Origin of the sequence: Marinovum algicola (genome assembly GCF_900109145.1) — a bacterium.
Classification (GTDB): Bacteria; Pseudomonadota; Alphaproteobacteria; order Rhodobacterales; family Rhodobacteraceae; genus Marinovum; species Marinovum algicola.
Genome location: NZ_FNYY01000009.1, coordinates 112042 through 195977, shown reverse-complemented (window position 1 = coordinate 195977; position 83936 = coordinate 112042). Strand labels below are relative to the sequence as shown.

Annotated in this window: 77 protein-coding genes (1 of these 77 running past the window's edge); 55 read left to right on the top strand and 22 right to left on the bottom strand. The window is 65.0% G+C overall.

Going from position 1 to position 83936, the window contains the following annotated elements:
- The 6 genes from BMW90_RS14115 to BMW90_RS14090 form a co-directional block, all read left to right on the top strand.
- Positions 1–269: M24 family metallopeptidase (locus tag BMW90_RS14115; protein ID WP_139211379.1), on the top strand; the 269-nt coding region annotated here is incomplete at its 5' end.
- Positions 270–292: 23 nt separating this feature from the next.
- Complete coding sequence (locus BMW90_RS14110; RefSeq protein ID WP_074837166.1) at positions 293–1297, top strand: thiamine pyrophosphate-dependent dehydrogenase E1 component subunit alpha; 1005 nt, start codon at positions 293–295, stop codon at positions 1295–1297.
- Positions 1298–1307: 10 nt separating this feature from the next.
- Positions 1308–2306: an alpha-ketoacid dehydrogenase subunit beta gene (locus BMW90_RS14105; protein WP_074837165.1), complete on the top strand. Its 999-nt coding sequence runs from the start codon at positions 1308–1310 to the stop codon at positions 2304–2306.
- Positions 2293–3606 (top strand): biotin/lipoyl-containing protein, encoded by a 1314-nt coding sequence (locus tag BMW90_RS14100; protein WP_074837164.1) that lies wholly within the window; start codon positions 2293–2295, stop codon positions 3604–3606. Before BMW90_RS14105 ends, BMW90_RS14100 begins: the two co-directional genes overlap by 14 nt.
- A 15-nt stretch (positions 3607–3621) precedes the next feature.
- The gene (locus tag BMW90_RS14095) at positions 3622–5052 is read left to right on the top strand and encodes an NAD-dependent succinate-semialdehyde dehydrogenase (protein WP_074837179.1); all 1431 of its coding nucleotides are present in this window, start codon (positions 3622–3624) and stop codon (positions 5050–5052) included.
- Between the two features lie 9 nt (positions 5053–5061).
- Entirely contained in the window at positions 5062–5940 is an 879-nt protein-coding gene (locus BMW90_RS14090) for a 2-oxo acid dehydrogenase subunit E2 (RefSeq protein ID WP_074837163.1), read from the top strand.
- Between the two features lie 40 nt (positions 5941–5980).
- Here the strand turns inward: BMW90_RS14090 and BMW90_RS14085 are convergent, their stop codons facing one another.
- Positions 5981–7246 carry an ROK family transcriptional regulator gene (locus BMW90_RS14085; RefSeq protein ID WP_048534909.1) on the bottom strand — a complete coding sequence of 422 codons (1266 nt, stop codon included), beginning with the start codon at positions 7244–7246 and terminating at the stop codon, positions 5981–5983.
- A 226-nt stretch (positions 7247–7472) separates the two neighbouring features.
- Here BMW90_RS14085 and BMW90_RS14080 point away from each other — a divergent pair, with 226 nt between their 5' ends.
- Both BMW90_RS14080 and tal read left to right on the top strand, forming a co-directional pair.
- Complete coding sequence (locus BMW90_RS14080) at positions 7473–8129, top strand: nucleoside/nucleotide kinase family protein (RefSeq protein WP_074837162.1); 657 nt, start codon at positions 7473–7475, stop codon at positions 8127–8129.
- A 36-nt stretch (positions 8130–8165) separates the two neighbouring features.
- Entirely contained in the window at positions 8166–9107 is a 942-nt protein-coding gene (tal, locus tag BMW90_RS14075) for a transaldolase (RefSeq protein ID WP_074837161.1), read from the top strand.
- 53 nt (positions 9108–9160) lie between these two features.
- Here tal and BMW90_RS14070 read toward each other — a convergent pair whose 3' ends face one another.
- From BMW90_RS14070 to BMW90_RS14060, 3 genes are all read right to left on the bottom strand, one after another.
- Positions 9161–10267, bottom strand: a complete 1107-nt coding sequence (locus BMW90_RS14070; RefSeq protein ID WP_074837160.1) for a M24 family metallopeptidase — start codon at positions 10265–10267, stop codon at positions 9161–9163.
- Between the two features lie 69 nt (positions 10268–10336).
- The gene (locus BMW90_RS14065; protein ID WP_074837159.1) at positions 10337–11926 is read right to left on the bottom strand and encodes an ABC transporter substrate-binding protein; all 1590 of its coding nucleotides are present in this window, start codon (positions 11924–11926) and stop codon (positions 10337–10339) included.
- 57 nt (positions 11927–11983) lie between these two features.
- Positions 11984–12592 (bottom strand): helix-turn-helix domain-containing protein, encoded by a 609-nt coding sequence (locus tag BMW90_RS14060; RefSeq protein WP_048534916.1) that lies wholly within the window; start codon positions 12590–12592, stop codon positions 11984–11986.
- A 234-nt stretch (positions 12593–12826) separates the two neighbouring features.
- On the opposite strand from BMW90_RS14060, the gene BMW90_RS14055 reads away from it, so the two are divergent.
- The 11 genes from BMW90_RS14055 (at position 12827) to BMW90_RS14005 (ending at position 24089) form a co-directional block, all read left to right on the top strand.
- Positions 12827–13876, top strand: a complete 1050-nt coding sequence (locus tag BMW90_RS14055) for an ABC transporter permease (protein WP_407657391.1) — start codon at positions 12827–12829, stop codon at positions 13874–13876.
- A 9-nt stretch (positions 13877–13885) separates the two neighbouring features.
- Positions 13886–14791 (top strand): nickel transporter permease, encoded by a 906-nt coding sequence (nikC, locus tag BMW90_RS14050; RefSeq protein ID WP_074837157.1) that lies wholly within the window; start codon positions 13886–13888, stop codon positions 14789–14791.
- Entirely contained in the window at positions 14788–15621 is an 834-nt protein-coding gene (locus BMW90_RS14045) for an ABC transporter ATP-binding protein (RefSeq protein ID WP_074837156.1), read from the top strand. Before nikC ends, BMW90_RS14045 begins: the two co-directional genes overlap by 4 nt.
- Positions 15618–16370 (top strand): ABC transporter ATP-binding protein, encoded by a 753-nt coding sequence (locus tag BMW90_RS14040; RefSeq protein ID WP_074837155.1) that lies wholly within the window; start codon positions 15618–15620, stop codon positions 16368–16370. Before BMW90_RS14045 ends, BMW90_RS14040 begins: the two co-directional genes overlap by 4 nt.
- Positions 16370–16858 carry a GAF domain-containing protein gene (locus BMW90_RS14035; protein ID WP_074837154.1) on the top strand — a complete coding sequence of 163 codons (489 nt, stop codon included), beginning with the start codon at positions 16370–16372 and terminating at the stop codon, positions 16856–16858. Before BMW90_RS14040 ends, BMW90_RS14035 begins: the two co-directional genes overlap by 1 nt.
- A gap of 451 nt (positions 16859–17309) precedes the next feature.
- Complete coding sequence (locus tag BMW90_RS14030) at positions 17310–18035, top strand: ribonuclease activity regulator RraA (RefSeq protein WP_074837153.1); 726 nt, start codon at positions 17310–17312, stop codon at positions 18033–18035.
- Position 18036: 1 nt separating this feature from the next.
- Entirely contained in the window at positions 18037–19557 is a 1521-nt protein-coding gene (locus tag BMW90_RS14025) for an aldehyde dehydrogenase (NADP(+)) (RefSeq protein ID WP_074837152.1), read from the top strand.
- A gap of 606 nt (positions 19558–20163) precedes the next feature.
- Positions 20164–21129: a Bug family tripartite tricarboxylate transporter substrate binding protein gene (locus BMW90_RS14020; protein ID WP_074837151.1), complete on the top strand. Its 966-nt coding sequence runs from the start codon at positions 20164–20166 to the stop codon at positions 21127–21129.
- Positions 21130–21232: 103 nt separating this feature from the next.
- A complete protein-coding gene (locus BMW90_RS14015; protein WP_074837150.1) occupies positions 21233–21682 on the top strand; it encodes a tripartite tricarboxylate transporter TctB family protein in 450 nt (149 codons plus the stop codon).
- Positions 21683–21685: 3 nt separating this feature from the next.
- The gene (locus tag BMW90_RS14010) at positions 21686–23212 is read left to right on the top strand and encodes a tripartite tricarboxylate transporter permease (protein ID WP_074837149.1); all 1527 of its coding nucleotides are present in this window, start codon (positions 21686–21688) and stop codon (positions 23210–23212) included.
- A 175-nt stretch (positions 23213–23387) separates the two neighbouring features.
- A complete protein-coding gene (locus BMW90_RS14005) occupies positions 23388–24089 on the top strand; it encodes a FadR/GntR family transcriptional regulator (protein ID WP_048535123.1) in 702 nt (233 codons plus the stop codon).
- Between the two features lie 148 nt (positions 24090–24237).
- On the opposite strand, the gene BMW90_RS14000 is transcribed toward BMW90_RS14005, so the two are convergent.
- Both BMW90_RS14000 and BMW90_RS13995 read right to left on the bottom strand, forming a co-directional pair.
- Entirely contained in the window at positions 24238–25266 is a 1029-nt protein-coding gene (locus tag BMW90_RS14000; RefSeq protein ID WP_074837148.1) for a GlxA family transcriptional regulator, read from the bottom strand.
- A 147-nt stretch (positions 25267–25413) separates the two neighbouring features.
- On the bottom strand, positions 25414–26640 hold the full coding sequence (locus BMW90_RS13995; RefSeq protein ID WP_048534936.1) for a urate hydroxylase PuuD: 1227 nt from the start codon (positions 26638–26640) through the stop codon (positions 25414–25416).
- Positions 26641–26740: 100 nt separating this feature from the next.
- On the opposite strand from BMW90_RS13995, the gene BMW90_RS13990 reads away from it, so the two are divergent.
- Positions 26741–27658, top strand: coding sequence for a LysR family transcriptional regulator (locus tag BMW90_RS13990; RefSeq protein ID WP_048534937.1), 918 nt, complete (start codon positions 26741–26743; stop codon positions 27656–27658).
- Positions 27659–27686: 28 nt separating this feature from the next.
- On the opposite strand, the gene uraH is transcribed toward BMW90_RS13990, so the two are convergent.
- Positions 27687–28040: a hydroxyisourate hydrolase gene (gene uraH / locus BMW90_RS13985; protein ID WP_074837147.1), complete on the bottom strand. Its 354-nt coding sequence runs from the start codon at positions 28038–28040 to the stop codon at positions 27687–27689.
- A gap of 149 nt (positions 28041–28189) precedes the next feature.
- Between uraH and puuE the strand changes: the two genes are divergently transcribed.
- Genes puuE through BMW90_RS13970 form a run of 3 tightly spaced genes read left to right on the top strand, consistent with a single transcriptional unit; the run spans position 28190 to position 31596 of the window.
- Positions 28190–29605 (top strand): allantoinase PuuE, encoded by a 1416-nt coding sequence (gene puuE / locus BMW90_RS13980; protein ID WP_074837146.1) that lies wholly within the window; start codon positions 28190–28192, stop codon positions 29603–29605.
- Positions 29602–30099 (top strand): ureidoglycolate lyase, encoded by a 498-nt coding sequence (locus BMW90_RS13975; RefSeq protein ID WP_074837145.1) that lies wholly within the window; start codon positions 29602–29604, stop codon positions 30097–30099. Before puuE ends, BMW90_RS13975 begins: the two co-directional genes overlap by 4 nt.
- A 60-nt stretch (positions 30100–30159) precedes the next feature.
- Positions 30160–31596, top strand: coding sequence for a uracil-xanthine permease family protein (locus BMW90_RS13970; protein ID WP_048534940.1), 1437 nt, complete (start codon positions 30160–30162; stop codon positions 31594–31596).
- 84 nt (positions 31597–31680) lie between these two features.
- Here BMW90_RS13970 and BMW90_RS13965 read toward each other — a convergent pair whose 3' ends face one another.
- From BMW90_RS13965 to bhcA, 7 genes are all read right to left on the bottom strand, one after another.
- Positions 31681–32214, bottom strand: a complete 534-nt coding sequence (locus BMW90_RS13965; RefSeq protein WP_074837144.1) for a putative antibiotic biosynthesis monooxygenase — start codon at positions 32212–32214, stop codon at positions 31681–31683.
- A gap of 96 nt (positions 32215–32310) precedes the next feature.
- A complete protein-coding gene (locus tag BMW90_RS13960; RefSeq protein ID WP_244526511.1) occupies positions 32311–33825 on the bottom strand; it encodes a nucleobase:cation symporter-2 family protein in 1515 nt (504 codons plus the stop codon).
- A 127-nt stretch (positions 33826–33952) separates the two neighbouring features.
- The gene (locus BMW90_RS13955) at positions 33953–34465 is read right to left on the bottom strand and encodes an AmiS/UreI family transporter (protein WP_074837143.1); all 513 of its coding nucleotides are present in this window, start codon (positions 34463–34465) and stop codon (positions 33953–33955) included.
- Positions 34466–34565: 100 nt separating this feature from the next.
- Positions 34566–35531 (bottom strand): iminosuccinate reductase BhcD, encoded by a 966-nt coding sequence (gene bhcD / locus BMW90_RS13950; RefSeq protein ID WP_074837142.1) that lies wholly within the window; start codon positions 35529–35531, stop codon positions 34566–34568.
- 113 nt (positions 35532–35644) lie between these two features.
- Entirely contained in the window at positions 35645–36808 is a 1164-nt protein-coding gene (gene bhcC, locus BMW90_RS13945) for a 3-hydroxy-D-aspartate aldolase BhcC (RefSeq protein ID WP_074837141.1), read from the bottom strand.
- Positions 36809–36875: 67 nt separating this feature from the next.
- On the bottom strand, positions 36876–37844 hold the full coding sequence (gene bhcB / locus BMW90_RS13940; RefSeq protein ID WP_074837140.1) for a beta-hydroxyaspartate dehydratase BhcB: 969 nt from the start codon (positions 37842–37844) through the stop codon (positions 36876–36878).
- Between the two features lie 11 nt (positions 37845–37855).
- Positions 37856–39046, bottom strand: coding sequence for an L-aspartate--glyoxylate aminotransferase BhcA (gene bhcA / locus BMW90_RS13935; RefSeq protein WP_048534951.1), 1191 nt, complete (start codon positions 39044–39046; stop codon positions 37856–37858).
- A gap of 169 nt (positions 39047–39215) precedes the next feature.
- On the opposite strand from bhcA, the gene bhcR reads away from it, so the two are divergent.
- A complete protein-coding gene (bhcR, locus tag BMW90_RS13930) occupies positions 39216–40061 on the top strand; it encodes an HTH-type transcriptional regulator BhcR (RefSeq protein ID WP_074837139.1) in 846 nt (281 codons plus the stop codon).
- Between the two features lie 80 nt (positions 40062–40141).
- Here the strand turns inward: bhcR and BMW90_RS13925 are convergent, their stop codons facing one another.
- The 3 genes from BMW90_RS13925 to BMW90_RS13915 form a co-directional block, all read right to left on the bottom strand.
- Positions 40142–41011 (bottom strand): bifunctional allantoicase/(S)-ureidoglycine aminohydrolase, encoded by an 870-nt coding sequence (locus tag BMW90_RS13925; RefSeq protein ID WP_048534954.1) that lies wholly within the window; start codon positions 41009–41011, stop codon positions 40142–40144.
- 222 nt (positions 41012–41233) lie between these two features.
- Complete coding sequence (locus tag BMW90_RS13920; protein ID WP_048534956.1) at positions 41234–41935, bottom strand: GntR family transcriptional regulator; 702 nt, start codon at positions 41933–41935, stop codon at positions 41234–41236.
- A complete protein-coding gene (locus tag BMW90_RS13915) occupies positions 41932–43296 on the bottom strand; it encodes a formimidoylglutamate deiminase (RefSeq protein WP_074837138.1) in 1365 nt (454 codons plus the stop codon). The genes BMW90_RS13920 and BMW90_RS13915 overlap by 4 nt, the downstream gene beginning before the upstream one ends.
- Before the next feature lie 70 nt (positions 43297–43366).
- On the opposite strand from BMW90_RS13915, the gene hutI reads away from it, so the two are divergent.
- From hutI to BMW90_RS13825, 18 genes are all read left to right on the top strand, one after another.
- Entirely contained in the window at positions 43367–44566 is a 1200-nt protein-coding gene (hutI, locus tag BMW90_RS13910; RefSeq protein ID WP_074837137.1) for an imidazolonepropionase, read from the top strand.
- Complete coding sequence (hutH, locus tag BMW90_RS13905; protein ID WP_074837136.1) at positions 44563–46095, top strand: histidine ammonia-lyase; 1533 nt, start codon at positions 44563–44565, stop codon at positions 46093–46095. Before hutI ends, hutH begins: the two co-directional genes overlap by 4 nt.
- Complete coding sequence (gene hutG, locus BMW90_RS13900; RefSeq protein WP_074837135.1) at positions 46092–46892, top strand: N-formylglutamate deformylase; 801 nt, start codon at positions 46092–46094, stop codon at positions 46890–46892. Before hutH ends, hutG begins: the two co-directional genes overlap by 4 nt.
- A complete protein-coding gene (gene hutU / locus BMW90_RS13895) occupies positions 46889–48559 on the top strand; it encodes a urocanate hydratase (RefSeq protein ID WP_074837134.1) in 1671 nt (556 codons plus the stop codon). Before hutG ends, hutU begins: the two co-directional genes overlap by 4 nt.
- A 24-nt stretch (positions 48560–48583) precedes the next feature.
- The gene (locus tag BMW90_RS13890; protein ID WP_074837133.1) at positions 48584–49669 is read left to right on the top strand and encodes a TRAP transporter substrate-binding protein; all 1086 of its coding nucleotides are present in this window, start codon (positions 48584–48586) and stop codon (positions 49667–49669) included.
- Between the two features lie 63 nt (positions 49670–49732).
- Positions 49733–50230 carry a TRAP transporter small permease subunit gene (locus tag BMW90_RS13885; protein WP_048534965.1) on the top strand — a complete coding sequence of 166 codons (498 nt, stop codon included), beginning with the start codon at positions 49733–49735 and terminating at the stop codon, positions 50228–50230.
- A complete protein-coding gene (locus BMW90_RS13880; protein WP_074837132.1) occupies positions 50227–51777 on the top strand; it encodes a TRAP transporter large permease in 1551 nt (516 codons plus the stop codon). Before BMW90_RS13885 ends, BMW90_RS13880 begins: the two co-directional genes overlap by 4 nt.
- A gap of 100 nt (positions 51778–51877) precedes the next feature.
- Entirely contained in the window at positions 51878–52798 is a 921-nt protein-coding gene (locus BMW90_RS13875; RefSeq protein ID WP_074837131.1) for a LysR family transcriptional regulator, read from the top strand.
- A gap of 184 nt (positions 52799–52982) precedes the next feature.
- A complete protein-coding gene (locus BMW90_RS13870) occupies positions 52983–54287 on the top strand; it encodes an extracellular solute-binding protein (protein WP_074837130.1) in 1305 nt (434 codons plus the stop codon).
- A 55-nt stretch (positions 54288–54342) separates the two neighbouring features.
- Positions 54343–55218 (top strand): carbohydrate ABC transporter permease, encoded by an 876-nt coding sequence (locus BMW90_RS13865; RefSeq protein ID WP_074837129.1) that lies wholly within the window; start codon positions 54343–54345, stop codon positions 55216–55218.
- Positions 55215–56099 (top strand): carbohydrate ABC transporter permease, encoded by an 885-nt coding sequence (locus tag BMW90_RS13860; RefSeq protein WP_048534974.1) that lies wholly within the window; start codon positions 55215–55217, stop codon positions 56097–56099. Before BMW90_RS13865 ends, BMW90_RS13860 begins: the two co-directional genes overlap by 4 nt.
- Positions 56100–56108: 9 nt before the next feature.
- A complete protein-coding gene (locus BMW90_RS13855; protein ID WP_074837128.1) occupies positions 56109–57641 on the top strand; it encodes a sulfatase in 1533 nt (510 codons plus the stop codon).
- Positions 57638–58564: a DUF4432 family protein gene (locus BMW90_RS13850; protein WP_074837127.1), complete on the top strand. Its 927-nt coding sequence runs from the start codon at positions 57638–57640 to the stop codon at positions 58562–58564. The genes BMW90_RS13855 and BMW90_RS13850 overlap by 4 nt, the downstream gene beginning before the upstream one ends.
- Before the next feature lies 1 nt (position 58565).
- Positions 58566–59630, top strand: coding sequence for an ABC transporter ATP-binding protein (locus BMW90_RS13845; protein ID WP_048534979.1), 1065 nt, complete (start codon positions 58566–58568; stop codon positions 59628–59630).
- A 190-nt stretch (positions 59631–59820) separates the two neighbouring features.
- A complete protein-coding gene (locus BMW90_RS13840) occupies positions 59821–60996 on the top strand; it encodes an L-rhamnonate dehydratase (protein WP_074837126.1) in 1176 nt (391 codons plus the stop codon).
- Complete coding sequence (locus tag BMW90_RS13835) at positions 60993–61904, top strand: dihydrodipicolinate synthase family protein (RefSeq protein ID WP_074837125.1); 912 nt, start codon at positions 60993–60995, stop codon at positions 61902–61904. Before BMW90_RS13840 ends, BMW90_RS13835 begins: the two co-directional genes overlap by 4 nt.
- Position 61905: 1 nt before the next feature.
- Entirely contained in the window at positions 61906–62646 is a 741-nt protein-coding gene (locus tag BMW90_RS13830) for a GntR family transcriptional regulator (RefSeq protein ID WP_074837124.1), read from the top strand.
- Positions 62643–64154: an aldehyde dehydrogenase (NADP(+)) gene (locus tag BMW90_RS13825; protein ID WP_074837123.1), complete on the top strand. Its 1512-nt coding sequence runs from the start codon at positions 62643–62645 to the stop codon at positions 64152–64154. Before BMW90_RS13830 ends, BMW90_RS13825 begins: the two co-directional genes overlap by 4 nt.
- Before the next feature lie 51 nt (positions 64155–64205).
- On the opposite strand, the gene BMW90_RS13820 is transcribed toward BMW90_RS13825, so the two are convergent.
- On the bottom strand, positions 64206–65150 hold the full coding sequence (locus BMW90_RS13820; protein WP_074837122.1) for a DUF4432 family protein: 945 nt from the start codon (positions 65148–65150) through the stop codon (positions 64206–64208).
- The gene (locus BMW90_RS13815; protein WP_074837121.1) at positions 65151–66695 is read right to left on the bottom strand and encodes a sulfatase family protein; all 1545 of its coding nucleotides are present in this window, start codon (positions 66693–66695) and stop codon (positions 65151–65153) included.
- An 89-nt stretch (positions 66696–66784) separates the two neighbouring features.
- On the opposite strand from BMW90_RS13815, the gene BMW90_RS13810 reads away from it, so the two are divergent.
- The 13 genes from BMW90_RS13810 to BMW90_RS13750 all read left to right on the top strand — a co-directional run bounded on the left by BMW90_RS13810 (position 66785) and on the right by BMW90_RS13750 (position 81146).
- Positions 66785–67552 (top strand): helix-turn-helix domain-containing protein, encoded by a 768-nt coding sequence (locus tag BMW90_RS13810; RefSeq protein WP_083416052.1) that lies wholly within the window; start codon positions 66785–66787, stop codon positions 67550–67552.
- A 28-nt stretch (positions 67553–67580) separates the two neighbouring features.
- On the top strand, positions 67581–68837 hold the full coding sequence (locus BMW90_RS13805) for an ABC transporter substrate-binding protein (protein ID WP_074837119.1): 1257 nt from the start codon (positions 67581–67583) through the stop codon (positions 68835–68837).
- A gap of 80 nt (positions 68838–68917) precedes the next feature.
- Positions 68918–69811: a carbohydrate ABC transporter permease gene (locus BMW90_RS13800; RefSeq protein ID WP_244526510.1), complete on the top strand. Its 894-nt coding sequence runs from the start codon at positions 68918–68920 to the stop codon at positions 69809–69811.
- A 4-nt stretch (positions 69812–69815) separates the two neighbouring features.
- On the top strand, positions 69816–70640 hold the full coding sequence (locus BMW90_RS13795; RefSeq protein ID WP_048534995.1) for a carbohydrate ABC transporter permease: 825 nt from the start codon (positions 69816–69818) through the stop codon (positions 70638–70640).
- A gap of 10 nt (positions 70641–70650) precedes the next feature.
- Positions 70651–71733, top strand: a complete 1083-nt coding sequence (locus BMW90_RS13790; protein ID WP_048534997.1) for an ABC transporter ATP-binding protein — start codon at positions 70651–70653, stop codon at positions 71731–71733.
- A 197-nt stretch (positions 71734–71930) separates the two neighbouring features.
- Positions 71931–72740 carry a helix-turn-helix domain-containing protein gene (locus BMW90_RS13785; RefSeq protein ID WP_074837117.1) on the top strand — a complete coding sequence of 270 codons (810 nt, stop codon included), beginning with the start codon at positions 71931–71933 and terminating at the stop codon, positions 72738–72740.
- A gap of 34 nt (positions 72741–72774) precedes the next feature.
- Positions 72775–74049 (top strand): ABC transporter substrate-binding protein, encoded by a 1275-nt coding sequence (locus BMW90_RS13780; RefSeq protein WP_074837116.1) that lies wholly within the window; start codon positions 72775–72777, stop codon positions 74047–74049.
- A gap of 65 nt (positions 74050–74114) precedes the next feature.
- Complete coding sequence (locus tag BMW90_RS13775) at positions 74115–75011, top strand: carbohydrate ABC transporter permease (protein WP_244526508.1); 897 nt, start codon at positions 74115–74117, stop codon at positions 75009–75011.
- Positions 75008–75838 (top strand): carbohydrate ABC transporter permease, encoded by an 831-nt coding sequence (locus BMW90_RS13770; RefSeq protein ID WP_074837115.1) that lies wholly within the window; start codon positions 75008–75010, stop codon positions 75836–75838. The genes BMW90_RS13775 and BMW90_RS13770 overlap by 4 nt, the downstream gene beginning before the upstream one ends.
- A 2-nt stretch (positions 75839–75840) precedes the next feature.
- A complete protein-coding gene (locus tag BMW90_RS13765) occupies positions 75841–77331 on the top strand; it encodes a sulfatase family protein (protein WP_074837114.1) in 1491 nt (496 codons plus the stop codon).
- Position 77332: 1 nt separating this feature from the next.
- On the top strand, positions 77333–78337 hold the full coding sequence (locus tag BMW90_RS13760) for an ABC transporter ATP-binding protein (protein WP_074837113.1): 1005 nt from the start codon (positions 77333–77335) through the stop codon (positions 78335–78337).
- A gap of 74 nt (positions 78338–78411) precedes the next feature.
- On the top strand, positions 78412–79656 hold the full coding sequence (locus tag BMW90_RS13755) for a sulfatase family protein (protein ID WP_074837112.1): 1245 nt from the start codon (positions 78412–78414) through the stop codon (positions 79654–79656).
- An 11-nt stretch (positions 79657–79667) separates the two neighbouring features.
- Positions 79668–81146, top strand: a complete 1479-nt coding sequence (locus tag BMW90_RS13750; protein WP_074837111.1) for a sulfatase-like hydrolase/transferase — start codon at positions 79668–79670, stop codon at positions 81144–81146.
- A 12-nt stretch (positions 81147–81158) separates the two neighbouring features.
- Here BMW90_RS13750 and BMW90_RS13745 read toward each other — a convergent pair whose 3' ends face one another.
- The 3 genes in view from BMW90_RS13745 to BMW90_RS13735 are tightly spaced (at most 4 nt apart) and all read right to left on the bottom strand, a layout consistent with a single transcriptional unit that may run on beyond the window.
- Complete coding sequence (locus BMW90_RS13745) at positions 81159–82007, bottom strand: ABC transporter permease (RefSeq protein WP_074837110.1); 849 nt, start codon at positions 82005–82007, stop codon at positions 81159–81161.
- A gap of 4 nt (positions 82008–82011) precedes the next feature.
- The gene (locus BMW90_RS13740; RefSeq protein ID WP_048535002.1) at positions 82012–82869 is read right to left on the bottom strand and encodes an ABC transporter permease; all 858 of its coding nucleotides are present in this window, start codon (positions 82867–82869) and stop codon (positions 82012–82014) included.
- Positions 82869–83936, bottom strand: partial view of an ABC transporter ATP-binding protein gene (locus BMW90_RS13735; RefSeq protein ID WP_074837109.1) — the 3' portion only. Its footprint extends 24 nt past the window's final position; only the last 1068 of its 1092 coding nucleotides appear in the window; its start codon lies off the right edge, out of view; it ends in the stop codon at positions 82869–82871. The genes BMW90_RS13740 and BMW90_RS13735 overlap by 1 nt, the downstream gene beginning before the upstream one ends.

Sequence of the window (83936 nt, the reverse complement as noted above, 5' to 3'; positions counted from 1 at the left end):
TTCCCGACGAGCTGTCGGCCTTCGGCCTGCAATTCGGTCACGGGCTGGGGCTGGCGCTGCACGAACGCCCGATCATCTCGCGCGCGGTCTCGCTCGACAACCCGATGGAAATCCAGACCGGCATGGTCTTTGCGCTCGAGACCTATTGCCCCGCCGCCGACGGCTTTTCCGCCGCGCGGATCGAGGAAGAGGTGGTGGTGACCGACACCGGCTGCGAGGTGATCTCGCTCTTTCCGGCACAAGACCTGCCGATCGCCAACCGCTACTGACCGGCGCGCCGCAGGGGGACATTATGACCAAGAAAACCAACACCGAAGACTACCTGCGCATGTACCGCCAGATGGTGCGCATCCGCACCTTCGAGGACAATGCGAACAAGCTTTACCTCTCGGCCAAGATGCCGGGGCTGACCCATATGTATTCCGGCGAGGAAGCCGTCGCCGTGGGCATCTGCGAGGCGCTGAAGGTGACCGACAAGATCACCTCGACCCATCGCGGCCACGGCCATTGCGTCGCCAAGGGCGCGGCATTCCGCGAGATGTTCTGCGAGCTTCTGGGCAAGGAAGAGGGCTATTGCCGCGGCAAGGGCGGCTCGATGCATATCGCCGACCAGTCGAATGGCAACCTCGGCGCCAATGCCATTGTCGGCGGCTCGATGGGCATCGCCACCGGCGCGGCCTTTACCGCCAGGTTGCTGGGCAAGGAGGACGTCACCGTCTGTTTCTTCGGCGATGGCGCCACGGCGCAGGGGTTGATGTACGAGGTGATGAACATGGCCGCGCTCTGGCACCTGCCGGTGATCTATGCCTGCGAAAACAACGGCTATTCCGAATATACCCGGACCGAGGAAATCGCCGCCGGCTCGATCTGCGCCCGCGCCGAGGCCTTCGGCATCGAGGCGCATCAGGTCGATGGGCAGGATGTGCTGGCGGTCAATGCGCTGACCCGCACCTTGGTCGAACGCGCCCGCAAGGGCGAAGGGCCGTTCTTTCTGGAGCTGATGACCTATCGCTATCACGGTCACCACGTGGGCGACATCAACCGCGAATATTACCGCTCCAAGGACGAAGAGAAGGACTGGAAGGACAATCGCGACCCGATCATCCGGTTCCGATCCTGGCTGGTCGAGGAAGGCATCGCCGGCGAAGACGAGATCGAGGCGATGAACGAAGAGATCAAGGCCGATGCAACCGCCGCCGTCGAATATGCGCTGGCGGCCCGATACCCCGACGTCTCCGAGGTGGACATGCATGTCTACACCGATGTGACACACGCGCTGGCGCGCAGCCCGGCCTGAGGAGGAACCGATGCGACAAATCACCCTGTCCCAGGCCGTGAACGAAGCCCTGGCCGAGGAAATGCGCCGCGACGAGCGCGTGTTCATCATTGGCGAAGATGTGGCAGAGGCCGGCACGCCGTTCAAGGTGCTCTCGGGTCTGGTCGAGGAGTTCGGCACCGCGCGGGTGGTGGATACGCCGATCGCCGAGCCGGGCTTCATGGGCCTCGCCGTTGGCGCGGCGATGACCGGCACGCGGCCCGTCGTCGACCTGATGTTCGGCGATTTCATCTATCTGATCATGGATCAGCTCTGCAATCAGGCAGCGAAAACCCATTACATGTCGGGCGGCAAGCTGAACGTGCCGCTGGTGCTGCGCACCAATCTTGGCGCCACCCGCCGTTCGGCGGCGCAGCATTCCCAGTCGCTGCATGCGCTGGTTGCGCATATACCGGGGCTCAAGGTCGCCATGCCCTCATCGGCCTATGAGGCCAAGGGGCTGATGAAGACCGCCATCCGCGACGACAATCCGGTGGTGATCTTCGAAGACAAGCTGATGTACAACGACAAGGCTCCGGTGCCGGAGGAGGAATTCCTGATCCCCTTCGGCGCCGCCAATATCAAGCGCGAGGGCCGTGATATCACCCTGATCGGCACCTCGTCGATGGTGCAGGTCTGCGAAGCCGCCGCCGATCTCCTCGCCCAGGAGGGGATCAGCGCCGAGGTGATCGACCCGCGCACCATCGTGCCGCTGGACGAGGCGACGCTGCTGGCATCCGCACGCAAGACCTCGCGCGTGATCGTGGTGGACGAAGGCCACCAGAGTTACGGGGTGACCGGCGAGATCGCCTCCCGGATCAATGAACAGGCATTTTATCACCTCGACGCGCCGGTGCTGCGCATGGGGGCGATGGATGTGCCGGTGCCGTTCTCGCCGGCGCTCGAGGATATCACCGTGCCGACCCCCGAGGGCGTGGCGGCGCAGGCGCGCAAGCTGATGGCGGGGGAGATGATCCATGCCGCGGAATGAAACCTCGGGTCTGCCCCCGCATGAGGTGATCATGCCGGCGCTCGGCATGGCGCAGGACAGCGGGGTGATTGTCGCCTGGCACAAGGCACTGGGCGAGGCGGTCGCCGCCGATGACGTGCTGTTCGAGGTCGAGACCGACAAGGCGACGATGGAGGTGCCCGCCGGCGCCGAGGGTTTTGTCACCCATATCGGCGCCGAGGCCGGGGCCGAGGTGCCGGTGGGCGAGGTGATCGCGCTGATCGGCGCCAGCTCTGACGCGGGGCAGGGCGCTGAGGGTTCCGGTTCGGCGCCGCCCGTCACGGCCGAGCCCGTGCCCGAGGGCGACAACGTGATCATGCCGGCGCTCGGCATGGCGCAGGACAGCGGGGTGATCGTCGCCTGGCACAAGGCGCCGGGCGAGCAGGTTGCCGCCGGGGACGTGTTGTTCGAAGTCGAGACCGACAAATCCACAATGGAGGTCGAGGCCGGATTCGACGGCTACGTCGCGGCGCTGCTGGCCGAGGCCGGAGAAGAGGCGCCGGTCGGCGAGACCATCGCGGTGATCGTGGCGGAAAAGCCCGGCACCCCGGTGCAGAAGAGCCGTGGCGCGGTTCCGGCGGCCAAGGTGGAGCCGACGGAAAAATCGCCTTCGCCGGCGCCAGCAAAGGCGAAGTCCAACGCGCCGGCGCAAACGTCGCCGCCGGCTTCGCGGACCGGCCGTATCCTCGCCTCACCCAAGGCCCGGCGTCTGGCGCTGGAACAGGGGCTCGACCTGTCGCGCCTGGCCCGGGCCGGCCATCCGCAGCCCTATCACGTCGCCGATCTCGAGGTGCTGCGGGCGCTGCCCGCCGCAAGTGCCGAGGCGGCGCCGGCGGTGTCGCGACGTCTCACCGCCGAGATCCCGGCCGACGGATTTGCCGATTTCGCCGCCTGGGCCGCCGACAGCGCCGGGCTGACGGACCCGGCGGCGCTGCTCGCCGGCATGGCGGCGGCAAGCCTGGGCAAGCCGGGCGCGATCGTCGCGGTTGAGCGCCTCGGCGCCACCCGGTTCTATGTCACCGCCGCCGGTCCGCTGTCGGGCGTGTCAGAGGCGCCGCCCGATGCCGTGCCCGACCTTCGCTTGCGGGATCTGCGGCTCAGCCGGATCAGCAGCCTCGCCCTCGGGGCCGAGGACGCGCCGGTTCTGACCCTGACGCCCTCGGGCGGCGGTCATGTCGTCACGCTGGAATGCGCCGGGGATCAACTGGGCGCGGCGGATGCCGTGGCGCTTGTTTCCGAATTCGCGGGCCGGATGGAACAGCCACTCCGCCACCTGCTCTGAGCCATGGAGGCCAACATGGAATGCACCGATCTCTATATCAACGGACGCTGGGTGCCGGGCGCCGGCGGCGCGCGGTTCGACGTCATCAATCCGGCCGATGAACGGGTTCTGGCCTCGGTCGCCTCGGCCGAGATCGCCGATGCCGATGCGGCGCTCGACGCGGCCGAGGCCGCGATGAAGGACTGGGCCGCCCGCACCCCGCGCGACCGCTCGGAAGTGCTGCGCAAGGCGTGGGAGCTGATGACCGCGCGACAGGAGGCCTTCGCCCGGTTGATCACCCGGGAAAACGGCAAGGCGCGGGCCGATGCGATGGGCGAGGCGGGCTATGCCGCCGAGTTCTTTCGCTGGTTCGCCGAGGAAGCGGTGCGCGCCGACGGGCTGATCACCCGGGCCCCGGCCTCCGGCGCGCGGATCGTGGTTCAGCACAAACCCGTCGGGCTTGCCGTACTGGTCACGCCCTGGAACTATCCGGCGGCCATGGGCACCCGCAAGATCGCCCCGGCGCTGGCTGCGGGATGTGGCGTGATCATCAAGCCGGCCTCGGAAACGCCGCTGACCATGCTGGCGCTGATGCCGCTGCTGGAAGAGGCGGGTGTGCCGCCGGGCCTTGTCAACGTGCTGCCGACGACTGGCAGCGGCGCGCTGGTCGATCACATGCTGCATGATCCGCGGGTGCGGGTGATCTCTTTCACCGGCTCCACCGGCGTGGGCCGCAAGCTGTTGAAATCCGCCGCCGACCAGGTGCTGAAGCCGGCGATGGAGCTGGGCGGCAACGCGCCCTTGATCGTCTTTGAGGATGCCGACATGGAAACCGCCGTCGCAGGCGCCATGCTGGCCAAGATGCGCAATCTCGGCGAAGCCTGCACCGCCGCCAACCGGATTTATGTGCATGCGGAGGTGGCCGAGGCCTTCACCGCTCAACTCACCGAACGGATGGCCGCTCTGAAGGTCGGCAACGGTCTCGAGGCGGACATCGACGTCGGCCCGCTGGTCAATGCCGCTACCCGCGACAAGGTGGCGGCATTTGTCGAGGATGCGATGGCCCGGGGCGCCGAATTGCGACTGGGCGGCAAGGTTCCCGAGGGCCCCGGCTTTTTCTATCCGCCCACGGTGCTGACCAATGTCGCGCCGGATGCGGATTGTGTCCATGACGAGATCTTCGGCCCGGTCGCCGCGATCCAGACCTTCACCGATCAGGACGAGGTGATCGCCCGCGCCAATGACACCGAATACGGGCTGGTGGCCTATGTCTTCACCGAGGATTTCAGACGCGGCATGCAGGTCTGCGAGCGGCTCGACTATGGCATGGTCGGGCTCAATCGCGGGCTGGTGTCGGACCCGGCGGCGCCCTTTGGCGGGGTCAAGCAATCCGGGCTGGGCCGCGAAGGCGGGCACGAAGGCATGCTCGAATTCATGGAAACCCAGTATATCTCGGCAAGCTGGTAGGGGGCGGAAATGACGGATTTTATCGCAGCCCCCTCGGTTCGGGCGCTGGCCCTGCAACGGGGAATCGACCTGAAGACACTGGCGCAGGATCTGGGCCGGACCACCATCGCCCGCGAGGATCTGGAACGCCCCCCACGTGCCACCGCGCCCTCGGGCGAAAACAGCTATTGGGAGGTGGATCACGCCGCCTTTGGCCCGGTCACCGAAGAGCCGACAAGCCGCTTTGCCCGGGCGGCGGCGGCCAATCTGGCCGCGGCCAATGCGATGATCCCGCAGGTCACGCATCACGACCGGGCCGATATCACAGCCCTCGAAGGTTTTCGCAGGACGCTGAAAACCGAGGCGCAAGAGCGCAATATCAAGCTGACCGCGCTGGCGTTCCACATCAAGGCGCTGGCACGGGCCTTGCGCGCCTTCCCGCGGTTCAACGCCTCGCTCAGCCCTGATGGCAAGACGCTGGTTCTGAAGGATTATGTGCATGTCGGCATTGCCGTCGACACCGCCCATGGACTGATGGTGCCGGTGCTGCGCGACGTTGACAGGGCAGGTCTCTGGCAGATCGCCGGGGAGATATCAGACCTCGCCGCGCGGGCGCAGGACCGCAGGATCGGGCCCGAGGAGATGGGCGGCGCCTCGATGACCGTCTCCTCGCTCGGGGGCATCGGCGGCACGGGGTTCACGCCGATCGTCAATCCGCCGGAGGTGGCAATTCTGGGCATTTCCCGCACCGAGACCGCCACGCTCTGGCAGGATGACACCCCGCGCCCGGTGCCGATGCTGCCGCTCGATCTCAGTTACGATCACCGGGTGATCAACGGTGCCGATGCGGCCAGGTTCATGCGGTATCTTTGCGGGCTGCTGGAAGACCCGCGCCGGATGATGGTGTGACCGCACCGCCGGCCAGTGCCGCGCCATGCAGCGCCGAATCTCAGGACGCGGGCGGCTGCGTCGGCGCCGGGCCGGTCCGCATCAGGGTGTTCTGGTTGATGGCGTAATCCTGGTACATTGGCAGGGTCGCGGCGCCGATTGCCCGGGCCATGCCGCCCAGCCGCCCGGCCTCGCAGTCCGGCCGCAGCACGCCTTGCAGGTCCATGCCGTCAAGTTGGCGGTTCACCTCTGCCACCAGCGCCCGGCGGACATGTTCGGGAAAGGCGCCGTCGATCACCACCGCATCGAAATCGATCAATGCCAGCGACGACACCGCGGCATGCGCCAGCCCATGCGCCGCGATCTCGATCCAGGCCTGAACCGGCCCGGGACAATCCTTCCAGACGGACGAATCGCGCGCCACCCGGCCCGGGTCTTCTCCGGCGTCGCGCAGCATTTCCTCAAGCACCGTCAGCGAGGCGTGATCGACCAGCCGGTCGCGTCCGGGGCGGCCGGGCACGCGCAGCGGCCCAAAGCCGCCGGCGTTGCCCCGGCGGCCGAAAAAGATGCCGGAGTTCAGAACGATACCGCCGCCGACAAAGGTGCCGACAAAGAAATAGACAAAGTCGGATTGTCCGAGATGCGCGCCATGCATCAATTCGCCGGTGCAGGCGGCGGTGGCATCATTGGCGATGCTGACGGGAAAGGGCACCAGCCGGCTTATTTCGCTCCGGATATCGACCGACTTCCACCGCGCCATCTCTTCTCTCGGCGCGCCGAATTCCTCGGTCCAGCTCCAGAGTTCCCAGGGCATGGCAATGCCCAATCCCGAGATGTCCGATTTGTGCAGACCGGCGCGGCGAAGCACTTTCGGCAGGGCGCTTTTGACAAAGGCGATGCTGCGCTCCGGCGTGGGATATTGGTGAAAGTCGTGCTGCACCGCGCGCAGCGCACCGGCAAAGTCCACGATGGCAAGGTCGAACCCCCGGCGCCCGATCCGCAGCCCGAGATAGTGGCGCGCGTCGGGGTTGATCCGGGCCGGGACCGACGGCTGGCCGATCTTGCCGCGCTGAGGCGTGCCGCGGATCAGGAGGTTTTCCTCTTCCAGCGTTCGGAAAATCACCGAGACCGCATTGGGGGACAATCCGGTCGCCTGAGTGGCCTCGGCCTTGGTCAGCTCGCCGTGGCTACGGATCAGTTGCAGGATCAGCCGCTCGTTATAGTCGCGCACGGCAACCTGGTTGGAACCCTTTTGCGGGTTGGAGCGCAGCAGCGCCTCGCGAGCTGACGCCGGGCTTCCGGGCCCTGTATCGGTTTGATTCTTCACGATTCTGCCCCGTCTGGTCTGCCTCGTTTGGCTCCCGCCTGCATAGTAGGAGCTCTTGGCGGATTGGCAAGAGAAGACCGTGGTGTTACTCTCAATTATTACTTTCGAAGGAATTAATAATTGACTCACGACCCAACTCTGGCATACATAGCCACCCGTGATCGACGGATCACATAATGCCCGAGTCGTCGCCTGGCGGCCGGGGCCGAACCAGCGGACGCCGAAGATGATCACGCCCGACACCTTTCCCCAGAGCAAGATTGCCGATCTGGCGCAGCGCATCGCTGGCCTGCCGAAAAAGCCCGGCCGCTGGCTGGTCGCCATTGCCGGCGCGCCGGCCGGGGGCAAATCCATCCTTGCCGCCAATGTGACGGCGGCGGTCAACGAGGCCGGCCGCAGCGCGCGCGCCATCCCGATGGACGGCTTTCACCTCGACAACGAGATTCTCGCCGCCCGCGGCCTGCTGCCACGCAAAGGCGCGCCGGAAACCTTTGATGCCGATGGCTTCATTCATCTCATCCGGCGGCTGAAGGACGGTGGCGAGGTTGTCTATCCGCTGTTCGACCGGAGCCGCGACCTGGCCATCGCCGGCGCTGCCGTGATCGAGGCCGAATGCGACGTGGCGATCATCGAGGGCAATTACCTGCTGTTCAATGAGGCGCCCTGGTCCGCGCTCGCGCCGCTCTGGGATCTGTCGGTCTGGCTCGACACGCCGGGCGACGTGCTGCGCGACCGACTGGTGCAGCGCTGGCTCGATCACGACCATTCGCCCGACGCGGCGCTGGCCCGGGCCGAAAGCAACGACCTGCCGAACGCGCGCCGCATCCTCGCGGCGTGCCTGCCCGCCGATGTGACCTTTTCGCTGGCCGAGAGTCAGGGGTGAGACCAGCGCGGCCCCAATGATCAATGGAGAGACTTGATGCAAACCAGCCTGAGCCAATTGCGGCAGATGACGACCGTCGTTGCCGATACCGGCGATGTCACCGCGATCCGGGCGTTGAAACCGGTCGACTGCACCACCAATCCCAGCCTGATCCTGAAGGCGCTTCAGATGCCGGCGTTCGAAGAGCTGGTGGCGCGGGAAATCGAGGCCGGACGAGGGGCCGGGAAAACACCGCTCGAGATCGCTGACGCGCTGACCGTCGGGGTTGGCGTCGAACTGGCCAAGCTGGTGCCGGGCCGGGTATCGACCGAGGTGGACGCGCGGCTGTCGTTCGACACCGCGGCCTCGGTCGCCAAGGCGCGGGCGCTGGTGGCCGCCTATGCCGAGCGCGGCGTCGGACGTGACAGGCTCTTCATCAAGCTGGCCGCCACCTGGGAGGGCATCCGCGCGGCCGAAATCCTCCAGCAGGAGGGGACGGATTGCAATCTGACGCTGCTCTTTTCGCTCACCCAAGCCGCCGCCTGCGCCGATGCGGGTGTGGCGCTGATTTCGCCGTTTGTCGGCCGGATCACCGATTGGCACACTGCCCGCGACGGCCGCGCCTTTGCGGCCCAGGAAGATCCCGGCGTGCTCTCGGTGCGCGAAATCTACGACTACTATAAATCCAACGGAATCGAGACCATCGTCATGGGGGCCTCGTTTCGCAATATCGGCCAGGTCAAGGCGCTGGCCGGCTGTGACCGGCTGACGATTTCGCCGGGGCTGCTGCAAGAGCTTGACGCCGAGACGGCCGAGCTGAAGCGGATGCTGACGCCGGAAAAGGCCACTGGCCGCGCGCGGCTTGCAGTCGACGAGGCGCGGTTCCGTTGGAAGATGAATGCCGATGCCATGGCCACCGAGAAACTCGCCGAAGGCATTCGCAATTTCGATGCCGATCACGAGAAGCTCTTGCACCGGATCGCCGAAAAGCTGGCGTGAGCAGGACGACGGCGCCGCGGGGCGCCGTCATTTCCGTCAGAGACAGCCGCCGATCAGCCGGGGCGCACCATGTCGCGCGGCATTTCCGAGAAGATCTCGGGCCCGTCTTCGCGCAGGATCACGATTTCCTCCAGACGAATGCCAAAGGCGCCGCTGATGTAGATGCCGGGCTCGATCGAAAAGACATTGCCCTCGGCCAGCACCGCGTCGGAATTGGCGGCGATATAGGGTGGCTCGTGCACGTCGATGCCCAGCCCGTGGCCGGTTCGGTGCAGGAAGCGGTCGCCATAGCCCGCCGCCGCGATCACCTCGCGGGCGGCCTTGTCGATGTCACGCGCCGGCACGCCGGGCTTGGCCGCCTCCAGCGCGGCTTGTACCGCGTCCTCCACGACATTGAAAACCTTGGTGTATTCCTCGCCCGGCGTGCCGAAGAAGCCGCAGCGCGTCATGTCCGAGGGATAGCCGTTCAGCCGGCAGCCGGTGTCGATCAGCACGGCCGTATCCGGCCAGAGAGGGGTCTCGCCCGGCGTGTGATGCGGAAAGGCGGAAGAGGCGCCGAAGCAGACCGAACAGAACACCAGGCTGGCACCATTGGCCTTGAAGTGGTCGTGGATCAATTCGACCACCTCGCGCTCGGTGATGCCCTCCTCGAGGGCGGCAAAGGCGGCCTTGACGGCGCTGTCGTTCAGCAGATGCGCGGCCTTGATCGCCGCCTCTTCGCCGGCGTCCTTGGCGGCGCGCAACGCTCCGACGGTGTCTTCGGTAAAGCGGCGCCGGGGGCTGTCCATCGCGTCGAGCAGGCGCAGGGCGAAATCGGTGCGCATGGTCTCGTCCAGCACCACCGACAGGCCCGGGCCGGTGGCGTCGCAGGCGGCGAGCAGGGCGGCAAGCGCGGCGTCCGGGCCTTCGTCGTCACGCCAGTCGCAGAACGGCAGGTCGGTGTCGCGGCGCGCGGCATCGGCGTTCAGCGCCGGCATCAGAAACCCGGCGTGGCTCTGGCTGACCAGCAGCAGCACCGGCCGTTCGTCGCCATGCGGGTGAACGCCCGAGAGCCAGGCCATGTGGCTCGAGGGCCCGAGCGCCACGAGGTCGGTGCCGGTCTCGGCCATGCGGGCGCGCAGGTTGGCCAGGCGGGTTGCGGTGCGGGGAAAGGCGGTCATGCGGGCTCCGATGGGTGTCGCTGAAATGGGGCAGGCCGCCGGGGATACCGGCAGCCTGCGGTTTTGTGGTCAGTCCTTGTCGACCAGACGGTAATAAACGAAATCCGAAGTCGCGCCGTTGACGTATCCGGTCACGTCATCATCCATCGCCACCTGATAGGCCGCCTGGAACATGATCACGATGGGCGAGCTGTCCTGCACCGATTTCTGAAGCTCGCGGTACATGTCGAGCCGCGCCTCGGGGTCAGCCTCGGAGAGCGCCGCCATGGTCTTCTTGTTCAGCGCCTCCGGCACCGCCCATGCGTTGCGCCAGGTGGTGGTGGCGGCATAAGAGCCGTCGGAATTGTCGGAATTGTAGGCAAAGGCCTTGGCGTTGGAATGCGGGTCCATGAAGTCGGGGCCCCAATACAGCAGCATCGCCTCGTGGCTGCGCTCGCGGTACTTGGTGATCACCTGACTGCCGGTGCCGGGCAGGATTTCGAAATTGATGCCGGCGTCGGCAAAGCTGGCCTGCAAGGATTGCGCCATGTCGGTGAAGGGCGCGGCGTTGATCACATCCATCGAAACGGTGATCGGCGTCTCGACGCCGGCCTCGTCGAGGATCGCCTTGGCCTTCTCCGGGTCGTAGGTGAACGGCGTCTCGTCATAAGAGCCGGGGAAGCCCTTGGGCCAGAAGGCCTGGTGCACGTCCATCTGGCCCTTGATGATCGAGTTGGTCATGCCCTCGTAATCCACCAGATAGCGCGCCGCTTCCCAGACTGCCGGCGGCGTCAGGCTCTCGGTCTTCTGGTTGAACGACAGGAAGTGGACGGCGGCCTGCGGAAAGGTCTCGACCTTGATTTCTTCGCTGTCGATCGAGGCGATCTGATCCGGGGTCAGGTTGCGCGCCATGTCCACATCGCCCTGTTCCAGCAAAAGCTGCTGGGTCGCGGCTTCGGCGACATGGCGGATGATCACGCTGTCGACTTCCGGCGCGCCGTTGAAATAGTTTTCGTTGGCGCCCATGCGCACCATCTGCGCCGGGGCGTAGCGGTCGAGCGTGAAGGGGCCGGAGCCGGCGGAGTTTTCGTTCAGCCAGGCGTTGCCCATGTCGCCATCGACCTCATGCTCCTGGACCAGCGCGCTGTCGACGATCGAGGCCGGGCGCGAGGCCAGCACGTTGAGCACGAAGGCAGAGGAGAAATCGCCGTCATAGGTCACCTTGACGGTGTTGCCCTCGGCGGTGACCATCTGGTCGACATTCTCCGGGGTCCAGCCAAGCTGGGCCAGGATGAAGGCCGGCGTCAGGTTCAGCTTGATGACGCGGCCGAAGGAATACAGCACATCCTCGGTGGTCACCGGGTTGCCCGAGGCGAATGTCGCGCCGTCGCGCAGGGTGAAGGTGATGGTCTTGGCGGCATCATCCGCCTGCCAGTCCGTGGCGAGGCCGGGGGCCAGGACGGTGGTGTCCTCGGCGTCGTATTGCACCAGGCGGTCATAGAGGTTGGTGACCAGCTCGCCCGAGGTGAACTCATAGGCCTGGGCCGGGTCGAGCGCGACGATATCGTCGATGTTCTGCGCCACGACAAGCACGCCTTCGGGGGTTTCGGCCAAGGCCGCCGGGGCCGCCAGCGGCAGCGCCAGGACGCTGGCCAGAAGGGTGGATTTCAGATGTTTCACAGGGGGTCTCCTTGTTGGATCAGGGTGAAAGAGCTGGCAGCGGACGCTCTGCGGCGCCTATATCTTGTGTGCCAGCTCCGGGAGCTCGATAGCGCCTGCGCGGGTCAGGACGGTCAATGTCCCGGCCCAGAGGATGCGGGCCGTCTTTTCGGTCGGGTTGCTCCAGGCATGGGCGGTCTGGCCGCTGTAATGCAGGCAATCGCCCGCCTTCATGCGAAAGCTCTGGTTGTCGAGGGTCTGTTCGATCTCGCCTTCGAGGACAAAGATCATCTCTTCGCCCTCATGGCTCACGGTTTCCGAGACATAGCCGGGCGGAACATGCAGCAGATAGCTCGACAGTTCCGAGCCGGGGAAATCGGCGGCGAGGCTTTCATAGGTAAGCGAGGAATGCGCCAGCGAAAACTGCGGTCGCTGGCCGGCGCGGGTCAGCCCGTCTGACGGCTTGGGCGCGGCGATGAAATATTCCAGCGCGACGCCAAGCGCATCGGCAATCTGCGCCAGCGTGCCCAGCGACGGTGTGGCATTGTCGCGCTCGACCTGGCTGAGATAGCCGACCGAAACGCCGGAGCGGTCGCAGAGCGCTTGCAGGGTCATCTGCACCTGCTTGCGCCGCTTGCGGATCGCGGCGCCAAGTTGCGGATCTCGTCTGGCTCTTTCGCGCGGCATGGTCGCAGCCTTCCCCTTCTATGCGCCGCCCGCTTCTGCAAAGCTGTTGCGAACGGTCTCCCGTGCCGGAGCGACATGGTAAGAATATTTTTGGTATAGAAAAAAATTTTTTGCAATAAGCAAGATTTGTTTTATGCACGGAGGCATTCGGAACGGTGCGGCCTGCCTTGTCCGAAGGCAGTGGCCGTCACGATGCGGCCCGGACGAGGCCGACATCGACGCAGGAAAGGGGCGGTGCCTTTGCGCAGGAAGACAGCAGGAGCCCAAAGGCTCAAGCAGGCGGCCAGGTCGCTCGGCGGCTTTGTCGTGGTGACGGCACTGACCTTTATCGGGTTGATGGCGATCACCTTTTTCATCGGCCGGGTGATCCCGATCGATCCGGTTCTGGCGGTGGTCGGCGACCGCGCGACGCAAGAGCAATATGACGCCGCCCGCGTCGCCATGGGGCTCGACCGGCCGCTGGTCTTGCAGTTCGTCTCTTATGTCGGCGATGTCTTCCAGGGCAATCTCGGCCATTCGGTCTCGACCAACCGCCCCGTGGCGCAGGATCTGGCGCGGGTGTTTCCCGCCACGCTGGAAATGGCGACGCTGGGCATCCTGATCGGTGTCGGTCTCGGCGTGCCCTGCGGCACCTGGGCGGCGGCGCGTCAGGGCACCTGGGTCGATCAGCTGATCCGGGTCTTTGCGCTTCTGGGCTATTCGGTGCCGGCCTTCTGGCTGGGCCTCGTCGGGCTGGTGGTGTTTTATGCCAATCTCGGCTGGGTCGCGGGGCCGGGACGCGTCGATATCTTCTACGAGGGGCTGGTCGAGCCACGGACCGGGTTGATGCTGGTCGATGCGGCGCTGGCAAGCGACTGGGAGGTGTTCTGGAACGCGCTCGATCACCTGATCCTGCCGGCGGCGATCCTCGGGTTTTTTTCGCTGGCCTATATCGCGCGGATGACCCGCAGTTTCATGCTCGACACGCTGGGGCAGGAGTTCATCACCACCGCACGGGTCAAGGGCGTCTCGGAATGGCGGGTGATCTGGGTGCATGGCTTCCGGCCGATCCGGGTGCCGCTGATCACCGTGATCGGCCTGTCCTATGCCGCTCTGCTCGAGGGTTCGGTGATGATCGAGACGGTGTTCAGCTGGCCCGGCATCGGCAATTACCTGACCGTGGCGCTGCTCAATGCCGACATGAATGCGGTGCTGGGCGCGACGCTGGTGATCGGCGCGGTCTTCATCCTGATCAACAAGCTCTCGGACGTGCTTTACCGCGTCCTTGACCCGCGCAGCCGATAGGAGGCCCGCATGACCACCGCAAGACATTGGCTGCTCGACGAGTCTCCGGCCTCGAGATTGCAGGCCAACTTGGGCCATGCCTACCGCATGGCGCTGCAACTGGCGCGCAATCCGCTGGCGATGGTGGGGGCCTTCATCCTCCTGCTGCTGATCCTCGCGGCGCTTTTTGCGCCCTGGATCGCACCCTACAGCCCGCTGGGCCAGAACCTCGAGGCGCGGCTCTTGCCGCCCTCGGCGCAGCACTGGATGGGCACCGACGAGCTGGGCCGCGACATCTTCAGCCGGGTGATCTATGGCGCCCGCATCACCCTGACCATCGTGGCGCTGGTGGCGGTGATCTCGGCGCCGCTGGGGCTCTTGATCGGTGCCATCTCGGGCTATTTCGGCGGCTGGACCGACAAGCTGCTGATGGGGGTGACCGATGTCTTCCTGTCGATGCCCAAGCTGATCCTGGCGCTGGCCTTTGTCGCCGCGCTCGGGCCGGGGATCGAAAACGCGATCATCGCCATCGCCATCACGTCCTGGCCGGCCTATGCCCGGATCGCCCGGGCCGAGACGCTGACCTTCCGCAACTCCGAGTTCATCTCGGCCACCCGGCTGCTGGGCGCCTCGCATGCACGGATCATCACCCGCCACGTGCTGCCGCTCTGCACCTCGTCGATGATCGTGCGGGTGACGCTCGACATGGCAGGCATCATCCTGACCGCCGCGGGTCTCGGCTTTCTCGGGCTGGGCGCGCAGCCGCCGCTGCCGGAATGGGGCGCGATGATCTCGCGCGGGCGGACCTTCATCCTTGATCAATGGTGGGTGGCGACCATGCCGGGCTTTGCCATCATCGTGGTTTCGCTGGGCTTCTGCTTCCTCGGTGACGGGCTGCGCGATGTGCTCGATCCCAAGCAGGGGGGCAAGTCATGAGCCCGCTTCTCGATGTCAGGAACCTGCGGGTCAGCTTTCCGACGCCGCAAGGCCGGGCCGAGGTGGTCAAGGGGCTGTCGTTCACCCTCGGCCGCGAACGTCTTGGCATCGTCGGCGAAAGCGGCTCGGGCAAGTCGATGACCGGCCGCGCCATCCTGCGGCTGATCCGCACGCCGGGCCGGCAGGAGGCGGATCGGCTGGCGTTTGACGGCATCGACCTGACAACGCTGTCCGAACGGCGGATGCGCGATCTGCGCGGCGCGCGGATCTCGATGATCATGCAGGATCCCAAGTTCTCGCTGAACCCGGTGATGACCGTGGGCGCGCAGATCGCCGAGGCGCTGCTGACGCATGAGACACTGGCGCGCCGCGACGTGCAGGCGCGGGTGATCGAGATGCTGCACGCGGTACGCATCAACGATCCCGAGCGGGTGACCGGGCTTTATCCGCATGAGGTTTCCGGCGGCATGGGCCAGCGCATCATGATCGCGATGATGCTGATTCCGCAGCCCGACCTGCTGATCGCCGATGAGCCGACCTCGGCGCTGGATGTCTCGGTGCAGGCGCAGGTGCTCGACCTGATCGACGAGCTGGTGCGCGACAAGGGCATGGGGCTGATCCTGATCTCGCACGACCTGCAATTGGTGGCGCGCTATTGCGACCGCATCCTGGTGATGCATGCCGGCCAGGTGGTCGAGAGCTGCGCCGCCGCCGATTTGCACAAAGCGCGCCACCCCTACACCCGGGGGCTGCTGGCGGCGGTGCCCCGGATGGAAGAAACCCGCGACGAGCTGCCGGTGCTCGACCGCAGCGCATGGAGCGGCACATGAGCGCGATTTCCCTCAAGAACCTCGATATCTCCTACGGGCCGACCAAGGTGGTGCAGGGAGTCGATATCGAGGTTGCCGAAGGCGAGAGCTTTGCGCTGGTGGGCGAGAGCGGTTCCGGCAAATCCACCGTGCTCAAGGCGATTGCCGGGCTGGCCCCGGAATGGACCGGCGAAATCAGCGTGCTGGGCCAGCCGCGCGGCCACATGGTGGATCACGGATTTGCCCGCCGCTGCCAGATGGTGTTCCAGGACCCCTATGCCTCGCTGCATCCGCGCAAGACGGTGGATGCGGTGCTGTCCGAGCCATTGCAGGTGCAGGGCATCGGCAACCGCGGCCGCCGCGTGGTCGAGATGCTGGCCGCCGTCGGGCTGGACACGCGCTTCCGCTTCCGCTTTCCGCACCAGCTCTCGGGCGGGCAGCGCCAGCGGGTGGCCATCGCCCGGGCGCTGATGCTGGAGCCGCGGGTGATGCTGCTCGACGAGCCGACTTCGGCGCTGGATGTCTCGGTTCAGGCCGAGATCCTCAACCTGCTGAAACGGCTGCGCCGCGAACAGGGGCTGACCTATCTGCTGGTCACCCACAACCTACCGGTGGTGAGCTTCATGTGCGACCGCATGGCGGTGATGAACAAGGGCCGCATCGTCGAGATCGCCCCGGCGACCGCGCTGCACGACGGCAGCTTTCAGGATCCCTATACGCAATCCCTCTATGCCGCCTCGGGTGGCAATCCAGATCGCAAGGACATTTGATGACCGAGACCAAGACCGCCCTGCGTGCCTTCGAGGATGCGCTGTCCGGGGCCGTGACCGAAACCCAGGCCTTTGACGCGCTCTGCGCCCTGACCAAGGCCACGGTGGGCGCCAAGCTCTTTACCGTGATGACCGCCGACATGCAGGCGATGCTGGCGCGCCGCGCCTATTCCGACGACCCGGAGAATTATCCGACCTCAGGCACCAAGGAGATCACGCTCAACCCCTGGTTCGAGCAGGTGCACGGCCGCCGCGAGAGCTTTGTCGCCAATACGCTGGCCGATATCGACGCGGTCTTCCCGGATGCCGAGCTGATCGGCCGGCTGGGTTGCGCCTCGGTGGTCAACCTCCCGGTGATCCTCGGCGGAGAGCTGGTAGCCACGGTCAACATCCTGCATGAAGAGGGCTATTACACGCCCGAACGGGTGACGCAGGCCGAAGAACTGTTGCGCCTGCCGGCGATGGCGGCGATGGCCCTGTCGCGCTAAGGCCCCGGCACCCCAGACCAGACCGATTTTTCCCCGGCCGCAGGCAACAACGGCCGGTTTTTTCATGTCTGCATCAGCGCGATGATTTCGTAATCTGTAAATTCTGTGCGCTGATTTCCGCGAAAATCACCATCTGTCGTCAAATTTGTGAAGTTTTCCATTACTAATATTGACACATTTCCGGCCAAAGTATACTAATCCTGTTAACTTTGGCGGAGGGAGTTTGGAGGGGGCGATCTGCTGACTCTTCTGAAAATCGGAGTGCGGTCGAGCCGCTGAACGCCACCGGCGTTTGGTGGCCGGTGCGGTTGCCCGACGGGCGGGCCGATCTGCGTCCGGCGCCGGTTCGCGGCGCCCGACGGCCGCGCAGCGCCGGGGCTGCCTGCCGCCGCTGGGGCGGGCCGAAGTCACGATAACCAGGGCTGCTACCAGCCACACGATAGGAATGACCATGAGCGATTACATCTTGTCCAGCGAGACACGTGACAAATTCAAAAGGGTATCCACGGCCTCCGTTGCCACGGCGCTCTACAAGCGGGGATTGCGCAACCAGTTCGTGCAGGGCGTCGTGCCGGTCGAACGCAAGCCGGTGACCATGGTCGGCCAGGCCTTCACCCTGCGCTATATCCCGGCGCGGGAAGACCGCAATCCGCTTACCGTGTTCCGTGACCGCGACCACAAGCAGCGGGTGGCGGTCGAGGCCTGCCCCGCGGGTCATGTGCTGGTGATGGATGCCCGCAAGGACAGCCGCGCCGCCACCGCCGGATCGATCCTGGTCACCCGGCTGCAAAAGCGCGGCGTCGCGGGGGTGGTGTCGGATGGCGGGGTGCGTGATGCGATGGGCATCGGCGCGCTCGAGATACCGGCCTATTTTGCCTGCCCCTCGGCGCCGACCAACCTGACGTTGCACGAGGCGATCGACATCAATGTGCCGATTTCCTGTGGCGACGCGCCGGTCTTTCCGGGCGACGTGATGCTGGGCGACGGCGATGGCGTGATGGTGATCCCGGCGCATCTGGCGGAAGAGATCGCCGAGGAATGCACCGGCATGGAATCCTACGAGGATTTCGTTCTGGAACAGGTCAACGAAGGGGCCGCGATCATCGGCCTCTATCCGGCGACCGACGAAGACAACCTGGTGAAATACAGCGCATGGCGCGAACGGACAGGACGATAACATGACTTTTACGCCCCACGGAGATCACTGGATCGCAGGCAAGCGCGTCGGCGCGTCGGCGCGGTTCTCCTCCGCTCCGGCCAGCGGCAGCACCTTTGAGTTTTCGGCTGGCACGCCCGAGCTGGTAGCCGAGGCCTGCGCGGCGGCCGAGGCCGCCTTTGCCGGATTTGCCGCCACCAGCCGCGAGGCCCGGGCGCGGCTTCTGACCACCATCGCCGACGAGATCGACGCCCGCGGCGCGCAGATCACCGAAATCGGCAGCGCCGAAACCGGCCTGCCCGCGGCACGGCTCGAGGGCGAGCGCGGCCGGACCACCGGCCAGCTGCGGCTGTTTGCCGAGCATGTCCTGAAGGGCGATTACCTCGACCGCCGCCACGACGCGGCCCTGCCCGAGCGTCAGCCCCTGCCGCGCCCGGATCTGCGGATGATGCCGCGCCCGGTCGGCCCGGTGGCGGTCTTCGGCGCCTCCAACTTCCCGCTCGCCTTTTCCACCGCCGGCGGCGACACCGCCGCCGCGCTGGCCGCCGGCTGTCCGGTGGTCGTCAAGGGCCATGGCGCGCACCCCGGCACCGGCGAAGTCGTCGCGGATGCCATCGTCGTGGCGCTGGACGCGCTCGGAATGGACGCGGGCATCTTCAGTCTTGTCCAGGGCGGCAGCCGCGCCGTGGGCGAGGCACTGGTGACGGACCCCCGGATCAAGGCGGTCGGTTTCACCGGCAGTCTCGGCGGCGGACGGGCGCTCTTTGACCTCTGCGCTGCCCGCCGCGAGCCGATCCCGTTCTTCGGCGAGCTGGGCAGCGTCAATCCGATGTTCGTTCTGCCGCAAGCGGCCTCGGCCCGGGGCGTGGAGCTGGGGACCGGCTGGGCCGGAAGCCTGACCATGGGGGTCGGTCAGTTCTGCACCAATCCCGGCATTGCCATCGTGATCGACGGGCCGGAGGCGGATGCCTTCGTGCAATCGGCGACCGAGGGGCTGAAGGCGGTTGCCGCCCAGACCATGCTGACCGATGGCATGGCCGCGGCCTATCGCGACGGCGCCCGCCGGGTGGCCGAAGGCGCCGGCGTCAAATCCCTGCTGAGCACCGCCTGCGAGGGCCGCGCGGCCGCGCCTTGCCTGTTCGAGGTGTCCGCTGGCGACTGGCTCGAGAACGAGGCGCTGTCGGAAGAGGTCTTTGGCCCGCTCGGGCTGGTGATCCGGGTGGCGGACGCCGCGCAGATGACACAGATCGCGCAGAGCTTCAAAGGGCAGCTGACCGCGACGCTTCAGATGGAGGCCGAAGACATCGAGCTGGCGCGCGCGCTGTTGCCGCTGCTCGAGCGCATGGCCGGCCGGGTTCTGGCCAATGGTTTCCCCACCGGGGTCGAGGTCTGCGACGCCATGGTGCACGGCGGGCCGTACCCGGCCAGCACCAACTTTGGCGCAACCTCCGTCGGCACGCTGTCGATTCGCCGTTTCCTGCGGCCGGTGTGTTACCAGAACCTCCCCGACGAGCTCCTCCCGGCCGATCTTGTGAAGGTCTGACCTTCTCCCGGATCGGCACCTCATGGCCCGCCGCCGCGTTCCGATGCGGTTGGCGGGCCATTTTTGTTTCGCGCCGTCACATTGCGGGACCTGATCCGAGGCGCTCCGCAGGTCCGGCCTTACAGATCTTGTCAACAGGCGTCCCAATCGCCAAAGACCTGTCAGGTTTCGTCTATATTTGTCGCTAAAGTAGACAGATTTTGCAAGAAATGCGTAAAAATTGCGGATAATTAGTAACTTTTTCCGTTGATTTGTAAAAAGCTATTCAGTAATGTGACTCAAGCCTCCTGGAGCGTCCGGTCTGATCCGGCGACACTTCGAGGCGGCCCCGGCTGGGTAATATATGGGAGGGTGTTATCAGTCGCATCGGGAGCGTGGCGCAAGCCCGCTTCGGAAGGCGCAAGGTCCGGCACGGCGATGACATATGTCGCGCCTTGTCGATGCCGCAGCGCGCACGTGAGGTCGGACCGACAGTCCGGTTTCGCGCCCCCACCAAAGACAAAACCGAAACCGCACTGGCGAGGCCTTCGCGTCGTCAGGCCAATCGGTGCATTCAAACGGCCAGATTTATCTGGATGACGACATCTGTGAAGGAGGAACAGGTCTATGATTTCCCAAAGCCTGAAAAGCAAACTCGCGCTGGCACTTGGTGCCTGTATCATTGGCACATCGGTCGCTGCGGCGGATTTCCCCACCCGGGACATTCGCCTGATCGTGCCCTGGCCCGCAGGCGGTGGCGCCGATGCGATCTCGCGCAAGATCAGCAACATCGCCGAGCAGGATCTGCCGAAGTCGATCTATGTGGAAAACATCGCCGGCGCCGTGACGGCCACCGGCCTGATCCAGATGACCAGTGCGCGCCCCGATGGCCACACCGTCGGCGTGCTGACCTATGACAGCGTCATCACCCTGCCGCGCGGTCAGATGGTGCCGGGCTATTCGCTCGACAACATGACGCCGATCGCCCGCATCACCTCCGAGGCCGATGCGATCGTCGTGTCCAAGCACACCGGCATCAACACCTTCGAGGAACTGGTCGAACGGGCCAAGGCAAACCCCGGCACCGTCACGCTCGGCGTGGCGCCCAAGGGCTCGGGCCCGTATCTCTCGGCGATGCAACTGGAAAAGCTGCTGGACGTCGATTTCAACGTCATCACCTATGCCGGCTCGTCGAGTGCCGAAGCCGAGGCGCTGCTCTCGGGCGAGCTTGACGCGGCGATCTCCTCGCTGGGCGATTTCAGCGGCATCCTGTCGTCGGGCGACGCCAAGGGCGTGGTCGAGCTGACCTCGGTGCAGAACGCCACCTATACCGACGTTCCGACGCTGAAATCCAAGGGTTATGATCTTCAGACCGGCAGCTTCATCGTGCTCGCGGCCCCCGCGAACACCCCCGATGACGCGATCGACACGCTCGAGACGACCTTCAAGGCCGCCTATGACAGCGCCGAGTTCCAGGACTGGCTGGCACAGGTCGGTGTGACCGCCGACTGGCTGGGGTCTGACGAGGTCGTCAGCTGGATCGATGCGCTTCAGGACAAGACCTTCACACTCATGGACGAGCTGAACCTGTAAGCCACGCCCATCATGTCTCCGGTCCCCGGCCGGAGACATGTCCGGCCGGCGGCGCAAGCCTCCGGCCCTTCCGATTTTACCACACCCATCGCGGGAGAAGACGATGCTCTTTAACAGACACCTGGTATTTCTCTATGTCACTCTGGCAGTGTCTGTCGGATATTTCATTTCGGCCCTGAGCCTCGGTGCGCCGACCTCCGATGGCGGTCTGACGCCATCGTTCTTTCCCATCCTGGTGGGCGGCGCGGCCATCGTCTTTGCCGGCATCCTGATCGTTCAGAAACTGCGCGAAGGCGCCGATGCCGCCGCGACCGAGGGGCCGCGCAGCTATACCCATCTCTGGGTCGGTGCGGCGATTTTTGCCTATATCGTCGCCTTCAAGCCGCTGGGGTACTTCCTCTCGTCGGGCCTCTTCGTCTTTGCGCTGATCGTGATCTTCTCGTCTTTCGAAAAGCTTGTGATCAAGGCCGCCATCTCCGCGGTCATCACCGGCGTCGCCTATGTCATGTTCCAGCAATTGTTCGGGGTTCGCCTCCCGACGCTGTGGGGGTAACTCATGGATTTCATTCTTCTTGTCATCAACAGCTTCTCCCTGCTGCTCGATCCGTTCAATCTGACCTACGTGATCCTCGGCTTCGTGATCGGCACCATCTTTGCCGCCATTCCCGGGCTGACCGCGACCCTGGCGATGGCGCTTCTGCTGCCGCTGACCTACACGCTCAACGTCGAGACCGCGCTGATGGCCTGCGCCAGCATCTACATGGCCGGCATGTGCGGCGGCTCGATCACCGCCACCACCATCAACATTCCCGGCGCGCCCTCGTCGATGATGACCGCGCTGGACGGCTATCCGATGCAGCAGCAGGGCAAGGGCGCGCTGGCGCTGGGCCATGCGGCGCTGGGCTCGATGTTCGGCGGCGCGGTCGGCGCGCTGCTGCTGATCGCGGTCGCGCCCTTCGTGGCCGAGCTGTCGCTCCTGGTGAAGACCACCGGCAAATTCTCTCTCCTGGCATTCGCGCTGATCGTCGTGGTGATCGCGCAGCGCGGCCGCATTCCGCAGGCCGGTCTGGCCGCCTGTATCGGGCTGATGCTGGCCACCGTCGGGCTTGACGCGATGGAGCCGATCACCCGCTTCACCTATGGCTATTCCAACCTGACCGCGGGGATCGATCTGATGCCGGTGATCATCGGCACCTTCGCCATTGCCGAGGTGCTGATGCAAGCCGCCTCGTCGCGCGATATCAGCGCCGCCGCAGCGGCCGCCGAGAAGGTCAGGATCAGGCGCCGCGATTTCCTGCCGCCGCTCTCTGACATCCGCAAGATCGGCTTTGGCTGTTACTTCAAGTCCTGCCTGATCGGCTATTTCGTTGGCACGCTGCCGGGGGCGGGCGGTTCGATGGGCTCTTTCCTCGCCTATACCGAGGCGGTGCGCACCTCGGACGCGCCCGAGACCTTCGGCAAGGGCAACCCCAAGGGCATCGCCGCCTCGGAGAGCGCCAACAACGCGGTTTGCGGCGGGGCGATGGTGCCGATGCTGACCTTCGGCATCCCCGGCGATCCGATCACCGCGATCATGCTGGGCGTGCTGGTGATCAACGGCATTCAACCGGGGCCGCAGCTGATGTCGGATCAGGCCGGTCTGATCGCGCCGATGCTGGCCGCGCTGCTGTTTTCCGCCGTGGTGCTCATTCCGCTGACGCTCTACCTGATCGGGCCGTATTTCATCCGCATCGTCTCGGTGCGCAAGGACGTGCTTTATGCCGTCATTGCCCTTCTGGCCGTGGTGGGCAGCTATGTCGCGACCTATTCCACCTTTCAGATGTTCATGGCGCTTGGCATGGGTGTGCTGGCCTTCTACCTGCGGCGCAACGGCTTCCCGGTGATCACCATGCTGCTAGGTTATATCCTCGGGCCCAACCTGGAGGAGTTCCTGCGCCGCTCGCTGGCGCTGTCGAACGGCGATCCGACGACCTTCTTCACCAATCCCGACAGCCTGTTCTTTGTCGTGCTGACGCTGGTCTTTGTCTACTTCCTGGTGATCCGCAAACCGGCCGACAAGCCGGCGCCGGCAGAGGCCGGGTAAGGCGCGTCCGCGTCAAGGCCGTCTCCGGGACCGCAGGGTTAGCGTTTCGGGGGCGGCACCGGACATGCGGTTTGGCAGGGACAGGCCGTTACAACCGGGCGCCGGTGTCTTATAAGGGACATCCGGCGCCTGCCCGGTGTAGACTCGTGTCAAACCCAAGCCAAAGGAGACCATGTTGTCAGAGACCCGGCGCCCCTCACTGGCGGATCAAGTCTACGACCAGCTACTGGCCAAGATCCTCGAAGAGGAATATCCGGTCCACAGCCGGTTGCCCGCAGAAGAGCTCCTGGCCCAGACCTTCGGCGTGTCTCGCCCGATTGTGCGCGCGGCACTGTCGCGGCTGCGCGATGACGGGATCGTCCAGTCGCGCCGTGGATCGGGCAGCTATGTACTGCGGCGGCCCGACCGGCAATTGATCAGCTTTGTGCCGCTGGACTCGGTGTCGGATGTGCAGCGCTGTTACGAATTCCGCATCGATGTCGAAGGCGCGGCGGCGGCCTGGGCGGCGCGGCGACGCGATGACGAGGATCTGGCGGCGATGGATCAGGCCTACCGCGAGATGGAGCAGACCTATGCGCAGAATGCGCTCGGCGTCGAGGCGGACCAGAAGCTGCACCTGGCCATTGCGCGGGCCTCGAAAAACCCGTTCTTTGCCTCGGTGCTCGAATCCCTCGGCGAACAGATCGGCTTTGGCGTCAAGCTCTCGCGGTCGCTGACGCTGCTCGACACCCCGGGGCGCCAGGATCTGGTGCTGGCCGAACACCGCGCCGTGCTCGAGGCGATCCGCCTACAGCAGCCCGAGGTCGCGGCGGCCACCATGCGCCACCACATCACCGCCGCCAAAGACCGGATGTTTGTCGGCACCCAGGATCCCTAGGGTCTGCACTCAACAAGATGGTTCCCGGTCTGGTGTTTCTGTGGATCAAGATGTGCAGGAGGGCATCTTGATGAGCAGTCTTTTCTGGTTGGACGACAAGAGTTGGGCGCGGATCGAACCGTTGCTGCCCTGCGCGGAGCGGCGGTGGTCATTTCTTGCCGCGTTTGCCGTAAGGCGTCTGCCCGAAGCGGGCCTTGTAGTGCCGCGCCAGCAGGGCGACATCGCTGAACCCGGTGGCCAGCGCGATTTCCATCACGCTCATGTCGGTCTCGGCCAGCAGCGAATGCGCCCGGTCGAGGCGGATGTTGCGATAGGTGGTGGCGGGGGATTCCTTCAGGAACAGGCGGAACAGCCGCTCCAGTTGGCGCCGCGAAATTCCGGCATTCTCGGCCAACCCGTCAAGCGTCAGCGGCTCTTCGATATGAGCATACATCGATCTGAGCACATGCAGCAGCCGGGCGTTGCGCGAGCTGATCGCCTTGGCGATGGATGAGCGCTGTTCGCGGTCGGGCGCGGGTGCGGGGGCGTTCAGGCACATGTCGGCGACAGCGATGGCAAAGTCCCGGCCGTAATCCGCGGCGATGATGTCGACCATCATGTCGGTGGCGGCCGATCCGCCACCACAGGTCAGCAGCGTTCCGTCCCTTTCCACCCGCGTGCTGCTTGGCTCGAGGTCGGGAAAGGCCTCGGTGAACCCCGGCTGGTTCTCCCAGTGCAGAGTGAACCGTTTGCCGTCCAGCAGGCCGGCCCGTGCCAACGTGGCGGCGCCGGTACAGATGCCGCCGACCGCGCCGCCAAAGCGGCTGTGCTTGCGGATCGCGGCCAGGGCACGGTCCGTGGCGACCTCGGTGCCGCGATTGCCGGAGCAGACAAACAGGTGCACGCCCGGGTCGAGCGCCTCGAGACCGGCCTGCGCCGAGATCTCAAGCCCGGCAGAGGCGGGCACCGGCTGGCCGTCCTCGGACAGCACGAGCCAGCCGTAAAGCGGCTTGCCGGCGAGTTGATTGGCAATCCTGAGCGGATCGATGGCCGAGCTGAAAGCCAGAAGCGTGAACTCGGGCAACAGCAGAAACCCGAACCACCGTGTGGGTCCGGGCCGGTCGATCGGATAGCTGAACGCGCCTTCGGGGATCAGCGCCAGGCGGTTCCTGGCTGCGGCGCGCGGTTTTTCTGGCATCGGGACCTGCCGTGGTAAGTCGTGCCGACATGCGGCCAGCCGGTTGCGGAGGCACCCGCCCGCACCGCGGCGGGATCGGGTCGATCCGCCAGGTTCGGCGCGGCCGGGGCGCGTCAAGTGAATACGCTTGCGCCCCGGTGTTCAACCCTAAAGGCCGTCGCGATACCAGGCAACGAGGGTCCGGCGGTCCGCCTCATCCATCTGGATCGCGTTGGGCGGCGGCATGGCGTGGCTGACCCCGGCTTGCAGAAATACCTGCTGCGCATTGCGCGCGACATCGGCCTCGGTTTCCAGAAAGATCCCCTTGGGCGCCCAGTGCAGCCCCTCCCAGACCGGCTCTCGCGCGTGGCACATCGAGCAATTGCCGACCACGGTGTCATAGGCCTCGGCGAAGCCTTCGGCCGAGGCGAACTTCTGCTCGTAGGGGGTCAGCGCCCGGGCCTGGGATTCCTCGTAACTGTCCATGCTGGGCACGATCGACAGCCAGGCGATGACCAGCATGATGATCACGGTGACCGCCCAGGTCCAATGCGGGCCCTTGCCGGTGCGGTGCATGGTATTGAAGTAATGCCGGATGGTGACACCGGTCAGAAAGATCAGGCTGGCAATGATCCAGGCGTACTCGGTGGCAAAGGCCAGCGGGTAGTGGTTGGACAGCATCAGGAAGACGACCGGCAGCGTCAGATAGTTGTTGTGGGTCGAGCGCAGCTTGGCGATCTTGCCGTATTTGGCGTCCGGGGTGCGGCCTTCCTTGAGGTCGTTCACCACGATGCGCTGGTTCGGCATGATCTGGAAGAACACATTGGCGGTCATGATCGTCGCGGTAAAGGCGCCGAGGTGCAGGAGCGCCGCGCGGCCGGTGAATATCTGGTTGTAGCCCCAGGACATTGCCACGAGGATGGCAAACAGCAGCAGCATCAGCAGCGTCGGAGTTTCGCCCAGCTTGGACTTGCAGAGGAAGTCATAGGCTATCCAGCCGATGGTGAGCGAGCCGCCGGAAATCAGGATCGCCTGCCACAGCGACAGATCGGCCTTGGTCGGATCGATCAGAAAGAGCTCGCCGCCGACCCAATAGATGATCATCAACAGTACGGCGCCCGACAGCCAGGTCGAATAGCTCTGCCATTTGTGCCAGGTCAGATGCTCGGGCATCTCGGCCGGCGCCACGAGGTATTTGACGGTGTGATAGAAGCCGCCGCCATGCACCTCCCATTCCTCGCCATGCGCGCCGTCGGGCAGGTTCGGATTGGGCTTCAGCATCAGGTCGAGCGCCACGAAGTAGAACGAGGCGCCGATCCAGGCCATCGCGGTGATGATGTGGAGCCATCGCACAGAAAAGGCGATCCAGTCCCAAATGATTGCCAAGTCATACATGGCGGTTCTCCCAAGATTCGTGTTCGCAGCCAGACTAGCGGACCGGCGTTTGTTCTGGTATTGCCGTGAAACACCAAGCAGTCTCAAAGAAAAACGAACAATGTCCTATTTCGACAGTATCCGCACCTTTGTTCGCGTCTACGAATTGGGCAGCATGTCCGCCGCCGGGCGCGATCTGAGGATTTCTCCGGCGGTGACGTCGGCGCGGATCGCGCAGCTCGAGGAACATCTCGGCGTGCGGCTGTTTCAGCGCACCACCCGGTCGCTGAACCCGACGGAACAGGGCAAGTCCTTCTATCGCGGGGCGATCGAGATCCTCGAGGCGGTGGAAAATGCCGAGGCGCAGATCGTCGACATGACCGAGAACCTCAAGGGGTCGCTTTACGTAGCGGCGCCGCTTGGTGTGGGACGCAGGCTGATTGCGCCGGAGGTGCCCGATTTTCTGACCGAATATCCCGAGGTCAGCGTCCGCCTGCGGCTGACCGACCGCAAGGTCGATCTCACCACCGAGGGGCTCGATCTGGCCTTCTTTCTCGGCCAGCCGGAAGACAGCAATCTGCGGATCCGCAAGATCGCCGATGTCGAACGCATTCTCTGCGCCGCTCCGTCTTATGTGGACCGGCGCGGCATGCCGGCGAATGGCCAGGAGATCCTGGCGCAGGGGCATGAATGCCTCAACCTGCGGTTTCCCGGCGCGGCCGAGTTCCAGTGGCGACTGATGACCGCGACCGGGCCCGAGCGCTTTCCGGTCAAGGGCAGGTACGAATCCGATGATGGCGATGTGCTGACCGATTGGGCGCTGGCGGGGCAGGGCATCGTGATGAAGCCGATCTTCGAGATCGCGCATCACCTGAAATCGGGCGCGCTGGTGCCCGTGGCCACCGACACCCCGCCGGAGCCGGTGCAAATGGCCTGTCTGTTCACCCACCGGCGGCGGCAGGATCCCAAGACCCGGCTGTTCATGGATTTCATCATCGACCGGATCGGGGCGACCGTGCGCGAGGCCGCCCAGGGATGATCGGGGGGCCAAGGGAGCTGAGCGTCGCTCAGCTGCCCCGGTAGGTGCTGTAGCCGAAGGGCGACAGCAACAGCGGCACATGATAGTGAGACGCTTCCGACATCCCGAACCGCAGCGGTATGACGTCAAGGAACCGCGGCGTCTCTGGCGGTGTGCCGGTGGCATCCAGATAGGCGCCGGCATGGAACACCAGCTCGTAGGTGCCGGTCGCGAATTTTTCCGCCGGCAGGATCTGTTCGTCGGTGCGCCCGTCATCGTTGGTCTTCAGCGTCTTGAGAAGCGTCCGGCTGTCGCCTTCGATCCGATAGAGTTCGATCTTCAGGCCCTCCGCCGGGCAGCCGCGTGCAGTGTCGAGGACATGTGTTGTCAGATAGCCGGTCACGGGTAGCCTCCTTTTATGCTTGTTGATTTGTACGCGTGAAAGCCCGCCGGACACAAACAGCAGGCGACAAGATGCTCCTTCTAGTATTATTTGAAAAACACATCTGATTTTATGCTCTATGAAGGGGCAAGACCAAAAGGAGTTCCAAATTGACACGTTATCCGCGCGACATGATCGGTTACGGTCCCCGCATTCCCGACGCTCAATGGCCCAATGGTGCGAAGGTGGCCGTACAGTTCGTGCTGAACTATGAAGAGGGCGGCGAGAACTGCGTGTTGCACGGCGACGCGGCCTCCGAGGCCTTCCTGTCCGACATCCCCGGTGCGGCGATGTGGCCGGGGCAGCGCCACTGGAACATGGAATCGATCTACGAATACGGCGCCAGGGCCGGTTTCTGGCGCCTGCACCGCCTGTTCACCGGGGCGGCAATACCGGTGACCATCTACGGCGTCGCCTCGGCACTGGCGCGCAGCCCCGAGCAGGTCGCGGCGATGAAGTCTGCCGGCTGGGAGATTGCCAGCCACGGTCTGAAATGGGTCGAACACAAGGACATGCCCGAAGCCGAGGAACGTGCGGCCATCGCCGAGGCGATCCGCCTGCATACCGAGGTGGTGGGCGAGGAACCGCGCGGCTGGTACACCGGCCGGTGCAGCGAAAACACCGTGCGACTGGCGGCGGAAACCGGGCAATTTGACTATATTTCCGACACCTACGACGACGATCTGCCGTATTGGCGCGAATACGGCGACCGTGACCAGCTGATCATTCCATATACGCTGGAAGCCAATGACATGCGCTTTGCCACCGCGCCGGGCTGGGTCACGGGTGAGGATTTCGGCTCTTATCTCAAGGATGCCTTCGACACGCTTTATGCCGAAGGTCAGGCCGGCAGTCCCAAGATGATGTCGATCGGCCTTCATTGCCGGCTGGTCGGCCGTCCGGGCAAGATCGCGGCGCTGAAGCGGTTCATCGACTATATTCTCAGCTTTGACGACGTCTGGTGCCCGACGCGTCTGGAAATCGCCGAGCACTGGGCAAAGACTCATCCGCATGAACGCCGGGAGCGGCCCAGCGAGATGACGCGCGAGGATTTCGTGAGCAGGTTCGGTGGCATTTTCGAACATTCGGCCTGGATCGCCGAAGGGGCGCATGACCTGGAGCTCGGGCCGGCACATGACACCGCCCTGGGGCTGCACAATGCACTGGCGCGGGTGTTCCGCACCGCCGCGCCCGACAAGCGCCTGGGCGTGCTGACCGCGCACCCCGATCTGGCCGGAAAACTGGCAGCGGCCGGGCGGCTGACCGCCGAGAGCACCTCGGAACAGGCCGGTGCCGGGCTCGACATGCTGACCGACGAAGAGCGCGAAACCTTCACACGGCTCAACGGCGACTACGTTGAAAAGCACGGGTTTCCCTTCATCATTGCGGTGCGCGATCACGACAAGGCGTCGATCATGGCGGCCTTTGACCGCCGCATCGGCAACGACCGCGACACCGAATTCGCCGAGGCCTGCCGGCAGGTCGAGCGCATTGCCGAATTCCGCCTGAAGGATCTGCTGCCATGACCGTGACATCGGACAAGATCACCGCCCGGCCTGCCGAGGCAGGGGCCATGGCCGGTCTGGCCGAGCTGATCGGCTGCGCGGGGACGCCCGACAAGCTGATCAACAAGGGCCTCTGCGGTCGGTTCCACGATCTGGCCGCGCTCGACATCGTCGACGGCCGCGCCGGCATCAGCCTGTTCAAATCCGAGGTCTTCAGCCTGCCGTTCCGGCTGGAGATGATGGAGCGGCATCCGCTGGGGTCACAGGCCTTCATCCCGATGAGCGACGAGGGCTTTCTTGTCGTGCTGGCCGAAGATGAAAACGGCCGCCCGGGCGCGCCGCGTGCCTATCGCACGGAACCGGGGCAGGCGGTCAATATCGGGCGCAATGTCTGGCACGGGGTGCTGACACCGCTCGGCGGATCCGGGGTGTTTGCGGTGATCGACCGCATCGGCGACGGCGCCAACCTGGAGGAGCACTGGTTCGACACGCCCTACGAGGTGGTGGCGGACTGATCACCGGGCCGCCAGGAGGAGGGGCGGCCTTCACCATCAGCTATAATGGGGAGAGACACAATGGCTGACACATCAATCGGGACACCGGAGCAACTCCGGGATCCAAATTACTTCCCGGGTCTGGCCAAGGGCATACCGCTGGGCATCCAGCACGTTCTGGCGATGTTCGTGTCCAACGTGACACCCGCGATCATCGTCGCCGGCGCCGCCGGATTTGGCTTTGGCTCGGGCTCGGCTGATTTTCCCGAACTGCTCTACCTTATCCAGATGTCGATGCTGTTTGCCGGTGTCGCCACGCTGCTTCAGACCATCACCCTCGGGCCGGTCGGCGCGGCGCTGCCGATCGTGCAGGGCACGTCCTTTGCCTTTCTGCCGATCATGATTCCGCTGGTTGCGGGCAAGGGCGTCGACGGGCTTGCCGCGCTGTTCGGCGGCGTGATCGTCGGCGGCATCTTCCACGCCTTTATCGGGACTTTCGTCGGCAAGCTGCGCTTTGCCCTGCCGCCGCTGGTTACCGGCCTCGTGGTGACGATGATCGGCCTCGCGCTGGTCAAGGTCGGCATCCAGTATGCCGCGGGCGGCGTTCCGGCCATCGGCACGCCGGAATACGGCAGCCTGCTGAATTGGTCGGCGGCGATCGTGGTGATCGTGGTGACACTGGGGCTGAAGTTCTTCACCAAGGGCATGCTGTCGATCTCGGCGGTGCTGATCGGCCTGATCGTGGGCTATGTCTATGCCATTGCGGTCGGGATGCTCAGCCTCGACGCCATCACCGGCTCCTGGGCCAATTCCGCCGCCTTCGCGCTGCCGCAACCGTTCAAATACGGTTTCGAGTTCTCGATTGCCGCGGTGATCGGCTTCTGCCTGATGGCCTTTATCTCGGCGATTGAAACGGTGGGCGATGTCTCGGGGATCACCAAGGGCGGCGCGGGCCGCGAGGCCACGGCCGAAGAAGTCACCGGCGCGACCTATGCCGACGGTTTCGGCACGGCGCTGGCCGGCATCTTCGGCGGCTTTCCCAACACCTCGTTCAGCCAGAACGTCGGCCTGATTGCCATGACCGGCGTGATGAGCCGCCACGTGGTCACCTGCGGCGCGATCTTCCTTATCATCTGCGGGCTGGTCCCGAAAGTGGGCGGCGTGATCCGCACGGTGCCGATCGAGGTGCTGGGCGGCGGTGTGATCGTAATGTTCGGCATGGTGGTCGCGGCCGGCATCTCGATGCTCTCGGACGTGCACTGGAACCGGCGCAACATGGTGATCTTCGCCATCTCGCTGAGCCTCGGCCTCGGCTTGCAGCTCGAACCGGGTGCGCTCCAGCACCTGCCGGAAACCGCCCGCGTGCTGCTGACCTCGGGTCTTCTGCCGGCGGCCTTCCTCGCTATCGTGCTGAACCTGGTGCTGCCCGAAGAGCTGACCGACGAATCCACCGAGGAAGTCTCGGGTGGCATGTCCGGTCACGGTGAAGGTTCTTACGCCAAGGACAGCCGCGCCTGAACCGCGCAGCGGCCGCCGTCAGGGCGGGTCGCGCATAGATGACAGCCAGGCGGCGCTCTTCGGAGCGCCGCTTTTTCTTGCGGGTCAGGACAACAGGCGTTTGCGGATCGCCACCAGAAGCCGGATCGACCACGGCAGGAAAAGATAGCTGATCAGGCAGACATTGACCGCGACCGTCAGCACCGTCCGCCAGGGCTCGGCCATCGGCGGCAGCAGCATATTCGCCAGCCAGCCAAGGGCCAGGATCAGCGCGATCAGGACAACGACGGTCTCGAGCTTGCTCACCTTGACGGTGTCGGGCAGCAGCAGCGACAGCCCGTCAAAGGCGGCGCGGTCCGAGATCTCCAGGCACTGCCGGTCCACCTCGGCGATCAGCCGCTTGCGCTCCGGCGCGCCTTCCCAGCGCTTCAGGTTCTTGCGGCAATCGAAGCGGAACAGGGTGACAAGATCGACATGGGTGTCGGTTGCAGGCAGATAGGTGTCATCCGCGCCCTGATAACCCGGGTATTGCCGCGCCGCCGCGCGCAGCCGGTCCATTTTCGCCTGGACCTCCGGCCTTGCGGTCACCGGCAACCGGCGGATGACCACCGTCACCACTTGCGAAGATCGTGCGCCCATGTGTTCACTCTTTGGCTGCCAGGGAGGGTGCGAGACAGAAAAGCCCCGGCCGTCGCCGGCCGGAGCTTGGTTGTCAGAGCCTAGCAAAGCAGGGGATCAGTGACCACCTTCCGCTTGCAGCGCGGCGGTGCGCAACTCGTCTTCACTGACGTCCCTGGCGCCGTTGAACGCGACGTTCAGTCCCACGGCGGCAATCGAGGCCAGCAGGATGCCGGAATGGATCAGCGGTTCGATCGCATGCGGCAGCCACATGGTGTATTCCGGGGCGATCAGCGGGATCATCCCCATCCCGAGCGAAATCGCCACGATCAGCCCGTTGTAGCGGTTCTCCTTGAAATCAACGCCGCCGAGGATGCGGATGCCTGTTGCGGCCACCATGCCGAACATCACCAGCCCGGCGCCGCCGAGAACGGCCACCGGCAGGCTTTCGACCAGCGCGCCCATCTTCGGCACCAGCCCGAGCACGATCATGATCGCGCCGCCCATCACGCAGACATAGCGCGAGCGGATGCCGGTCACCCCGACAAGGCCCACGTTCTGGCTGAACGAGGTATAGGGAAAGGTGTTGAACAGCCCGCCGATCAGCGTGCCAAGGCCGTCGGTGCGCAGGCCGGCCGACAGCGACGGGCGTTCGATCTTCTTGCCGCAGATGTCGCCCAGAGCGAGGAACATGCCGGTGGATTCGATCATCACGACGATCATCACCAGGGTCATGGTCAGGATCATGATCGGGTCAAAGATCGGCAGGCCGAAACGGAACGGGGTGATCAGCTCGAACCATTCGGCCTTGCCGACATGCTCGAAGTGCATGATGCCCAGGGCCGAGGCCGCCACCGCGCCGACGACGATACCGACCAGCACCGAGATATTGGCGAGGAAACCGCGGGCGTATTTCATCACCACGACGATGGTCCCCAGCACCAGGGCCGAGATCATCATGTTCTGCGGTGTGGCATAGTTCACGTTGTTCACGGTGGGGGCCAGTTTCAGCCCCTCGGGCACTACCGGAACCGCGCCAGCGCCGAGATCGCGGATCTGGGTCAGCCAGTCGGCATGGGCAGGATCGACAAGCTGCGGCGCAGTCGGGCCGACCGGCACGCCGAAGATCCACTGGATGCCGACCCGCATCAGCGTCACGCCGATCACCAGGATGATCGTCCCGGTCACCACAGGCGGAAAGAACCGCAGCATGCGGCTGACCAGCGGCGCGATCAGCATGGCGATCACGCCCGCGCCGATGATTGCGCCAAAGATCATGCGCGCGCCTTCGGTGCCCGGGTTGGCGGCGGCAATCGCCACCATCGGGCCCACCGAGGCAAAGGTCACCCCCATCATGACCGGCATCTTGATGCCGAACCATTTCGAGGCGCCGAACGACTGGATGATGGTCACCAGACCGCAGACAAACAGGTCGGCCGAGATCAGAAAGGCGACCTGTTCTGGGGTCAGTTCCAGGACGCGGCCGACGATCAGCGGCACGGCGATGGCGCCGGCATACATCACCAGCACATGTTGCAGCCCGAGCGTGAACAGCTTGCCGGCGGGCAGTTTTTCGTCAACGGCGTGCACCGCATCGGGGGTGACGGTATCGGCCGTCATGTCGGATGACATTTCTCTCTCTCCTCCTGATTTGCGAGAAATTCCGTGTGGCAGGGCGCCGCATCCTCACGATGCGGCCCTGCCGGGTGGGGCGGACGCCGGCCGGCCCTCCCCGGCCGGCGACCATCCGGGGCGTGGCTCAGGCCGGTGCCCCGTACATCAGAAACAGCGCTGGCAGCCAGGCGGTCAGCACGCCGCTGGCCAGCGTGGCAACGGTGGCCTGCGACTGGATCGGCCGTTGCAGGCCCAGCGCCAGGAAATAGGTGAACCACAGTCCCGCCCAGGCGACCCAGCACAGGCCCAGCCAGACATCCATCGCGCTTTGTGCGACGGCGAGGCTGCGCACCGCTTCAGGCAGGACCGAGAGCGCCACGAAGAGGCTGAACCAGCCCAGACCGCGCCCGTCCGACCCGCTCAGCCGGTTGATCGCCACCCAGAGGTAGGTCACGCTGAACAACAGCGTCATCGCCACGCTGCGGACCTCGGCCACCCCGGTTGCCCGCACCAGCGACAGGATGGCGACGGTAGCGGTGATCGCGGCGGTGGCGAAATTGATCACCACGATCTCGCGGTCGGAAATCCGTCCCGCCATCCACAGGCCGTTGAGCACGAGGACAGCACCCACGAACAACAATGACAGGGGCAGAAGCATGACAAACCTCTGGACAAACAAAGGGGCCGGCTGCGCCCGGACGGGCGCAACCTGAGGCAAGGTCAGTGAATTTTGCGAAGGTGGACGCGGGTCGGTGGCGTCAGAAATCCACTTCGATGGCGAGGCCCTTGGCCACCGCCAGATCGACAACCGCCGCCGCGACGGCCAGATCCTGAAGACCGACACCGGTGCCGTCGAAGAGGGTGATCTCGTCGTCCGAGATCCGGCCCGGGTGGGTGCCGTTGATCACGGCGCCTACCTGGGTGATGTCCTCGGCCCGCAGGATCTGGCTCTCGATCGCATGTTGTGCCTCGCCGATCGAGATCGATTGCGCCACCTCGTCGGTAAAGACCGTGGCCTTGCCGAGAAGTGCGGTTTCGACCTCTTGCTTGCCCTTGGTGTCGGTGCCCATGCAGGCGATATGGGTGCCGGGGGCCACATGATCCGCGTGCAGGATGGCATCGAACGACGAGGTGATCGAGATGATCACATCCGCCTCGGCCAGACCCTCGAGCGCGACCGCCTCGAATGGCAGACCGGCCTCGCTGGCGACCTCTTCGAGATTGGGCAACATCTCGGGATGGAAGTTCCAGCCGATGACCTTCTCGAAGTCGCGCTGCTCGAGCGCGGCGCGCAGCTGGAACTTGGCCTGATGGCCGGCGCCGACCATGCCGATCACCTTGGCATCCTTGCGCGCCAGATGCTTGATCGACACCGAAGAGGCCGCCGCGGTGCGCAGCGCGGTCAACAGGTTGCCGCCGACCATCGCCTTGGCCTTGCCGGTGTCGGGATCGAACAGGAAGACGGTCGACTGGTGGTTGATGATGCCGCGCTTTTCAAGGTTGTTCGGCCAATAGCCGCCCGCCTTCAGCCCGAGTGTCAGCCCGGCGCGGTCGAAGCCGCCCTTGAAGCCGTAAAGCGCATCCTCGTGCCCGATGGCCTCGCGGACGACCGGGAAATTGTAGGCGTCGCCCGACGCCATGGCGGCAAACACCTTTTCGACGGCGTCGAAAGCCGCTTCGCGGGTCATAAGGTCGGCGATGTCTCTTTCGGGTACGATGAACATGTATTGTCTCCCACATAAAATTCGTGCGCCCGTGTGCCACTGCCGGAAGGTGAGTATACACACGGGCGACTTTGGCCCTCTCGGGCTCTCCCCCTCCCCGGGGTTTCAGGCGCTTAGTAGGCCTTGCCTCGGGCCGAGACCGGCCAGACGGTCTCGACCTTGCCGTTCCGCACACCGACATACCAGTCGTGCACATTGGCGGTCGGGTCGCAGTGGCCGGGCACCAGGCGCAGCTTGTCGTTGACCTTGAGCGCGCCCTTGGGGTCGGAAATCACACCGTGCTCGTCCGAGCATTTGACGTATTCCACGTCATCGCGGCCATAGATGAAGGGCAGCCCGCTGTCGATCGACTGCGCCTTGAGGCCGGCGTCGCAGATCGCCTTGTCGGATTTGGCGTGGCTCATCACCGAGGTCAGGATGAAAAAGGCGTTTTCCCATTCGCCGGCGTCGATCCGGTTGCCGTCCTTGTCGAGGATGCGGCCGTAGTCGGCGTCCATGAAGGCATAAGAGCCGCATTGAAGCTCGTTGTAGACGCCCGAATTGGATTCGAAGTAATACGATCCGGTGCCGCCGCCCGAGACCAGCTCGGTTTCTATGCCGAGCGCCTTGAGTGCCGCGACCGCGTCGCTGACCTGGGCCACGGCGGCATCGATCTTGGCCTTGCGGTCGTCGTAGCTGTCCATGTGCTGCATCGCGCCCTGATAGGCCTGGATGCCCTTGTAGGTCAGGTTGTCGGCGGCCTGCACGGCCTGGGCGATCTCGACCACGGCCTCAGTGCTGGTCACGCCGCAGCGCCCGGCGCCGCAGTCGATCTCGACAAAGACGCCAAGTTCGGTTCCCTCGGCCTTGGCCGCCGCCGAGAGGTCGACGACATTGGCCAGGTCGTCGACGCAGACGATGATATTGGCGCCGCGCTTGGGCAACTGCGCCAGCCGTTCGATCTTGGCCGCGTCGCGCACCTGGTTCGACACCAGCACTTCGGTGATGCCGGCGCGCACGAAGACCTCGGCCTCCGAGACCTTCTGGCAGCAGACGCCGATTGCGCCGCCCAGCTCCATTTGCAGCTTCAGCACGTCGACCGACTTGTGCATCTTGCCATGCGCCCGGTGGCGCATGCCGTGATCCTTGGCGTAATCGCCCATTTTCTTGATGTTGCGCTCGAGCGCGTCGAGATCGAGGATCAGGCAGGGGGTCTGGATATCGGCCTCGTCCATGCCGGGCTTGGCGGGAATGTCGTAGCCGACTTCGAAATTGTCGAGGTTGGTCATGTCTTTCATCTTTCTTGCTCCCTGAGAAGGTGCCGGGCGGCCGCCCGGCCTACGGAAATCCGGGTAAGGCGGGTCTTCAACCCACCATCCACGGCAACTTGTCGAGGTCGACGTTGCCACCGGTGACGATCACGCCGACGCGCTTGCCCGCGAAGTGCTCCTTGTTTTTCAGGATGGTGGCCAGCGGCACGGCGGAGGACGGCTCCATCACCACACGCAGGTGTTTCCAGACCAGCTTCATCGCGTCGACGATCTCCTGCTCGGAAGCGGTGAAGATCTCGGAGACATGGTTCGACACGAAGTGCCAGGTCAGATCCTTGAGCGGCACCAGCAGCCCGTCGGCCACGGTCTTGGGCGCGTCATCTGCAATGATGTGCCCGGCCTTGAAACTGCGATAGGCATCGTCGGCCTGTTCCGGCTCGGCGGCGATGATTTTCGTTTCGGGCGCCAGCGTCGAAAGCGTCAGGCAGGTGCCCGAGATCATGCCGCCGCCACCGATCGGGGCCACGGCAAAATCCAGCCCGTCGACCTGTTCGACGAATTCCTTGGCACAGGTGCCCTGCCCGGCGATCACCCGGGGATCGTTGTAGGGATGCACGAAATCGCCGCCGGTTTTCGCCTGTACCTCGGCAAAGGTCACTTCGCGCGAACTTGTCGAGGGTTCGCATTCGGTGATCTTGCCGCCGTATCGCCGCACGGTGTCCTTCTTGGCCTGCGGCGCGGTACGCGGCATGACCACGTTGCAGGGGATGCCGCGCTTCATAGCCGCATAGCTGAGGCAGGAGGCATGGTTGCCCGAGGAATGCGTCGCGACGCCCAGTTTCGCCTGTGCGTCATCCAGCCCGAACACCGCGTTGGAGGCGCCGCGGACCTTGAAGGCCCCCGGCTCCTGGAAGTTTTCGCATTTGAAGAACAGCTGGCACCCGGCAAGCTCGTTGAGGTAGTCCGAGGTGCGGACCGGCGTCTTGCGGATATGCGGCTTGATGCGCTCATGCGCGGCCAGCATGTCGTCGTAGGTGGGGATATACATCGGTGTATCCTTCATGAGACGGGTCCTCAGGCTGCGGATTTCCGGGCCGCGACGGCATGCCCGCGATAGTATTCCTGCGCGGCGGCAACGCCCGAGCCCAGCGTGATGTCGAGGCCGAGATCGGCCATGCACATTTCCGCCGTGGCGAGGCCCGACAGGGTCATCACGTCGGTGAGCGAGCCGAGGTGGCCGATGCGGAACACCTTGCCCGCGACCTCGCCCAGACCGACGCCAAAGGCGACGCCGTATTTGCTGGCGGCGTGCGACACGATGTCGGTGGCGTTGAAGCCTTCCGGCGTGCGGATCGCGCTGACCGTGTCGGAATAGAGGTCCGGCGAGGCGGCGCAGAGCTCCAGCCCCCAGGCGCCCACGGCGGCGCGCACGCCTTCGGCGATGCGGTGATGCCGGGCAAAGACGTTCTCGAGACCTTCGTCCAGCAGCATGGTGCAGGCCTGGTTCAGACCGTTCAACATGCCGACGGCGGGGGTGTAGGGATAGGCGCTGTTGGCATAGCCTTTCTTCATGTCATGCACGTCAAAGAAGGTGCGCGGCAGTGTCGCGGTCTGGGTGGCTGCCATCGCCTTTTCGCTGAAGCCGACGATGGCGAGGCCGGCCATCAGCATGAAGCCCTTCTGCGAGCCGGCAACCGCCACGTCGACGCCCCATTCGTCAAACCGGAAATCCATCGACCCGATCGAGGACACGCCGTCGACGAACATCAGTGCCGGGTGGCCGGCGGCGTCCAGTGCCTTGCGCACTGCGGCGATGTCGGATTTGACCCCGGTGGCGGTCTCGTTGTGGGTCGCCAGAACGGCCTTGATCTCGTGGTTGGTGTCGGCGGTCAGGATCTCTTCGAAGCGATCCGCCGGCAGGCCTTCACCCCAGGGGGTCTCGACGATCTGGACGTCCAGCCCGTGGCGCTGGCACATGTCGATCCAGCGGTGCGAGAACATGCCGTTGCGCGCCGAGAGCACCTTGTCACCGGCCGAGAGACAGTTGGTCAGCGCGGTTTCCCAGCCGCCGGTGCCGGTCGAGGGGAAGATGAAGACCTCGGCGCTGTCGCTTTTCAGAACCTTGCGTACACCCTCGCGGGCCGGGTGCAGGATCTGGCCGAAGAGCGGCGATCTATGGTCGATCGTCGGCATGTCGCAGGCCTTGCGCAGGTTTTCCGGGATGTTCGTCGGACCCGGGATGAAAACAGGGTTTTGAAAGCTCATGGGGGGTCTCCTTCCGTCGTTGTCTGCACCTTAAATGACGACGACGGCGGGCGACATTATTTTGAAATCGGCTTTCGGAATGCCCCGGTTTCGAAAAATACCATGATTGCCAATGAGTTGTATTTTTCATATAGTGAATTTATCTTTCACTGGAAAGCAGATGGTTCTTATGGATTCTCAAGACAATGGCGGAAAACGAGGCCCGCGGCGGGCCCGGGGCCGGCCGCGGGGCTGGGAAGACAAGACCGCGCAGAACACCATCAAATCGCTGGATCGGGCGATGGAGGTGTTCGAATATCTCAGCGCGGCGCAGGGCAGGTCGCTGACCGCTCTGGCCAGCGAAACGCGGCAGGCGCCGGCCACGGTTTACCGGATTCTGGTGACGCTGGAAGGCCGGGGGCTGGTGGAATTCGACGCCGAGGATCAGACTTGGCACATCGGGCCCCGCGCCTATGTGATCGGCGCGCGGTTTCTGCGACGCACCAGCCTTGTCGACCGGGCCAGGCCGTACCTGCGGCGTCTGATGGAGGACACCGGCGAGACCGCCAATCTCGGGATCGAGCAGGAAGGCGCGGTGCTGTTTCTCAGCCAGGTCGAAACCCATGCCAGCATCCGCGCCTTCTTTCCGCCGGGCACCTTGTCGCCGATGCATTCCTCGGGCATCGGCAAGGTGCTTCTGGCGCAGATGGACGATGCGCGGCTGGGCCGTTTTCTGGCCGCGACCCGGCTGGAGGTGTTCACCGATCACACGATCACTGACCGGGAGGCGCTGCGGGCGGATCTGCGGAAAGTGCGGGCCCGGGGCTTTTCCATCGACAATGAGGAAAAGAATGCCGGCATGCGCTGTATCGCCGCCCCGGTGTTCGATCTGAACGGCGAGGCGATCGCGGGGATCTCGGTCTCGGGCCCGACAAGCCGCGTCAGCATGGCAGAGGTCGACCGCTTGAGCCGCCCGGTGATCGCGGCGGCGCGGGATCTGACCCATGCCATCGGCGGGATAATGCGCGAGGTGTGAGGCGGCGCGCCCCGGGCTTGGCCCGGGGCCTCGGCCGTTGGCTCCGGCCGCGCGGTCACGGCGCGGAGGTCAGACTGCGGCTATTCGGCGGCCTGGCGCACCCGGTGGCCGCAGGCAAGGCCGGCGTGGGCCGGGCGCAGCGCCATGTGGCGGTTGACGTCCTTGTAGAGCAGGTAGCGGAACTTGCCGGGGCCGCCGGCATAACAGGCCTGCGGGCAGAAGGCGCGCAGCCACATGTAATCGCCGGCCTCGACCTCGACCCAGTCGTTGTTGAGGCGATAGACTGCCTTGCCTTCCAGCACATAGAGCCCGTGTTCCATGACATGGGTTTCCAGGAAGGGGATCACCGCGCCGGGCTCGAAGGTCACCACGGTGACATGCATGTCGTGACGCAGGTCGTTCGGGTCGACAAAGCGCGTGGTAGCCCATTTGCCGTCGGTGCCGGGCATCTCTGTCGGCGCGATGTCGTTTTCGTTCAGGATCAGCACATCGGGCAGATCGAGGCCCTCGACCGCCTCATAGGCCTTGCGCACCCAGTGAAAGCGCAGGGTCTCCTTGCCCCGGTTGTACAGGGTCCAATCGGTCGAGGGTGGCAGATAGGCATAGCCGCCCGGGGTCATCTCATGGGTTTCGCCCTGCACCGTCAGGCTTGCGGTGCCTTCGACGACAAACAGCACGCCCTCGGCGCCGGGGTCGGTTTCCGGTCGGTCCGAGCCGCCGCCGGGCTGCACTTCCATGATGTATTGCGAAAAGGTTTCGGCAAAGCCGCTCAGGGGGCGGGAAATCACCCAGAGCCGGGTGTCGTTCCAGAACGGCAGAAAACTGGTGACGATGTCGCGCATCGTTCCTTTCGGGATGACGGCATAGGCATCGGTAAAGACGGCACGGTCGGTCAGCAGTTGGTCCTGGCCGGGGTGGCCGCCGTGGGGGGCATAGTATTTCGCGGTCATGAGCGCTCCTGAAGCCGGCGTGGCGTTTGCCCGACTATGCGTCTGAACGGCCATTCCGGCCACCCGCAAAGCTGCGACAACTCTTTATCAGGAATTTTGAAAGTCCGGAAATACCTTCCCGGCAATTCTTGGTAGTCCGGTTATATGGCCAGGGCAGGGCGCGCCGTCGACCCTGCGCGCGGCAAGACCCGAAAGGGACGCAGACCCAGAGGCGCGCGGCGTTCAGCTGGTGGTCAGGAGCCGGTAGCCCGGCGCGGTGATCGCCTTGACCGTCGTGATCGGCGCGGTCTCGATCCAGGTGGTCCGTTCGATCACCAAAAGCGCGGCGCCAACCTCGGTTTCCAGCAGCTCGGCCATCTGCGGTTCGGCGGTTATGGCAAAGAAACGCATGTCGCAGCGGCTGTAGGGCTTGTTAAGCACCAGCCATTCGTTCGCGCTCTGGCTGGTGAGGTCGAGATCGCGGATCTCCGGCACCGTTTCCGGGCAGACCCAGCGGTCTTCGAGGATATAGGGCCGGCCATCGGAGAAATGCAGCGCTTCGATCCGCTGCATCGGCTGCGGGGTGGTGAGCTCGAAGGTCGCCAGAACGCTGTGCGGCGCGGTCTCCTCGACCCGGCGGATCAGCTGATAGCCATAGCGCCCGCCCCGCTGTTCGACTTCGCGGCGGGTGATCGGAATGTCGAGCGTGGCGCGGGTCACCGGCTCGGCGCGCACCCTTGTGCCGCCCTTGCGGCGGCGATCGACCAGCCCGCTGTCAGAGAGATCCTGCATCGCGCGCTGCACGGTCGACCGGGCGCAGTTCATCTCTTCGGCGATATCGGCGTCGCGGGGCAGCCGGTCGCCGGGGCCGTAGCGGCCCGACAGGATCGCCTTGTGGATCTCGTCGCGCACGTCTTTCCAGGACAGGCGGGTCGGCGGTGTCATATCTCTTGTCCAAGCTGGTCCATCACGTCGAGGAACGCCCGTACTATCCGGTCGCGATGGATGTGGCGACCGTCTTGTACCATGTGGCGGCCGGCGCTCCAGACATCGGTGACACAGGCGCGGCCACGGCCGGTAAAGATCAGGCTGTCGAGCACCGCGTCGCCGCTGCGATTGCACAGGAATTCGTTGTCGGTGGATATGGCCATCAGATCGGCAAATTGCCCGGTCTCGATGCGCCCCGCCTGCCGGCCTGCCGCCTGGGCGCCGGCGCGGGCAACGGTGTCAAAGAGCACCCGCCCCGTCGATTGCTCCGGGGTGGCCAGGGCGGCGCGGCTGTGGTCACGCAGGCGTTGTGAATAATCGAGCGTCGCCAGCTCTTCCCAGAGCGCGATATGGATGTTGGAATCCGAGCCGATGCCAAAGCGCCCGCCGGCCTGCTGAAAGCTCTTGCCGTTGAAGATGCCGTCGCCAAGGCTCGATTCCGTGATCGGGCAGAGCCCGGCCACGGCGCCGGTGGCGGCCAGCCGGGCCGTTTCGTCATCGCTCATCTGGGTGCAGTGGATCAGGCACCAATCCGGCGTCACCTCGGCGTTGCGCAGCAGCCAGTCCACCGGCCGGGCGCCGAGATGGGCCTCGACCTCGGCGACCTCGGCCTGCTGTTCGGCAAGATGCATGTGAAGCGGGCCTTCGGGCGAGATGGCACGCGCCGACGCCAGCGCCGCGGGCGGCACGGCGCGCAGCGAATGCGGCGCGAGGCCGATGGCGTGATCTTCCGGGCCACGGGCGATCCGCGCCGCGCTTTCGGTATGCAGCCGGGCAAAGAGATCGATGTCGCAGCCGAACCGCCGTTGTCCGCCTTGCAGGGCGCGGCCGTCACAGCCGCCCTGCATGTAGAGCACCGGCAAGAGCGTGAGCCCGATCCCGGTTTCCTGCGCGGCGGCGGCGATCCGTTCGGCCATTTCCGACAGGTTGGCAAAGGGTGCGCCGCCGATGTCGTGATGCAGATAGTGGAACTCGGCCACCGATCCGTAGCCGGCCTCCTGCATCTCGAGAAAGACCAGCGCCGCGATGGCCTGCACTTGATCGGGCGTCAGCCGGTCGAGAAAACGGTACATCAGCTTGCGCCAGGTCCAGAAGCTGTCCTTGGGGTCGGGGCCGCGGGTTTCGGTCAGGCCGGCCATCGCCCGCTGAAAGGCATGGCTGTGCAGGTTCGCCGGCGCCGGCAGCAGCAGATCGACCGAGCGGCGGCCCTCGGCCGGACCGGTGGAGATTCGCGCGATCCGGCCGTTGTCGATGGCGATGCGCAGGTCGCCGACCCAACCCTCGGCCGTAAGTGCCTGTCGCGCATGGATCTCCTGCATGTGTCATCTCCATTGACAAAATAAGTACGTACATATTAGCTTTATGTAGGCATCAAAGCAAGGAGATGTTATGTCAGACCCGGTCTTCATCACCAACGTGTCGGTCGCACGCATGGACGGGGCGGATGGGGCGTATTCCCTGCTCCGGCAGGCCGGTCTGCGGATCGAGGGCGACCGGATCGCCTGGGTCGGCCCGATGGCGGAGGCCGATCCGGCGTGGCGCGGACAAGAAATCGATGGCGGCGGGCGGCTGCTGACCCCGGCGCTGATCGATTGTCACACCCACATCGTGCACGGCGGAAACCGCGCCCGCGAGTTCGAGATGCGTTTGCAGGGCGCCAGCTACGAAGAGATCGCGCGGGCCGGCGGCGGGATTGTCTCGACCGTCTCGGCGACCCGAGCGGCGGACGAACAGACCTTGCTGGACGCCGCGCTGATCCGCGCTGATGCGCTGATCGCCGAGGGCGTCGGCACGGTCGAGATCAAGTCGGGCTACGGGCTGGATATCGAGACCGAGCTGAAGATGCTGCGGGTGGCGCGGGCGGTCGGCGCGCAACGGCCGCTGCGCGTCGTCACCTCGTTTCTGGGCGCCCATGCGGTGCCGAAAGGGAAGACGGCCGACGCCTATATCGACGAGGTCTGCATTCCGGCGCTCGAGGCCGCCCATGAGGCGGGGCTGGTCGATGCGGTGGACGGGTTCTGCGAGGGCATCGCCTTTGACGCCACCCAGATCGCCCGGGTCTTTGACCGGGCCGCGGCGCTGGGTCTGCCGGTGAAACTGCATGCCGAGCAGCTGAGCAATATGGGCGGCACCGCACTGGCGGCCAGCCATGGCGCGCTCTCGGCCGATCACGTCGAATTCGCCACCGAGGCAGACGCGCGCGCGCTCAAGGCCGCGGGCAGCGTCGCGGTGCTTCTGCCCGGCGCCTTCTACACCTTGCACGAAACGCAAAAGCCGCCGGTTGCGGCGTTTCGCGCGGCGGGTGTGCCGATGGCGGTGGCGACCGACTGGAACCCGGGATCGTCGCCGATGGGCTCGTTGCTTCTGGCGATGAACATGGGGTGCACCCTGTTCGGCCTGACCCCGGCCGAGGCGCTGGCCGGCACCACCTGCCATGCGGCCCGCGCGCTGGGTCTCAAGGATTGCGGTGTGATCGCGCCCGGAATGCGCGCCGACCTCGCGCTCTGGGACGTCGAGGCGCCGGCCGAGCTGAGCTATGGCATCGGCATCAACCCGCTCTACCGGCGGATCCATGGAGGTCGGGCATGATCACTCTCACCCCCGGCACCACCACGCTTGCCGCGCTGGCCCGCATCTATCACGACCAGAGCCCGGCGCGGCTCGATCCCGCCTGCCACGCCGGCATCGAAGAGGCCGCCGCGCGGATCGATGCCGCCGCCAGCGGCGACGCGGCGGTCTATGGCGTGAACACGGGTTTCGGCAAGCTGGCCAGCGTCAAGATCGCACCCGAAGATACCGCGACGCTGCAACGCAACCTGATTCTGTCGCATTGCTGCGGCGTGGGCGATCCGATCCCGCGCCGCCATGCCCGGCTGATGATGGCGCTGAAGTTGCTGTCTCTGGGGCGGGGCGCCTCGGGCGTGCGGATGGAATTGATCGCGCTCCTCGAAGCGATGCTGGCCCGTGACGTGACGCCGGTGATCCCGGTTCAGGGCTCGGTCGGCGCCTCCGGCGATTTGGCGCCGCTGGCGCATATGGCCGCCGTCATGATGGGCGAGGCCGAGGCGGTCTTTGAAGGCGAAACGCTGCCCGGCGCCGAGGCACTGCGGCGGGCCGGGCTGGAACCGGTGGCGCTTGGCGCCAAGGAGGGGCTGGCGCTGATCAACGGCACGCAGTTCTCGACCGCTTTCGCATTGGCCGGGCTGTTCGACGGCTGGCGCGCGATGCAGGCGGCGCTTGTCACTTCGGCGATGTCCACCGATGCGATCATGGGGTCGACCGCGCCCTTGCAACCCGAGATCCACGCCCTGCGCGGCCATGCCGGCCAGATCGAGGCGGCGGCCTGCATGCGCGCGCTGCTCGACGGCTCGGAAATTCGCGAAAGCCACCGCGAGGGCGATACCCGGGTGCAGGATCCCTATTGCATCCGCTGCCAGCCGCAGGTGACCGGCGCGGCGATGGACCTGCTGCGGATGGCCGGCCGCACGCTGGAGACCGAGGCCAATGCCGCCACCGACAACCCGCTGGTGCTGGTGGGGGCCGACCTGATTGTCTCGGGCGGCAATTTCCACGCCGAGCCGGTAGGCTTTGCCGCCGACATGATCGCGCTGGCCCTGGCCGAGATCGGCGCCATCGCGCAGCGCCGCATCGCGCTGATTGTCGACCCGACGCTGAGCTTTGACCTGCCGCCCTTCCTGACCCCGGACCCGGGGCTGAATTCGGGCCTGATGATCGCCGAGGTGACGACGGCGGCGCTGATGAGCGAGAACAAGCATCTCGCCAACCCCTGTGTCACCGATTCCACCCCGACCTCGGCCAATCAGGAGGATCACGTCAGCATGGCGGCCCATGGCGCGGTGCGGCTGGGGCGGATGGTGGCCAATCTCGACCGCATCCTCGGCGTCGAGTTGCTCTGTGCCGCCCAGGGCATCGAGTTTCGCGCGCCGCTCTCCACCAGCGCGCCGCTGCGGCAGGTGCTGGCCTGTCTGCGCGAGAGCGTGCCGGGCCTGACAGAAGATCGCTACATGGCGCCCGATCTGGAACGGGCGGCCGAACTGGTTCGGGGCGCGGCGCTCGGCCGCGCCGCAGAGATCAGGATGCCGGAGCTTGCGCCATGACCCCGGTCGAGATTTCCCGCGGCGAGGGCCCGGTGGTGCTTGGCCTGCCGCACACCGGCACCTGGCTGCCTGGCGATATCCGCACCCGGCTGAACGATCGGGGCCGGGGCCTGGAAGACACCGACTGGCACATTCACGACCTCTACGCAGGGCTGCTGCCCGGGGTGACCACTGTGCGCGCGAGTTTTCATCGCTATGTCATCGACGCCAACCGCGACCCTTCGGGCCAGAGCCTCTATCCCGGCCAGAACACCACCGGCCTCGTGCCGCTCACCGATTTCGACGGCAAGGAAATCTGGGACAGCCCGCCCGATGCCGGCGAGATCGAAGCCCGCCGCGCCGCCTTTCACGCGCCTTATCACGCGGCGCTGATGGCCGAGCTGGAGCGGGTGCGCGCCCGGCACGGCATTGCGATCCTCTACGATTGCCATTCGATCCGCTCGCAGATCCCGTTCCTGTTCGACGGCACCCTGCCGGATTTCAACATCGGCACCAACAATGGAACCACCTGCGCGCCCGACATCGAGACCGCCGTGCAGGAGATCTGCGCCGCGTCCGAAGGCTATTCCACGGTGGTGAACGGCCGGTTCAAGGGGGGCTGGACGACCCGCCACTATGGCCGGCCCGAGACTGGAATTCACGCCATCCAGATGGAACTGGCGCAATCCACCTATCTGACCGCAGAGCACGCGCCCTGGAGCTATGACAGCGCCAAGGCCGCGCGCCTGCGCGCCCCTCTTACCCGTATCCTGCAAAGACTGGCCGACATGGCCCCGCAGCTTGGAGGCTCCGCATGACCAACCCCCGCCACAACATCCGCGACGTCTTTCCCGACACCGGCCCCGAGATCAGCGCCAAGAGCTGGCTGACCGAGGCGCCGATGCGGATGCTGATGAACAACCTGCACCCGGATGTGGCCGAGAACCCGCATGAGCTGGTGGTCTATGGCGGTATCGGCCGGGCCGCGCGCACCTGGGAGGATTTCGACCTGATCGTCGCCAGCCTGAAGGCGTTGGAAGAGGACCAGACCCTGCTGGTGCAATCCGGCAAGCCGGTGGGCGTCTTCCGCACCCACAAGGATGCGCCGCGGGTGCTGATCGCCAATTCCAACCTGGTACCGCATTGGGCCAACTGGGATCATTTCAATGAATTGGACAAGAAGGGCCTCGCCATGTACGGCCAGATGACCGCCGGGTCCTGGATCTACATCGGGTCGCAGGGCATCGTGCAGGGCACCTACGAGACCTTTGTCGAGGCCGGCCGCCAGCACTTCGATGGCGATCTCACCGGCCGCTGGATCCTGACCGCCGGTCTTGGCGGCATGGGCGGCGCGCAGCCCCTGGCGGCGGTGATGGCCGGCGCCTGCTGTCTGGCGGTGGAATGCGACGAGAGCCGCGCCGATTTCCGCCTGCGCACGCGCTATGTCGACGAAAAGACCCATTCGCTCGATGAGGCGCTGGCGATGATCGACCGCTGGACCAAGGCGGGCGAGGCGAAATCGGTGGCACTGATCGGCAATGCGGCGGATGTCTATCCCGAGCTGGTCAAGCGCGGCCTGCGCCCCGATATGGTCACCGATCAAACCTCGGCGCATGATCCGATCCACGGCTATCTGCCGCAGGGCTGGAGCGTGGCAGAGTGGCGCGAGGCCCAGGAAAGCGATCCCAAGGCGGTGGAAAAGGCCGCCCGCGCCTCGATGAAGGTGCATGTCGCCGCGATGGTCGATTTCTGGAACGCCGGCGTGCCGACGCTGGACTACGGCAACAACATCCGCCAGGTGGCGCTGGAAGAGGGGCTTGAAACCGCCTTTGCCTTCCCCGGCTTCGTTCCGGCCTATATCCGGCCGCTGTTCTGTCGTGGCATCGGGCCGTTCCGCTGGGCCGCGCTCTCGGGCGATCCGGAAGATATCTACAAGACCGATGCCAAGGTGAAAGAGCTGGTCGATGACCCGCATCTGCACAACTGGCTCGACATGGCGCGCGAGCGGATCAGCTTTCAGGGGCTGCCGGCGCGGATCTGCTGGGTCGGGCTCGGCGTGCGTCACAAGCTGGGGCTGGCCTTCAACGAAATGGTGCGCAACGGTGAGTTGAAGGCGCCGGTGGTGATCGGCCGCGACCATCTCGACAGCGGATCGGTGGCCTCGCCCAACCGCGAGACCGAGGCGATGAAGGACGGCTCGGATGCGGTTAGCGACTGGCCGCTGCTGAACGCGCTGCTCAACACCGCCTCCGGCGCGACCTGGGTCTCGCTGCACCATGGCGGCGGCGTCGGCATGGGGTTTTCGCAGCACTCCGGCATGGTGATCTGCTGCGACGGCACCGAGGACGCCGACCGCCGCATCGCCAACGTGCTGTGGAACGACCCGGCGACCGGCGTGATGCGGCACGCCGATGCCGGTTATGACATCGCCATCGATTGTGCCCGCGACCACGGGCTGAACTTGCCCGGCATTCTCAAGAACTGATCCAATCCAACAGGGAGACAAAAAATGGACAGACGCAAATTTCTCACCACCGGCGCGCTTGGCGCGGCCGCCGCGCCGCTGGCGACACCGGCGATTGCGCAGGATGTGCAGCAATGGAAGATGGTTACCGCCTGGCCCAAGAACCTGCCCGGGCCCGGGGTGGCGGCGCAGATGCTGGCCGACCGGATCACCACGCTTTCGGGCGGGCGGATCGAGGTCAAGCTTTACGCTTCGGGCGAGATCGTGCCGGGGCCCGGCGTTTTCGACGCGGTCAGCGAAGGCACCGCCGAGCTTTACCACGCGGTGCCGGCCTACTGGGGGTCGAAATCCAAGGGCATCCTGCTCTTTGGCTCGCAACCCTTCGGCCTGCGCGCCGACGAACAATTCGGCTGGCTCTACCACGGCGGCGGCCAGGCGCTTTATGACGAGATGTATGGCCGCTTCGGCATCAAGCCCTTCCTCTGCGGCAATTCCGGCCCGCAATGGGGCGGCTGGTTCCGCGATGAGATCACCTCGGTCGAGGACCTCAAGGGCATGAAGTTCCGCACCACCGGCCTGGCCTCGGAAATGGCGGCAAAGATCGGCATGGCAGCACAGGCCATGTCCGGCCCGGCGATGTTCCAGGCGTTGCAGACCGGGGCGCTCGATGCCGGCGAGTTCATCGGCCCCTGGACCGACAGCGCGCTGGGTTACCAGCAGGTGGCCAAGAACTACTACTGGCCCGGCGTCGGCGAACCCTCTTCGGCCGAGGAATGCGGCGTCAATGCCGAGGTTTTCGGCAATCTGCCCGAGGATCTGAAACAGGCGGTCTCGCTGGCCTGCGAAAGCCTCTACAACCCGGTCTGGACCGAATACACCACCAAGCACGCGGCTTCGCTGAAGAAGCTGGTCGAAGAGGATGGCGTGCAGGTCCGCATGTTCCCGCAGGACGTGATCGACGCCATGGGCGCGGCGGCGAAGGAGGTGATCGACGAGTTGCGCGAGGACGATGACGAGCTGGTGCGCCGCATCACCGAGAGCTTTGTTGCCTATCGCGACAGCGTCGGCGGTTACATGAGCTATGCCGACAACGGTCAGATGAACGCCCGCGCCCAGGTGATGGGTTACTGATCCGGCGGCGCGCGGGGGCATGTCCCTCGCGCGCGGCCCTGTCGCGACGGGAAGAGGTGGCGGATGCTGAGACTTGCAGGCTTGATCGATGGGCTGAACCGGGGTGTCGCCCGGGTGCTGCGCTGGTTTGCCCTGGCCATGGTGTTGATCCAGTTCGGCATCGTGATCGGGCGCTATGTCTTTGGCGTGAACTCGATCTGGGTGCAGGAAAGCGTGCTCTACCTGCATGCCATGCTGTTCATGCTGGCGGCCGGATACACGCTCTTGGTGGACAAGCACGTCCGGGTCGACATCTTCTATGCCAAGGTCACGCCGGCTGCCCGGCGCCGCATCGACATTGCCGGGCATCTTCTTTTCCTGCTGCCATCGATGGCGGCGCTGGCCTGGTGGTCCTGGCCGTCGGTGCGCAACTCCTGGCGCATTCTCGAGGGCCCGATCTCGGTTGGCGGGATCGAGGCGGTGTTCCTGCTGAAATCGCTGATCCCGCTGTTCTGCGCGCTGGTGGCGCTGCAATCGCTGGCGATCCTCGCGCGGCTATTTGCCAATGAGGACGCGGCATGAGCGACACTCTCGATCTTCTGATGTTCGCGGCTCTCGTGGTGGCGATCCTGTCGGGCTTTCCGGTGGCCTTTTCGATTGCCGGTGTCGCGGTGCTCTTTGCCTATCTGGGCTGGGCTCTGGGCGCGATGGACATCTCGCTTCTGGGCGCTTTCGGGCAACGGGTGTTTGGGCTGATCTCGAACCAGGTGCTGATCGCCATTCCGCTGTTTGTCCTGATGGGCGCGCTCTTGGAAAAAAGCCGCATTGCCGAAGAGCTGCTGGATACCATGGGGCGCGCCTTCGGCCAGTTGCGCGGCGGGCTTGGCATCTCGGTGGTGCTAGTGGGCGCGCTGCTCGCCGCTTCGACCGGAATCGTCGGGGCGACGGTTGTGGCCATGGGAATGATTGCGCTGCCCACCATGCTGCGCTCGGGTTATGACCCGCGTGTCGCCTCGGGCATCGTCTGCACCGCCGGCACCCTGGGCCAGATCATCCCGCCCTCGACGCTTTTGATCATCCTCGCCGACGTGATGTCGAACGCCTATCAGCAGGCGCAATACGAACAGGGCAAATTCGCGGTCGAGGCGCTGTCGGTCGGCCAGTTCTTTGCCGCCGCGCTGGTCCCCGGCCTCGTGCTCGTCTCACTCTATCTGATCTATGTGCTGGCCCGCGGCGTGCTGCGCCCCGACGACATGCCGCCGGCACCGGCGGATCTTCCGCGGCCGTCACGCCCCGAGGTGCTGGGCGCCATCGTGCCGCCGGTGCTGCTGATCTTTGCGGTGCTGGGCTCGATCCTCGGCGGGCTGGCCACTCCGACCGAAGCGGCGGCGGTGGGCGCGGTGGGTGCGCTCCTGCTGGCGGGGGCGCGGCGCGGGCGGCACCGGGGGGTGATCGCCGTCGCGGCGGCGGCGCTGATCGTTCTGGCGATCGCGGCGGGGCTGTTTCCGGTGCGGTTGCAGCGCGGCGATCTGGGGACAGGCGCCTACTTGGCCGGCGGGCTGTACATCGTTCTGACCCTGGTCGGGGTGACCGGCATCCTGGCCGCCCTGAACAACCTGCTGCGCGACCGGGTGGTGCATGGGGCGGTGGCCTCGACCATGACCATGACGGCGATGATCTTTGCCACCATCCTCGCCGCCGGCATGTTCTCGCTGGTGTTCATCGGGCTTGGCGGCGAAGAGCGGGTCGCGCATTGGCTGGAGAACCTGCCGGGCGGCGCAACCGGGGCGCTGCTGGTGACCATGGTGATCGTCTTCTTCATGGGGTTCTTCCTCGATTTCGTCGAAATCTCGGTCATCGTGCTGCCGCTGGTGGTGCCGACGCTGATCCTGCTCGGCCATGATCCGATCTGGCTTGGCATCGTCCTGGCCATTAACCTGCAAACCTCGTTCCTGACGCCGCCCTTCGGATTTTCGCTGTTCTATCTGCGGGGGGCGGCCCCGCCCGAGGTCACCACGGGCCATATCTATCGCGGGGTCCTGCCGTTCATCGTCTTGCAGGCCATCGGCGTGGCTGTCGTCTGGTTCTTCCCGGCGCTGGCCACCTGGCTGCCGCGGGTGATGTTCTAGCCGCAGGTGGCGCACGAGAAGGCGGCAATGCCCCTTTGCGCCCGGCCCTCGGGCGGCTTATGGTCCCGGCGTCGGCCATGCGCGCAAGGGAGAGGGAAACATGCACCCCCGCAATTTCGATCTGCGCCTTCTCGGCTATTTCTTTCGCACCGCCCAGACCGGCAACATCACCCGCGCCGCATCCGAGCTGAACGTCGCCCAGCCGACGCTGTCGAAAGCCCTGAAGCTGCTCGAGGATCAGGTCGGCACGCCGCTGCTGGAACGCCACGCCCATGGCATCACGCTGACGCCGATCGGGGTCCGGCTGGCGGAACATGCCGGGGTGGTGATGGCCCAGGTGCGCGACGCCGCCGATGAAATCGCCCAGTTGCGCGAAGGCCAGGGCGGGCATGTGCGGATCGGCGCCGGGCCGTCCTGGGTACGGCGCAAGCTGCCCGAGGCGATCAGCCGGATTACCGAACAGCGGCCCGACGTGCAGGTCGAGGTGCAGACCGGTTTCGACAGCTCGCTGCTGCGCGGGCTGGCCACCGGCACGCTGGATTTCGTCGTTGCGGAACGGCCGATCGACAGCGAAAGCGCCAACCTGGAATTCCACCTGCTCACGGCAGATGATCTGATCTGCGTCGGCCGGCCGCAGCATCCGCTGGCGGGCCGCACCAACGTGCCCCCGGTCGAGGCGCTGGCGCTGGCCTGGGCGCTGCCGCCCGACAATACCCTGGCCCGGCGCAAGCTCGACGGCCGGGTGATCAGCCTCGGCCTCACCCCGCCACGGGCCAATGTCGTCTCGACCTCGCTGACCTTTCTGCTGACCCATGCGGCGCAGACCGACACGCTGATCTATACCACCCGCTCGCAGCTGCTCTCGCCCGAGGGCAGCCGGCTGATCGAGATCGACGTGCCCGATCTGGTGACCAACCGCCAGGCCGGGCTGATCTATCGCAAACCGGGCCTGCTGACCCCGGCGGCGCGGGCGGTGGCCGACCGGCTGATCGAGGAAAGCACCGCCGACCCCTTCAACTGATCCGCACCGCCAATCGGCCGGTGCAGGGGACAGCATTCGGGGAAGTGGCATAGCCATTGGCTATGGAGGCCGGAATTCTTTTCATTTCTGGAATGGCTCGCCGCGAGTTAGGTTGGCCTCGGATCGGTGCGGGAGGCACTGGCATTTCAGACCCATGGGAGGATCTATGACTTACCAAAGCAGAATGACCGCGACACTTGCCGCCAGCGCCCTGGCGCTGAGCGCCTCGCTTGCGGCGGCCGAAGAGGCGCCGATCACCATCGTCATCAACCAGTCGCCCTGGTTCCCCGGCTTTCAGGCCGTGGTCGAGGCCTACGAGGACGAGACCGGCAATACCGTCGAGCTCGACGTGAACCCCTTTGCCGGCAGCCTCGAGAAACAGCGCACCGCCGTGCGCGCCGATGAGAGCCCGTTTGACATCCTGATCATGAACGCCGGCTTTTTCGTCGAGTTCTACACCGGCGGTTTCATCGCGCCGCTGCAAGAGATCGACGCCTCTTTCGAGCTCTCCGACGACATCTACACCTTCGACGACAGCACCTGCTGGAACGCTGAGGCCAAGACGATCACCTGCGACGGCGGCGATCTGCTGAGCGTTCCGGTCAATCCCAACGTGCTGATCCTGCACTATCGGCAGGATCTCTATGACGAGGCCGGCCTTTCCGTGCCCAAGACCTGGGATGAGCTCTACGAGAACGCCAAGACCCTGCAAACCGACCGCCGGTACGGTATTTCGCAGCGTGGCCAGCGCGGCACATTCGACGTGACCTATGACGTCTTTCCCTACATCTGGTCGCATGGCGGCGGTATCGTCGATCAGCAGGACGATGGCAGCTTCCAGGTCTCGATCAACTCGGAGGGCACTCTGGCGGGGATGGAAACCTATCTGAAGCTGGCCAATGACGTCGGCCACCCCTCGACCGCCGGCCAAACCCAGACCAATGTGATCCAGAACATGGCGACGGGGCGCGCGGCGCATATCAATTCGGTGCCGGCCCCGGGGCTGTTCGACGACGAAAGCAAGTCGATGGTTGTGGGCCAGGTGGCCTATGCGCCGCCGCCGGGCACCGCCGAGATCCCCTCGGCCACGCCGCTGGGCCATTGGCTGGCCGGCGTGCCCAAGAATATCTCGGACGACAACAAGCAGGCGGCGCTGGCCTTCCTGAGCTGGTTCCAGACCGACGCCGCGCAGCGCGCCTATGCCGAGGCCGGTTCGATGCCGGTCAGCCGGGCGGTGCTGGAAAGCGAGATGGCCGATCAACCGGAATACCGCTGGATGAAGGCGATGGCCGAGGCGCTGCCCAATGCGCGGCTGACCTTCACCTTTCCCGAGGCGACCCAGGTTCTGGCGATCACCGAACTGCGGCTCAACCAGGCGATCGGCGGCGAGATGCCGTTGAAGGAGGCGCTGAACACCGCCGCCGAAGAGATCACCAAGGTCATGCAGGACGCCGGTTACGACATTCCCGCGCCTGAACTGCTCCAGTAACCTCCCTGGTGGTCGCGGCACTGCCCGCGGCCGCCGAAATTCACGGAGCCCACCGATGAAAACCGATACCTTCTGGCGTCACGCGACGCTCTGGCCTGCGCTTGTCCTGTTTGCGCTGCTCACCATCTTGCCGCTGATCAAACTGCTGGCGCTGAGCTTCCACGATGTGGAATGGATCAACCGCGAAGCCGTCTGGGACTGGGTCGGGCTGGCCAATTACGCCAGGCTGCCGCAGGACAACCTGCTGCGCGCCGGCGCGCTGAACACGCTGATCTTTGCCGTGGTGGCGGTGGCGCTTCAGATGCTGATCGGTTTCATTCTGGCGCTTCTGACCACGCGGGTGGTGCGCGGGCGCGTGTTCTACCGGACGGTTTTCATCCTGCCGATCCTGGTGCCCGGCATCATCATCGGCGCGATCTGGAAGCTGATGTATTCCTATGATTTCGGGGTGCTGAACAGCCTGCTGCTCTGGCTCGGCCTGGCGCCGCAGGACTGGCTGGGCAACCCCGATCTGGCGCTGCTGTCGGTGATCGTCGTCGATGTCTGGCACTGGACGCCGTTCTGTTTCCTGCTGCTGCTGGCCGGGCTCGAAAGCCTGCCGGATGATATCTTCGAGGCCGCCAAGATCGACGGTGCCTCGCGCTGGCAACAGCTGCGCCACATCACCCTGCCGCTGATGCTGCCGACGATCGCCGTGACTTTCGTGTTCCGCATGATCCTGGCCTTCAAGGTGTTCGACGAGATCTACCTGCTCACCGGCGGCGGGCCCGGCACCTCGACCGAAGTGATCAGCTTCACCATCTACCGCCGGTTCTTCACCGAGGATCAGACCGGCTATGGCGCCGCCATGTCGATTGCGGTGATCGCGGTCATCGCCGCCGGCATCATCGCCGCCACCCGCGCCACCGCCGGCAAAGGAGCCAAGGCATGACCCATGCGACCGACACCCACACCGCGCTGACCGCGCCGCGCCGCCGCCGCTTCACCGCATCGGAACGCCAGGTCAGCGTGATCCGCCACCTCGTGCTGATGAGCTTTGCGCTGGTGGTGCTCTTTCCCTTCTTCTGGATCGTCTCGGCCGCCTTCAAGACCCAGATCGACCTGTTGATGGGCAAGGTGCTCTTTACCCCCAACCTCGACGGCTTTCTCGACGTGATCTTCGACAAGACCTCGGATTTCGCCCGCAACTTCGCCAACTCCATGGTGATTGGCCTGATCAGCACCTTCCTCGTGCTGGTAATCGCGACGCTGGCGGCCTTTTCGCTCTACCGCCTGCAATGGCCCGCTTGGGTGCTGCATTCGCTGCTCGGCTGGTCGGTGATCTTTCACATGGTGCCGCCGATCACCCTGGCGGGCGCCTGGTTCACCATGTTCCGCTCGGTCGGGCTCGACAACAGCTACACCGGCATCATCCTCGCTCACACCACGCTGCACCTGCCGATGGCGCTGTGGATGATGGGCGTCTTCGTCCGCGACGTGCCCAAGGAGCTGGTGGAGGCGGCGCAGATCGATGGCGCCAAGGTGCCGCAGATCCTCTGGCATGTGGTGCTTCCCATCGTGCGGCCGGGGCTGGCGGCGACCGGCATCCTGACCTTCATCTTCAGCTGGAACGAATTCCCGGTGGTTCTGGTGCTGAGCCAGCGACAGACCGCGACGGTGCCGCTTGGCATCGGCAAATATGCCCAGGAAAATACCATCGCCTTTACCGAAATGGCGGCGGCCTCGACCCTGTCGATCCTGCCGGCCTTCCTGCTTCTGCTCTTTGCACAACGGTTCATTGTCCGCGGCCTGACCTCTGGCGCGGTGAAATAAGGGTTTGTCATGAAAACGGTTCTTGTCCTCTTCGACTCGCTCAATCGCCACGCGCTCTCGCCTTATGGCGGCGATACGGTGCCGACGCCGAACTTTGATCGGCTGGCGGCGCGCAGTGCGCGGTTCGACAACCATCATGTCGGCTCGATGCCCTGCATGCCGGCGCGGCGGGATCTTTTGACCGGCCGGATGTCGTTCCTGCACCGCAGCTGGGGACCGATCGAGCCTTTCGACGTGACCTTCCCCGAGGTGCTGAGCCGCGACAAGGGTGTCTATAGCCATTTCGTCACCGATCACTTCCACTATTGGGAAGATGGCGGCGCCACCTATCACAACCGCTATGATAGTCACGAATTCTTTCGCGGCCAGGAAGGCGACCGCTGGAAAGGCGTCGCGGCGCCGGACTGGCCGGCGATTGACCGGCGCTTTGACCCGGCCCAGGTGTCGCGCAAGCCGCGCAGCTACAAGCGCCACAACGTCGTCAACCGCGATTTCATCGAGGACGAGGCCGGCCATCCCAGCTTTCAGACCTTTGCCGCCGGGGTGGACTTCATCGAGGCTAACAAGGCGGCCGACAACTGGTTTCTCCAGATCGAGACCTTTGCCCCGCATGAGCCGTTCTTTGCGCCGAAACGCTTTCGCGACATCGTCGGGGCGCGCGCCGATGGCCCGGCGCTGGATTGGCCGGAATACGGGTACAGCGACCGGCCGTTGGAAGAACAGGCGGAGCTGCGCGCCAGCTATCACGCCTCGCTGGCAATGTGCGACGAATTGCTCGGGCAGGTACTCGACGCTTTCGACCGCGACGGGCTCTGGCAGGATACGGCGCTGATCGTCACCACCGATCACGGCTTCCTGTTGGGCGAGCATGATCTCTGGGCCAAGAACCGCATGACGCTTTATCGCGAGATCGCGCAGATCCCGATGTTTGTCCATGACCCGGGCCATCCGGCGGCCGATGGCACGCAAGTCGACGGCCTGAGCCAGACGCCCGATCTGGCGGCCACCATCCTCGATCTCTTTGACACCCCGCGCCCGCCGCAGATGGTGGCGCCCTCGCTGCGGCCGATGCTGGCGGGCAAGCCCTCGGCCCATCAGGCGCTGATCTATGGCTATTTCGGCGGGGCGGTGAATCTGACCGACGGAAGGCACAGCTATCACCGCTATCCGCCCGACATGGCCGAGCAGGAAGTTTATCAATACACCCTGATGCCGACGCATATCTTTGACTTCTTCCATCCCGAAGAGCTGACCCGCGCCGAGCTTGCGCCCCCGATGCCCTTCAGCCGCGATATGCCGCTGCTGCGGGTGCCGGTAAGCGAGAAATCGGCGATGTGGAACGCCTATGGCCCCGGCTGCCTGATCGAGAGCGAGACCCGGCTGTTCGATCTGGAGCGCGACCCGGGGCAGGCGGCGGCGCTTGACGATCCGGCGCTCGAGGCGCGGCTGGCCGGCCAGATGGCCGATCTGATGCGCGGGCTGGACGCGCCGGAAGAGGCTTTTGCGAGGCTCGACCTTCTGCCCGAAGCCGTGCCGGCATGAGGCGGGACTGGGCCGAAAGGGTGCCCGACCTGCGCCAGTTGGCCGCCGTGCGCCGGATCACGCTCGATGACGGGGCGGAACGCGGGGTCCGGGCGCTGAGCTTCGACACCGGTGGCGGGCTGGCCTTCTGGCTGCTGGCCGATCGCAGTCTCGATATCGGCCCGCTGAGTTTCCGCGGCATGCCGCTGGCCTGGCAGCATCCGGCGGGCTTCGTCGCGCCGGGGCTGCATGATGCGCAGGCCGATGGCGGCACCGGCATCCAGCGCGCCCTGTCGGGCTTTCTGGTGACCTGCGGGCTGGACAACGTCCGCCAACCGCGTGACGGCCTGCCGCTGCATGGCACCCTGCCGCTGACACCGGCGCGGGTGACGGCCTGTGGCGAGGATTGGGATCGCCCCGATCCGCTGCTTTTTGCCGAAGGTGTGGTGACCACGGCGCATATGGGCGGCGCCTGTTTCCGGCTGCATCGCCGGATCGAGGCGCCGGTGGGCGGGGCCGCGCTGACGCTGATCGACCGGGTCGAGAACATCGGGCCGGAGCGGGCCGAGATGCGCGTGCTTTACCACACCAATTTCGGCTTTCCGATGGTGGCGGAGGACACCACCCTGCACCTAGATGGCGCGGAAGTGCAGGCCGAGGACCGGGAAACCACCTGCCACCCGGTGCCGGGCGGATGTGTCGCCTGGATCGCCCGGCCGGCCTCTGCCGACTGGCCCGCCGTCGGCGCGCGGATCGAAAGCGATCTGCCGTTCTTTCAGATCTGGCGCGATGCCCGGCCGCGCCGCAACGTTCTGGCGCTCGAGCCCTGCAACTGCGCCCGCGCGGCAGACGGCACCAGCGGACCGGGCACCTGGCTGGCCCCCGGCGAGAGCTGGCAGACCCGGCTGCATTACACCTTTTCATCCGGCAATCAGGAGGAATGACATGGCACATGTTCGGTTGAACGGCCTGTCCAAGAGTTACGGCAAGGTCGACGTCATCAAGGATGTCTCTCTCGATATCGAGGACGGCGAATTTGTCGTGCTGATCGGCCCCTCGGGCTGCGGCAAGTCCACGCTGTTGCGGATGATCGCCGGGCTGGAGAGCATCAGCGCCGGAACGCTCGAGATCGGCGGCGCGGCGATGAACGACGTGCCGCCGCGCGACCGGGGGATCTCGATGGTGTTTCAGAGCTACGCGCTCTATCCGCACATGAGCAGCGCCGACAACATGTCGTTCTCGCTGCGGCTGGCCGGCGAGGAAGAGGCGCAGCGGCGCTCCAAGGTCGACCGGGCGGCGGATATCCTCGGGCTGGGGCCATACCTCGACCGGTTGCCCCGGCAATTGTCGGGCGGCCAGCGGCAGCGCGTCGCCATGGGCCGTGCCATCGTGCGCAAGCCCGAGGTCTTCTTGTTTGACGAGCCGCTCAGCAATCTTGACGCCAAGCTTCGGGTCAAGATGCGGGCCGAGCTGAAGGAGCTGCACCAGAAGCTCCGCACCACCACGATCTATGTAACCCACGATCAGGTCGAGGCGATGACCCTGGCAGACCGCATCGTCGTGCTGCGCGATGGCGAGATCGAACAGATCGGCACGCCGCTCGAGCTTTACGACAACCCGGCCAATGCCTTTGTCGGCGCCTTCCTCGGTTCGCCGACGATGAACCTGCTAGAACTGGAGGTGGGCGCCGGCGAGGCCACCCTGGCGCGGTTTGCCGATGGCGAGGCGCTGCGGCTGGCGACGCCCGCCGCGCCCGGGCGGACAACCGTGGGCATCCGGCCCGAGGCCTTCACCATTGCGTCTGAGGCCGCGGCCGGGCGGATCAGCGCCGAGGTGGTGGTGGTCGAGCCGACCGGCGCCGCGACCGAGCTTCTGGTGCGCAAGGGCGGGCAGGCGATCACCGTGCTGACGCCGGAACGGCTGGCGGTGCGGCCCGGCGATACCGTCTGGCTGACCCCGGATGCGCAGCGCACCCGGGTCTTTGCCGGCGGGGCCGCCGACGCGGCCTGAACTCCCCGGTTCCCGTCAGTCTCTTTCGGCAGTCATGACCTGTCCCCCGGCGCATTTACGGCGCCGGGGGACAGGTTTTTGGCTTTTCGGAATTTTGGCATTCCAAAATTCCGATTACGTGCTATGACCATGTCATCACGAGTCGCGGCGCGGGCCTGGCGCCGCGCAGGAGAGCAAGAGAGGGGCCTTGATGACCAAGATCAAATCCGTGCGCACCCGCGTCTGGAGCTGGACCGGGCCGACGGTGCCGCCGTCGGGCAATTTCTGCACCAATGCGTCCGATGCCCTGTGGATCAAGGGCGACGCCATGGAGAGCTTTCGCTTTCACCAATGGCTGACCTGCGAGATCGAGACCGAAGACGGCACAGTGGGCATCGGCAATGCGGCGCTGGCGCCGAAACTGGTGAAACAGGCGATCGACGAATGGTTCGCGCCGCTGGTTCTGGGCGAGGATCCGTTCGATTACGCCTATCTCTGGGAAAAGATGTACCGCCGCAGCCACGCCTGGGGCCGCAAGGGCGTGGGCATGACGGCAATCTCTGCCATCGACATCGCGATCTGGGATTTGATGGGCAAGCTGGTGGGCAAGCCGGTGTTCAAGCTGCTCGGCGGCCGCACCAAGGAGAAGATCCCGGTCTATTACTCCAAGCTCTACGCCGGCCCGGTCGAGAGCATGCAGGCCGAGGCGGAAGAGGCGATGAAACACGGCTATACCGGTTTCAAATCGCGCTTCGGCTATGGCCCCAAGGACGGCATGGCGGGGATGCGCGAGAACCTCAAACGGGTCGAGGCGCTGCGCGAGGTGATCGGCTATGACCGCGACCTGATGCTCGAATGCTACATGGGCTGGAACCTCGATTACGCCAAGCGGATGCTGTCGAAACTGGCGAAATACGAGCCGCGCTGGCTCGAGGAGCCAGTGATTGCCGACGATGTGGCGGGTTATGCCGAACTGAACGCCATGGGCATCGTGCCGATTTCGGGCGGCGAACATGAATTCTCGGTCATCGGCTGCGCCGAGTTGATCAACCGCCGCGCCGTCAGCGTGCTGCAATATGACACCAACCGGGTCGGCGGCATCACCGCCGCGCAAAAGATCAACGCCATCGCCGAGGCGGCGCAGATCCCGGTCGTTCCGCATGCCGGGCAGATGCACAACTATCACCTGACCATGGCCAACACGAACTGCCCGATCAGCGAATATTTTCCGGTCTTCGACGTCGAGGTCGGCAACGAGCTGTTTTACTACATCTTCGAGGGCGACCCGGAGGCGGAAGACGGCTTCCTGCAACTCGATGATGAAACCCCCGGCCTTGGCATCTCCATCACCGACAAACACCTCCACAATTTCGAGATCACCGAATGAGCGTCTATTCCGGCATCTGGCCTGTCGCGCCCACGCCCTTTCACGAGGACGGCAGCGTCGATTACGAGGGCATGAAACGCGTGATCGACTGCATGGTCGATCAGGGCAGCGACGGCATCTGCATCCTGGCCAATTTCTCCGAGCAATTCCTGATTTCGGACGAAGAGCGCCGCCGGCTGACCGAGGTGTCGCTGGCCCATATGGCCGGACGTCTGCCCGTGATCGTCACAATCAGCCATTACGCCACGCAGATCGCCGTGGACCGCGCGCGCCATGCCAAGGATCACGGCGCCGCCATGGTGATGATGATGCCGCCCTATCACGGTGCGCTTCTGAAAGGCACGGCGGCGCAGACCTTCGAGCAATTCGCCCGGGTCGGCGAAGTCGGCCTGCCGATCATGGTGCAGGATGCGCCGCTCTCGGGGGTCGATCTGCCGGTGCCGCTCTTGGTGCGCATGGCACGCGAGATCGAGATGGTGAAGCTGTTCAAGATCGAATGTCCGCAGGCCGCCGCCAAGCTGCGCGCGCTGATCGCCGAGGGCGGCGATGCCATCGAGGGCCCGTTTGATGGCGAAGAGGCGATCACCCTGCTGGCCGATCTCGAGGCCGGGGCCACCGGCGCGATGACCAGCGCGATGATCCCCGACCAGATCAAGCCGGTGCTGGGCCTTTTCGCCGCCGGCGATCTCGACGCGGCCACCGCCGCCTATGCCCGCGTGCTGCCGGCGGTGAACCACGAGAACCGGCAATGCGGCTTTCGTTCGGCCAAGGCGGCGATGGTCGAAGGCGGGGTGATCGGCTCGGAATTCTGCCGCCACCCGATCCCGCCATTGCATCCGCAAACGCGCGAGTCCCTACTCAGGCTGATCCGGCCGCTGGAGCCGGTGGTTCTGAGCTGGGGTAAATGACATGAGCAGGAAGGCCGAGATCGCCGATCTGGACACAGGAGAGCTGACGCTGGCGCGGCCGCGCGCCACGCTGGTCGAGGTCGCGGCCGACAAGCTGCGCGAGCTGATCCTGCTCGAGAAGCTGCCGGCCGGGGCGCAGATCTCCGAACGCGATCTGGCCTCGGCGCTCGGGATCAGCCGCACGCCGCTGACCCGCGCGCTGACCATCCTCGAACAGGACGGGCTGATCGAATATTCGGTCACCCGACGGCCGCAGGTGGCCAATCCGCCATTCGAGGAAATCGCCCAGAACCTGGTGGTGATGGGCGCGCTCGAGGCGCTGGCGGGCGAGCTGGCCTGCACGCGGATCACCGACGCCGAGATAGCCCGGGTGGCCGGGTATCAACAGCAGATGGAAGCGGGCGAGGGCACGCTTTCGCCGCTCGAGTCCTTTCAGCTCGACATGCAGATGCACGAGGCGATCGTCGCAGCCAGCGGCAATGCGCCGTTGATCGACACCCACCGCAAATACAATGCGCGCCTCTGGCGGGCGCGCTTTCAATCCTCGCAGCGTCGCGCCGGGCGCGATCAGACGCTGGCGGAGCACCGCGCCATCATCGCGGCGCTGTCGCAGCGCGACCCGGTGGCGACCGCCATTGCGCTGCGCCGTCACCTGGCTTCGGCCGTCACAAACATCAGAAACGTATTTCAGGACGCCGGCACCGCCCGGTCGCCCAACCCAGACACGGAGACCCCGGCATGAGCTTTGCCCCGCATGGAAACCACCTGATCGCTGGCGAATGGATCGGCTCGGACCAGACCTTTGCGTCCGACCCGGCACACGGCCCGTCGCATGACTTCAGCCGCGGCACACCGGCGCTGGTCGATCAGGCCTGCGAGGCGGCGGAAGAGGCCTTCTGGCGTTACGGCGCGACAACGCGGGCCGAGCGGGCGGCCTTTCTCAACGCCATCGCCGACGAGATCGAGGCCCGCGCCGAGGCGATCACCGAGATCGGCAGCCGGGAAACCGGCCTGCCGGAAGCGCGGCTCAACGGCGAACGCGGCCGCACCACCGGCCAGCTCCGGCTCTTTGCCGCGCATATCCTGGAGGGCGACTACCTCGACCGCCGCCACGACGCGGCCCTGCCGGAGCGGCAGCCGCTGCCGCGCCCCGATCTGCGCATGGTGCAACGTCCGATCGGCCCGGTCGCGGTCTTTGGCGCCTCGAACTTTCCGCTGGCGTTCTCCACCGCCGGCGGCGACACCGCGGCGGCGCTGGCGGCCGGCTGTCCGGTGGTGGTCAAGGGCCATTCCGCCCATCCCGGCACCGGGGAGATCGTCGCCGAGGCGGTGCAGGCGGCGGCGGAAAAATGTGCCATGCCCCGGGGCGTCTTTTCTTTCATCCAGGGCGGCAAACGCGATGTCGGCCAGCGGCTGGTGCAGCATCCGCTGATCAAGGCGGTGGGCTTTACCGGGTCGCTCGGCGGCGGGCGGGCGCTCTTCGATCTCTGCGCGCAACGGCCCGAGCCGATCCCGTTTTTCGGCGAGCTGGGCTCGGTCAATCCGATGTTCCTGCTGCCCGAGGCGGTCAAGGCGCGGGGCGCGGCCATCGGCGAAGGCTGGGCGGCATCGCTGCTCATGGGCGCGGGCCAGTTCTGCACCAATCCCGCCATTGCCGTGGTAGCCCAGGGCGCCGAAGGCGACGCCTTTGTGCGGGCGGCGGCCGAGGCGCTGCAAGACGCGCCGGCGCAGGTCATGCTGACCGACGGGATTGCGCATGCCTATCGCGACGGCACGGCGCGGCTGGACGGCCGGAACGGGGTGCGCCCGGTGCTCACCACCGACAGCGAGGGCCGCAGGGCGCTGCCCAATCTCTTCGAAACCGAGGCCAGCGTCTATCTCGGCGATCACGCGCTTGGCGAAGAGGTCTTTGGCCCGCTCGGCCTCGTGGTGCGGGTCGAGGGCGCCGACGAGATGGCGGCACTGGCGAAAGGGCTCGACGGGCAGCTGACCGTCACGCTGCACATGGACGACGGCGACACCGAAGCGGCGCGGCGGCTGATGCCCATCGTGGAGCGCAAGGCCGGGCGGTTGCTGGTCAACGGCTTCCCGACCGGCGTCGAAGTGGCCGATACCATGGTACACGGCGGCCCGTATCCGGCCTCGACCAACTTTGGCGCAACCTCGGTCGGCACCCTGTCGATCCGCCGTTTCCTGCGACCTGTGTGTTACCAGAACATGCCGGAGGCGCTTCTGCCCGCGGATCTCTGAGCCCGGCACCCTTTCCGCGGCTCCAGGTGCTGGCGGAAAGGGCCGCGACTTTCAGGCGAAGGTCATGGACAGCTGCCCATGCCAATGCGCGCCGGGCCGCAGGGTCGGGCCGGGGCCGCTGGTGCCATCGGCCAGAAGCGCGCAATTGCACGGCTCGAGTGCAAGGATGTTGCGGCCCGCGCGGGCATCACGCCAGGTTTGCAGATAGGGCAGCGAGGCGCCGTCGAATTCGAGCCTGATGTCAAGCCCGGGCCAGTCCGCGCTGGCCGGGCGGATCAACCGGACCTGCGCCGCCGGATCCACCGGGTGGCACTCTGGTGCGCCGGGTGCCGAGGTGATCTCGCTGTCCGCGATTTCGACAATCCGGCGGGCACCCAAAGCAACCGTGCAGCCCGGCTGCACCACGGGAAAGCCGAAATTGAGATGATAGAGGATCATCATCTCGGCCGCCGTGGCCGAGATGTTTTCGATCCGGTCGCTGATCGTCAGACGGGCCGCGCCGATTGGTGCGGTGATCCGGCGGTGCAGGCGGAACACGGCGCCATTGGGTTGGGGCTGGATGATTTCGCCTTCGACGAAAAGCTGCGGTTGCGCGGCGGCCCAATCTTCGCCCACGCCGGTGACACGCACCGGTGACATGGCCAGAGAGCCATGTTGCGCCAGGCCGGCGCGCGGCGCGCGCACGTTTTCCAGCCCGCAGGTCACAAGGAAACCGGTCAAGGCGCGCTCGCGATTTCCCGGCTCGCCCGCCGGATGCTGCCAGCCGACGGGACGGCCACGAAAGTGCAGGCTGCGAATGTCCAGCGTGCCATTTTCCTTGATCTGGAAATCGAGGCCCCCGCCGGTGGAAAAGGCCAGCAGCGGCAGGCCCCGGTCGGGGCCGTCGCGCAGGGCAATTCGCTGCACCGACGCCAGTTGCCGCAGATCGCCCACCAACTCGGACAGGCGATGCCGCGCCGGCCGCAGCAGGCCGGGCAGGGGCGCCGGGCCCGTCATTCAGGCGGCCCTGCGCGCGGATCGCGCGGCGCTGCTGTCATGTTCGGGGACATCGCCGATCTGGGCCATGCGGGCATCAAGCTGCGCCAGCATCTCGTCGAAGACATCGGCATAGTCCGGATCATCCGCCACGTTGACCAGTTCCAGCGGGTCGGTCTCGCAATCGAACAGCTCCCATTCCGGCGGCTCGTCGGGGCCATGGGCGCCGGGCTGGCCGAGATCGGAATTGTACCAGTAGATCAGCTTGTAGCGATGGCTGCGCAGCCCGTAATGCGCCCAGGCGTTGTGATGTTCGTCCTTGTGCATCCAGTAGCGGTGATAGGCGCTGTCGGGCCAATCCTCGGGCGCGTCCCGTTCCAGCACCGGGCGCATCGACCGGCCCTGCATATAGCTCGGCACCGGCAGGCCGGCATAATCGAGGAAGGTGGGGGCGAAATCGACGTTGGTGGCGATCGCCTTGGCCACGCTGCCGGGGGCGATGGCCTTCGGGTAGCGGATGAGGAAGGGCATTTGCAGCGACTCCTCGTACATGAAACGTTTGTCGAACCAGCCGTGTTCGCCAAGAAAGAAGCCCTGATCGGAGGTATAGATGACGATGGTGTTCTCGGCCAAACCCTCTGCGTCCAGCCAGTCGAGCATGCGGGCCACGTTTTCATCGACCGCGTGGATCGTCGCCAGATAGCGTTTCATGTAGCGCTGGTACTTGAACAGGGCGAGCTCCTCTTCCGTCTCGAAGGTGAAGTTCTCGCCACTGTGCCGGTCGATCAGAACCAGCCCGCGCGGATCTTCGGGATGCGGCACACGCCGGTCGACATCGCCGGGGGTGCAGCGTTCGCCCACCTCGGCGCCGCCTTCGGGCTGGATCAGCCCGAGATCGGCGTATTTCAGATCCATCCGCACCCGCATCCGGGCCTCTTTGGCGGCACGGGCGCGATTAACATAATCATCATTATAGGTGACCGGCACCTTGATATCCCGGCCGTCGAACATGTCGCGGTCGCGCGGATGGGGTTCGAAATTGCGATGCGGGGCCTTGTGATGGCACATCAGGAAGAATGGCCGATCCCTGTCGCGCTCTTTCAGCCAGTTCAGGCTCTTGTCGGTAATGATATCGGTGACATAGCCCGGCTCGGTCCGTTCCTCGCCCATTTCGATCATCAGCGGGTCGAAATAATCGCCCTGGCCCGGCAACACCGACCAATAGTCGAAGCCGGTGGGTTCATGCGGCTTGCCTTCGCCCAGATGCCATTTGCCCACCATCGCGGTCTGATACCCCGATTGCGCCAGATGTTTGGCCACGTTCGGCCAGCGGTTGTCGATATGGGTGTCGAGCGTGGTGACGCCGTTCACGTGGTTGTAGGTGCCGGTCAGGATCGCCGCGCGCGACGGCGTGCAGATCGAATTGGTCACGTAGCAATGATCCAGCCGCATCCCCTCATTGGCGATTCGGTCGATGCCGGGGGTCTGGTTGATGCCGTGGCCATAAGCGGAAATCGCCTTGGAGGCATGATCGTCGGACATGATAAAAAGGATATTCGGTCTCACGTGTGGCTCCGTCCCTAAGCGTCTTTCAGGTCAACTGTTGACCGTTTTCTCAAATGTGGTAATAACAAACCCAGATATAGGAATCAAGAATGTCCGGAACATCAAGCAGAGTGATCGCGATCCTGGAGGCCCTGACCGGCCCCGAAGCCGATGGTTTAAGCGCGCAAGAGGTCGTCGAACGCTCGGGGTTGCCGGCCTCGACGGGGTATCGAATCATCACCGAATTGCAGGAGTTGGGCCTTGTGCACCGCAGCGCCAGCCGCAAGATCATGGCCAATTTCAGCTTTCAGCGGCGGCTGCATTGCCCCGGACTCGAGCCGGAAATGCTGGCCGATGCCTGCGCGCTTCTGAGCGACCGGCTGACCGTTGCGGCCGAGGTCGTGGTGCTGAGCGGCCACAACATGCTGTGGCATATCGTGCAGCAGCACCCCGATCAGGCCATCCGCCTGCGGGCCTTTCCGGGCTTCATGCGCGGCGCCTATGAACTCGATTCCATCTCGCGGCTGGCGCTGGCGCATCGGCCGGTCGAGACGCTGGAAAAATCCTGGGACACCGGCGCGTTCTATACCGCCGGGGTGGACCGGCGGTCGCTGGACTGGGCCGAGGCGCGCGCGATGATCGCCGCCGTCGATCCGGCAGAGATGCAATACGACATGATGGGTAACGCCAAGGGCATCCGCCGCTACTGCGTTGCCATCCACGGGCCGGGCGGCGGCATGGTCTGCCTGCTGACCGTGGCCGAAGCGGCGACACCGGTGCGTGACGAGGCGCAGCATGTCGCCAATGTGCGCGGCCATCTGATGGCCCGGAAATCCGCAATCGAAAGCGCGTTCTCGGATCCGGCCAGAACCGGCTGAGACGCAAGTCAATCATAGGGAGGACACCATGAAATTCACCATATCAGCCTTGGCCACCGCAGCGGCCCTGACCGCGCTGCCCGGCTTTGCACAGGAGCTTGTGCTATCCATCGGATCGCGCGGCTACGGACCGGCGGTCGAGCGCAATATCGAACGCTACGCGGCGGAAAACCCCGATGTCAGCATCGAATGGAACAAGGTGTCCGACGTGCCGGGCGAGACCCGCAAGCTTTATGTCACCGGCCTGACCGCCAAGAGCCCGACACCGGATATCTATGCGGTGGATGTGATCTGGGCCGGCGAATTTGCTCAGCGTGGCTGGCTCGAGCCGCTGAACGGGTTGCTCGACGAGGCCACTATCGACGCTTTCAACCCCTCGCTACTGGCAGCCTCGACCGTCGATGGCGAGGTGCATGCGCTGCCGCTTTACGCCGATGGCATCCATTTCTTCTATCGCACCGACCTGCTTGAAAAATACGGCCTCGACGTGCCGCAGACCTGGGAAGAGGTGCTGGCCGCCTCGCAGACCATCACCGAGGGCGAAGGCAATCCGCAGCTTTACGGTTTTGTCTCGATGTGGGCCAAGATCGAAGGTCTGTTCATGAACTGGCTGGCCTTTGCCAATGGCAATGGCGGCGGCTTCTATGATGCCGAGGGCAATGTCGCGGTGAATTCGCCCGCCAATATCGAGGCGACGCAATTCATGGTCGATCTGCTGCACGAACACCGGATCACCCCGGATTCGATCCTCAACGCCCGCCCCGACGACGCCCGCACCCTGTTCCAGCAGGGTCGCGCCGCCTTCCTCATGGTGCAGGATTTCGTGCACGCGCCGCTGAGCGCCGACAACAGTCCCGTCGCCGGCAAGTTCGACTTCACCCGCGTGCCCTATTTCGAGGGCCACGAGGATGCCAATTCCACCACCATGGGTGGCTGGTTCCTGGGCATCAATCCGAACTCGGACAACAAAGAGGCCGCAGCGGACTTCCTGGCGCATTTCACCGCCCAGGAGCAACAGCTGACCGCCGCGGTCGAAGACAACCGCGCCCCGACCATCCCCGGCATCTATGACAACGACGCGATGAAGGGCAACGCGGTGCTGGCGAAATTCGGCAAGAACTACGATTACGGCGTGGTGCGCCCCTCTGCCGGATCGGGCAGCAAGTATCCCCGCGTGTCGGAGATCATGCAGCTCGAGATCACCAATGCCCTGCACCGGCAGAAAACGGTGGAAGAGGCGCTGAACGACGCGCAGGCGCAGCTTGACGCGCTTCTGTCCGAGTAAGAGCCGGACATTCCCGGCACCTCCTCTCCCGGCGGCGTCCCGTCGCCGGGCAGACCTTTGACACCCCCCACGGTGGACCCATGACAAACATGACTTCCCCGCTCGACAGGCGCAGGCACCTGACGGGCATGGCCTTTATCACCCCGACGATGGCCGTGATCATTGCGATCCTCGTCTATCCGATCCTGCAATCCATCGTTCTGAGCTTTGGCCAGTCCAGTATCGACGGGTCAGAACCCTACAGCTTCGTCGGCCTCAAGCATTACGCCACCCTGGCCGGCAACGAACGGTTCTGGAATTCGCTTTGGGTGACGCTGGTGTTCACCGGTCTGTCGATCCCGCTGGAGCTGGCGATGGGCATCGGGCTGGCGGTGCTGCTGAACGAACATTTCCGCTTCAAGGGCATCGCCCGGCTGGCGGTGCTGTTTCCCTGGGCGCTGCCCACGGCGCTGAACACGCTGATGTGGCGCTGGATGTACAACACCGATTACGGGTTGTTCAATGCCGCCGCCCTGCAAAGCGGGATCGTGGATCGGCCGATCAACTGGCTGGGCGACGAGACCCTGGCCATGGGGTCGATGGTTGTCGTCGCGGTCTGGAAAACCTCCAGTTTCATGGCGCTGATCATCCTCGCCGGGCTGCAATCGATCCCGCGCGAGCTTTATGAAGCGGGCCGCATGGATGGCATGACCCGCTGGCAGGAGTTCCGCGAGATCACCCTGCCGCTGTTGAAAGGGCCGATCCTGGTGGCGCTGATCGTGCGGTCGATGGATGCCCTGCGGACGTTTGAACTGCCCTTCAACCTGACCGACGGCGGCCCGGTGACCGCCACCGAGAGCCTGTCGCTTTACGCCTACAAGGTGATCTTCGACTTCATCGAGTTCAACTACGGCGCCGCCATCGTCGTGGTGCAGTTTCTGGTGATCTTCGCCATGAGCCTGCTCTACATCCTCACCCTGCGGAACAAGGACTGACGCCATGACCAAACGTCCCCGTTTCGGCCTCTATGCGCTGGTGATCCTGTCGGTGGTGATCTCCTTCCTGCCGATCATCTGGCTGGTGCTGACCTCGTTGAAAACGACCGAGGGCATCTATGCCTGGCCGCCGCAGTACCTGCCCGATCCCTTCACGCTCAAGAACTACATCAACATCTTCACCAATTCGCCGGAGCTGCTGCTCTACGTGCTGAACTCCTTCATCGTGGCGCTCGGCTGCACCGTGGTGGCGCTGAGCTTCGGCGGCATGGCGGGCTATGCGCTGTCGCGGCTGGGGATGCGGCGCGCGGGTGTGCTGATGGTCTTCATCCTCGCGGTGTCGATGTTCCCACCGGTGTCGCTGCTGCCGTCGCTGTTCCAGACCTTCCTGAACCTCGGGCTGCTCAACACCTACACCGGGCTGATCATCGCCCACACCGGGTTGTTCCTGCCCTTCACAGTCTGGATGCTGGCCAGCTATTTCGCCACGCTGCCGCCCGAAATCGAAGAGGCCGCGCGGATGGACGGCATGGGCTTCTTCCGCATCTTCTGGTCGATCGTGATCCCGCTGTCCTGGCCCGGCTTCGTGGCGACCGGGCTGATCGTCTTCATCTTCTCGTGGAACGAATTTCCGCTGGCGCTGGTGCTGATGACCCAGAACGCGATGCGCACCGCGCCGGTGGGCATCTCGCTCTACCCCGGCGAATACGCCTTTCCGTGGGAGACGATCTCGACCGCGACGGTGATCGCCATCGTGCCGATCCTGATCATCACCGCCATCTTCCAGAAACAGATCGTCGGCGGGCTGACCGCTGGCGCAGGCAAGTGAGACCCTGACAATGACCGAAGTGAAACTGGACCGTATCGGCAAATCCTATGGCAGCGTCGAGGCCGTGCAACAATTCGACCTGACAATCCGCGAGGGAGAGTTCCTGGTCCTGCTGGGGCCCTCGGGCTGCGGCAAATCCACGACGCTCAGGATGATCGCCGGGCTGGAAAGCATTACGAAGGGCGATCTGATGATCGGCGGCACGCGGATGAACGATGTCGATCCCAAGGATCGCGGCGTGGCGATGGTGTTCCAGAACTACGCGCTCTATCCGCACAAGACGGTGTTCGACAACATGGCCATGGCGCTGAAGCTGCAAAAGGTGCCGGCGGCCGAGATTCAGGACCGCGTGGGCCGCACCGCCGAGCTTCTGGGCCTCACCGACTACCTGCACCGAAAGCCCGCCGCGCTTTCGGGTGGCCAGCGCCAGCGGGTGGCCATCGGCCGCGCCATCGTGCGCACACCCGATGTCTTCCTGTTCGACGAGCCGCTGTCGAACCTCGATGCCAAGCTGCGCGTCAAGATGCGGATGGAATTGCAGGAGCTGCACGACCGCCTGGGCGCGACCTCGGTTTATGTCACCCACGACCAGGTGGAGGCGATGACCCTGGCCGACCGGATCGTCATCATGAACGGCGGCGTGGTGGCACAGGTCGGCACCCCGCGCGAGGTCTATGATCGCCCGGCGGATGAATTCGTCGCCGGCTTCATCGGCAGCCCGGCAATGAACTTCCTCGATCTGATGCGCGACGACACCGGGCGCTGGATCACCGAATGCGGCAGCCTCGTCCTGCCGTCCCTGCCGGTCGATGCCGGCGCCCGTCGACAGGTCAGGCTCGGCGTGCGGCCGGAACATATCGCCGTGACCGCCGGCGGCCAGCCGCAGGGCGATCTGGACTATCAGGCCGAAGTTCTGCTTGACGAGCTGCTGGGTGCCGATGCGCTGCTCAGCCTCGGTGTGGGCAAGGCGCGGCTTCTGGCGCGGGTCGGCGGCACCGATCACCCGGTGCAGGGCGATCGGGTGGCCATCGCGCTGACGGCAGCACAATTGCACGTCTTTGATGCCGACACCGGTGTCGCCCTTCGCGACTGACCGAAAGGGCCCGCGTCCGCGGCTTTGACCTCAAGAGCCCCCGCATCGAATGGCCGATGGGGGGGCTTGTTTTCGCGTGGGCCGCTGCCGCCGCATCCTGTTCCGGCCGGACGAGGATTGACAACAGGAGCAGGATTCGTCATAAGTCATATAAATTTCATTATTGGAATACAGAATTCCAAATAGGAAATAACGAGATGAATCCGACTGAACGAACCTTGCAAGTACTGGAGTACATCATGGCTGCGGGTCCGGGACCTTTGAAGCAGGTCGACATCGCCCGCGACTGCGGGCTGTCGCCGGCGACGCTCAATCGGATCATCAAGTCGCTGTCGGATTGGGGCTATCTGTTCCGGACCAGTGAAAAGTTCTGCGTCCGCAACTTTCGGCTCGACCGCAACGTGCCGATGTCGGAGACCTACCTTGCCAAGCTCGACGAAACGATGCGCGCGCTTTCGGAAAAGCTTGGCGTCTCGGCCGAGGTCGTGGTGGTCGCCGGGCACGAGCTGCTCTGGCATTCCAAGACCGACCACCCCGATCCCGAGGTGATGATCCGTGCCAACGTCGGCTTCCGCCGGTCGCTTTACGAGCTTGACGTGCTCTCCAAACTCTATCTCAGCCGGCTCGACTGGGACGAAGTCGAGGCGCGTTTTTATACCGACGGCTTCTTCGAGACCCAGTACACGCCCGGCCAGGCCACGTCCTGGCTCCAAGTGGCGACGGTGCGGCAGGCGCTCGAAGACATGCGCAATGACGCCTTTGCCGCCGATCAAGTCGGCAACCACGTCGGCATCCGCCGCTTTGCCACAGTGATCGAGGATCCCGAGGGCACTTTTCTGCATCTGCTCGCGCTGGCCGAACCGGCCGAGCGCGCCAATGGCGACGAAGACACCTATCGCGCCGCGCTGCTCGAGGCGCGGGACGAGTTGGCCGAGCTGGTCTCGGCCGAGAGCGCCGCGAACCGGTTGCGGCCGAAACATCAATCCATGCCGCTCCGAGGAGGATAACGGAGACGGTGCAACTGACCCTTTGGGAGGACACATGAAACACCTTTGCACAACAGCTTTGGTGGCCAGCTTCGCTATGGCCGCCCCCTTTGCGCCCACTGCGGCAGACGCCGAAGAGATCAATGTCGTCATGTTCGGCATGCCTTACACCAACGGGCTGCGCAAACTGGCCGACGATTTCGAGGCCGAGACCGGCATCAAGGCCAATATCGACGTGATCGGCCAAGACGTCTTCGAGAACCGCATCACCCTGTCCTTTACCGGCGGCACCGGCGATATCGACGTTGTTCATGCGCCAGTCATCCAGGTGCAACGCTGGGTTGCGGCCAACTGGCTCAAGCCGATCACCGCCGAAGTCGCCGCCATGGCGGTCAAGGACGACATCCTGAAAGGCCCGCTCGACGCCTACAAGATCAATGGCGAGCAATATGCGGTGCCCTTCATGGCGGCCACCGGGCTGATGACCTATCGCCAGGACGTGCTGGAAGCGGCGGGCGTCGGCGTGCCCGAGACCTGGGCCGAAATGCTGGAGATCGCGCCGCAAGTCACCAATGACGACCGCGCGGCCATCGCGCTGCGCGCGGTGCCCGGCCAAGGCTTCAACATGTTTATCTTTCCGATGATCATGCGCGCCTATGGCGGCAAGTTCTTTGCCGATTACACCGGCGGCGACCTGACCCCGGCGATCAATTCGCCCGAGACCCTGGAGGCCCTCAAGGTCTATATCGAGTTGATCAACGACTACGCCCCGCAGGGGGCCGGCAATTTCAATTTTGCCGAGGTCAATGCGGCGGCGCAGAACGGCCAGGTGGTCTTTACCGTCGAGGGCACCGGCGTCGTCACCCAGATCGTCGACCCGGAAAAGAGCAAGTTCGCCGATGTCACAGGCATCGCCCTGCCGCCGGGTGGCCCGGCCGGTCGATCGCCCGCCATTGCGGTGCATGGCCTCGCCATCCCGAGCTCAGCCGAAAACCCCGAAGCCTCGGCCCGGTTCATCGAATGGGCGGTCAGCCCCGAGACGATGACCAAGATCGCGCTGGCCGAGCCGTTTTCGAACTTCACCACCGGTTCGGTCGCGCAGAACGCCGAAGTGATCGCGAAATACGACGCCGTTCACCCCGATTTCCTGCGCATGCAGGGCGAGGCGCTGAACCTTGCCATCGGCCATTACCGCCCGCTACTGCCCGATTGGCCGTCGCTGGGGGCCGCCATCGGTGAAAACATCAACGCCGCGGTCAACGGGCTTATGTCGCCCGAGGATGCGCTGGCGGCGGCGGAACAGGAAATGAAGGACATCCTGGGCCAATGACGATCCTTCAGGCTCCGGACCGGCGGGATCATCCCGCCGGTCGCTCTCTCGCAAGAAAGCGCTCCATGACACAGGCCACCTCAAAAAGGCGCGGCGCCACCTACGAGCTGGAACGCGGCTATCGCCGGATGATCATCCCCGCGATCCTCGCTGTTGCGATCTTTGCCATCGTGCCGCTGGCCGGCATGCTGGCGCTGTCGTTCAGCGACTACCACCTGATCCGCGGCTCCAAAGGCGAGTTCGGCTTTCACAACTTCGCCCGCCTGCTCAGCGATCAGCGGCTGGTCAATTCGATCTACGTGATGTCTGTCCTGTCGATCTTCGGCGTCGCCGCGCAGGTCGTCATCGGCACCGCCGTAGCCGTCGGCCTGCAAAAGATCGTCGGCAAGTGGCGGCTGGGCCGGGTGCTTTTTCTGGTGCCCTACGCCGTACCGCATGTCGCCGTGGCGCTGATCTGGCTGTCGCTCTTCACCCCCACCTTGTCGCCGATCAACGCCTTCTTCGATCTCTTCGGCTTCACCGTGCCGACCTTTCTGACCACCCAGAACGGCGCCATGTTCGCGATCATCGTGGCCGACACCTGGACCAACTTTCCCTTCGCCATGCTGATCATCCTGGCCGCGCTTCAGGGCATCTCGACGGATCTCGACGAGGCCGCCGCGATCGACGGGGCCTCTCGGGTCAAGACCTTCATCTTCATCACCCTGCCGCTGCTGATGCCGGCACTGCTGATGGTCACGCTGTTCCGCTTCATCGACTCGCTCAAGCATTTTCCGATGATCTTCGTTATCACCAAGGGCGGGCCGGGCCGGTCGACACAGGCCACCAACTTCTATGCCTATGTGCAGACCTTCCAGAACTCGAACGTCGCTTATGGCGCGGCAATCGCGGTGCTTTTGTTCCTGATGGCGGCGCTGATCAGCTTCTACGTCGCACGTCTCAACCAGAGGGTTTCGCAATGATCGACAACAGCCCTGAATTCCGCATCAAAAAGGCCATAGGAACCACCGTGATGCTGCTGCTGGTGACCTTTGCGGCGCTGCCCACGCTCTGGGCGCTGCTGCTGGCCTTTCGCGCCCCCGACGCGGTATTCGAGCCGATCTGGGAAAGCCCGCTGAAGCTCACCTTCGACAACTTCTTCAACATCACCCGGTCTGATTTCCCCAAGGCGCTGATGAACTCCTTCATCACCGCGGGCCTCTCCACCGTCTTTGCGATGCTGGTGGGCGTGCCGGCCGGGTTTGCCCTGGCCAAGAGCCGGGTCTCGGGCAAATTCATCGCGTCCTGGATCCTGCTCCTGCTGCGCATGGCGCCGCCGGTGGGCTTTGTGATCCCGCTGTTCCTGCTTTATGTCAACGCAGGGCTGATCGACACCTACGCCGGGCTGGTCTTTGCCTATATGACCCTGACCCTGCCGCTTGTCACATGGTCGATGTGGAATTCCTTTTCGCAGGTGCCGGACGAGCTGATCGAAGCGGCGATCATGGATGATGCCTCGCTGACCAAGGCCTTTCTGCTGATCGCCCTGCCCGCCGCACGGCCCGGGGCTGTGGCGGCGGCGATCCTGGCCTTCCTGGTGGCCTGGAACGACTTCTTCTATTCGCTGATCATCACCCGCTCCGACACCACGACGGCGCCGGTGGCGGTGATGAACTTCATCTCATTCGACTCTGTCGACTGGGCCTCGATCGCCGTGGCCAGCATCGCGCTGACCCTGCCGATCCTGCCACTGATGGCAATTGCCAATCGCTATATCGTCCAGTCGCTCTCGGGCGCGGTGAAGGGCTGAGCATGACCAAGAGACCCAATATCGTCTTCATCATCACCGACCAGCAGCGCTACGACACCATCGCGGCGCTGGGCTTCGACCACATGATCACCCCCAACCTGGACCGGCTTGTCAAACGCGGTACGGCGTTTGAGAACATGTACATTACCTCGCCTTCCTGCGCGCCGTCGCGGGCCTCGCTCTTCACCGGCACCTATCCGCATACCAACGGCGTGTTCCGCAATGACGAGCCCTGGCAATATTGCTGGGTCAAGGATCTGGCCGAGGCGGGCTATCGCACGGTGAACGTGGGCAAGATGCATACCATGCCGGTCGAAGGCGCTTTCGGCTTTCACGAGCGCCACGTCACCGAGAACAAGGATCGCGACCATCCCAACCTGCCGTTCTACCTCGACAATTGGGACAAGGCGTTTTTTCTGCGCGGGCTGGAGAAACCCTCGCGCGTTACCAAGCGGCGCGACAACGGCTATGGCGACAAGCTGGGCGCCTGGGCCTGGCAATTGGACGAATGCCTGCACCCGGATGTCTTTACCGGCCAAATGGCCAAATGGTGGCTCGACCGCTACACCGGCGAGGGCCCCTTCTTCCTGCAAGTGGGCCTTCCCGGTCCGCATCCGCCCTACGACCCCACACAGGGCTACCTCGACATGTACAAGAACCGCGACCTGCCCGAGGTCATCCCGCCCGACCCCGAGGCACAACCGAAAGCCATGCAGGGCCTGCGAGATTTCATGCTGGGCGAGGATGCGGACGGCGTGGTTCACCTGCCCGACCCGAGCCCCGAGCAATCCCGCCGTCAGCGCGCGCATTATTACGCCAATGTCACCATGATCGACACCCAAGTGGGCGAGATCATCGAGACTCTGGAGGCGCGGGGCGTGCTGGACGACACGATCATCGTCTTCACGTCGGATCACGGTGACGCGCTTGGCGATCATGGCCATTCGCAGAAATGGAACATGTACCAATCCACCGTTCGGGTCCCCGCGCTGGTTGCCGGGCCGGGCATCCCTGCCGGCAGGCGGGTCACTGACAATGTTTCGCTGTTTGATTTCGGCCCGACCATTCTGGACTGGGCCGGCGTGCAGGTTCCAGGCTGGATGGAGGCATCCTCCCTAATCCCCTATTTCGGCAAGGAACCTGCACCAGGACGCAATCGGGTGTTTGCCGAACACTCCAACGACGCGCTGCTCAGCGGCACCCGCATGATGACCATGGTGCTCGAGGGCCGGATGAAGCTGGTGCATTTCGTCGACGCCGACGAAGGTATGCTGTTCGATCTCGACGCCGATCCGAGGGAACAGGTCAACCTGTGGGATGCGCCCGAACACCGGGCGACCCGCGACCGGCTGATCCACGAGATCCTGCTCTGGCGTTCCGATAGCGCCCTTAAATCTCAGGGTTTTATCGAAGCCTGCGTGCGTGGCGCGCAATCAATGATGTCTCCGCCGCTTCATATGGCGCGCGGACAACACCGGGAAGGGAGCCGCTGATATGGGCCGCATTCACCTGAAAGACGTGCGCAAGGACTTTGGCGAGATGACCGTCATTCCGCCGCTCAACCTCGAAATCGATGATGGCGAATTTGTCGTTTTTGTCGGCCCGTCAGGCTGCGGGAAATCCACCCTTCTGCGGCTGATCGCCGGGCTCGAGAACACCACTTCGGGCGCCATCGAGATCGACGGCAAGGATGCCACCGACCTGCCGCCGGGCAAGCGCGGGCTGGCCATGGTGTTCCAGTCCTACGCGCTTTATCCGCATCTCAGCGTGGCGCAGAATATCGCCTTTCCGATGCGCATGGCCGGTCTCGACAAGGCCGAACAGGCGCGGCGGATCGACAATGCCGCCCGGGTGCTGAACCTGACCGACTATCTCGACCGCAAGCCCGGTCAGCTGTCGGGCGGCCAGCGCCAGCGCGTCGCCATCGGCCGGGCCATCGTGCGCGAGCCTTCGGCCTTCCTGTTCGATGAGCCGTTGTCGAACCTCGATGCGGCACTGCGGGTGGGGATGCGGCTCGAGATCTCGGAACTGCACAAGCGGCTCGACACCACGATGATCTATGTCACCCACGATCAGGTCGAGGCGATGACCATGGCCGACAAGATCGTGGTGCTCAACAAGGGCCGGATCGAACAGGTCGGCTCGCCGCTCGAGCTCTATGACAACCCGCGCAACCTCTTTGTGGCCAAATTCATCGGCTCGCCGATGATGAACATCATCGAGGGCGAAGCGGCCAGCACCCAGGGCGCCGCGGCGCTGGGAGTCCGGCCCGAGCATGTCACCCTGTCGCCCGACCAAGGACTCTGGCAGGGCACGGTGGGCGTTTCGGAGCATCTTGGCAGCGACACCTTCATCCGCGTCGATGTTGATGGCGTGCCCGAAACGATGACCGTGCGCGCGCCGGGCAAGGTGCGGCTCAATTACCGCGACCGCGTCTTTGTCACCCCGCAAGAGGCCAGCATGCACCGCTTCGATGCGGAGGGTCTACGCGTCAGCTGACCCTTTACCGGCCGGGGGCAACGTCATGCGCCTCCGGCCTCGTCGCCCGCCCCGAGTGAACAAGGAGTGCACCCGTGACCTGCCCGACCCGGCACAACATCCTGTGGATTGTCTTCGACAGCCTGAGCGAAACCGCCTGCGCCGCCCTGCCGACGCTGTCGGCCTTTCGCGACAGCAGCCTGCATTTCGCCCGCGCCTATGCCCCCTCACCCGAGGCCGGCCCGGCACGCGCCAGCCTATTCACCGGGCTCGACATGGCGGCACATGGGGTCTGGACCGAGGGCGTCGCCCTGCCCGGGCGCGAAACCACGGTGGCGCAGCGGATGGCCGATGGCGGCATGGGCACCTGGCTTGTCGGACGGCGCCAGCTTGCCGGCGCCTCGCATTGGACGACGGAACATGCCCGGCCCTTCGAATATGCGCAATTCGATTGGGCGCACGGGCCGTTGCACCGCTCGCGCCAGAACGCCTATCTGGCCTGGCTCGAGGCACGTGCGCCAGAGGCCTATCAAGAGATTTTCCCGGCCCAGCCCGATCCTGACGCGACCGAAATCTCCGATCGGCAGCGCCATGCTCTGGCGGCGCTGCCCGAGGCGCTCGGATTCAACAGCTGGGTTGGCGCGCGAGTGTGCGCACAGCTCTCGCAGCCCGCGGGCGGGGCGAATTGCTTCGGGGTCGCGGGCCTGGTGGTGGGCGAGACCCAGGGTGGCGCGCCGAATCCGCATATTCCCTGCGAGACCGTCGATGCCGGCGCAATGCGCCAGGCCGATGCCGCCTTGGCGGCAATGCTTGAAAGGTTGGACAGCACCGGGCTGGCAGAGCGCACCGCCGTTGTCGTGACCGCTGCGCGCGGCGCGCTTGCCACGTCTCGCGGTCCGATGCAGGACAGCGCACTGCATGTGCCGCTGATGATCCGTATGCCCGGTCGCGCCCCGCGCCGCACCGAAGCTATGGTCTCGACCATTGACGTGGCGCCAACGCTTTATGCCTTGGCCGATATGCCGCCTCCGCGCCGCATTCAGGGCCGTTCGCTGCTGGACGGAACGCCGCGGGATTGGGCCCTGTCGCGGCTACGCAGCCCAGATCACCGCTGGCAGACCGCGCTTTGCATGGACCGGTGGAAGCTGGTGGTGACCCATGGCGCCAATGGCCGCGCGGCGCATGACAGCCTGTTCGACCTGACCGAAGACCCGGGCGAGGCCAGCAACCTGGCCGCCGACCCGGCGCATCAGGACCGGCTCGAGCAGATGGTCGACCGAATGATCGACGCCCGCGTCGCACTCGAAGATCGCACCGAGCCCCGCATCGCAAAATTCTGAAAGCGCCCCGGATGCCCGATACCCGCCCCAACATCCTATTCATCTGCACCGATCAGCAGCGCGGCGACAGCCTCGGTTGCACCGGCGCCGGTTGGGCCGTGAGCCCCAACCTCGACGCGCTGGCCGCCGAGGGCGCGCTGTTTCGCAATTGCTACGTCCAGAACCCGGTGTGCAGCCCGTCACGTGCGTCGCTCTTCACCGGGAAATATGTCGCCAATCACGGGCTGTATGCCAATGGCGTCCCGCTGGCCGAAGATCAGCGGATGTTCACCAAGACCCTTTCCGAGGCCGGATATGACTGCGGCATGATTGGCAAGCAGCATCTGGCTCCCTGCGACACCTGGCGGACCGAGCCGCGCCGCGACGATGGCTACCGCGTCTTCGAATGGGCGCATGGCCCCAATCACCGGGCGCTGGAGAACGACTATCACCGCTGGCTGCGCAAGACCCACCCCGCGATTTTCGCCCGGATCTTTCCCGACCGGGGTGCCAACGAGAACACCGAATACAGCAACCAGTCCCGCACCGGCACGCCGATCGATCATGTGCCGAAAGAGGCGCATTATTCGCACTGGGTTGCTGAACGCGCGATAGATTTCATCTCACACCCGCGCGCGGATGCGCCGTTCTTCCTGATGGCCAATTTTTTCGATCCGCATCATTCCTTTGGCGCGCCGCAGGAGTTTCGTGACATGATCGACGCCGACGCTATTGCGCCGATCACCACCAAGCCCGGCGAGCTTGACGAAAAACCGGCGCCGCACCGCGCATATTCCGAAAAGAGCTATAGTGGAACAGCGCCGGGGTTTCAGGAGTATACCGCGGAGCAGATCAAGGAAATCCGTGCGCAATACTGGGCGATGATCGCGCTGATCGATCATGAGGTCGGACGCATTCTGGCAGCGCTGGAGGTTGCCGGCATGGCCGAGAACACGCTTGTCGTCTTTTCGTCGGATCATGGCGAGATGCTGGGCAATCACCAGCAGCTTCTGAAAGGCCCCCAGCTTTACGACGATCTGACCCGCGTGCCGCTGATCGCTCGCTGGCCGCGCGAGATCGCGCCGGGCGCCGAGGTGTCCGAGCTGGTGCAATGGATCGATCTGCCCGCCACCTTTCTGGCGGCTTCGGGCTGCGCGCCGGCCGCGGGAGGGCAAGGCGCCTCGCTGCTGCCGCTGGCGCGGGGGCAGGCGGTGGATTGGCGGTCCTGGGCGCTTTGCGAATACCGCTATTCCGGCTTTGCCACCGATCCGCTGATCATGACTACCATGCTGCGCCACGGCGACTGGAAGCTGATCGTCTGGCATGGCGAACCGGCCTGCGGCACCACGCGGGACGGCGAGCTTTACAACCTGGCCGAGGATCCGGGCGAACTCGACAATCTCTATCACCGCCCGGAGCACGCCGGCCAGCGACGGCGGATGAAGGCGCTGCTGCGCGACGCGATGGCCGAAGCCGAAGACCGGTCCGCCCCGCGCGCCCGGCCCTGGTAGGGACGGGCCGGCTCAGCGCCGCTGAAACAGGATCACCAGCAGCGCCAGCAGCGACGAGCCCAGCATCAGGAGCAGAGAGACCGCATTCAGAAGCGGCGTCGAGCCTTCCTTGAGCCGGTCGAACATGGCGATGGTCAGCGGCGCATCCGAGCCCACCAGCATCAGCGTGGTGTTGAAATTCTCGAAGCTCATCAGAAAGGCCACCACCACGGCGCCGATCATCGCCGGCATCAGAAAGGGAAGAGTGATCGTGCGCACCGCCACCAGCCGCGTCGCGCCCAGGTTCAGCGCCGCCTCTTCCAGCGTGCGGTCGAACTTCTGCAACCGCGCGGTGATCACCAGCGTGGCGATCGTGGTGATGAAGGAGAACTGGCCCAGGATCACCAGCAACAACCCGGGCCGCAACGCCTGAATATCCATCTGCGCCAGATCCCAGATGCCATTGGCCAGCGTCGAGGAAAAGACCAGGATCGAGATGCCCAGCACGATGCCCGGAATGACCAGCGGCAGCAGCATCAGCACATAAAGCAGCCCCTTGCCGCGAAAGTCGTAGCGGTTGAAGAGAAAGGCGTTGGTGGTGCCGACGCTGACCGACAGCACCGCCACGCAGAGCGCCACGAAGGCCGAGGTGCCCACCGCGCGCAGGATGCCGCGTTCGTGGAACACGCCGATCTGCGGGCGGTCCTCGCCGAAGAACCAGTTCCAGGTGAAGCCCTCCCAGGGCAGCGAGGGGAATTGGCTGTCGTTGAAGGCGAAGACCGCGACCACCGTCAGCGGCAGTGCCAGATAAAGGAAGAACGCCAGCACATAGCTGCCATAGATCAGCCGAAAGGCGCGCGAGCGGGGAATGGTGGGGATCATGCGGTCATCCCATCGTCTCTTGCAGGGTCCGGCCTGTCAGCCGCAGCATGCCCCAGACGATCACCGAGGACAGCACCAGCAACATGAAGCCGAAGGCGGCGCCCAGCTCCCAGTTCGAGCGCACGATGAACTGGTTGTAGATCATCTCGGTGAACCACAGACTGTCCTTGCCCCCGAGCATGGTGGGCGTCAGGTAGTTGCCCAGGCTGAGCATGAAAACCACGATGCAGCCCGAGACGATGCCCGGCATGGCATGGGGAATGATGATCTCGCGCAAGACCGACAGGCCGTTGCCCCCGAGATCATAGCCCGCCTCGACCACACTGTCGTCGAGGCTTTCCAGCGTGGTCACCAAAGGCACCACCATGAAGAGCATCGAGGTATAGACCAGCCCCACCATCATCGCCGCATCGTTATAGAGCATCTCGACCGGCTGGTCGGCCAGCCCCGCCCATTGCAGCAGATTCGAGATCAGCCCGGTCTCGCGCAGCAGGATCATCCAGCCAAAGGTGCGCACCAGCTCCGAGACGTAGAACGGGATCAGGCAGAGCATGAAGAGCACCTGCTGCAAGCGCCCGCGCGCCATCTTGGCGATGTAATAGGCCACCGGAAAGGCGATCAGCAGGGTAATCGCCGTCGCCAGCACCGACATGACGGCGGTGCGCCAGAAGGTGCGCAGGTAAAGCGGCTCGGTCAGCGCCTTCTGGTATTGCAACAGGCTGGTCTCATAGACGCCAAAACTAATGCGCTCGCGCAGCGAGATCAGAGCCATGTCGATATGCGGAATCAGGATCAGCAGCCCGAGCCAGAGAAGCAGCGGGGTCAGCAGCAGGATGAACGCGATGCGGGATTGGGCACGCATCAGCCCTGCCCCCCGAAACAGCTGGCCTGCGCCGCCCCCCAGCCGATATGCACCGTGTCGCCCCGTTGCAGGCTGGCAAATTCGCCCGATTGCGGCAGGGTCACTTCCAGCGTCTCGCCGGCCTCGTCCTCGACCAGCACGCGCGAGGCGGCGCCGTTGAACAGGATACTGGTCACCCTGCCCTGCAAATGGTTGTCGACATCCGAAAGCGCGCCGGCGCTGCCCGCCAGCCGGATCGATTCCGGGCGAACGAAAATCTCTGCCCGGTCGCCTGCGGCAAGCCCGCCGGCGGTCGTGGCACGAATGGCAAGACCGGTCTCGGCGCGCAGTTGCAGCACGTCGCCCTCGGCCCGCTCGATGCGGCCCTTCCAGCGGTTGGCCTCGCCGATGAAACCAGCCACAAACGGCGTTTCGGGGCGGTAATAAAGGTCTTGCCCGGTGCCGACCTGTTCGAACCGGCCGGCATTCATCACCGCGATCTGGTCGGACATCACCAGCGCCTCGGACTGGTCGTGGGTGATATAGACGAAGGTGGTGTCAAACGCCGCCTGAAGCGCCTTCAGCTCGACCTTCATATGCTCGCGCAGCTTCAGATCCAGCGCCCCCAGAGGCTCGTCCAGCAAGAGCACATCCGGCTCGAGCACCATGCAGCGCGCGATGGCGACGCGCTGTTTCTGGCCGCCCGACAGCTCGTCGACCTTGCGGGCGCCGATCCCCGGCAGGCCGATCCGCTCCAGCGCCGCGTCGACCTTGCGGGCGATCTGGTCCTTCGGCATCTTCTGCCGCCGGAGGCCATAGCCGATGTTCTCGGCGATGGTCATCATCGGGAACAGCGCCAGATGCTGGAACACCATGTTCACCGGCCGCTTGTTGGGCGGGGTGTCGAGCACCGAGCGGCCCTTGATCCTGATGTCGCCCGAGGTCGGATCGAGGAAGCCGGCGATCATCCGCATGATCGTTGTCTTGCCACAGCCCGACGGCCCGAGGATCGAGAAAAAGCTCCCCGGCGGCACCGAGAAGGAGACATTGTCGACGGCCGTCGTCTCGTCGAACCGTTTCACGAGATC

Excerpts from the sequence above, each read along its gene's own strand:
- BMW90_RS14110 (WP_074837166.1), top strand. The coding sequence starts at position 293 with ATGACCAAGAAAACCAACACCGAAGACTACCTGCGCATGTACCGCCAG.
- BMW90_RS14105 (WP_074837165.1), top strand. The coding sequence starts at position 1,308 with ATGCGACAAATCACCCTGTCCCAGGCCGTGAACGAAGCCCTGGCCGAG.
- BMW90_RS14100 (WP_074837164.1), top strand. The coding sequence starts at position 2,293 with ATGCCGCGGAATGAAACCTCGGGTCTGCCCCCGCATGAGGTGATCATG.
- BMW90_RS14095 (WP_074837179.1), top strand. The coding sequence starts at position 3,622 with ATGGAATGCACCGATCTCTATATCAACGGACGCTGGGTGCCGGGCGCC.
- BMW90_RS14090 (WP_074837163.1), top strand. The coding sequence starts at position 5,062 with ATGACGGATTTTATCGCAGCCCCCTCGGTTCGGGCGCTGGCCCTGCAA.
- BMW90_RS14080 (WP_074837162.1), top strand. The coding sequence starts at position 7,473 with ATGATCACGCCCGACACCTTTCCCCAGAGCAAGATTGCCGATCTGGCG.
- tal (WP_074837161.1), top strand. The coding sequence starts at position 8,166 with ATGCAAACCAGCCTGAGCCAATTGCGGCAGATGACGACCGTCGTTGCC.
- BMW90_RS14070 (WP_074837160.1), bottom strand. The coding sequence starts at position 10,267 with ATGACCGCCTTTCCCCGCACCGCAACCCGCCTGGCCAACCTGCGCGCC.
- BMW90_RS14060 (WP_048534916.1), bottom strand. The coding sequence starts at position 12,592 with ATGCCGCGCGAAAGAGCCAGACGAGATCCGCAACTTGGCGCCGCGATC.
- nikC (WP_074837157.1), top strand. The coding sequence starts at position 13,886 with ATGACCACCGCAAGACATTGGCTGCTCGACGAGTCTCCGGCCTCGAGA.
- BMW90_RS14045 (WP_074837156.1), top strand. The coding sequence starts at position 14,788 with ATGAGCCCGCTTCTCGATGTCAGGAACCTGCGGGTCAGCTTTCCGACG.
- BMW90_RS14040 (WP_074837155.1), top strand. The coding sequence starts at position 15,618 with ATGAGCGCGATTTCCCTCAAGAACCTCGATATCTCCTACGGGCCGACC.
- BMW90_RS14035 (WP_074837154.1), top strand. The coding sequence starts at position 16,370 with ATGACCGAGACCAAGACCGCCCTGCGTGCCTTCGAGGATGCGCTGTCC.
- BMW90_RS14030 (WP_074837153.1), top strand. The coding sequence starts at position 17,310 with ATGAGCGATTACATCTTGTCCAGCGAGACACGTGACAAATTCAAAAGG.
- BMW90_RS14025 (WP_074837152.1), top strand. The coding sequence starts at position 18,037 with ATGACTTTTACGCCCCACGGAGATCACTGGATCGCAGGCAAGCGCGTC.
- BMW90_RS14020 (WP_074837151.1), top strand. The coding sequence starts at position 20,164 with ATGATTTCCCAAAGCCTGAAAAGCAAACTCGCGCTGGCACTTGGTGCC.
- BMW90_RS14015 (WP_074837150.1), top strand. The coding sequence starts at position 21,233 with ATGCTCTTTAACAGACACCTGGTATTTCTCTATGTCACTCTGGCAGTG.
- BMW90_RS14010 (WP_074837149.1), top strand. The coding sequence starts at position 21,686 with ATGGATTTCATTCTTCTTGTCATCAACAGCTTCTCCCTGCTGCTCGAT.
- BMW90_RS14000 (WP_074837148.1), bottom strand. The coding sequence starts at position 25,266 with ATGCCAGAAAAACCGCGCGCCGCAGCCAGGAACCGCCTGGCGCTGATC.
- BMW90_RS13995 (WP_048534936.1), bottom strand. The coding sequence starts at position 26,640 with ATGTATGACTTGGCAATCATTTGGGACTGGATCGCCTTTTCTGTGCGA.
- BMW90_RS13990 (WP_048534937.1), top strand. The coding sequence starts at position 26,741 with ATGTCCTATTTCGACAGTATCCGCACCTTTGTTCGCGTCTACGAATTG.
- BMW90_RS13975 (WP_074837145.1), top strand. The coding sequence starts at position 29,602 with ATGACCGTGACATCGGACAAGATCACCGCCCGGCCTGCCGAGGCAGGG.
- BMW90_RS13970 (WP_048534940.1), top strand. The coding sequence starts at position 30,160 with ATGGCTGACACATCAATCGGGACACCGGAGCAACTCCGGGATCCAAAT.
- BMW90_RS13965 (WP_074837144.1), bottom strand. The coding sequence starts at position 32,214 with ATGGGCGCACGATCTTCGCAAGTGGTGACGGTGGTCATCCGCCGGTTG.
- BMW90_RS13960 (WP_244526511.1), bottom strand. The coding sequence starts at position 33,825 with ATGTCATCCGACATGACGGCCGATACCGTCACCCCCGATGCGGTGCAC.
- BMW90_RS13955 (WP_074837143.1), bottom strand. The coding sequence starts at position 34,465 with ATGCTTCTGCCCCTGTCATTGTTGTTCGTGGGTGCTGTCCTCGTGCTC.
- bhcD (WP_074837142.1), bottom strand. The coding sequence starts at position 35,531 with ATGTTCATCGTACCCGAAAGAGACATCGCCGACCTTATGACCCGCGAA.
- bhcC (WP_074837141.1), bottom strand. The coding sequence starts at position 36,808 with ATGAAAGACATGACCAACCTCGACAATTTCGAAGTCGGCTACGACATT.
- bhcB (WP_074837140.1), bottom strand. The coding sequence starts at position 37,844 with ATGAAGGATACACCGATGTATATCCCCACCTACGACGACATGCTGGCC.
- bhcA (WP_048534951.1), bottom strand. The coding sequence starts at position 39,046 with ATGAGCTTTCAAAACCCTGTTTTCATCCCGGGTCCGACGAACATCCCG.
- bhcR (WP_074837139.1), top strand. The coding sequence starts at position 39,216 with ATGGATTCTCAAGACAATGGCGGAAAACGAGGCCCGCGGCGGGCCCGG.
- BMW90_RS13925 (WP_048534954.1), bottom strand. The coding sequence starts at position 41,011 with ATGACCGCGAAATACTATGCCCCCCACGGCGGCCACCCCGGCCAGGAC.
- BMW90_RS13920 (WP_048534956.1), bottom strand. The coding sequence starts at position 41,935 with ATGACACCGCCGACCCGCCTGTCCTGGAAAGACGTGCGCGACGAGATC.
- BMW90_RS13915 (WP_074837138.1), bottom strand. The coding sequence starts at position 43,296 with ATGCAGGAGATCCATGCGCGACAGGCACTTACGGCCGAGGGTTGGGTC.
- hutI (WP_074837137.1), top strand. The coding sequence starts at position 43,367 with ATGTCAGACCCGGTCTTCATCACCAACGTGTCGGTCGCACGCATGGAC.
- hutH (WP_074837136.1), top strand. The coding sequence starts at position 44,563 with ATGATCACTCTCACCCCCGGCACCACCACGCTTGCCGCGCTGGCCCGC.
- hutG (WP_074837135.1), top strand. The coding sequence starts at position 46,092 with ATGACCCCGGTCGAGATTTCCCGCGGCGAGGGCCCGGTGGTGCTTGGC.
- hutU (WP_074837134.1), top strand. The coding sequence starts at position 46,889 with ATGACCAACCCCCGCCACAACATCCGCGACGTCTTTCCCGACACCGGC.
- BMW90_RS13890 (WP_074837133.1), top strand. The coding sequence starts at position 48,584 with ATGGACAGACGCAAATTTCTCACCACCGGCGCGCTTGGCGCGGCCGCC.
- BMW90_RS13885 (WP_048534965.1), top strand. The coding sequence starts at position 49,733 with ATGCTGAGACTTGCAGGCTTGATCGATGGGCTGAACCGGGGTGTCGCC.
- BMW90_RS13880 (WP_074837132.1), top strand. The coding sequence starts at position 50,227 with ATGAGCGACACTCTCGATCTTCTGATGTTCGCGGCTCTCGTGGTGGCG.
- BMW90_RS13875 (WP_074837131.1), top strand. The coding sequence starts at position 51,878 with ATGCACCCCCGCAATTTCGATCTGCGCCTTCTCGGCTATTTCTTTCGC.
- BMW90_RS13870 (WP_074837130.1), top strand. The coding sequence starts at position 52,983 with ATGACCGCGACACTTGCCGCCAGCGCCCTGGCGCTGAGCGCCTCGCTT.
- BMW90_RS13865 (WP_074837129.1), top strand. The coding sequence starts at position 54,343 with ATGAAAACCGATACCTTCTGGCGTCACGCGACGCTCTGGCCTGCGCTT.
- BMW90_RS13860 (WP_048534974.1), top strand. The coding sequence starts at position 55,215 with ATGACCCATGCGACCGACACCCACACCGCGCTGACCGCGCCGCGCCGC.
- BMW90_RS13855 (WP_074837128.1), top strand. The coding sequence starts at position 56,109 with ATGAAAACGGTTCTTGTCCTCTTCGACTCGCTCAATCGCCACGCGCTC.
- BMW90_RS13850 (WP_074837127.1), top strand. The coding sequence starts at position 57,638 with ATGAGGCGGGACTGGGCCGAAAGGGTGCCCGACCTGCGCCAGTTGGCC.
- BMW90_RS13845 (WP_048534979.1), top strand. The coding sequence starts at position 58,566 with ATGGCACATGTTCGGTTGAACGGCCTGTCCAAGAGTTACGGCAAGGTC.
- BMW90_RS13840 (WP_074837126.1), top strand. The coding sequence starts at position 59,821 with ATGACCAAGATCAAATCCGTGCGCACCCGCGTCTGGAGCTGGACCGGG.
- BMW90_RS13835 (WP_074837125.1), top strand. The coding sequence starts at position 60,993 with ATGAGCGTCTATTCCGGCATCTGGCCTGTCGCGCCCACGCCCTTTCAC.
- BMW90_RS13830 (WP_074837124.1), top strand. The coding sequence starts at position 61,906 with ATGAGCAGGAAGGCCGAGATCGCCGATCTGGACACAGGAGAGCTGACG.
- BMW90_RS13825 (WP_074837123.1), top strand. The coding sequence starts at position 62,643 with ATGAGCTTTGCCCCGCATGGAAACCACCTGATCGCTGGCGAATGGATC.
- BMW90_RS13820 (WP_074837122.1), bottom strand. The coding sequence starts at position 65,150 with ATGACGGGCCCGGCGCCCCTGCCCGGCCTGCTGCGGCCGGCGCGGCAT.
- BMW90_RS13810 (WP_083416052.1), top strand. The coding sequence starts at position 66,785 with ATGTCCGGAACATCAAGCAGAGTGATCGCGATCCTGGAGGCCCTGACC.
- BMW90_RS13805 (WP_074837119.1), top strand. The coding sequence starts at position 67,581 with ATGAAATTCACCATATCAGCCTTGGCCACCGCAGCGGCCCTGACCGCG.
- BMW90_RS13800 (WP_244526510.1), top strand. The coding sequence starts at position 68,918 with ATGACAAACATGACTTCCCCGCTCGACAGGCGCAGGCACCTGACGGGC.
- BMW90_RS13795 (WP_048534995.1), top strand. The coding sequence starts at position 69,816 with ATGACCAAACGTCCCCGTTTCGGCCTCTATGCGCTGGTGATCCTGTCG.
- BMW90_RS13790 (WP_048534997.1), top strand. The coding sequence starts at position 70,651 with ATGACCGAAGTGAAACTGGACCGTATCGGCAAATCCTATGGCAGCGTC.
- BMW90_RS13785 (WP_074837117.1), top strand. The coding sequence starts at position 71,931 with ATGAATCCGACTGAACGAACCTTGCAAGTACTGGAGTACATCATGGCT.
- BMW90_RS13780 (WP_074837116.1), top strand. The coding sequence starts at position 72,775 with ATGAAACACCTTTGCACAACAGCTTTGGTGGCCAGCTTCGCTATGGCC.
- BMW90_RS13775 (WP_244526508.1), top strand. The coding sequence starts at position 74,115 with ATGACACAGGCCACCTCAAAAAGGCGCGGCGCCACCTACGAGCTGGAA.
- BMW90_RS13770 (WP_074837115.1), top strand. The coding sequence starts at position 75,008 with ATGATCGACAACAGCCCTGAATTCCGCATCAAAAAGGCCATAGGAACC.
- BMW90_RS13765 (WP_074837114.1), top strand. The coding sequence starts at position 75,841 with ATGACCAAGAGACCCAATATCGTCTTCATCATCACCGACCAGCAGCGC.
- BMW90_RS13760 (WP_074837113.1), top strand. The coding sequence starts at position 77,333 with ATGGGCCGCATTCACCTGAAAGACGTGCGCAAGGACTTTGGCGAGATG.
- BMW90_RS13750 (WP_074837111.1), top strand. The coding sequence starts at position 79,668 with ATGCCCGATACCCGCCCCAACATCCTATTCATCTGCACCGATCAGCAG.
- BMW90_RS13745 (WP_074837110.1), bottom strand. The coding sequence starts at position 82,007 with ATGATCCCCACCATTCCCCGCTCGCGCGCCTTTCGGCTGATCTATGGC.
- BMW90_RS13740 (WP_048535002.1), bottom strand. The coding sequence starts at position 82,869 with ATGCGTGCCCAATCCCGCATCGCGTTCATCCTGCTGCTGACCCCGCTG.